Annotated in this window: 110 protein-coding genes and 3 pseudogenes (1 of these 113 running past the window's edge); 55 read left to right on the top strand and 58 right to left on the bottom strand. The window is 62.1% G+C overall.

Features of this window, described 5'->3' with window-relative positions; translation table 11 throughout:
• On the top strand, positions 1-777 hold the 3' portion of the coding sequence (locus CJU94_RS13585) for an ABC transporter permease (RefSeq protein WP_095419115.1). Its footprint begins 354 nt before the window's first position; only the last 777 of its 1,131 coding nucleotides appear in the window; its start codon lies off the left edge, out of view; it ends in the stop codon at positions 775-777.
• A 198-nt stretch (positions 778-975) separates the two neighbouring features.
• Here the strand turns inward: CJU94_RS13585 and CJU94_RS13580 are convergent, their stop codons facing one another.
• Positions 976-1,188, bottom strand: a complete 213-nt coding sequence (locus tag CJU94_RS13580) for a hypothetical protein (protein ID WP_095419114.1) — start codon at positions 1,186-1,188, stop codon at positions 976-978.
• Positions 1,189-1,664: 476 nt separating this feature from the next.
• Between CJU94_RS13580 and cydP the strand changes: the two genes are divergently transcribed.
• From cydP to cydX, 4 genes are read left to right on the top strand one after another with little or no spacing between them, the layout of a single operon-like run.
• Complete coding sequence (gene cydP / locus CJU94_RS13575) at positions 1,665-1,925, top strand: cytochrome oxidase putative small subunit CydP (protein ID WP_095419113.1); 261 nt, start codon at positions 1,665-1,667, stop codon at positions 1,923-1,925.
• Positions 1,915-3,519, top strand: coding sequence for a cytochrome ubiquinol oxidase subunit I (locus CJU94_RS13570; RefSeq protein WP_095420349.1), 1,605 nt, complete (start codon positions 1,915-1,917; stop codon positions 3,517-3,519). The genes cydP and CJU94_RS13570 overlap by 11 nt, the downstream gene beginning before the upstream one ends.
• Positions 3,520-3,553: 34 nt before the next feature.
• Positions 3,554-4,690, top strand: a complete 1,137-nt coding sequence (gene cydB / locus CJU94_RS13565; RefSeq protein WP_095419112.1) for a cytochrome d ubiquinol oxidase subunit II — start codon at positions 3,554-3,556, stop codon at positions 4,688-4,690.
• Positions 4,691-4,748: 58 nt separating this feature from the next.
• The gene (cydX, locus tag CJU94_RS13560) at positions 4,749-4,874 is read left to right on the top strand and encodes a cytochrome bd-I oxidase subunit CydX (protein ID WP_095419111.1); all 126 of its coding nucleotides are present in this window, start codon (positions 4,749-4,751) and stop codon (positions 4,872-4,874) included.
• A gap of 237 nt (positions 4,875-5,111) precedes the next feature.
• Here the strand turns inward: cydX and CJU94_RS13555 are convergent, their stop codons facing one another.
• The 4 genes from CJU94_RS13555 to CJU94_RS13540 all read right to left on the bottom strand — a co-directional run bounded on the left by CJU94_RS13555 (position 5,112) and on the right by CJU94_RS13540 (position 7,792).
• Positions 5,112-5,681: a hypothetical protein gene (locus CJU94_RS13555; protein WP_095420348.1), complete on the bottom strand. Its 570-nt coding sequence runs from the start codon at positions 5,679-5,681 to the stop codon at positions 5,112-5,114.
• Between the two features lie 136 nt (positions 5,682-5,817).
• Positions 5,818-6,315 carry a TPM domain-containing protein gene (locus tag CJU94_RS13550; RefSeq protein ID WP_095419110.1) on the bottom strand — a complete coding sequence of 166 codons (498 nt, stop codon included), beginning with the start codon at positions 6,313-6,315 and terminating at the stop codon, positions 5,818-5,820.
• A 2-nt stretch (positions 6,316-6,317) separates the two neighbouring features.
• Entirely contained in the window at positions 6,318-7,175 is an 858-nt protein-coding gene (locus tag CJU94_RS13545) for a TPM domain-containing protein (RefSeq protein ID WP_095419109.1), read from the bottom strand.
• Positions 7,172-7,792 (bottom strand): LemA family protein, encoded by a 621-nt coding sequence (locus CJU94_RS13540; RefSeq protein ID WP_095419108.1) that lies wholly within the window; start codon positions 7,790-7,792, stop codon positions 7,172-7,174. Before CJU94_RS13540 ends, CJU94_RS13545 begins: the two co-directional genes overlap by 4 nt.
• Before the next feature lie 312 nt (positions 7,793-8,104).
• Here CJU94_RS13540 and phaZ point away from each other — a divergent pair, with 312 nt between their 5' ends.
• Positions 8,105-9,331 (top strand): polyhydroxyalkanoate depolymerase, encoded by a 1,227-nt coding sequence (phaZ, locus tag CJU94_RS13535; protein ID WP_095419107.1) that lies wholly within the window; start codon positions 8,105-8,107, stop codon positions 9,329-9,331.
• A 72-nt stretch (positions 9,332-9,403) separates the two neighbouring features.
• Here the strand turns inward: phaZ and ftsH are convergent, their stop codons facing one another.
• The 3 genes from ftsH to CJU94_RS13520 form a co-directional block, all read right to left on the bottom strand.
• Positions 9,404-11,371 (bottom strand): ATP-dependent zinc metalloprotease FtsH, encoded by a 1,968-nt coding sequence (ftsH, locus tag CJU94_RS13530; protein ID WP_095420347.1) that lies wholly within the window; start codon positions 11,369-11,371, stop codon positions 9,404-9,406.
• 49 nt (positions 11,372-11,420) lie between these two features.
• Positions 11,421-11,933: a BCAM0308 family protein gene (locus CJU94_RS13525; RefSeq protein WP_095419106.1), complete on the bottom strand. Its 513-nt coding sequence runs from the start codon at positions 11,931-11,933 to the stop codon at positions 11,421-11,423.
• Positions 11,934-12,064: 131 nt separating this feature from the next.
• Complete coding sequence (locus CJU94_RS13520) at positions 12,065-12,715, bottom strand: BON domain-containing protein (protein WP_095419105.1); 651 nt, start codon at positions 12,713-12,715, stop codon at positions 12,065-12,067.
• Between the two features lie 386 nt (positions 12,716-13,101).
• On the opposite strand from CJU94_RS13520, the gene CJU94_RS13515 reads away from it, so the two are divergent.
• From CJU94_RS13515 to CJU94_RS13490, 6 genes are all read left to right on the top strand, one after another.
• Positions 13,102-13,575 carry a hypothetical protein gene (locus CJU94_RS13515; protein ID WP_095419104.1) on the top strand — a complete coding sequence of 158 codons (474 nt, stop codon included), beginning with the start codon at positions 13,102-13,104 and terminating at the stop codon, positions 13,573-13,575.
• A gap of 99 nt (positions 13,576-13,674) precedes the next feature.
• Entirely contained in the window at positions 13,675-16,074 is a 2,400-nt protein-coding gene (gene ppsA / locus CJU94_RS13510; protein WP_095419103.1) for a phosphoenolpyruvate synthase, read from the top strand.
• A 37-nt stretch (positions 16,075-16,111) separates the two neighbouring features.
• Positions 16,112-17,044, top strand: coding sequence for a 1-phosphofructokinase family hexose kinase (locus CJU94_RS13505; protein WP_095419102.1), 933 nt, complete (start codon positions 16,112-16,114; stop codon positions 17,042-17,044).
• A gap of 96 nt (positions 17,045-17,140) precedes the next feature.
• Positions 17,141-17,815: a phosphoribosyltransferase gene (locus CJU94_RS13500; protein WP_095419101.1), complete on the top strand. Its 675-nt coding sequence runs from the start codon at positions 17,141-17,143 to the stop codon at positions 17,813-17,815.
• Positions 17,815-19,137 carry an erythromycin esterase family protein gene (locus CJU94_RS13495; RefSeq protein WP_095419100.1) on the top strand — a complete coding sequence of 441 codons (1,323 nt, stop codon included), beginning with the start codon at positions 17,815-17,817 and terminating at the stop codon, positions 19,135-19,137. Before CJU94_RS13500 ends, CJU94_RS13495 begins: the two co-directional genes overlap by 1 nt.
• Positions 19,138-19,174: 37 nt before the next feature.
• Positions 19,175-19,834 (top strand): dienelactone hydrolase family protein, encoded by a 660-nt coding sequence (locus CJU94_RS13490; RefSeq protein ID WP_095420346.1) that lies wholly within the window; start codon positions 19,175-19,177, stop codon positions 19,832-19,834.
• Positions 19,835-19,851: 17 nt separating this feature from the next.
• Here CJU94_RS13490 and CJU94_RS13485 read toward each other — a convergent pair whose 3' ends face one another.
• Both CJU94_RS13485 and CJU94_RS13480 read right to left on the bottom strand, forming a co-directional pair.
• Entirely contained in the window at positions 19,852-20,061 is a 210-nt protein-coding gene (locus CJU94_RS13485) for a ChaB family protein (RefSeq protein ID WP_095419099.1), read from the bottom strand.
• 74 nt (positions 20,062-20,135) lie between these two features.
• On the bottom strand, positions 20,136-21,131 hold the full coding sequence (locus CJU94_RS13480) for an acetyltransferase (protein WP_095419098.1): 996 nt from the start codon (positions 21,129-21,131) through the stop codon (positions 20,136-20,138).
• 560 nt (positions 21,132-21,691) lie between these two features.
• On the opposite strand from CJU94_RS13480, the gene CJU94_RS13470 reads away from it, so the two are divergent.
• Together CJU94_RS13470 and CJU94_RS13465 are read left to right on the top strand one after the other, a co-directional pair.
• Entirely contained in the window at positions 21,692-22,273 is a 582-nt protein-coding gene (locus CJU94_RS13470) for a lipocalin family protein (RefSeq protein WP_095419096.1), read from the top strand.
• A gap of 34 nt (positions 22,274-22,307) precedes the next feature.
• A complete protein-coding gene (locus tag CJU94_RS13465; protein ID WP_095419095.1) occupies positions 22,308-23,339 on the top strand; it encodes an LOG family protein in 1,032 nt (343 codons plus the stop codon).
• A gap of 148 nt (positions 23,340-23,487) precedes the next feature.
• On the opposite strand, the gene CJU94_RS13460 is transcribed toward CJU94_RS13465, so the two are convergent.
• The 4 genes from CJU94_RS13460 to CJU94_RS13445 form a co-directional block, all read right to left on the bottom strand.
• Positions 23,488-24,138, bottom strand: coding sequence for a BON domain-containing protein (locus tag CJU94_RS13460; RefSeq protein ID WP_095419094.1), 651 nt, complete (start codon positions 24,136-24,138; stop codon positions 23,488-23,490).
• A 201-nt stretch (positions 24,139-24,339) separates the two neighbouring features.
• Positions 24,340-26,835, bottom strand: coding sequence for a cation-translocating P-type ATPase (locus tag CJU94_RS13455; protein WP_095419093.1), 2,496 nt, complete (start codon positions 26,833-26,835; stop codon positions 24,340-24,342).
• A 2-nt stretch (positions 26,836-26,837) separates the two neighbouring features.
• On the bottom strand, positions 26,838-27,326 hold the full coding sequence (locus CJU94_RS13450) for a carboxypeptidase-like regulatory domain-containing protein (RefSeq protein WP_095419092.1): 489 nt from the start codon (positions 27,324-27,326) through the stop codon (positions 26,838-26,840).
• A gap of 135 nt (positions 27,327-27,461) precedes the next feature.
• Positions 27,462-28,415: a universal stress protein gene (locus CJU94_RS13445; protein ID WP_095419091.1), complete on the bottom strand. Its 954-nt coding sequence runs from the start codon at positions 28,413-28,415 to the stop codon at positions 27,462-27,464.
• A 490-nt stretch (positions 28,416-28,905) separates the two neighbouring features.
• Here CJU94_RS13445 and CJU94_RS13440 point away from each other — a divergent pair, with 490 nt between their 5' ends.
• Positions 28,906-29,559 (top strand): nitroreductase family protein, encoded by a 654-nt coding sequence (locus tag CJU94_RS13440; protein WP_095419090.1) that lies wholly within the window; start codon positions 28,906-28,908, stop codon positions 29,557-29,559.
• 47 nt (positions 29,560-29,606) lie between these two features.
• On the opposite strand, the gene CJU94_RS13435 is transcribed toward CJU94_RS13440, so the two are convergent.
• The 10 genes from CJU94_RS13435 to atpD all read right to left on the bottom strand — a co-directional run bounded on the left by CJU94_RS13435 (position 29,607) and on the right by atpD (position 36,881).
• Entirely contained in the window at positions 29,607-30,083 is a 477-nt protein-coding gene (locus tag CJU94_RS13435; RefSeq protein WP_095420345.1) for a universal stress protein, read from the bottom strand.
• Positions 30,084-30,257: 174 nt separating this feature from the next.
• Positions 30,258-31,109: a F0F1 ATP synthase subunit gamma gene (locus tag CJU94_RS13430; RefSeq protein ID WP_095419089.1), complete on the bottom strand. Its 852-nt coding sequence runs from the start codon at positions 31,107-31,109 to the stop codon at positions 30,258-30,260.
• Positions 31,106-32,662: a F0F1 ATP synthase subunit alpha gene (locus CJU94_RS13425; RefSeq protein WP_095419088.1), complete on the bottom strand. Its 1,557-nt coding sequence runs from the start codon at positions 32,660-32,662 to the stop codon at positions 31,106-31,108. Before CJU94_RS13425 ends, CJU94_RS13430 begins: the two co-directional genes overlap by 4 nt.
• Positions 32,640-33,389: a F0F1 ATP synthase subunit delta gene (locus tag CJU94_RS13420; protein ID WP_095419087.1), complete on the bottom strand. Its 750-nt coding sequence runs from the start codon at positions 33,387-33,389 to the stop codon at positions 32,640-32,642. Before CJU94_RS13420 ends, CJU94_RS13425 begins: the two co-directional genes overlap by 23 nt.
• 9 nt (positions 33,390-33,398) lie before the next feature.
• Positions 33,399-33,647 (bottom strand): F0F1 ATP synthase subunit C, encoded by a 249-nt coding sequence (locus tag CJU94_RS13415; protein WP_091793534.1) that lies wholly within the window; start codon positions 33,645-33,647, stop codon positions 33,399-33,401.
• On the bottom strand, positions 33,644-34,339 hold the full coding sequence (locus tag CJU94_RS13410; RefSeq protein WP_095419086.1) for a F0F1 ATP synthase subunit A: 696 nt from the start codon (positions 34,337-34,339) through the stop codon (positions 33,644-33,646). Before CJU94_RS13410 ends, CJU94_RS13415 begins: the two co-directional genes overlap by 4 nt.
• Complete coding sequence (locus CJU94_RS13405) at positions 34,336-34,629, bottom strand: ATP synthase subunit I (RefSeq protein WP_095419085.1); 294 nt, start codon at positions 34,627-34,629, stop codon at positions 34,336-34,338. Before CJU94_RS13405 ends, CJU94_RS13410 begins: the two co-directional genes overlap by 4 nt.
• The gene (locus tag CJU94_RS13400; RefSeq protein ID WP_095419084.1) at positions 34,622-34,939 is read right to left on the bottom strand and encodes an AtpZ/AtpI family protein; all 318 of its coding nucleotides are present in this window, start codon (positions 34,937-34,939) and stop codon (positions 34,622-34,624) included. Before CJU94_RS13400 ends, CJU94_RS13405 begins: the two co-directional genes overlap by 8 nt.
• Positions 34,936-35,394, bottom strand: coding sequence for a F0F1 ATP synthase subunit epsilon (locus CJU94_RS13395; protein ID WP_095419083.1), 459 nt, complete (start codon positions 35,392-35,394; stop codon positions 34,936-34,938). Before CJU94_RS13395 ends, CJU94_RS13400 begins: the two co-directional genes overlap by 4 nt.
• A complete protein-coding gene (gene atpD, locus CJU94_RS13390; protein WP_095419082.1) occupies positions 35,391-36,881 on the bottom strand; it encodes a F0F1 ATP synthase subunit beta in 1,491 nt (496 codons plus the stop codon). Before atpD ends, CJU94_RS13395 begins: the two co-directional genes overlap by 4 nt.
• 245 nt (positions 36,882-37,126) lie before the next feature.
• Between atpD and arcD the strand changes: the two genes are divergently transcribed.
• The 3 genes from arcD to argF are packed head-to-tail and all read left to right on the top strand — an operon-like array spanning position 37,127 to position 40,889.
• A complete protein-coding gene (gene arcD / locus CJU94_RS13380) occupies positions 37,127-38,608 on the top strand; it encodes an arginine-ornithine antiporter (RefSeq protein WP_095419080.1) in 1,482 nt (493 codons plus the stop codon).
• 28 nt (positions 38,609-38,636) lie between these two features.
• Positions 38,637-39,854 carry an arginine deiminase gene (locus CJU94_RS13375; protein ID WP_095419079.1) on the top strand — a complete coding sequence of 406 codons (1,218 nt, stop codon included), beginning with the start codon at positions 38,637-38,639 and terminating at the stop codon, positions 39,852-39,854.
• Positions 39,855-39,890: 36 nt separating this feature from the next.
• Complete coding sequence (gene argF / locus CJU94_RS13370; RefSeq protein WP_095419078.1) at positions 39,891-40,889, top strand: ornithine carbamoyltransferase; 999 nt, start codon at positions 39,891-39,893, stop codon at positions 40,887-40,889.
• Between the two features lie 235 nt (positions 40,890-41,124).
• Here argF and CJU94_RS13365 read toward each other — a convergent pair whose 3' ends face one another.
• Complete coding sequence (locus tag CJU94_RS13365) at positions 41,125-41,631, bottom strand: phasin family protein (protein WP_244220830.1); 507 nt, start codon at positions 41,629-41,631, stop codon at positions 41,125-41,127.
• Between the two features lie 43 nt (positions 41,632-41,674).
• Complete coding sequence (locus CJU94_RS13360; protein WP_095419076.1) at positions 41,675-42,364, bottom strand: CBS domain-containing protein; 690 nt, start codon at positions 42,362-42,364, stop codon at positions 41,675-41,677.
• 126 nt (positions 42,365-42,490) lie between these two features.
• On the opposite strand from CJU94_RS13360, the gene CJU94_RS40860 reads away from it, so the two are divergent.
• Both CJU94_RS40860 and adhP read left to right on the top strand, forming a co-directional pair.
• Entirely contained in the window at positions 42,491-42,808 is a 318-nt protein-coding gene (locus tag CJU94_RS40860) for a hypothetical protein (protein ID WP_157763746.1), read from the top strand.
• 136 nt (positions 42,809-42,944) lie between these two features.
• Positions 42,945-43,970, top strand: a complete 1,026-nt coding sequence (gene adhP, locus CJU94_RS13355) for an alcohol dehydrogenase AdhP (RefSeq protein WP_095419075.1) — start codon at positions 42,945-42,947, stop codon at positions 43,968-43,970.
• A 282-nt stretch (positions 43,971-44,252) separates the two neighbouring features.
• On the opposite strand, the gene CJU94_RS13350 is transcribed toward adhP, so the two are convergent.
• The 3 genes from CJU94_RS13350 to CJU94_RS13340 all read right to left on the bottom strand — a co-directional run bounded on the left by CJU94_RS13350 (position 44,253) and on the right by CJU94_RS13340 (position 45,775).
• The gene (locus tag CJU94_RS13350; protein WP_095419074.1) at positions 44,253-44,528 is read right to left on the bottom strand and encodes a UDP-glucose 4-epimerase; all 276 of its coding nucleotides are present in this window, start codon (positions 44,526-44,528) and stop codon (positions 44,253-44,255) included.
• Between the two features lie 92 nt (positions 44,529-44,620).
• Positions 44,621-45,271, bottom strand: coding sequence for a BON domain-containing protein (locus tag CJU94_RS13345; RefSeq protein ID WP_095419073.1), 651 nt, complete (start codon positions 45,269-45,271; stop codon positions 44,621-44,623).
• 75 nt (positions 45,272-45,346) lie between these two features.
• Complete coding sequence (locus tag CJU94_RS13340; protein ID WP_095419072.1) at positions 45,347-45,775, bottom strand: Hsp20/alpha crystallin family protein; 429 nt, start codon at positions 45,773-45,775, stop codon at positions 45,347-45,349.
• Positions 45,776-46,177: 402 nt separating this feature from the next.
• Between CJU94_RS13340 and CJU94_RS13335 the strand changes: the two genes are divergently transcribed.
• On the top strand, positions 46,178-47,755 hold the full coding sequence (locus CJU94_RS13335; protein ID WP_244220829.1) for a bifunctional aminoglycoside phosphotransferase/ATP-binding protein: 1,578 nt from the start codon (positions 46,178-46,180) through the stop codon (positions 47,753-47,755).
• A 37-nt stretch (positions 47,756-47,792) separates the two neighbouring features.
• Here CJU94_RS13335 and CJU94_RS13330 read toward each other — a convergent pair whose 3' ends face one another.
• Both CJU94_RS13330 and CJU94_RS13325 read right to left on the bottom strand, forming a co-directional pair.
• Positions 47,793-48,539: a beta-ketoacyl-ACP reductase gene (locus CJU94_RS13330; protein ID WP_095419070.1), complete on the bottom strand. Its 747-nt coding sequence runs from the start codon at positions 48,537-48,539 to the stop codon at positions 47,793-47,795.
• A complete protein-coding gene (locus CJU94_RS13325) occupies positions 48,529-49,284 on the bottom strand; it encodes a hypothetical protein (RefSeq protein ID WP_157763745.1) in 756 nt (251 codons plus the stop codon). Before CJU94_RS13325 ends, CJU94_RS13330 begins: the two co-directional genes overlap by 11 nt.
• 55 nt (positions 49,285-49,339) lie before the next feature.
• Here CJU94_RS13325 and CJU94_RS13320 point away from each other — a divergent pair, with 55 nt between their 5' ends.
• Positions 49,340-50,461, top strand: a complete 1,122-nt coding sequence (locus tag CJU94_RS13320; RefSeq protein WP_244220828.1) for a PAS domain-containing sensor histidine kinase — start codon at positions 49,340-49,342, stop codon at positions 50,459-50,461.
• On the opposite strand, the gene CJU94_RS13315 is transcribed toward CJU94_RS13320, so the two are convergent.
• Together CJU94_RS13315 and CJU94_RS41765 are read right to left on the bottom strand one after the other, a co-directional pair.
• On the bottom strand, positions 50,424-51,266 hold the full coding sequence (locus CJU94_RS13315) for a potassium channel family protein (RefSeq protein ID WP_095419068.1): 843 nt from the start codon (positions 51,264-51,266) through the stop codon (positions 50,424-50,426). The two genes, CJU94_RS13320 and CJU94_RS13315, sit on opposite strands and share 38 nt — an antisense overlap.
• Positions 51,267-51,279: 13 nt before the next feature.
• Positions 51,280-51,537 carry a hypothetical protein gene (locus tag CJU94_RS41765; protein WP_244220827.1) on the bottom strand — a complete coding sequence of 86 codons (258 nt, stop codon included), beginning with the start codon at positions 51,535-51,537 and terminating at the stop codon, positions 51,280-51,282.
• A 60-nt stretch (positions 51,538-51,597) separates the two neighbouring features.
• Here CJU94_RS41765 and CJU94_RS41760 point away from each other — a divergent pair, with 60 nt between their 5' ends.
• The 7 genes from CJU94_RS41760 (at position 51,598) to CJU94_RS13280 (ending at position 58,820) form a co-directional block, all read left to right on the top strand.
• Complete coding sequence (locus CJU94_RS41760) at positions 51,598-51,897, top strand: hypothetical protein (protein WP_244220826.1); 300 nt, start codon at positions 51,598-51,600, stop codon at positions 51,895-51,897.
• A gap of 189 nt (positions 51,898-52,086) precedes the next feature.
• Complete coding sequence (locus CJU94_RS13305; RefSeq protein ID WP_095419066.1) at positions 52,087-52,326, top strand: hypothetical protein; 240 nt, start codon at positions 52,087-52,089, stop codon at positions 52,324-52,326.
• Between the two features lie 45 nt (positions 52,327-52,371).
• A complete protein-coding gene (locus CJU94_RS13300; RefSeq protein ID WP_095419065.1) occupies positions 52,372-53,835 on the top strand; it encodes an MBL fold metallo-hydrolase RNA specificity domain-containing protein in 1,464 nt (487 codons plus the stop codon).
• A gap of 100 nt (positions 53,836-53,935) precedes the next feature.
• On the top strand, positions 53,936-54,967 hold the full coding sequence (locus tag CJU94_RS13295) for an Acg family FMN-binding oxidoreductase (protein ID WP_095419064.1): 1,032 nt from the start codon (positions 53,936-53,938) through the stop codon (positions 54,965-54,967).
• Between the two features lie 39 nt (positions 54,968-55,006).
• Complete coding sequence (locus CJU94_RS13290) at positions 55,007-55,693, top strand: nitroreductase family protein (RefSeq protein ID WP_095419063.1); 687 nt, start codon at positions 55,007-55,009, stop codon at positions 55,691-55,693.
• Positions 55,694-56,115: 422 nt separating this feature from the next.
• Complete coding sequence (acs, locus tag CJU94_RS13285; protein ID WP_095419062.1) at positions 56,116-58,092, top strand: acetate--CoA ligase; 1,977 nt, start codon at positions 56,116-56,118, stop codon at positions 58,090-58,092.
• 122 nt (positions 58,093-58,214) lie between these two features.
• Complete coding sequence (locus CJU94_RS13280; protein ID WP_095419061.1) at positions 58,215-58,820, top strand: acetate uptake transporter; 606 nt, start codon at positions 58,215-58,217, stop codon at positions 58,818-58,820.
• Between the two features lie 163 nt (positions 58,821-58,983).
• Here CJU94_RS13280 and CJU94_RS13275 read toward each other — a convergent pair whose 3' ends face one another.
• From CJU94_RS13275 to CJU94_RS13265, 3 genes are read right to left on the bottom strand one after another with little or no spacing between them, the layout of a single operon-like run.
• The gene (locus CJU94_RS13275) at positions 58,984-60,024 is read right to left on the bottom strand and encodes a zinc-dependent alcohol dehydrogenase family protein (protein ID WP_095419060.1); all 1,041 of its coding nucleotides are present in this window, start codon (positions 60,022-60,024) and stop codon (positions 58,984-58,986) included.
• A gap of 43 nt (positions 60,025-60,067) precedes the next feature.
• Positions 60,068-60,541, bottom strand: a complete 474-nt coding sequence (locus CJU94_RS13270; RefSeq protein WP_095419059.1) for a universal stress protein — start codon at positions 60,539-60,541, stop codon at positions 60,068-60,070.
• A gap of 40 nt (positions 60,542-60,581) precedes the next feature.
• Positions 60,582-60,932, bottom strand: coding sequence for a hypothetical protein (locus tag CJU94_RS13265; protein ID WP_095419058.1), 351 nt, complete (start codon positions 60,930-60,932; stop codon positions 60,582-60,584).
• A 249-nt stretch (positions 60,933-61,181) separates the two neighbouring features.
• Between CJU94_RS13265 and chrA the strand changes: the two genes are divergently transcribed.
• From chrA to CJU94_RS13250, 3 genes are all read left to right on the top strand, one after another.
• The gene (gene chrA, locus CJU94_RS13260) at positions 61,182-62,399 is read left to right on the top strand and encodes a chromate efflux transporter (RefSeq protein WP_095419057.1); all 1,218 of its coding nucleotides are present in this window, start codon (positions 61,182-61,184) and stop codon (positions 62,397-62,399) included.
• A 157-nt stretch (positions 62,400-62,556) separates the two neighbouring features.
• The gene (locus tag CJU94_RS13255; RefSeq protein WP_095420343.1) at positions 62,557-64,188 is read left to right on the top strand and encodes an oleate hydratase; all 1,632 of its coding nucleotides are present in this window, start codon (positions 62,557-62,559) and stop codon (positions 64,186-64,188) included.
• 94 nt (positions 64,189-64,282) lie between these two features.
• On the top strand, positions 64,283-65,572 hold the full coding sequence (locus CJU94_RS13250; protein ID WP_095420342.1) for an NRAMP family divalent metal transporter: 1,290 nt from the start codon (positions 64,283-64,285) through the stop codon (positions 65,570-65,572).
• Positions 65,573-65,584: 12 nt separating this feature from the next.
• On the opposite strand, the gene CJU94_RS13245 is transcribed toward CJU94_RS13250, so the two are convergent.
• Positions 65,585-66,100, bottom strand: a complete 516-nt coding sequence (locus CJU94_RS13245; protein WP_095419056.1) for a flavodoxin family protein — start codon at positions 66,098-66,100, stop codon at positions 65,585-65,587.
• 217 nt (positions 66,101-66,317) lie between these two features.
• Between CJU94_RS13245 and CJU94_RS13240 the strand changes: the two genes are divergently transcribed.
• The 7 genes from CJU94_RS13240 to CJU94_RS13210 all read left to right on the top strand — a co-directional run bounded on the left by CJU94_RS13240 (position 66,318) and on the right by CJU94_RS13210 (position 72,208).
• The gene (locus tag CJU94_RS13240) at positions 66,318-67,154 is read left to right on the top strand and encodes a universal stress protein (RefSeq protein WP_095419055.1); all 837 of its coding nucleotides are present in this window, start codon (positions 66,318-66,320) and stop codon (positions 67,152-67,154) included.
• A 37-nt stretch (positions 67,155-67,191) separates the two neighbouring features.
• Positions 67,192-67,698 carry a universal stress protein gene (locus CJU94_RS13235; RefSeq protein WP_095419054.1) on the top strand — a complete coding sequence of 169 codons (507 nt, stop codon included), beginning with the start codon at positions 67,192-67,194 and terminating at the stop codon, positions 67,696-67,698.
• Positions 67,695-68,522 (top strand): universal stress protein, encoded by an 828-nt coding sequence (locus tag CJU94_RS13230; protein ID WP_095419053.1) that lies wholly within the window; start codon positions 67,695-67,697, stop codon positions 68,520-68,522. The genes CJU94_RS13235 and CJU94_RS13230 overlap by 4 nt, the downstream gene beginning before the upstream one ends.
• Positions 68,523-68,784: 262 nt before the next feature.
• Entirely contained in the window at positions 68,785-70,131 is a 1,347-nt protein-coding gene (locus CJU94_RS13225) for a PAS domain-containing sensor histidine kinase (RefSeq protein ID WP_095419052.1), read from the top strand.
• Positions 70,128-70,778, top strand: coding sequence for a response regulator (locus CJU94_RS13220; protein WP_095419051.1), 651 nt, complete (start codon positions 70,128-70,130; stop codon positions 70,776-70,778). Before CJU94_RS13225 ends, CJU94_RS13220 begins: the two co-directional genes overlap by 4 nt.
• Positions 70,779-70,995: 217 nt before the next feature.
• Positions 70,996-71,427: a response regulator gene (locus tag CJU94_RS13215; RefSeq protein WP_095419050.1), complete on the top strand. Its 432-nt coding sequence runs from the start codon at positions 70,996-70,998 to the stop codon at positions 71,425-71,427.
• Positions 71,428-71,473: 46 nt separating this feature from the next.
• A complete protein-coding gene (locus CJU94_RS13210) occupies positions 71,474-72,208 on the top strand; it encodes a helix-turn-helix domain-containing protein (RefSeq protein WP_244220960.1) in 735 nt (244 codons plus the stop codon).
• Between the two features lie 87 nt (positions 72,209-72,295).
• On the opposite strand, the gene CJU94_RS13205 is transcribed toward CJU94_RS13210, so the two are convergent.
• Both CJU94_RS13205 and CJU94_RS13200 read right to left on the bottom strand, forming a co-directional pair.
• The gene (locus tag CJU94_RS13205) at positions 72,296-73,282 is read right to left on the bottom strand and encodes a zinc-dependent alcohol dehydrogenase family protein (RefSeq protein ID WP_095419048.1); all 987 of its coding nucleotides are present in this window, start codon (positions 73,280-73,282) and stop codon (positions 72,296-72,298) included.
• 102 nt (positions 73,283-73,384) lie between these two features.
• Positions 73,385-73,669, bottom strand: coding sequence for a DUF1488 family protein (locus tag CJU94_RS13200; protein WP_095420341.1), 285 nt, complete (start codon positions 73,667-73,669; stop codon positions 73,385-73,387).
• Positions 73,670-73,938: 269 nt separating this feature from the next.
• Here CJU94_RS13200 and CJU94_RS13195 point away from each other — a divergent pair, with 269 nt between their 5' ends.
• The 3 genes from CJU94_RS13195 to CJU94_RS13185 all read left to right on the top strand — a co-directional run bounded on the left by CJU94_RS13195 (position 73,939) and on the right by CJU94_RS13185 (position 75,187).
• Positions 73,939-74,229: a c-type cytochrome gene (locus CJU94_RS13195; protein WP_095419047.1), complete on the top strand. Its 291-nt coding sequence runs from the start codon at positions 73,939-73,941 to the stop codon at positions 74,227-74,229.
• Between the two features lie 73 nt (positions 74,230-74,302).
• Positions 74,303-74,677, top strand: coding sequence for a DUF3564 domain-containing protein (locus tag CJU94_RS13190; protein WP_095419046.1), 375 nt, complete (start codon positions 74,303-74,305; stop codon positions 74,675-74,677).
• A 36-nt stretch (positions 74,678-74,713) separates the two neighbouring features.
• On the top strand, positions 74,714-75,187 hold the full coding sequence (locus tag CJU94_RS13185; protein ID WP_095419045.1) for a hypothetical protein: 474 nt from the start codon (positions 74,714-74,716) through the stop codon (positions 75,185-75,187).
• A gap of 24 nt (positions 75,188-75,211) precedes the next feature.
• On the opposite strand, the gene CJU94_RS13180 is transcribed toward CJU94_RS13185, so the two are convergent.
• The 3 genes from CJU94_RS13180 to CJU94_RS13170 form a co-directional block, all read right to left on the bottom strand.
• Entirely contained in the window at positions 75,212-75,484 is a 273-nt protein-coding gene (locus CJU94_RS13180) for a DUF2964 domain-containing protein (protein ID WP_425272147.1), read from the bottom strand.
• A gap of 226 nt (positions 75,485-75,710) precedes the next feature.
• Positions 75,711-76,217 (bottom strand): hypothetical protein, encoded by a 507-nt coding sequence (locus tag CJU94_RS13175; RefSeq protein WP_095419043.1) that lies wholly within the window; start codon positions 76,215-76,217, stop codon positions 75,711-75,713.
• A 137-nt stretch (positions 76,218-76,354) separates the two neighbouring features.
• Positions 76,355-78,142 carry a RecQ family ATP-dependent DNA helicase gene (locus CJU94_RS13170; protein WP_095419042.1) on the bottom strand — a complete coding sequence of 596 codons (1,788 nt, stop codon included), beginning with the start codon at positions 78,140-78,142 and terminating at the stop codon, positions 76,355-76,357.
• 270 nt (positions 78,143-78,412) lie between these two features.
• Here CJU94_RS13170 and CJU94_RS13165 point away from each other — a divergent pair, with 270 nt between their 5' ends.
• Positions 78,413-79,285, top strand: a complete 873-nt coding sequence (locus CJU94_RS13165; RefSeq protein ID WP_095420340.1) for an endonuclease/exonuclease/phosphatase family protein — start codon at positions 78,413-78,415, stop codon at positions 79,283-79,285.
• Between the two features lie 36 nt (positions 79,286-79,321).
• Here the strand turns inward: CJU94_RS13165 and CJU94_RS13160 are convergent, their stop codons facing one another.
• Complete coding sequence (locus CJU94_RS13160; protein ID WP_095419041.1) at positions 79,322-79,741, bottom strand: DUF1810 domain-containing protein; 420 nt, start codon at positions 79,739-79,741, stop codon at positions 79,322-79,324.
• A gap of 200 nt (positions 79,742-79,941) precedes the next feature.
• On the opposite strand from CJU94_RS13160, the pseudogene CJU94_RS13155 reads away from it, so the two are divergent.
• The 3 genes and pseudogenes from CJU94_RS13155 to CJU94_RS13145 all read left to right on the top strand — a co-directional run.
• Positions 79,942-80,373, top strand: a pseudogene (locus CJU94_RS13155) (thiamine pyrophosphate-dependent enzyme); the annotation flags it as partial.
• 173 nt (positions 80,374-80,546) lie between these two features.
• On the top strand, positions 80,547-81,422 hold the full coding sequence (gene yghU / locus CJU94_RS13150) for a glutathione-dependent disulfide-bond oxidoreductase (protein ID WP_095419040.1): 876 nt from the start codon (positions 80,547-80,549) through the stop codon (positions 81,420-81,422).
• A gap of 345 nt (positions 81,423-81,767) precedes the next feature.
• The gene (locus tag CJU94_RS13145; protein ID WP_244220825.1) at positions 81,768-82,400 is read left to right on the top strand and encodes a PAS domain S-box protein; all 633 of its coding nucleotides are present in this window, start codon (positions 81,768-81,770) and stop codon (positions 82,398-82,400) included.
• A 506-nt stretch (positions 82,401-82,906) separates the two neighbouring features.
• Here CJU94_RS13145 and CJU94_RS13135 read toward each other — a convergent pair.
• Positions 82,907-84,049: a branched-chain amino acid ABC transporter substrate-binding protein gene (locus CJU94_RS13135; RefSeq protein WP_095419038.1), complete on the bottom strand. Its 1,143-nt coding sequence runs from the start codon at positions 84,047-84,049 to the stop codon at positions 82,907-82,909.
• Between the two features lie 242 nt (positions 84,050-84,291).
• On the opposite strand from CJU94_RS13135, the gene CJU94_RS13130 reads away from it, so the two are divergent.
• The gene (locus CJU94_RS13130; protein ID WP_095419037.1) at positions 84,292-85,215 is read left to right on the top strand and encodes a LysR family transcriptional regulator; all 924 of its coding nucleotides are present in this window, start codon (positions 84,292-84,294) and stop codon (positions 85,213-85,215) included.
• Between the two features lie 4 nt (positions 85,216-85,219).
• On the opposite strand, the gene speB is transcribed toward CJU94_RS13130, so the two are convergent.
• Together speB and CJU94_RS13120 are read right to left on the bottom strand one after the other, a co-directional pair.
• Positions 85,220-86,197 (bottom strand): agmatinase, encoded by a 978-nt coding sequence (gene speB / locus CJU94_RS13125; protein ID WP_095420338.1) that lies wholly within the window; start codon positions 86,195-86,197, stop codon positions 85,220-85,222.
• 236 nt (positions 86,198-86,433) lie between these two features.
• Positions 86,434-87,351, bottom strand: a complete 918-nt coding sequence (locus tag CJU94_RS13120) for a LysR family transcriptional regulator (RefSeq protein ID WP_095419036.1) — start codon at positions 87,349-87,351, stop codon at positions 86,434-86,436.
• 127 nt (positions 87,352-87,478) lie between these two features.
• Here CJU94_RS13120 and CJU94_RS13115 point away from each other — a divergent pair.
• Positions 87,479-87,937, top strand: a pseudogene (locus tag CJU94_RS13115) (glutathione S-transferase C-terminal domain-containing protein); the annotation flags it as partial.
• A gap of 307 nt (positions 87,938-88,244) precedes the next feature.
• Here the strand turns inward: CJU94_RS13115 and CJU94_RS13110 are convergent.
• Together CJU94_RS13110 and CJU94_RS13105 are read right to left on the bottom strand one after the other, a co-directional pair.
• Positions 88,245-88,994, bottom strand: coding sequence for an SDR family oxidoreductase (locus CJU94_RS13110; protein ID WP_095419035.1), 750 nt, complete (start codon positions 88,992-88,994; stop codon positions 88,245-88,247).
• A gap of 755 nt (positions 88,995-89,749) precedes the next feature.
• Positions 89,750-89,848, bottom strand: a pseudogene (locus CJU94_RS13105) (GMP synthase (glutamine-hydrolyzing)); the annotation flags it as partial.
• 74 nt (positions 89,849-89,922) lie between these two features.
• On the opposite strand from CJU94_RS13105, the gene CJU94_RS13100 reads away from it, so the two are divergent.
• The gene (locus tag CJU94_RS13100) at positions 89,923-91,104 is read left to right on the top strand and encodes a tyrosine-type recombinase/integrase (RefSeq protein WP_095419034.1); all 1,182 of its coding nucleotides are present in this window, start codon (positions 89,923-89,925) and stop codon (positions 91,102-91,104) included.
• A 335-nt stretch (positions 91,105-91,439) separates the two neighbouring features.
• On the opposite strand, the gene CJU94_RS13095 is transcribed toward CJU94_RS13100, so the two are convergent.
• From CJU94_RS13095 to CJU94_RS13080, 4 genes are all read right to left on the bottom strand, one after another.
• Positions 91,440-91,757, bottom strand: coding sequence for a hypothetical protein (locus CJU94_RS13095; RefSeq protein WP_095419033.1), 318 nt, complete (start codon positions 91,755-91,757; stop codon positions 91,440-91,442).
• Entirely contained in the window at positions 91,754-91,951 is a 198-nt protein-coding gene (locus CJU94_RS13090; RefSeq protein ID WP_095419032.1) for a helix-turn-helix domain-containing protein, read from the bottom strand. The genes CJU94_RS13095 and CJU94_RS13090 overlap by 4 nt, the downstream gene beginning before the upstream one ends.
• Positions 91,952-92,192: 241 nt before the next feature.
• Complete coding sequence (locus CJU94_RS13085; RefSeq protein WP_157763744.1) at positions 92,193-93,293, bottom strand: hypothetical protein; 1,101 nt, start codon at positions 93,291-93,293, stop codon at positions 92,193-92,195.
• A 205-nt stretch (positions 93,294-93,498) separates the two neighbouring features.
• Complete coding sequence (locus CJU94_RS13080) at positions 93,499-94,053, bottom strand: C1 domain-containing protein (protein WP_095419030.1); 555 nt, start codon at positions 94,051-94,053, stop codon at positions 93,499-93,501.
• A gap of 97 nt (positions 94,054-94,150) precedes the next feature.
• Between CJU94_RS13080 and CJU94_RS13075 the strand changes: the two genes are divergently transcribed.
• Both CJU94_RS13075 and CJU94_RS13070 read left to right on the top strand, forming a co-directional pair.
• Positions 94,151-94,573 (top strand): transcriptional regulator, encoded by a 423-nt coding sequence (locus tag CJU94_RS13075; RefSeq protein WP_095419029.1) that lies wholly within the window; start codon positions 94,151-94,153, stop codon positions 94,571-94,573.
• Between the two features lie 806 nt (positions 94,574-95,379).
• The gene (locus CJU94_RS13070) at positions 95,380-97,068 is read left to right on the top strand and encodes a hypothetical protein (RefSeq protein WP_208645314.1); all 1,689 of its coding nucleotides are present in this window, start codon (positions 95,380-95,382) and stop codon (positions 97,066-97,068) included.
• A gap of 540 nt (positions 97,069-97,608) precedes the next feature.
• Here the strand turns inward: CJU94_RS13070 and CJU94_RS40855 are convergent.
• Positions 97,609-98,244, bottom strand: a complete 636-nt coding sequence (locus CJU94_RS40855) for a hypothetical protein (protein ID WP_157763743.1) — start codon at positions 98,242-98,244, stop codon at positions 97,609-97,611.
• Between the two features lie 403 nt (positions 98,245-98,647).
• Between CJU94_RS40855 and CJU94_RS40850 the strand changes: the two genes are divergently transcribed.
• The 4 genes from CJU94_RS40850 to CJU94_RS13055 all read left to right on the top strand — a co-directional run bounded on the left by CJU94_RS40850 (position 98,648) and on the right by CJU94_RS13055 (position 101,883).
• Positions 98,648-98,788 (top strand): hypothetical protein, encoded by a 141-nt coding sequence (locus CJU94_RS40850; protein WP_157763742.1) that lies wholly within the window; start codon positions 98,648-98,650, stop codon positions 98,786-98,788.
• A gap of 118 nt (positions 98,789-98,906) precedes the next feature.
• Entirely contained in the window at positions 98,907-99,872 is a 966-nt protein-coding gene (locus tag CJU94_RS13065) for a DUF932 domain-containing protein (RefSeq protein WP_095419027.1), read from the top strand.
• A gap of 85 nt (positions 99,873-99,957) precedes the next feature.
• Positions 99,958-100,959, top strand: a complete 1,002-nt coding sequence (locus CJU94_RS13060) for a YqaJ viral recombinase family nuclease (protein WP_095419026.1) — start codon at positions 99,958-99,960, stop codon at positions 100,957-100,959.
• A 15-nt stretch (positions 100,960-100,974) separates the two neighbouring features.
• Positions 100,975-101,883, top strand: a complete 909-nt coding sequence (locus CJU94_RS13055) for a recombination directionality factor (protein ID WP_095419025.1) — start codon at positions 100,975-100,977, stop codon at positions 101,881-101,883.
• Positions 101,884-102,129: 246 nt separating this feature from the next.
• Here CJU94_RS13055 and CJU94_RS13050 read toward each other — a convergent pair whose 3' ends face one another.
• The 5 genes from CJU94_RS13050 to CJU94_RS13030 form a co-directional block, all read right to left on the bottom strand.
• Positions 102,130-103,398: an IS256 family transposase gene (locus tag CJU94_RS13050; RefSeq protein WP_425272189.1), complete on the bottom strand. Its 1,269-nt coding sequence runs from the start codon at positions 103,396-103,398 to the stop codon at positions 102,130-102,132.
• A gap of 65 nt (positions 103,399-103,463) precedes the next feature.
• Complete coding sequence (locus CJU94_RS42500) at positions 103,464-104,024, bottom strand: GIY-YIG nuclease family protein (RefSeq protein ID WP_095419024.1); 561 nt, start codon at positions 104,022-104,024, stop codon at positions 103,464-103,466.
• A gap of 190 nt (positions 104,025-104,214) precedes the next feature.
• Positions 104,215-107,427, bottom strand: a complete 3,213-nt coding sequence (locus CJU94_RS13040; protein WP_095419023.1) for an RNA-directed DNA polymerase — start codon at positions 107,425-107,427, stop codon at positions 104,215-104,217.
• A 98-nt stretch (positions 107,428-107,525) separates the two neighbouring features.
• Positions 107,526-110,606, bottom strand: a complete 3,081-nt coding sequence (locus CJU94_RS13035; protein ID WP_095419022.1) for a type I restriction endonuclease subunit R — start codon at positions 110,604-110,606, stop codon at positions 107,526-107,528.
• Between the two features lie 30 nt (positions 110,607-110,636).
• Positions 110,637-111,857, bottom strand: coding sequence for a restriction endonuclease subunit S (locus CJU94_RS13030; protein WP_244220959.1), 1,221 nt, complete (start codon positions 111,855-111,857; stop codon positions 110,637-110,639).
• Positions 111,858-111,895 lie beyond the last annotated feature (38 nt).

Genomic DNA, 111,895 nt, shown 5'->3' with positions numbered 1-111,895 from the left:
GTCATCGTGGACGGCACGAACTCCAACACGGCGCTGATCGCGCTCGGCTATGTCAGCCGCATCGTCACGCAGTTCCAGACCGATCAGATGAGCGACCCGTGGTCGAACTATACGGGCGCCTCGCCGCCTGAAGTCGCCGTGACCCTGCGCGAGCGGCCCTGGTATAACGACACTATCGACGATCGCTGGTTCTTCATCCCAGGCGTGGTCGGCACGCTCACGCTGATGCAGGTGGTCAGCCTCACCGCGTTTGCCGTGGTTCGCGAACGGGAGATCGGCACGCTGGAGCAGATCATGGTGAGTCCGATCAGGCCGGTCGAGTTTATCCTCGGCAAGACCGTGCCGTTCTTTCTGATCGGCCTTGGCGACGTGGCCCTCGTGACGGTGGTGGGTATAGGATGGTTTCGGGTTCCGTTCGTCGGCAACCCGCTCGTCATGCTGGTCGGCGCATCACTGTTTCTGTTCGCCGCACTCGGTCTCGGTTTGCTGCTGTCCACCTTCTCGCGCACACAGCAACAGGCATTCGCACTCAACTTCTTTCTGATTAACCCGCTTTTTATTCTGTCGGGTTTCGCATTTCCTATTGCCGCAATGCCTAAAGTCCTCCAATGGATTACGCTGATCAACCCACTGCGTTACTTTCTCGTCGTGCTGCGCTCGGTTTTTCTGAAAGGCACCGGCTTTGCAGTGCTGTGGCCGCAACTCGCCGCAATGGCGGCGCTCGGCGCGTTCATGCTCACGCTAAGCGTATTGCGCTTTCGCAAATCGCTCGACTGAATCGCCGGGTTTTCGGGGCGCGAGTGCGTTGCCGTTGCCGTTGCCTTTGCTGATGCCGAGAAGCGGAGATTGCGCACCGCAGGCTACTCGCTCGAATCAAGGCGCGCGGAGCCCATCATGCTGGCAGGCGTGGATGCGGTGCAGTGGGTAATACCGGGCAGTGGGTATCGTGCGCCGGGCACTGCAGCACCTCTCCATTCAGTACGTCAGCGCGCCCGCCAGCAAGCCGGAGTCCATACCCGAACAAATAGGCATGTGGCCGGAATTGCAAGCGAGGATGTCCTGTTCAACCTGCATGGCGAATCTGAGTTCGGGACATCTTTCGTAGGCGATAAATACCGAGCAGACAAAGGCCGACAATACGACCATCGAAAACGCAATTTTTTCCAGAATTCGATACTGATGCGGCATATCAATGCCCCCAAATTGTCATTCGCCCGGTGGTCGCTTCGAGCGACGCAGGCTTGATCCGGCGAACCGCGCTCCGGATGGCTACATGGACTGCGTGATCCCGACAGATGCGGCCGTCACATGTCATGCGATATGTCGGCTTCGGCGCACACTCCGGGTTGAGACTACGCGGACTTTCTCAAGTCCCCTTGACGTACCGCAACGGATCGGAAAGGTTGAAAAACGGCCACGAACGACAAACGCACTCAACGCGAGATGAGCGATTTCTATCCATCGCCGCGACGTAGCGCGGGGTTTCTTGACTTCGCTCAAACGAGAGCAACCCTTCTTTCGTGAAGATGTGAATTACCGTGACTAATGCCATGGCAGTGAGCATGTGCATTAATCGACAGTGGACGTTGCGTCATGCATTTGCCGGGTCACGCATACGTTAGAACAGATCGCATAATTCGACCGAAGTCGTCCATCGACCGATCATGACCATCACGCTCAACGACAGGAATCCACCGCGCCCCGCGCCACGCGCGCGACTCGCCGGCTGGGTGTCCAGGCGCACTTTCAAGCGGGATATTGTCATTGTGCTCGCCGTCAAATTTGCACTGCTGATGGCGCTCAAATACACCTTCTTCAATCATCCACAGGCGGAGCACATGTCGCTCCCGCCTGAGCAAGTCGCGCAGGCGCTGCTGTCCGTGCCTGCTTCGCATCCGTCCCAAGGTGATCAACATGCCCGTTAGCGAAGTCGTAGAACTGTCGCGCCTCCAGTTCGCCATCACGGCGCTCTATCACTTCCTGTTCGTCCCGCTCACGCTCGGCCTGTCCTGGCTGCTCGTCATCATGGAGTCGGTCTACGTGATGACCGGCAAGCAGATCTACAAGGACATGACCCAGTTCTGGGGCAAGCTCTTCGGCATCAACTTTGCCATGGGCGTCACCACCGGTCTCACGCTCGAATTCCAGTTCGGCACCAACTGGTCCTACTACTCGCATTATGTCGGCGACATCTTCGGCGTGCCGCTCGCCGTCGAAGGCCTGATGGCGTTCTTCCTCGAGTCGACCTTCGTCGGGCTGTTCTTCTTCGGCTGGAAGCGGCTCTCCAAGGTCCAGCACGTGGCCGTGACCTTCCTCGTCGCGCTCGGCTCGAACCTGTCGGCGCTGTGGATTCTGGTGGCCAACGGCTGGATGAACAATCCGGTCGGCGCCACCTTCAACTACCAGACCATGCGCATGGAACTCGACAGCATCTTCTCCGTGCTGTTCAATCCGGTCGCGCAGGTCAAGTTCGTCCACACCGTCTCGGCCGGCTATGTGACGGCCTCGATGTTCGTGCTCGGCGTGTCGTCGTGGTATCTGCTCAAGCGCCGCGACACCGAATTCGCGCTGCGCTCGTTCGCGATCGCCGCCGGATTCGGCCTCGCGTCCACGCTGTGCGTGATCGTGCTCGGCGACGAATCCGGCTACCGCACCGGCGAAGTCCAGCAGGTCAAGCTCGCCGCGATCGAATCCGAATGGGAAACCGCCCCCGCGCCGGCCCCGTTCACGATCATCGGGATTCCGAACCAGAAGGAAGAGCGCACCGACTACGCGATCCGGGTCCCTTACGCGCTCGGCCTGATCGCCACGCGATCGCTCGACGAACCCGTGGTCGGCCTGAAGGACCTCATGGTGCGCAACGAGGCGCGCATCCGCAACGGCATGCTGGCCTACGCCGCGCTGCAGAAGCTGAAACAGGGCGACGTCACCGACGAAGCCAGAGCCGCCTTCGACGCGCACAAGCAGGATCTGGGCTATGGCCTGATGCTCAAGCAGTTCACCGCGAACGTCACCGACGCCACGCCGGATCAGATCGCGCAGGCCGCGAAGAAAACGATCCCGCCCGTGGCGCCCGTGTTCTTCTCGTTCCGCCTGATGGTGGGCCTCGGCATCCTGTTCCTCGCCACCTTCGTGCTGGCGTTCTGGTTCTGCGCGCAGCGCTCGCTGCTGCTGGAAAAGCGTCGCTGGTTCCTGCGCTGGGCGCTGTGGGCGATTCCGCTGCCCTGGCTCGCGGCTGAATTCGGCTGGATCGTCGCCGAGGTGGGCCGTCAGCCGTGGACCATCGCGGGCATTCTGCCCACCAACCTGTCGGCCTCGAGCCTGACCGCGGGCGACCTGTATCTGAGTATCGCAGGCTTCGTGGTGTTCTACACGGTGCTGTTCATCATCGAAATCATGCTGATGTTCAAGTACGCGCGGCTCGGTCCCTCGTCGCTGCACACGGGCCGCTATCACCACGAACAACCGTCGCCGGAGCGGCCGCTGAACCAGCCGCTGCCGACCAACACGCTCGCCTGACTGGCCGCCACCGGGTTTCAAGGGAAACATCATCATGGATTATGCAAGCCTCAAACTGATCTGGTGGGTGCTGATCGGCGTACTGCTGATCGGCTTCGCGCTCACCGACGGCTTCGACATGGGCGCGGCGATTCTGCTGCCGTTCATCGGCAAGACCGACGCCGAGCGGCGCATCGTCGTGAACACCGTGGGCGCGACCTGGGAAGGCAACCAGGTCTGGCTCATCACCGCCGGCGGCGCGATGTTCGCCGCGTGGCCGCTGGTGTACGCGGCCTCGTTCTCCGGTTTCTACTTCGCCATGCTGCTCGTGCTGTTCTCGCTGTTCTTCCGGCCGGTCGGCTTCGACTACCGCAGCAAGCGTGAGGACCCGCGCTGGCGCAGCGCGTGGGACTGGGCGCTGTTCGCCGGCGGCTTCGTGCCGGCGCTGGTGTTCGGCGTCGCGTTCGGCAACCTGCTGCAAGGCGTGCCGTTCTCGTTCGATACCGACCTGCGGGTGACCTACCACGGCGGCTTCTTCGCGCTGCTCAACCCGTTCGCGGTGTTGTGCGGGCTCGTCAGCGTGTCGATGCTGGCCGCGCATGGCGCCGCCTTCGTCAAGATGAAGGCGGACGATATCGTGGCCGCGCGCGCGTCGCTGGCGCTGCGCATCGCGTCGTTCTCGGCCGTGGTGCTGTTCCTGATTGCCGGCGCGCTGATCGCCACGATGATCGGCGGCTATCAGCTGATCAACGAGGCGCCGCTCGACACGGTCGCCAATCCGCTGCTGAAAAGCGTGATCGGCGCACCGGGCCTGTGGCTGACCAACTACGCCACCTATCCGTGGATGGCGGCCGCGCCCGTCGCGGGTGTGGTGGGCGGCGTGCTGGCCGCGCTGCTCGCGCGTTCGCGCTTTGAAAAGAGCGCGTTTCTCGCAACCTCGCTGATGATCATCGGCGTGATCCTGACAGCGGGCTTCTCGATGTTCCCGTTCATCATGCCCTCCTCGCTCGACGGCCGCAGCAGCCTCACCGCCTGGGACTCGACCTCGAGCCGCATGACGCTGCAGATCATGCTGATCGCCGTGATCGTGTTCCTGCCGATCATCCTGATCTACACGAGCTGGGTGTATCGCGTGATGCGCGGCAAGGTGACCGCCGCCGCGCTCGAAGAAAATCACCATTCGATGTATTGATCGGCACGGGCGCGCAATTTCGCGCACATCACTAGACCTGAACGACTGGGAGCACACGATGTGGTATTTCAGCTGGATTCTGGGGATTGGAGTGGCGCTTTCGTTCGGCATAGTCAATGCGCTCTGGCTTGAGTCACGCCAACCCGTTGAGGGAACGAAGCGCCCGCAGCAGAGTCGGCGCTGAGTCCGAGTCTGGGCAGCGTGAAACGAAGCACTGGGCGACAGCGCAGGCTAACCGGGGTCGAGGGCGAGGCTGACAATCGCGCCGTCCCCACGAAAGAGGGCAAAAAAAAGCCCGGACGAGCCGGGCTTAACACGCTACTCCTTGGGGGTCCCCACCCCCAGACAAACCTTATCCCGCTGTCGCCCGACCTGCTTTGTGCTGAATCAAGCTGGCGCGCAACATCATCTGATCAGACCGTCACCCGCCAGATTTCCAGGGCCACGACGGATAAAGGCGCGGGTCGCTTTCCACACTCTCACGCGAAGCCGGTGACCGGTCGCCATCATCGCGTTCGATATCGGCGGCATGCGGACGCGCCATCTGCGCGTCGCGGGCGAGAGGCTCCGGCTCATCCGTATCGCCACTCGCGGCGGCCTCGCCAGGTTGAATTTCCTCAATGGTCTCCAGCCCCGTGCCGAACCACGCAACCGCCTCGCGCAGCGTCGCGACGTACGCCTGCCAGCCTTGCGCATTGCCCGCAAAAAGCGCCTCCCGAACCGTACGCGCGAGGTACTCGCGATCAAGTTCCAATTCAAGCAACGCCTTGGGCCACGAATCAAACGCCGCGCAGGCATGCTCGACGAAGTCCCGCGTAGTCATCGAGGGCGATATCTGCAACAGCAGCGGCAAGCCCTCGAGCGAATCATTCGCGGCGACCACCTCGCGCACGGTCTGCCTGTCAGCGTTGCAAGTCATGAGACGGTTGACCGTCTCCAGCACATCGCCAAGATGAAGCAGCAATGCACGCCGCTCGTACGCATCTTTCACGTTTTCCACTCCCTGCACTCAGTACCTGTTCGAGCCCCGCGCGTGTCGACCTGAGGCGCGAACGGACTATCCGCACGCCACCCGGCGGCCGCTCGTTCGAGGAAACCTCGCCCGGCCGCTGCACGCGGGCGCCGGGTCAGAGAATAGCGGGCTTGCTCGGCAGTTCCTCGCCCATTCCCGCTTGTGCGGGGAAATGCTGCCTGAGCAGCTCCGTCACCAGTCCGACGCCGCTCAGCACGCCGGCCTCGTAATTACCACGTTTGAATTCCGCCTCCATTCGCTGGCAGATGGCTTCCCACTCGCCCGGTTTGACCCTCGCATGCACGCCCCGGTCGGCCACGATCTCCACATCATGATCGGCGAGCAGCAGATAGATCAGTATCCCATTGTTGTGCTCGGTATCCCAGACTCGCAATTGAGAAAAAACGTCGATCGCGCGTTCTCTCGCCGATATCCCTTCCCATAGCGCCGCGATGTGAAGCGTGCCTTCGACGGCAAAGCGGATCTGCCCCATATGCGCGCGATGGCTGTCGCGGACGGCTTGTTCGATCGCGCGCAACACGGAGACAGGGAAAGCCCGGTTCACATGCCAGCGGGTCAGGAACAAATGTCTGACGATCCGTTCGAGATCCATGGCTACCACCTGCCCGACGCGCCACCGCCGCCGAATCCGCCGCCACCGCCCCTGAAGAGGGTGCGGCCGGAATCGCCGCCGAACCTGCCGGGCTGCCCGCCGATCACGCGAGCGCCCGCGTTCGCGCCCAGACCGCTGCCGAGCAGCGTGAACGCGAAGGCGATCACGCCGGCGACGGCGGCGATGAACAGCGCGCCTGACAACATCCAGGCCACCACCGCAACCGCGCCTGCGGTCACGATGGCGCCGGGCAGCCGCCCCAGCAACACGCGCAACAGACCGCCCGCGACAAGCGTCAGCACGAAAAGAACCGGCAAATAGTGTGCAAGCTGCGCCGTGCCGCCGGCAGGCCGGTTCGGCGGCGGCAACGGCTCGCCATCGATGACCCGCATGATGCTGTCGAGGCCGGCGGCGACGCCGGAGTAGTAGTCGCCCTGCCTGAACCGGGGGACGATCGTCTCGTTGATGATGCGGCTGCTGGTTGCGTCGGTCAGCGCGCCTTCGAGCCCATAGCCGACTTCGATGCGCAGCGTCCGGTCGTCTTTCGCGATGATCAGCAGCACGCCATCATCGATGTTCTTGCGGCCCAGCTTCCATTGCTCGACGACGCGAAGCGAATATTGCTCGATGGTTTCGGGCGCGGTGGTCGGCACCATGAGCACGGAAATCTGACTGCCCTTTTTTGCCTCGAACGCCTGCAAGGTCTGTTCGAGCGAAGCGCGTTGAGCGTCGGCGAGGGTGCCCGTCACGTCCGTGACATGCGCGGTCAGCGCCGGAACCGGCACTTGCGCGCGAGCGCCGGGCGGCAGGAATGCGCACAACGCCAGCAGCCATGCGCCGGCCAGTTTCAGGATGTTCAATTGGCCGCTCCGCTTGCCGGCGTGGGCGCCGTATTGAAATCGACCTGCGGAGGCCGGGCGATCTCCGCTTCGTTCGTGACCGAAAAATTGGGCTTTTCCTTGTAGCCGAACAGACTGGCCGTGAGATTGGACGGGAACGACCGGACCGTCGTGTTGTAGTCCTGCACTGATTTGATATAGCGGTTTCGGGCCACCGCAATGCGGTTTTCGGTGCCTTCGAGTTGTGCCTGCAGGTCGCGGAAACTGGCGTCCGACTTCAACTGCGGGTACGCCTCGGAGACGACGAGCAGTCGCGCGAGCGAGCTCGACAATTGCGCCTGAGCCGACTCGAAACGGGCGAACGCCTGCGGGTCGTTCAGGAGCTCCGGCGTTGCCTGTACCGATCCGACACGCGCGCGCGCCTCGGTGACGCCGATCAGCACCGAGCGCTCCTGGCCTGCAACGCCCTTCACCGTGTTCACGAGGTTCGGTACCAGGTCGGCGCGACGCTGGTACTGGTTGACGACCTCCGACCAGTTTGCCTTGACCTGCTCGTCCTGCCTCTGAATGGCGTTGTAGCCGCATCCGGAGACCATCACGACGATGACAGCCAGCAAACCAAGACATAGGGTGCGCATTGAGCCTTCTCCCTGTTCTAATGACCCCATGGACTGGGCTGATGAGCGGAAGTATCGACACACGCCGCCCGGCGCGAGCCGTTCGAGCCCCGCAAACCAACAGTATTCGTTGTGAACCCTGGATCATTGATCCCGGTCAACCCCATGAGAACTGGCCGGCGCAACGTTATCCCCGGCTATGCGAAGGATTTTTCCGGATCGCTTACCCGGCCGGGCGTGACATCGCGAGCAACGCGCGCGTGAGTTCGCCAGCACAATGACAACCGGCGCCGGTATCGATTGACGGGTCCGAGACAAGCCCAGGGAGGCAGCATGTGGTACGCATGGCTGGAAACGCAGCGCAACCTGATGCGCATGCTCGGCGCATGGAATCTGCCGGCTGTCGGCGGCAGCACGGAGCCCGGCGAGTCGCGAGCCACCGCGGTGGGTTACGACTGGCTCTATCGCCTGATTCAACCACCAACGGAGCCGCCGCCTTTCGACATCACCACGGTACGAATCGGCGCACGGGATATTCCCGTCGTCGAGCAGGTGATCGAGCGCACGCCGTTTTGCACGCTGCGCAAGTTCAGCCGCGCGCCGGATGCTGCGGCGCTCCTGCCCGAACAGGGCGGCGAGACGCCCGCCATATTTCTCTGCGCACCGCTGGCGGGCCACCACGCGGTGATGTTGCGCGAAGCGGTCGAAGCGCTGCTGCAGGACAGCGACGTCTATGTCACCGACTGGGCCAACGCTCGCGACGTGCCGTTAGACGCCGGGCCATTCGGACTCGATGACTATGTTCTCGTGATCCAGCGGTTTTTGCGCGCGGCGGGTGGCTCCGCCCTGCACATCGTCGCCGTCTGTCAGGCAACCGGCCCCGCGCTCGCGGCAACCGCGCTCGCGGCGAGCGCGGGTGAAGCGCCCGCGCGCAGCATCACGCTGGCAGGCGGCCCGATCGATGCACGTATCGCCCCGACGCAGATCGGCAGGTTTGCGCGAACCCATTCACCCGACTGGTTTCGCAACATGGCGATCGACACGGTCCCGCCGCCGCATCCCGGTGCGGGCCGGCGCGTCTACCCGGGGTTTATCCAGCACGCGGCGTTCGTCGCCGCCAACCCCGAGCGGCAATGGGCACTCGAATCAAGCTACTGGGCCGCCCAGTGCTCGGGCGATGAGCGCGCGATTGCGAGTGCGCGGCGGCGCCTGAACGAATATGCCGCCGTGCTCGACATGACCGAGGATTATTTTCTCGACTCTATCCGGGTCTTTTTTCAGGAATGCTCGCTCGCCTGCGGCAACTGGCAGGTGGGCCCGCACCCCGTGCGGCCTCAGGACATCGTTTCGACGGCGCTCTGCACCGTGGAAGGGGCTCGTGACGACATCACCGGAGCGGGTCAGACACATGCTGCCCAAACGCTTTGCAGCGGCATTGCGTCGGCCATGCGGCAGAGATTGACGGTTGAGAATTGCGACCACTACGACCTGTTCACCGGGCCGAAATGGCACGATGTCATCCACCCTGCCCTGGCGGCTTTCTGGCGCTCCATTCGCTGACGTGCCGGGCCGCTTTATCGCACGTTGCAGCCGCCGGGCGGCCGATAGTCGTTTGGGGCACCGCGATTCAGGTCAGCCGTGTTGCGCGACGGGAGACGAGCTGCCCTCGGTCTGCGCCTCGGGCGCCGCGCTACCAGACACCCCTTGCATCACACCGGGTTCGTCCGGCGCGCCTTGTTGCGGCGCGGTGGCGGGCACGGCGCCGCCGGCCATCAACTGCAGCAAACAGGCCTCGTCCAGCACTTCGCACTCGAGCAAGCGCCTCGCGATGCGGTCCAGTTGCTCGCGGCGATCGGCGAGCGTGCGCGTCACGCGTTCGTGCGCCTCGGCGAGGGCGCGTCGAACTTCGTCGTCGACCAGCTTCGCGGTGCTCTCGCTAAAGCGCTCGCCTCGCCCTGCCGCCGACGGATACGCCAGGCCGGGATCACTGCTGTCGAACGTGAAAAGCCCCAACGGTTCGCTCATTCCATAGCGCGTCACCATATGCCGAACCAGCGTCGTTGCGCGATCCAGATCGTTTTCGGCGCCGGTCGACACATCGCCGAAGACGATTTCCTCCGCCACCCGGCCGCCGAGATACGCGTCAAGCCGGTCCAGCAGTTCGCTCTTGCGCAACACGTAGCGGTCTTCGGTCGGCACCTGCTGCGTATAGCCCAGAGCGGCGACTCCACGTGGAATGATCGACACCTTCTTGACGGGGTCGCAATGCGGGCGGCTCAGCGCGACCAGCGCGTGCCCCGCTTCGTGGTAGGCGATGGTGATCTTTTCCTGTTCGTTCATCACGCGGCTTCTGCGCTCCATGCCCGTCATTGCCCGGTCGATCGCTTCGTCGAAGTCCGCCATGTCGACCGCGGCTTTGTCGAGTTCGGCCGCATGCAAGGCCGCCTCGTTGACCACGTTGGCGAGATCGGCTCCGGCGAAACCGGGTGTGCGCGAGGCAATTTCGGCCAGATCGACGTCCGCGGCCAAGGTCACTTTCTTCACATGAACCAGCAGAATCTGGCGGCGCCCGTTGAGGTCGGGGCGGTCGATGGCGATATGCCGGTCGAAGCGTCCAGGGCGCAGCAAGGCCGGATCGAGCGTTTCCGGACGATTGGTCGCCGCGAGGATGATCACGCCGGAATTCGGCTGAAATCCGTCCATCTCGACCAGCAGTTGATTCAGGGTTTGCTCGCGCTCGTCGTTGCCGGATGTCACACCGGCGCCGCGCACTTTGCCCAGCGCATCCAGTTCGTCGATGAACACAATGCACGGCGCCTTCTTCTGTGCCTGCTCGAACAGGTCGCGCACCCGCGCCGCCCCGACGCCCACGAACATCTCGACGAACGCCGACCCGCTGATCGAAAAGAACGGCACGCCCGCCTCCCCCGCCACGGCCTTGGCCAGCAAGGTCTTGCCTGTACCCGGCGCGCCGACGATCAGGACCCCTTTGGGAATCTTGCCGCCCAGACGGCGGTAACGCTCGGCGTTACGCAGAAATTCGACGAGCTGCTTCAGTTCGGCCTTCGCTTCGTCAATGCCGGCAATGTCGTCGAACGTGACGTCGGTATCCTGCGCCACGTAGATCCTCGGCTTGCTTTTGCCGATCCCGCTGAAATCGCGCAAGCCGCCACCGCCGCCTCGCAGGAACACGCTCCAGACGGCCGCAAGCATCAGGACGGGGACGATCCAGCCGAGCACGGCCGCCAACCCGATCCTGTCGGCCACACCCGTGTAGCGGACGTCCGCGGCGGCCAGATCCTCGATCAGATGATCGTCGCTCACCCGCACGGTCGAAAAGCGCCACGGTTCGCCATTGGCGGCGAGCCCGCTGGCCGCGGATGCCGGCAGCAAAGGCGCCGCACCGGGCATCCGCACGCTGCCGGTAATCTGATCCGAACCGATCTCCAGATTGTCGAGTTGCCGGGCGACCAGCAGCCGGTGAAAGTCGCTGTACGCGATCGCTTCGCTCGGCTGCCGGTACAGGAAGATCTGCGCCAGCAGCAGCATGATGACGCCGAGCGGTATCAGTACGCCGGTGAAACTGGATTTTTCATTCATCGCCATTTGCGTCGATCACCAGACTGCGGGAAAAAACCGGCCTCGCCCGTCATTTGACCGAAGAACGGGCCCAATGGGCGCGCAGCAGCCCTTCGTTATCCCGATAGCTGATCTCCAGCGTCCCCTGATGCGCATGCAACATGGCCGCGCCGAGCCGGCGCACCAGATGCGGCCCCGTGGTTTGCACGACGATATGCTCCGGGTTCTGCTGTATATCCATGATGCGTTCCAGCGGATGCTCCTTGCTCTCGCCATCCGCCTGGTGATGAAGCAGCGCCAGAACTTCGTCTTTGCGGTCCAGCAAGTAGTCGCCGTCGAAAGTGATTTCTCCGGCTGGCGCCTGCTCGTGGATCCGCTTGCACGCCGGGCATTGCAACTGATGCATCTGCTCGGCCGAGACGCGCCACGTCCAGCGGCCGCCGTCGTAGATCGCGCCGCAGTCCGGGCAGCGCGATGCACCGGCGTTTCGTCCGCGCGGCCGGTAGCTGTCGTGGATATGGGCTTGCGGCTGCATGTCGCGGCGCATCTGTTTGCGCTTCACGCGTGCTTGTATCGTGGTCATTTCAGAGCCCCTCATCGTAAAAGTCCGTAAAAGTCGCAGTCGCTGCGAACAGGCGGAGAAGGCGCACCGCGCCCTCGGTGATTCAGATCAAATGAAGAAGTGCCGGCGCGCGCCACCTGTGCCGCCGCAATTCACGCGACGACCAGCTGGTCGACCACCCACCGGACTCCCTTGGTGCCCCAGGCGACACCGCATGCCACCCGCTTCTCGAGCAGCGAGTCGACCACGCCGGTCAAGCGGACCACGCCATCGTGCACGTCGACTGAAATACCGTCCGACTCATGGCGCGAACGCCGTTGCAATGCTTCAGCAACCTGCTTGCTGACATCGGCGGCAACCGGATCGATGCGCACCTCGATCTGATTGGCCACGCCCACGACCCCGCGCATTCGGGTCACGAGCCCTTCGGCCATCTGGCGCTGGAAGCCGTAGTCCACCGCGCCGGTCAGGGTGACGCATCCGTGCTCCACCACCACGCTGATCGCGTCCTCGGGAAGCCCTTCCTGCCAGTTCAACGCCGACACGATCGCGGCGGCCAGATCTTCGTCGGTATGCCTCAACGGAGACGGCGCACGGACCACCAGGTCGAGCACGACCGCGCGACTGCCGGCTACCCGCTGCACGGCTTTCTGCACAGCGAGTTTCTGGGCGCAACTGTTCACGGAACCTTCGAGGGTGACGATGCGGTTGAGCACCGTGGCGGTGATGTTTCTGGCATCGAGCGCAGGATCCCAAAGCAACTCCTGATCCACGTCGTGCTTGAGTTCGAGATCTGATTTCATCGGTATCTCCTGCCGTTGCACGCCCTTCCCGGTGGGCGATGTGCGCCGTGAATGCGAAAGAATCCGGCAACGGATGCGTGAACCATAGTCCCGCGCCGGAGAATCCCGATTGACTCAAGTCAAGCACGCCCGGACCACGCCGGTCCCGTGCGCTGCCTTGCGGCGTTCGGCCACGGCAGTGACCCCATGGTTGATGCACATCAACGGACCGCAAAGCCCCGCACCTATGCTGAAACAGTCGCGGCGAAGCGCTGCGGACCGCGCGCTTCAATGCGCGTTCAATGCGCGGCTCGATCCGCATTTGCATGACGTCGTGAACACCCGACGCTGTCGAGTCTGGCGAGCGATGGAACGACGATACCCGTGTGCCCCTAGGAGGAGACAACATGAACTGGCTGGCCGAATATTTCGCTCAGCGGACGAGCCCGCTGACGCTCGCCCTATGGGCCTATCCGCCCCTTCTTGTCGGACCGGAAGGACCTGTTGCGCCGCCGGCTTACGCTTTGTGCTATCCCGGCGTACAACTCACTTTCACCCCGCCAGAAACCGTGAGCCACGGCAAGTTTCGCTACGAGTTGCCCGCGCATTACGACACCGCCGAGCCGTTGACTGCTTCGACGCCCGACGCACTGCTCGATGAGCCGTCGCTCAAGTTTTTCAGGAACGTTTCCATCTACGCGCCTTCGCGGTTCAACCCCGACTTTCTGGTCACGATCAACGACGTCTATTCATTCGTGCCGGCGTTTTCGTCCGACGGCAGTCCTGGCTTCTCCGGCTCCTGCACCGGCCCGCTCGGCGAGCCGAACCATTCTTCCCAGTTGAAGCTGCCCTGGATCTTTCAGGGCTTCCTGACGATTTGACGCCGGGCCAGGGCCGATAGGCGCGGCCCGTGTTGCCAGTCGCGGCAGATACGGGCCTTTGCCGGCATATCGTATCCGGCCGCCGCAAAGGAGAAGCACATGGACGATCAGCACGTTGTCTGGTTCGAGTCGTTGCGGCGCAGCGATGTCCCCCGCGTCGGCGGCAAGAACGCCTCGCTCGGTGAAATGGTGGCGAATCTCGGGGCGCGCGGCATCAAGGTTCCGCCAGGGTTCGCCATCACAGCGCACGCCTACCGGCATTTCATCGAAGCGAATGGCTTGACCGGGACGCTCTCGTCCGCGCTTGCGGACCTTGCCGACGGCAAGGTCTCTCTGGCCGAAGCCGGGCAGACCATCCGTCGCGCCATCCTGAGAGGTGAATGGTCCGACGACACGGCTCAAGCCATTCGGCGCAACTATGCGGAACTGAACAGCCGCGCCGGCTTGACCGACATGGACGTGGCCGTGCGATCGAGCGCGACCGCCGAAGATCTGCCGGACGCGAGCTTCGCCGGGCAGCAGGAGACGTTTCTGAACGTGAGGGGCGAACGCGCGTTGCTCGAAGCCTGCAGGCGTTGCTATGCATCGCTGTTCACGGACCGCGCGATCAGCTATCGCCAGGCAAAAGGCTTCGACCACCTGAAGGTCGCGCTCTCGGTCGGCGTGCAGCGCATGGTGCGCTCGGACCTCGGCGGGGCCGGCGTCATGTTCTCCATCGACACGGAAACCGGCTTCGAGAAGATTGTCCTGATCAACGCGGCCTGGGGCCTCGGCGAAAATGTCGTGCAGGGCACGGTCGATCCCGACGAGTATGAAGTGTTCAAACCCCTGCTGTCCGACCCGAAACTGTCGCCCATCATCGAAAAGAAACGGGGCGGCAAGGGTCTGAAGATGATCTACACGAACGAGAGCGAGCGGCCCACCCGCAACGTGCCGACCTCGAAGGCTGAGCGCGCGGCGTTCGTACTGGGTGATCAGGAGATTCTCACGCTGGCGCGATGGGCGTGCGCCATCGAGAACCACTACGGCCAGCCAATGGACATCGAATGGGCCAAAGACGGCCGCACCGATGAAATCTTCATCGTCCAGGCCCGGCCGGAAACTGTCGAGTCGCGCCGCGAGGCCAGTGCCGTCAAGACGTATCACGTCAAGAAGACCGGCCGCAAGCTCGTGTCCGGCGTGAGCATCGGCGAAGCCGTTGCGGCCGGCGCGGTGTGCGTGATCGACAGCCCGCGCGAGGCGGATCGCTTCGTCGACGGAGCGATCCTCGTCACGCGAACGACGGACCCCGACTGGGTGCCCCTCATGCGACGCGCGGCCGCGATCGTCACTGATCATGGCGGGCGCACCTCGCACGCTGCGATTGTGAGCCGCGAGCTCGGTCTTCCGGCTATCGTCGGCGCGGGTAATGCGACCCACGTGCTGCATGATGAGCAGAACGTCACGGTATCGTGCGCCGAAGGCCGCGAGGGATTCGTGTACGAAGGCACGGCCGACTACGAAGTCGAGGAGATCGACTTCGACAACATCCCCGCCACGCGCACCAGAATCATGCTGAACCTCGCCAATCCGGCCGCGGCATTCCGCTGGTGGCGCATCCCCGCCGACGGCGTAGGTCTCGCGCGCATGGAATTCGTGGTGAGCAACCATATCAAGATTCATCCGATGGCCCTTGTCCGCTACGACACGCTGAAGGACGAGGACGCAAAAAAAACCATTGCGGAATTGACCGCCGGCTACGAACCGCGCACGGAGTATTTCGTGGACCGGCTCGCGCGGGGGTTGGGACGGATTGCCGCCGTTCAATATCCCCACCCGGTGATTGTTCGCATGAGCGATTTCAAAACGAACGAGTACGCGAATCTGATCGGCGGGTCGGAGTTCGAGCCGAAGGAAGAAAATCCGATGCTCGGCTTTCGCGGCGCCTCGCGCTACTACTCGGCGCGCTATCGCAATGGTTTTGCGCTGGAGTGCCAGGCTATCCGCCGCCTGCGCAACGACATGGGCTTTGACAACGTGGTTGTCATGATTCCGTTCTGCCGTTCGACGAAAGAAGCCGACCGCGTACTCGAGGTCATGGCGGAAAACGGCCTGAAACGCGGGGAAGCAGGTCTCGCGGTGTATGTGATGTGCGAGATCCCGTCCAACGTGATTCTGGCGAAGGCTTTCGCGCAACGCTTCGATGGCTTCTCCATCGGCAGCAACGATCTGACGCAGTTGACCCTGGGCGTGGATCGCGATTCGGTCGAACTCGCCGAACTGTTCGACGAACAGGACGACGCGGTCAGATGGATGATCGAGAGCGTGGTGGATCAGGCGCACAAGGCCGGCGTGCATATCGGTCTGTGCGGGCAGGCGCCGAGCGACCATCCCGAGTTCGCCGGATTTCTGGTCGAATGCGGCATCGACTCGATGTCGGTGAGCCCCGATAGCTTCATTGCGGTCAAACGGCGCGTGGCCGCCGCCGAGCAACACGCGTTGGCGGGTTCGGCGGCCTAGCCGGACGCCGCGCCGTATCGAAGGAGATGGGCCGATCATGCCGGAAATCGTGACGATAACGCTCAACCCCGCCGTCGATGTCGCGACATCGATCGAACGGGTGGTCGATACCCGCAAGCTCAGATGCAGCGCCGCCCGGCGCGATCCAGGCGGCGGCGGGATCAACGTCGCGCGCGTCATACAGCGTCTTGGCGGAGATTGCTCAGCCTTCTATCTCGCGGGCGGCGCAACCGGCCAGATGCTCAGACGGCTGCTGGACGCCGAAGCGTTCACCGGCGTCTGCATCGAGATCGCCGGGGAGACGCGCGAGAATTTCTCTGTCCACGAGCAATCCACCGGCCTTGAATATCGCTTCGTGCTGCCGGGTCCGACGCTCGCCGCGCTGGAATGGCAACGCTGCATCGACGAGATGAATGCGCTGAACGTGCCGCCGCGCTACCTGGTGCTCAGTGGCAGTCTGCCTCCCGGCGCCCCGGTCGATATTTACGCGCGGCTCGCCCACCTCGCATCCGCGCAGGACACGCGAGTCGTGCTCGACACCTCGGGCCCCGCACTCGTCGCGGCGCTCGACGCGGGCGTCTGGCTCGTCAAGCCCAGCTTGAACGAGTTGCGCGATCTCACCGGCCGGCCGCTGCTCGAAGAAGCGCAATGGATCGACGCCGCGCAGGACCTCGTGCGCGCCGGGCGTGCCCGGATAGTCGCTCTGACGCTCGGCGAGCAAGGCGCGCTGCTGGTCACGGCCGAACGGTGCTGGCGGGCGGCGGGACTGCCGGTGAAAGTGTCCAGTTCGATCGGCGCCGGTGACAGCTTTGTCGGTGCGCTGATCTGGGCCCTGAATCGACATGCCGGTATCGACGAAGCGTTTCGCTACGGCATGGCGGCAGCGTCGGCGACTGTGCTCGGTCCGGGCACGGCGCTCTGCGAGCGCGGGGAAATTGAACGGCTCTACCGCGAGATATCGATCAGGTGAGTGACGAGGACGGCTGTGCCGCGGATCCAGAGGGAGACGGGAAATGGCAGGATATCTTCGCAGGACAGGCGGACCACTGGCTGAAGCGGTGATGCCATGATTTCGAACTGGATTGATTCAGAACCTCCGTTCCGCGATCGCGCCGATGCAGGCCGCATGCTCGCACGGCAACTGAGCGAATACGCGGGACGCGACGATGTGATCGTACTGGCGTTGCCGCGCGGTGGCGTGCCGGTCGGCTACGAAGTCGCGCAGGCGTTGCGCGTCCCGCTCGACGTATTGATCGTGCGCAAGCTGGGCGTGCCGCACTATCCGGAACTGGCCATGGGCGCGATCGCCTCCGGTGGCGCGCTCTATCTCGACGAGCAGACGATCCGGATGGCGGGCGTCACCCAGCCGCAAGTGGTCACCGTGCTCAACGACGAACGCCGCGAACTGGCGCGGCGAGAAGCGCTATATCGCGGCCAGCGTCCACCGCTGAACCTCGAGGGACGAACGGTGATCGTCGTCGACGACGGCATCGCCACCGGCGCAACGGTCCGCGTCGCCATCGACGCGCTACGGACCAGCAAGCCGGCTCGAATCGTGGTTGCCGTGCCGGTCGCGCCGGAGAGCACGGCGACACGGCTGGCCGGCCTTGCCGATCAGTTGGTCTGCATCCACCTCGCGCGTCATTTCGGCGGTGTCAGCCAGTTCTATCAGCTATTCGGGCAGACGAACGACGCTGAAGTCCGCGCGCTTCTCGCCCAGCCACGACAGGACACGCTGTAATGCACACGCCCGCCACGCCTTTTCTCGCCGTGCGCGAACTCGCGCAACGGCTCGATGACAACGACAGCGACTATGACGACTTGCTGGAGATGGCGCGCGATCGCAAGTTCGTGCTGCTCGGCGAAGCATCTCACGGCACGCAGGACTTTTACAGGATGCGGGCACGGATCACGCGGCGCCTGATTGCCGAAGGTGGCTTCGACGCGGTCGCGATCGAAGGCGACTGGCCCGATACCTGGCGCGTGAACCGCTTCGTGCAAGGCGAAGGCGAAGGCGATGCCGACGCGAACACCGCGCTCGACGACTTCCAGCGATTCCCTACCTGGATGTGGCGCAATCGTGAAATGCGCGACTTCATCGTCTGGCTGCGCGCCCACAATGCGTCGCTGCCAGTCGAAGAACGGGTCGGCGTTTATGGACTGGATCTGTACAGCATGTACCAGTCGGCCGATGCGGTGATCCGCTATCTCGATCCGATCGATCCCGAGCAGGCCGCGCTGGCGCGCCGGCGTTACGCGGCGCTCGACCACGTACGCGAACCTCAAGCCTATGGGTATGCCGCTGCGGTCGGCGCCCGGCCCGATGCGCGCGAAGGTGTAGTCGCCCAACTGCTGCGGCTGCGCGCCGACGCGCTCCTCCATCTCTCGCAAGACGGCCTTGCGGCGTTCGACGCACAGTTCTTTGCGCAACAGAACGCCGAAGTCGTCGTCGACGCCGAAAACTACTACCGTTCGATGTTCGGGCGACGCCTGAACACCTGGAATCTGCGTGACGCGCACATGCACCGCACACTATCCGCTCTCGCCCGCTATCGGGTTCGGCGAGGCGGACACGGTCGGGTCGTCGTCTGGGCACACAATTCGCACCTGGGCGATGCGCGCGCAACGGAATCCCATACGCGCGGCGAGTGGAATCTCGGTCAGCTGGTGCGCGAAACGGTCGGCGCCGAGGCGCTGTTGATCGGCTTCACCACCTATACCGGATACGTGTCGGCCGCCTCTCAGTGGGACGGCGAAGTCGAGCACAAGTGGGTGCGCCCCGCGCGGCACGACAGCTATGAATACCTGTTTCACAGCACCGGGCTGGACCGATTCTTTCTGCCGCTGGCTGGGGCCGCGGAGGAACCGCTTCGCGAAGCCTTGCTCGAACGGGCCATCGGGGTGATCTACCTGCCGCGGACCGAACGCGAGAGTCACTATTTCTGGGCGTCTATTTCAAACCAGTTCGATGCGGTGTTTCATCTTGATGAGACGAGCGCCCTGGAGCCGATCGAAGCGCCGGCTCACTGGCACCGGCGTGAGGAACCCGAGCAGGCGAACTAGCCGCAGCGATGCAAGGTGGAGGCGCCCAATGCACGAGATTCAGACGCGGGATGTATCGATACCTTCTGGCGATGTACTGCTGCAAGGCATGCTCGCCATGCCCGAAAAATCGCGCGCCGTGGTCGCGTTCGCCCACGGCAGCGGCAGCAGCCGCTTCAGCCACCGCAACCAGGAAGTCGCGGCGGTGCTGCGGCAGGCCGGGCTGGCGACCCTGCTCTTCGACTTGTTGACAGCTGACGAAAATGATCAGGATGTCGAGACAGGTCTCTACCGTTTCGATATCCCACTCCTCGCGCGCCGCCTGACTGACGCGATCGACTGGCTGGCGGCTCTGCCGGCAACCGCCGCGTTCGACGTCGGTCTGTTCGGCGCCAGCACAGGTGCCGCGGCCGCGCTGATCGCGGCCGCGGCACGGCCGGCGCGAGTGCGCGCCGTCGTGTCGCGTGGTGGCCGCCCGGACCTTGCCGATGACGCGCTCCCGCGTGTGCGGGCACCCGCGCTCCTCATCGTCGGCGCTCTGGATAGACAGGTGATCGAATTGAACGAAGCGGCCGCGCTCCGGCTCGCGTGCGAGCACCAGATGATCCTCGTGCCTGCGGCGACACATCTGTTTGAAGAGCCCGGCACGCTCGAAGAAGTCGCACGGCTTGCGGCGGCCTGGTTCTCGATCCATTTGCCTCAGCAAGCCTCGCCTTGAGACGAACGTCCCGCGCCTCACTGCCGCAGAATCCACGTGCCGTCGTACTTCACGTAGGAGCGCTTCACAGCGGCCCACGCAATCCGATGGGCAATCTCCTCGCAACGCGCATCCTCCGAATGGGCCGCATAGGCGTGATTAAAGGCGGCCCGGTAGATATCCTGCGCGTGCTCCGGCAAGTGGCCTTGCACTGACGGCGGTAGATCCGCGTTGGAATGATAGGGCATAGCGCCTCCGCAAAAAGTCGGAAGACCGCACACGGGTCCTCCATCAACGGCTTGCCGCTTCGTCCACGGTTACGTCACTTCATGGATGGCCGAACGGCCTGAGCCTGCCCCGCATCACCGAACGCCTTTTCAAATGCAACGGTAAATTCTCTCAGACGATCGTGCGGAAGCCGGCCGATACCCGCCGCGGCCTCGCGCCCTCCTCCACCTGCGAACTGCCGGCACAGGTCGCCCGCGCCGTAGGGATTGGCAAGCGGCGCGCGCACGCTGACGGTGTAGTCCCCCTGAGCGCTCTGGCTCAGCACGGCGTGAGCACGATACGGCGCGCTCGTCGCCAGAAAATTGCCGAACACGCCGCGCACCCGTTGTGCCCACGCTTCGTTGGGCAGCACATAGAGGGCGCCGCCTGCCGTCGCGCAGTCGGGCCGCAATCTCAGGGCCCGTTCCATATCCCGGCGTCGCGCTTCACAGAGCGTGCGCGCAATCGGTTCGCTTGCCGCAAAGTCGAACGGGTCGGAATAAGGCTGCAACGTTTCGTAAAGCCTGGCTGGCGGGATCAGCAGATCTGCCTCACTCTCTCCATAGGCGTTGTAATTGATCGACTCTCCCAGCTCGCGCAACTGGTCGGCTTGCTCGGGTCGAAGCGCACAACTCGCGGCAAGTTTGCCGGCCGCGTGCGAGAGGTTGTCGCCATAAGCGCCGACGATCGCCCAAAGGCGGTGTTGCCCCCCCACATGACGATCCACGAGCAGGCTCGTGCAAATTTCTGGAGCCGTGTCGATGTGTGGCTTCAGGTGGGGATCGTCAGGAACGACCCCGCAAAAGTGATGATCGAAGTACTCGACTTCGGCCCCCTGTCGAAGCAATGCGAGCAGCGCGGCCCGATTGGAGTCCAGAGAAATGTCGAGCACGGTCACGGCTATGCCGGGCCCGACCGGAACGCGGGCGAGCAGTTCGACGTCGCGCTTGACGCCCGTGATCAGCAAGGAATTCATTGGCTTCGCCAGGCGCAGCTGATGCAGTGCGCAGATTCCGTCGGCATCGCCATTGAATACATCGAAATGTTTCATGCCCTGTCACCGTACAAAGGGTGGAGCGTCGCCAAAAAACAGCACCGCGATTCCAGCGAATGCGGCCCGATGCCTGCATTGTGGCTCGCCTGTTCCTCGCATGGTGTGACGTGACGCAACCCGGCGGCTCGCGAGGCCGGAACGCAAGCATGACGACGCACCCGTCGCATTCGATCCCGCGGGCCCACCCGTGGCCTTGACACACATCAATCCGCCATGGGCCACGAACCTTATGCTCGATCCATGGTGAATCCAATCAGCTTCAGGAGGCGATATGTTGAGAAGCTCAATACTCGTGGGCGTTTTGATGCTGCCAGGCGCGTTTCTTATTCTCGGCCTCGCCTGCATTCATCCGCGCCTTCGCAAGGAAATCGTGCACGTCAGCGGGTTGTCCAGCCGACTGACTCAGGCGGGACGCTCGTACGAGGGGATGCGGGCAAGATGGCTGCGTCGCTAACGGCGGGGTCCGCGGCATTGCCAGAACAAAACCATTGAATGATCATAACAATCACGCGAGCGACGAACGTCGTCCTCCACGCCGGCTCAATCGGATAATCCCCATGCACAAGTCCATTGCGTGCATCGCCTCGCTTGCCATCCTCGTTGCAGGGTGCGCGCATGATCCGGCGACCCCGCCGCCAGCGCATGCGTCCCGGTCCGCCTGTGTGGCGGGATCGCCAATCGATCTGCAACGGTACATGGGACGCTGGTATGTCATTGCGGACACGCCGTTTCTGAGCGAATCCGACTATGTCGGCAGTTATGACGAGTGGACGTTGCGCGGCGACGGCAGCATCGACGACAAGTATCTCGGCCGGCGTCACGGCTTCGACCAGCCGGCGACGGGAAGCCAGTTCGTCGCGAAGGTGATGTCGGGAACCGGCAACACAAAATGGCGAGTGGGGCTGATCTGGCCGTTCGAAGTGGTGGTCGTCACCGCGTACGTGGACCCCGAGTATCGCTACACGATTCGCTGCATGGCGGACGGCAACATGATCTGGGTACTCGCGCGCGCGCCGGAGATGGATGAAGCCACTTACGCTGGCATGCTTGCCCGGCTCGCCGCCATGGGCTTCAACACGGACAAGCTTCGCCGCGTTCCGCAAAACACCGGGCAAATCGGCCAACCGGGTTTTCAATGACGGCTTTGCGGCAACCAACCGGGCGGGAACGCGCATGACCACCATCCATAAGAACGCGGCGACGCATCCCGGCACGGCGGCCGGCAATCGTGCCGATCACACGCGTGCGCAGTGTCAGGATCCGCCCGCCTTGCCCGACTCCGTGCGACGCGCGCCGCGCGTCCGCGCAGATGCGCCGTCCGAACGTTCGGCGCGCGTGCGCCGTATGATCGAAAGTCCCACCTATCTGGAGGCGGACGAAGACCTCGCTTTTCTGCGACGCCCGGAAATGTGCGGCATCCGTCTGCAACTCGACTACTGGAAGACCGAAGAGACGCTGCAGCGACATGCGATAGACCACACGATCGTGGTGTATGGCAGCACCCGGATCATCGCGCCGGCGGCGGCGCGTCGCCGGGTTGCGCAGGCGCGGCGGGCGCTTGAAAGCCGGCCCGGCGAACCCGGCGGCGAGAGCGCACTGCAAGTCGCGGAGCAACTGCTCAGGCGCAGCCGCTATTACGGCATCGCGCGCAAATTCGGCCGCATTGTCGGCAGCGCACGGTGCGCGGGGGCGCTGTCGGCGCTCGCCGTCGTCACGGGCGGCGGCCCGGGCATCATGGAAGCCGCCAATCGAGGTGCGTACGAGCGCGAGGCGCCGAGCATCGGCCTGAATATCGCATTGCCACGCGAGCAGGAACCCAACGCGTATCTGACGCCGGAACTCTGCTTCAAGCTTCACTATTTCGCCATTCGCAAGCTCCATCTGTTGGAACGCGCGCAAGCCGCCGTGTTCTTTCCCGGCGGCTTTGGAACCTGTGATGAGTTGTTCGAAGTGTTGACCCTGCTGCAAACGAACAAGATCCGGCGGCTACCTGTCGTGCTCGTCGGTGAATCGTTCTGGCGCCGCGCGATCAATTTCGAGTTTCTGATCGGCGAAGGCATGATCGCGCCTCAGGACACTGCGTTATTCAGTTTCTGCGAAACGGCGGCGGACATCTGGTCCGCCATCGTCCGTTGGCATGAAGGAGTCGATGCGCAATCGCCCTGTCAAGGCAGTGGCGCCGGGTCTGGCGCCGCACCTCGCTGAAACCGCCCGGGCCGGCAATCCGGCCGCGTTGCCTGGCGAGCCTGCTGAAGGGTGGCGAGGCGTGCGCCGCACACGGCTCAAACCACGCAAGCGCCGCGTATGAAAACCGGCAACAACGGCAGGAACGCGGCGGCAGCGGCCTGCCCCGTCAGCCGATCACAAGACGGTCGACCACCGCCCTCACGCCCGGAGTCGAACGCGCGGCCCCCGTCACGATGGAACGCTCGATGGTCGAACTGAGGCGCCCCGACAGGGTCACCTTGCCGTCGTCGACTTCCACGCCCACATGCTTCAACTCGCGATCGGTGTGCCGCTGAATCGCTTTGCGGATGCTGTACTCGATGTCGATCGGAGAGGCGGAGCCGCGGATCCGGATGTTATTCGTCACGCCCGTCACACCACGCATATGAACGACATTCTTCTCGGCGATGTGGCTGCGGTAACCGTCGTCGACTTCGCCGCTCAATGTCACCCAACCCTTTTCCACCTTGATCTTGATCGCATGCTCTTCGAGGCCCGCGATCCAGTCTAGAGCGGCGCGCACACTCAAAGCGATATCCTCGTCCGTTCGCCGCTCGGATTCGCGCAGTTTTACGTCGATGTTGACCACCACCGCAACGACCCCGGCGATCCTCATCGCACATTTTTCCGCCGCGACTTTCGTCGCGTAGTCCGGCACGTGGCCGCTGATCGTGACGACGCCGTCGACCACGGCAACGCCGATTCCATTCGCGTCGACGGCCGGACTGCCCATCAGTTCGTCCTCGACTTCCTGTTTCAATTGACTGTCCGACTTCATGGAATTTCTCCTCCGACATGAGCGTGCCGCGCGATCAGGCGCGGCGGCGAGCGGGTTCGGCGCGGCACGCACGCCGACGCCCGAGTCGTGTCCCGGCGGGAATGCGCGACCTCCTCAGACTATTGCGCCCCGGCGCGATGCGATTGATCGAGGTCAAGCCTGCCTTGATGGTTTTGCTGCGGCCTTGCGGCATCGAGATGCTCACATCCACGCGGCAAGGACAGGACGCAGACGGAACAGCCGGGCAAGCGCCGGCCACATCATCAACACGCCTGAAGCGAGCGTCGTCAGCATCACGACGGCCCACCCATAGAGGTTCGTCTCGCGCGTGCGGCGCCTGGCTGGCCGATGCGGCAATGCGCGCACGGCGAACATCAGGCCGACGTTGCACGCCACGAGCAGCAGGAAGGCGGCCGTGCGAGCGTCGAGCGGATCGAATGCGTTCGCGAGCAGCGACGCATAGACGCCCACGACGATCAGGGCGGCAACGCATCCGAGCGCGATGCTCAGCCCCAATGTGCGATTGGACATGAGCCGTTCGCCGATTCGCCGCGGCGGATCACGCATGAGCGAGCGGCTCTCCCGTTCGTTTTCAAAGACGATCGAGCAAACGGGTGTGATGATCATTTCGAGGAACACGATATGCACCGGGGCGAGCATGAGCGGCCAGCCCGCCAGCACGGGAATGGTCGCGGCGGCGATCATCGGAATATGGACCGCGATCGTGTACGCCACCGCCAGCTTCAGATTGTCGTAGATGCGCCGGCCGAGCCGCAGGGCCGACACGATCGGTGTCAGCTCGTCGCGCAACAGCACCAGCGATGCGACCTCGCGCGCCACCTCCGCCCCCCGCGTGCCCATCGCAATGCCGATATGCGCGGCTTTCAGCGCGGGCGCATCATTGACACCGTCGCCGGTCATCGCGACGACCTCGCCCGCATGCCTGAACGCGTCGATGAGCCGCAGTTTCTGCTCCGGCCTGACGCGAGCGAACACGCTTGCGTCGACGATCACGCGTTGCAGCGCGGCATCGTCCATGACGGCGAGGTCGGCACCCGTCACCACGCGCGCGCTGTCGATGCCGACCTCCGCCGCGACCGCCCGCGCGGTCGACGGATAGTCGCCGGTGATCATCACGGCCCGCACGCCCGCGGTCTTCAATTCGGCCACCGCGCCCGCCACCTCGGGGCGCACGGGGTCGTGCAGCCCGACTAGCCCCACCAGCGAAAACTCGAAGTCGTGCTGCCGTTCGGGCCACGCTTCGCCGCCATGCCGCGCCCGCGCCACGCCGAGCACACGCAGGCCGCCCTCGGCCATATGCGTGGCGCGCTCCATCAGCGCCCGCGCCGTGCGGGGTTCGAGATGGCACAACGAACAGATCGCCTCAGGCGCGCCCTTGCACGCCACCGGCCGATGATCGAGTTCAGGGCTTTCCCATCCATGCGACATGGCGGGCAGTTCAGGCGTCAACGCATACTCCTGCACGAGCGACCATTGGTCGTGCAACCGGTCCGTGCCGGCAAGACAGGAACGGCCGGTCTCGTGGAAGGCGCGCTCCATCGGATCGAGCGGCTCGATTTCGCTCGCGAGCACGAGGTACTCCAGCAGTTCATGAAACTGCGGACCGATCTCGACCGCGCCATCCTTCAGCCATTGCTCCTCGCCGCGCGCATACAGCACGCGCACCGACATACGGTTCTGGGTCAGCGTGCCCGTCTTGTCGACGCACAGCACCGAGGTCTGCCCGAGCGTCTGGATCGCGCTCAGGCGCCGTGTCAGCACGCCCTCCCTGGCGATCCGGCGCGCGCCCAGCGCCATGAAGACGGTGAAGATCACCGGCAGTTCTTCAGGCAAAATGCCCATCGCGAGCGTGATGCCGGCCAGCAGGCCGGGTATCCACCCGCCCGTGCGCCAGCGGTAGGCGAACACGAGCAGCACGCAGATGATCACGGCGAGCGTCGCAAAGCGCCTGACGAACCGGCGCATCTCGGCCTGCAAGGGGGAAGGCGGCTCGCTCACTTCGGCAAGGCGCGTGCCGAGCCGGCCAAGGTCGGTTTGCGCGCCCGTCGCCGTGACGCACATGCGGCCCTGCCCCCGCACCACCATCGAGCCTGAAAACAGGCGGCTGCGCGACGGCTCCGCCGCCGCTTCGCCGGCTGAACCGGCAAACTTGACGACGGCGACGGATTCGCCCGTGAGCAGCGATTCGTCGACGCTCAGCTCATGGGCTTCCGTCACCGCACCGTCGGCCGGCACCTTCGCGCCTTCCTCGATAAAGACGGTGTCGCCCGGCACCAGCTCCGCCGCCGATACCCACTCCCGCTTGCCATCGCGCAACACCTGGGCCCGCGGCGCCGACAGATCGCGCAGTGCTTCGAGCACGCTCGCCGTGCGATGGCTCTGCACGATCGTGAGCGCCAGCACGGCCACGACCAGGGCAAGCAGCGTCGATGCCTCCCTCATGTCGCCGATCAGGCCGTACAGGCCGCTCGCGCAGAGCAGCAGCAGGAACATCGGCTCGGTGAGCGCGTCGCGCACGGTGCTCCACCAGAGATGGCGATTGCCGCGTGCGATCACATTGCGGCCGTGCCGCGCCTGCAATGCCGTGACTTCGGCGTGCGTGAGTCCGCCCGCCGCGCGCGCTTGCGGCGCGGCGGCGGTGGACGACACGCCGGATGTCGCGCCTTGCGCCGTCATGATCAGGGTTCGCCCGGGTGGCGCATCGCTGCACGGCAATGCGCGCAGCCCGTCTGCGCGACGCCGGTCGCACGTTCCTGCAGGACGATATGCAGATCCGTCCCGCCGCGGCGCGGCACATCGACCGTTTTCGCCACCTCCGCGCGCCCGGCATGCGCGACGATACGATAGCGGCCGGCCGGAAGCATGACGAACAGGAACGGGCCTTCGGTACGGGCATCGAGCACGGCGCGGCCCGCCGCGCTGGCGATTGTCACATCCACATCGGACAGGTAGTTGCCCGCGGCCGCGGTGAACATCATGCGCAGGCTGTAGCGAGGCGCGAGCGCGCGAAATGCTTTCGCATCGTCCTCGCCGATGCCGCCCGTCATGTACAGCACACCGTCGCGGCTGACCGCTTCTGGCAGCGATTGCCCGGCGACCGCGGCGCTCATGGCAAACAACACGAAGGCAACGCAGATGCGCAACGCGCGTGGCTTGAGGATCCGCATCTTGGCAAGAGCTCCAGATTGGTGAGCGGCTGCAGGCGTCCCGGCCGGCGTGGTGCGCCGGCGTGCCCTTCGCTCCCAGCGTTCACGTGGCGCATCAGGCGCGAAGTGTGTCCAGCGCATGTCCGCCCACCTTTTTCATTTGTCGACGGCAGGCCGCGCCAGCAGCAACGGCGTACGGGCGAGACGCGCGGTGCGGGAGGCCACGCTGCCGAGAACCCAGCGGGCGACGCCGCGTCGTCCGTGGGTACCGACCACAATCAAATCCGCCTGCCACTGCTGCGCATCGCGGACGATCGCGTGCGCCACATCGTCGCGCGCCGGCGCCGTTTCGATCGCCGCGGTCTCCGACTGATTCGGCCATTCGGCCAGCACCCGCGCCGCCGTGGCGAGGATCACTTTTCCTTCTTCGACGAACGCTTCCTCGAGCATGCGGATCGGCACGATATCGGTCAGCCGGACGGCGCGATCTATCACGTAGATGGCACGAAGACGGGACACGGGGCTGGCGAGCTGCAACCCGAAATGCAACGCGTCGAATGAAGCCGCGCTTCCATCGAGCGCGAACAGGATGCGGCGCGGCGACGACTGGATCTGCGCTTCGTAGCCGGCAGGCACGACGAGAATCGAACAGGGCGCCTGGGTGGTGACGAACTCCGAAACGGTTCCTTCGACCCAGCGCAACATGCCGTGATGCTGTCGCGCGCCCACCACGAGCAGATCCGCCTGCCACTGGGCCGCGGCATCGATCAACGCGTTCGCGATGTAGCCGCCTTGCCTTGAAATTTCCACGACGCCCGACTCCACGTCGACACCGGCATCCGCGAACAGTTGCTTTGCGCGCGCCACGGCTTCGCCGGCGTCGCGGGCAAGTTCGGCGCGCGCACGTTGCAGTTCGGCATCCGTCATCGACCCGAGCGGCAGGATAGTACGGGGATTTTCCGCGACGCTTACTACGCGGATTCGTGCGCCGGGCGGGCTCAGGTGGCGCACGTACGCCACTGCGCGCGCCGACTCCGGCGAAGCGTCCACGGCCACGAGTATTCGCCGGATTGCGCGAGTGGCGTTAGCGCTGACATGCGTCGTGCTCATGATCGGCTCCCCAATGAGAATGTTGCGTTCGCCCAGCTGACATCGATATCCGATTCTCTGCGACCTGTTGTTTCGCTCGTTGATGCACGTCAACGCACACGCCAACGTACACGCCAACGCGCGTGTCAAGGCACCGCCACCGCCGCTCGGCGGGGCGACCGCGCGCGATGCCTGAACAATCGATCGATCAAAACGGCTCCGGACCTTTAGGGGACGTCACGCCTTACCCCTGGTCCGCTCGTGCAGCCGATGCTTACTAGCGGGACTCGGTCAGATCCGCTCCATCGCAACGCGGAAGCTCAACCGCTTCGCGCCGTTGCAAGAAAAGTCTCCACGCCATCGACCGTGAGAGTCGCTGCAAGCACTGGGCCTCTTCGCCTGATCTGCGTCAATGGATAGCAGGCATTTCGGGCTACCGTGGAATGACACCCGTCGTGGGCAGCGTGGCGGCGCCGCGGCCACTCCCCGGCGCACTCCAACGGAGTCAGATATGACCGACATGCCACTCCTTTCGTACCAGGCCGCGCCCGTCTTGCGGCCGCCGCTCGCCACCGGCGAGACGCCCGCCGTCATCGTGTTGCCCAAGCCTGAACTGAATACCGGCATGCCGCTCATGAGCGCCCTCGCGCAGCGCGCCAGTTGCCGGTCGTTCGCACCGGCCGCCTTGCCGCCCACTGTGCTGGGCGAGCTGCTGTGGGCCGCCGACGGCATCAATCGGCCCGCGACCGGCGGCCGTACCGCGCCCTCACCGCACGCGTTCAATGAAATCGATATCTATGCCGCGCTGCCTAACGGCGTCTATCGTTACGACGCGGCGAACCATCAACTCGTTCTCAAACACGCTATCGACGCGCGCGGCCAGACCGGCTACCAGGATTTCGTCGGTGAGGCGCCGCTCGATCTGGTCTACGTGGTTCGCACGTCGCGCTTGCTGGCCATGCCCGCGCAACAGCGCGAGCGGTTTTCCGCGGTGACGGCCGGCGCGATTGCGCAGAACGTCTCGCTGTATTGTGCGTCGGCGGGGCTGGCCAGCGTGATCCGCGGCTGGATCAACGCGCGACTGCTCGCGAACGCGCTGTCGCTCAACGAAGACGAACTACCGATTCTCGCGCAGACGGTCGGTTTCGTTCCGACCCAGCGCTAATCGCACCGGCCCGCGCGGCCGTCGCGGTCACGACGGCCGGCGGCCGCTCACAGGCCCGACGGTATCCCGTCCTGATCGGGCGGAGACCTGACCAGCAGCACCGGAACATGGGCGCTGCGCACGAACGCTTCCGCAACGCTGCCCTGCAACAATCGCCCTAGGCCATGCCGGCCTTGCGTGCCCATCACCACCAGGCCGGCGCCCTGGCGCTGCACGCAACGGGCGAGGCAATGCGGGATATCGTCCGCCGCACTCTGCGTCTCCTCGATTTCGGTGTCGCCGGGCACGCCACGCTCGACCATGGCCCGGCGTGCTTCGTCGAGCGCGAGACGGCCGTCTTCACGCAGCACGTCACGCAACTGGTCGGGGTCGAAATAGCCCGCGTAGCGGGACACGCACCACGGATGAACCACGTACACCGCGTGAAGACGCGCGTGCGTCAGCTGGGCGAATTCGAGCGCTTCATACAGCGCCCATCTGGACGACTCGCTGCCATCCAGCGCGAGGACGATCTTCTGGTACATGGTGCGCTCCTCGTAGACCTTGCGGAAATCCCGCGCGAGGTCTCGATGCTGCTCATCGCGGCGGGTTAGGTGGATCATCGGCGCGAATGGCGCCATCCGCCTGACCTGCGTCAAGCAATCGCATGGCGAGCCGAAGGCGCCGAGGTCCCGCTCATCGACAGCGACGGCGCGGCGCTAGACCGGCTGCGTGGCGGTTGCCGCCAGCTCCGCGATATCGGCGGTGATCTCGTCCTGACGGACCCGGCGATAGCTTTGCGTCAGTTCGTCGAGCGTGTCCCTGACATTCGTGCGGGCGGCCAGCATCGCCTTCACTCTCGCTTCGTTTTCCGCGGCGAACGAGAGCATCAACGCTTCGCAGATCTCGACAAACACATATTCCTCGACCAGTCCCGGCAGCAGGCGTTCGACCGGCAAGGTGAGCACCGGCGGCAGAGCGCGTTGCGCGACCGGAAATCGCGAAAAATCAAACGGGATCAACCGGTGCTCCACCATCTCGCTCGCGGCGGCGACGCCCGGCAGCGCGTGCACGATCGAGACCTGGTCTACCGCGCGAGCGCCGAGACGCGCGTAGAGCGCATCCGTGATGCGGTTTGCCAGCGAAGGCACATCATCGGCATGGGACACCGAGGGCGAACTCCATGCGACCGGAAGGCGGCGCTCGCTCGCCGCCATCTCGCCGCGCGTGCCGACGAGCAGGAGTTCGCACCGCGCGTTATCGAGGCGAGGCCGCACATAGTCCAGAACCTGCTCGTTGAACGAGCCGACGAAGCCCTGTTCCGAGCACAGGGCGATCACGATCCGCGCGCCATGATCCCGTTCGGAGAGCGGCGCCTGCGCGCCTTTGCCGTGGGCGAGGACGGCGCCGATGGCGGCCCCCACGGTTGCGGCCGACGAGCGGATGCCGGGCAGCCGCCGCTGCGCTTCGCGTGAGCGCGCCGCCGCAATGCCGCGCATGGCGCCGATCACCGCGTCCAGTTGCCGCGCGGTGTCAGTCCGCGTTTCGATTTCCGCGAGCTTGCCGCTCATTTCGCGCTCCCGATCGCGGCAGCGCCGTTCGGCGCTTGCAGCGTCAGGCGCTGCACGAGGTCGCGCACCACCGCGACGAGCGCGGCCTGGGTCCGGGCGTCCAACGGCGCGTCCGCCCATCCGGCTTGCAGGCCGCCGCCCGTCAATTGTTCGGCGAGTTGGCTCCGCACTTCAGTGGCAATCGACGCTGGTGCGGCATCGAACACGCCCTCGCTCAATGCCGCAAGCAGCGCGATTTCATCGAGCGCGCGCAGCGCCCTGAAGCGCGGTTGCGCGATCAATGCCCGGATGCGCTCCCCGCGCGCGATCTTGCCGGCGACATGGGCGTCCGTCAGGCCACCGAAGCGGCTGAACATCTCGAGTTCCAGAAACTGCGCGTAGTCGAGCCGCAACCGCCCCGACACCTCGCGCAACGCAGGATGCTGCGCCTTGCCGCCGACGCGGCTCACGCTCAGCCCGACATCGACAGCCGGCCGCTGGTTGGCGGCGAATAGCGCGGCGTCCAGCACGATCTGGCCGTCCGTGATCGAAATCAGATTGGTCGGGATGTAGGCGGACAGATTGCCCGCATCGGTTTCCGCGATCGGCAACGCAGTCAACGACCCCCCGCCGAGCGAGGCCGACAGTTTGGCCGCGCGCTCCAGCAACCGCGCATGCACGTAGAAGATGTCGCCGGGATAGGCTTCGCGTCCTGGCGGCTCGCGCGTGAGCAGCGCCAACTCCCGGTGCGTCGCGGCGTGTTTGGTGAGATCGTCGATGACCACCAGCGCGTGCTGCCCGCGGTCGCGAAAGTACTCGGCGATCGTGACGCCCGCAAACGGCGCGATCCATTGCAGGCCGGCCGCCGATGCCGCCGCCGCGACCACGAACACGCAGCGCTCGGGCGCGCCGTACCGGCGCACGGCTTCGATCACTTGCTGAACGGCGGTCGAGCGCTGGCCGACCGCCACATACACGCAGATCATGTCCGAGTGCTTCTGATTGACGATGGCGTCGAGCGCCAACGCGGTCTTGCCCGTGGCGCGATCGCCTATGATCAGCTCGCGCTGTCCGCGGCCCACGGCGAAGAGCGCGTCGACGATCAGCACGCCGGTCTCGACAGGCTCGCTCACCAGGTCGCGCTCGATGATGGCCGGCGCGGGCCGCTCGATCGGCATGCGCATCGCCGCGGACACCGGCTCGTCGCGATCGAGCGGCCGGCCGAGCGGGTCGATCACGCGGCCGAGCAGGCCTTCGCCGACCGGCACCTCGATCACCGCGCCCGTGCGCGTCACGCGCGCGCCGGCTTCGACCGTGGCGCCGTCGTCCAGCAGCACGACGCTCATGAGGTCGGCTTCCAGCGAGTGCACGAAGCCGCTCGTCCCGCTTTCGAACCGCAGCAGTTCGTCGAGCGCCGCATCGGCCAGTCCCGAGACGAACGCGATACCGTCGCCGATCCGTTCGACGCGGCCAAGCGTGTCCGCATAAGGCGCGGCCGCCGTGCGGGCCAGCACGCCGCGCTGCGCCGCAAGCCACGCGTCGTCGCTCATCTCAGCGGGCGGCATGGCTGTCATCGAGAAGCGCCTCCTTGATCCGGACGAGTTCCGCGCCCAGGCTATTGCGCACCACGGCGTGCGGCGAGCGCAGTTCGAGACCCGCTATCAATTGCGAATCCACTTCGAAATTGACCGGCACCTCACGCTTGAGGCTCGTTGCCAGCATGGTGCGGCACTGTTGCTGTTCCTGCGCGCTCAACGCTCGCGGCGCGGCGATTGTCGGCACCGCGCCGTCTCCCCACAGCCCCGCGCGAGCGCTTTCCGGCAGTTGGGCGATCCCCTCGGCGAGGCCGTCGATGAAGCCGCTCACCCGCACGCTGTCGGGCAACCGGTCGAGCAGCTTTGCCGCGATATCGACGGCAAGCCGGCTGGCCCGTTCGGACGCGAGCTTGTCCTGCTCGGCGCGCGCCCCCGCGGCTTCGCCCTGCGCCGCCGCGCGCACTGCGTCCGCGTCGGCTTGCGCGGCGCTCAGAAGCGCCTGCTTTTGCGCCGCGGCTTCCACGGCGACCGCCTGCATCGCTTCGCCATGCGCCGCCACGAGCTGTTGCGTTTGCTCGGCCGCCCGGTCGCGCTCCTGAATCGCTACGAGCTTCGCCGCCTCGGCATCGGCAATCAGCGCGCGCGCCGCTTTCTGACGTTCGGCGATGATACCTGCGACCGGGCGGAACAGGAAACGCGCGAGCAGCCATATCAACACCAGTGCGTTGATGGCCTGAAGCGCGAGTGTCCACCAGTCGATTCGCATGGTGCCCGCCTATTTCGCAAACGGGTTGGCGAACAGCAGCAGCAAGGCGATCACGAGGCAGTAGATCGCCATCGTCTCGATCATGGCCAGCCCGACGAACAGCGTGCGCGACACAGTGCCCGCCGAATCCGGCTGACGCGCGATCGCATCCATCGCCGCGGCGACCGCGCGGCCTTCGGCGAGCGCCGGCCCGATCGCGCCGAACGAGACGGCAAGCGCTGCCGCGGCGATACTGACCACTTCAATGAGGTTATTCATGAGACTTCGCCCTTTTTGACGCTGACATGGTGCGGATCGCCGATCGCGGCGCCGATGAAGACCATCGAGAGAACAGCAAAGATGTAGGCCTGCACCGCGCCCGTGAGCAGATCCAGCGCCATGAGCGGAATCGGCACCAGCAGGCCGGCGAGCGACAGCAGAATGCCGATCACGAACACGCCGCTCATGACATTGCCGAACAGGCGGACCACGAGTGAAAACGTGCGTGTGATCTGCTCGACGACGTTCAACGGAATCATGACCCAGCTCGGTTCCGCGAACGACGCGAGATAGCCCCTGGTGCCGCGGCTGCGAATGCCATAAACGACCGTGGCGCCGAGCACGATCAACGCGAGCGCGGCATCGGTTTCGAGGTGCGCCGTAGGCGGCGTGACGCCCGGCACCAGCGCGCACCAGTTGGCGACCAGCACGAAGATGAACAGCGTGCCGATCAGCGCGCGATACGTGGCGGGCTCGGCCTGCATGGTGTCGCGAATCTGCTGGTCGATCGTCTCGACGAGCAATTCAACGGCGGTTTGCGTCTTGCCGGGCGCAAGCGAAAGTCTTCGGCTCAGCACGACCGCCGCCAGCGTAACGACGGCCATGATCGCCCAGGTGATCAGCACCGGGCCGGTAATCGGCAGCGGGCCCAACTGCAGAAGCGGCGCGGTCGTCAGCGGTGATTCGGTCATGACAGACCTCCATAGCGCCGTAGCGCGATCCTGCGGGCGAGCAGGACGCCTGCCATGCCGCCGAGCAGCGCCGGCGCGCCGAAGCGTGCGAGCATCACCAGCACCGCGCAGGTCAGCGCGATGCGCGCGATTTGCAACGCCAGCGCCGCCGCCATTTTGCCCGTTGCGAATAACGGCCAGTTCCAGCGCAACGACAGGAAATGCCACGCACCTGCCGCCACGCCAAGCGCGAGTCCGATGACGAACTGCGCGGCGAGCGGCGGCAGCGGCCATGCCAGCGCACTATTCACGGTGTGCTCCCTGTTGACGATGCATCCATTTCCACGCGGACCAGAAGCCGAGCGCCGCACCCACCATCAGAAGCGGCGCCGAGAAAAACACCCGCGTACCGAACAGGCGGTCGAGCCAGTGTCCTAACGCGAGCCCAAGCAGTGTCGGCACGACGATGGCCCAGCCGAGAATGCCGATCTGGCCGAGCCGGCTGCCGAGCGACGGCTCCGGCTCGTCGCGCCCGCGCGCCGCCCGTTGCGCAGCCTGTTGCGCCGCGCCGGCCAACCTGTCGTGAGGGGAATTGCGCTCGTCGCGCCGCGGCGTGCTCATTGCGGCGTGGCTCCCGAACCGGCCGGGTTGGCACCGTCGCCCCCGGTCCGCGGCCGCAAATAGCGCAGCATCTGGCGCACCGCGCGCGCATGGAGCCGCAGCTGGTCGACGCGGGCACGCCGCGCCGCTTCGTCTTCGTCGGCGTGGCGGCTGCGGACCAGAACTTCGAGGCCTTCAAGCGAATCGCCCGGAATCGCTTCGCGGCAGGCAATGGACACCGTGGCGCCGCCCAACACCAGCAGCACGCCGCCGTTCACCGCGCAGAAGCGCGGCACGTTGTCGGCAGCCGTCCAGCGAACCACCGAGGACGTCAGCTGCGTGACGAAATCGGCATGCCCGATGCGGATGCCGAACGAACCGCTTGCGTCTTCCGCGCGCAAGGAAACGATGTCGAGGCGGTCGAACCATACCCGCGAGGGCGTGGCGATGGTGAGCCTCAACGCGCCGTCGCTCATGTCCGTGGCTCCTTTTCAGTGGACGCGGCCTGTTGTGCGGCGGCCTGTTGCGCGGCGGCCTCTTCCCTGCGGCGCCCCTCGTCGAGCGTGCCGATCATGTACAGCGAACTCTCCTGCCACGTATCGCACTCGCCCGCGAGAATCGCCTTACAGCCGGCAATCGTGTCGGCGAGCGCGACCGAGCGGCCGGCTTCGCCCGTGAACGCCTCGGTGACCGCGAAGGGCTGCGTCAGAAAGCGCTCAAGGCGCCGCGCGCGGCCGACCAGCGCGCGGTCCTCGGCGCCCAGTTCTTCCACGCCCAGCAACGAGATCACATCCTGCAACTCGCGGTAATGCTCGATGATGCGGCGCACCTCGGTGGCCACCGCCGCATGCTCTTCGCCGACCACCAGCGGGTCGAGCAGGATCGACGACGACGCGATCGGATCGACGGCCGGATACATGCCTTCGGCCGCCATCGCGCGGGACAGCACGACCATGCTGTCGATGTGCGCCGCAATCGCCGTCACGGCGGGGTCGGTGAAGTCGTCGGCCGGCACGTACACCGCCTCGATGGCCGTCACCGACACGCCGCCCACGGACACGATGCGCTCCTGCAAGTCCGCGACTTCGCTCGCCAGCGTGGGCTGATAGCCGACTCTCGACGGCATGCGCCCCAGCAGGCCCGACACCTCGGCGCCCGCCTGCACGAAGCGAAACACGTTATCCATCAGCAACAGCACGTTTTGCCGACGCTCGTCGCGGAAATACTCGGCAATCGTCAATGCGGTGAAGGGCACGCGCCAGCGCGCGCCCGGCGGTTCGTTCATCTGGCCGTACACCAATACCGTGCGTGGCAACACGCCGGAGGTGCGCATGTCGAGCAGCATCTCGTGGCCTTCGCGAGAACGCTCGCCGACTCCGGCGAACACCGAGATCCCTTCATAGCGCTCGACCATCGCGTGAATCAGCTCCATCACCAGCACGGTCTTGCCGACGCCCGCCCCGCCGAACATCGCCGCCTTGCCACCCTGCGCGAGCGGCGCGAGCAGGTCGATCACCTTGATGCCGGTCGAGAACAGCGTGCTGGTGCCTTTGAGCGACGCGAGCCGCGGCGCGGCGCGATGAATCGGACGGCGCTCGATCTGCGCGGGCAGCGCCGGGCCGTCGTCGCGTACCGCGCCGCTCACGTCGAGCAGCCTGCCGAGCACCGCTTCGCCGACCGGCGTTTCAATGGGGCCGCCGGGAGCCCGCACGCGCGTGCCGCGCCGCAACCCGGCTGTCGTCTGCAAGGCCAGTGCACGCACCATGGTTTCGCTCAGATGCGCCTGCACTTCGGCGAGCACCGTGGGGAGATCGTCCGGCACGACGACGAGCGCATCGCCGACGGCGGGAAGCGAATCACCGTCGAACCGAACGTCGACGATCGCGCCGCGCACGGCGACGACGCAGCCATCCCGTGCAGTCGACGGGCTTGCTGAATACGCTGCTGCGGGACGAATCGGCATGGTCTGGCGTGCGCGGCGGTGGATGACCAGTCAAAAGATATTCCTGGAATCGAGCGCGAAACTGACCTTCATCAAACGTCTGAAAGATAGGGACGAGAAATGCGCGAGCCACGGAAAAGCCGTTCACCCAGCCGCCCGATATTGCCGCGGGCCGAAGTGCGACCTTGAGCAGACTGATCCAGATCAACTGACGAGCCTTCGCGAAGTGACCTAATCCAGCTATCCAAAAAACGGTGAGGTCCGTCATGAAGAACCTGGCAGATTCATTTTCGGAACCATCCACGCCCGCCCCGGCCGGCCGGACTGGCAAGGCCGTGGCAAAACCATTGCGGCTCGGTCTGCTCACCGCGCTGGTGGTCGGTTCGATGATCGGCAGCGGCGTGTTCTCCCTGCCGCAGAACATGGCATCCGGCGCGGGCGCGGCTGCCGTGTTGATCGGCTGGCTGATCACCGGCGTCGGCATGTTGATGCTCGCGTTCGTCTATCAAACGCTGACGACCCGCAAGCCCGAGCTCGACAACGGCATCTACGCCTACGCGCGGGCCAGTGCGGGCGAGTTCGTCGGCTTCAATTCGGCCTGGGGTTACTGGGTCAGCGCGTGGATCGGCAATGTCGGCTATCTCGTCATCGTGTTCGGCACGCTCGGCTACTTCTTTCCGGTATTCGGCGAGGGCAACACACCCGCGGCCGTCCTCGGCGCGTCCATCGCGCTATGGATCATGCATGCCGTGATCCTGCGCGGCGTGCGCAGCGCAGCGGTACTCAACGCGATCACCACGGTCGCCAAGGTGATCCCGCTCATCTTGTTCATCGTGCTCGCGGCCGTCGCCTTCAGAAACCATGTGATTGCACAGGACTTCTGGGGCAATGCGAAGCTCGGCAGCGTCTTCACGCAAGTCAGGAGCACCATGCTGATCACCGTGTGGGTGTTCATCGGCATCGAAGGCGCCAGTGTGTTCTCGGCCCGCGCGCAGCGGCGCGAGGATATCGGGCGCGCCACCCTGCTCGGCTTCACGGTCGTGCTGCTCCTGCTGATGGCGGTCTCCCTGCTGTCGCTCGGCATCGTCCCGCAAGCCGAGCTCGCCGCGATGAAGAATCCGTCGATGGCGGGCGTGCTCGACAAGGCCGTGGGTGCCTGGGGCGCGGTGCTCATCAGTGCGGGTTTGCTGGTATCGGTCGGCGGCGCGTTGCTGGCGTGGACGCTGCTGGCGGCGGAAACGCTTTTCACGCCGGCGAACGGCGGCGTCATGCCGAAGTTTCTGGCGCGCGAAAACAGTCACGGTGTGCCGGCCAATGCACTCTGGGTCACCAACGGACTGGTGCAACTGTTCCTCATCATCACGCTCGTCTCCAACGCGACGTATCAGGCGCTGATCTCGCTGGCGACGTCGATGATCCTGATCCCGTATCTGTTCTCCGCCGTCTACGCGACGGGCATCGCCATGCGCGGCGAAGGTTACGCGCCGGCGGAAGGGGCCCGGACGCGCGACCTGCTGATCGGCGCGGCCGCAACCGTTTATTGCTGCTGGCTGCTGTACGCCGCCGGACCGAAGTATCTGCTGCTCTCCGCGCTGCTCTACGCGCCTGGCGTGCTGCTCTACGGCTGGGCCAAACGCGAACGCGGCGCACGTCTGTTCAAGCCGTTCGAAGTGGCGATTCTCGTGGGCCTGCTCATTCTCGCCGCCGTGGCGGCATGGCTGCTGTCCACCGGCGCGCTCGGTCTCTAGGCCACCCATTTTATTCAGGAGAAATCTGGTGACATTCGGCGTCTACTCGGAAATAGGCACGCTGCGCAAGGTCATGGTCTGCCGACCGGGACTTGCCCAGGCCCGCCTGACACCGGCCAATTGCCGCGACCTGCTGTTCGACGACGTGCTGTGGGTATCGCAGGCGAAGAACGATCACTACGCATTCGTCAGCACGATGCAGGAGCACGGCGTCGACGTACTCGAGATGCACGATCTGCTCGCCGACATCCTGCGAGGCCGCGAGGCGCGCGATTGGGTGCTCGGGCACAAGCTTGCGCCCGGCACCGTGGATGCGGAACTGTCGGCGCAACTAAGGCCGTGGCTCCAGGAGATGGAGCCCGCCGAACTGGCCACGCGCCTGATCGGCGGCATCGTGCGGGCGGAGTTGCCATTCGAGGCGGCCGGGCTGCTCGCGCACTGCACGCCACCCTCGGGATTCATTCTGCCGCCGCTGCCCAACACGCTCTTTACTCGCGACAGCAGTTGCTGGATCAACGACGGCGTCGCGCTCGGCTCGATGTACTGGCCGGCGCGGCAGCAGGAAACGCTGCTCGCCGCCGCGATCTACCGTTTCCATCCGCTATTCAGCAGCGGGACGCGTATCTGGTGGGGCGGCCCGGAGGCGGACCACGGTGGCGCGACGCTGGAGGGTGGCGATGTGATGCCGCTATCGCCCGAGGTCGTGCTGATCGGCATGGGCGAGCGGACCTCGCCGCAAGGCGTCGCACAACTCGCGCGGGCGCTGTTCTCCCGCGAATCGGTCAGGCACGTGATCGCCGCGCAACTGCCGCGCTCGCGCGGCGCCATGCATCTGGACACCGTATTCACCTTCTGCGATCGCGACCTGGTCACGATCTTTCCCGAGGTGGTCGACGCGATTCGTTGCACGAGTCTGCGCCCCGGCGAATTACCCGGTCAGCTCGACGTACGGCCCGAAAGGGCACCGTTTCTGGACGTGGTCGCTCAGGCGCTCGGCATCGGCACGCTGCGCACCGTCGCCACCGGCGGCGACACGTGGGAGGCCGAGCGCGAGCAATGGGACGACGGCAATAACGTGATCGCGCTCGCGCCGGGCATCGTCGTCGCTTACAACCGCAATGTGTACACCAACACCCTCCTGCGCAAGGCGGGCGTGGAGGTCATCACGATCCCGAGCGGCGAGTTGGGCCGCGGACGCGGCGGCGGCCATTGCATGACCTGTCCGATCGAACGCGCCCCCCTCTGACGCGAAACGCGCGTCGCACCTCTGGAGAATTCGCTTATGGCATTCAATCTTCGCAATCGCAGTCTGCTCAACATGCAGGACTTCGCGCCGCGCGACATCCGCTTTCTGCTCGACCTCGCCGCCGAACTGAAGCGCGCCAAATACGCCGGCAACGAAGTCCCACGGCTCCAAGGCAAGAACGTCGCCTTGATCTTCGAAAAGACCTCGACGCGCACGCGCTGCGCATTCGAAGTGGCCGTGCACGACCAGGGCGGCCACGTCACCTATATCGACTCCGCGAGTTCGCAGCTCGGGCGCAAGGAGTCGCTCAAGGACACCGCGCGGGTGCTCGGGCGCCTCTACGACGGCATCGAATACCGTGGGTTTCATCAGAGCGTGGTCGAGGATCTCGCCACCTATTCGCATGTTCCGGTCTGGAACGGGCTCACCGACGAGTTCCACCCGACCCAGGTGCTCGCCGACCTGCTCACCATGCAGGAATTCGGCGAGAAGCCGTTGCATGAACTGTCGTTCTGCTACCTCGGCGACGCCCGCTTCAACATGGGCAACTCCCTCCTGATCGGCGGCGTGCAGATGGGCATGGACGTGCGCATCGCGGCGCCGCGCGAATTGTGGCCGCATGACGAACTGGTGGCGCAAGTGCGCCTGCTCGCCGAGCGCACCGGCGCCAAAGTGACCCTCGTCGAAGATCCGCATGAGGCGGTGAGCGGCGTCGATTTCGTCTACACGGACGTCTGGGTGTCGATGGGCGAGCCCGTCGATGCGTGGGGCCCGCGCATCGAACTGCTGAGTCCCTATCAGGTCAACGCCGCGCTGATGAAGGCAACCGGCAACCCACGCACGCGCTTCATGCATTGCCTGCCCGCCTATCACAATCTGGACACGGAAACCGGCCGGATGGTGCACGAGCGTTTCGGCATGTCCGAACTCGAAGTCAGTGATGAGGTGTTCGAATCGGATGCGTCGATCGTTTTTTCGCAGGCTGAGAATCGCATGCACACGATCAAGGCGGTGCTCGTGGCAACCCTCGCTTAAAGAAGACCGCTACGATGCGCACCGGCAAACGCGCGCTGCTGTCGCTCGACCAGATCCCAGATCGATCGATAGCAGCGCAACGGCCGGCGCGTAGATCGCGCTGTAAGGCTGTGTGGCTCACCGCCGCGTATTCGCTACGTATTCGCCACGTATTCGCCACGTATTGCTCGAGGCTCGAACGAGCCTCCGCAGGGTCCACAAGGTCGACACCGACCGGATCCCCGGCCGAAATCCGCTACTCCGTATGCATTGGCTGAATCGCCTTCCCGTCCAGCGGTTTTTTCTCATGTTGCGTCGTCGAGGCTGCCTCCCCAGCGACCGCGGGCGTCGCGGACATCGCCGGCTCGGCCGTCACGTCGACAGGCACGGGCGACAACATGGCGGGGCTGCCGGTCAGGCTGTCCGCGCAATGCCGTTGCCGGCCCGCGCCAGCCACCGGCGGCGCGGCCGCCCGCTGGAAGTCCGACAGGATCTCGAAGAACTGCCGACTGTACGAGAGCGCCTGGGCCACACCTACGGGCGCAAGCAAGGTGGGTAGACAGAACACTTCCGGCAGATTGCCCGCCGTACATGCCCGGGCCATCGCCTCCTGCGTTTCGGCAAGTCCAAACCGCAACGCCTGCAGATTCAAAGCGGCCAGCCGCTCGAAAGCCTCGAAGCTGCGCGTGGTGACGCTGAACAGATTGTCGAACCCGGCGCTTTCCATGTCGAGCCACTGCCCGGGAATGATCTGAGCCATCATGCCTCCAGATGTAGAGTGAAGAACCGCGCCGGGCGCCTGTCCGCTAGATGCCGGGCATCACCGGATACGGCTCCGTATGATCCTCCACGCGCTTGACGCCGGGTATGCCCTGCGCCGCCACCCGGACTGCGTCGACGGCTTCCATCGAATGGAATACGCCCCACAGATGCACGACTCCGTCGGTAACGACGAGATTGCGGCCGGCGAAGCTCCATTTGCGGCCCGCCAGTTCGCCCATCAGCATCGCGCGAATTTCGGCGTCCGACAGCGTAACGTCGGATGCCGGCTCGTCCGGCACGCTTGCCAGCGCCTGCACGAGGTTGGCACGGCTCACGAGACCCACGAGCTGCCCCGCCTGCGTGACGGGCACACGTTTGATGCGCCGCGTCTCGAGAATGCCCGCCACTTCGCCGAGCGGTGTGTCGGGCTGAACGGTCACCACGTCGGCCGTCATCACGTCGCGCACTTTCATCGCGTGGGTCTTGATGTAATCCCGTGCTTCATGGTTCGCGGACCAGACGTCGAGCCACGAAGTCCGCTTGCGCTCGTCGGTGCCGATCTCAGTGCGGCGAAGCAGATCGCCTTCGCTGATCATGCCGGCGATATGGCCCTGCGGATCCACGACCGGCGCGCCGCTGATGCCATTGTCGACAAAAATTCTGGCGACCTCCCGGACGGTCATGTCGGGCGTGACCGAGATGACGTTGGTGGTCATGACATCAGATGCGCGCATGGTAAGCCTCCTGAACAGTTAGGATCATTGAATTCGTGGGACCGGTCCGTCTCGATGATCAGCATCCAGACCTTGGTAGGCCCCCGGGTGGTTTCAGATTAGGCCGGCCCGGCATCGCGCCGTTTGATGTGGATCATCCCGAAGGCCGTTGCGCGCACCTGCGAATGCGGTCGCGGATGGAGTAGCGGCGGCAGCCCCTGCCCCTTGACTCAAATCAACCCCGCACAGGCCGTCTGCGGTCGAATAGTCGGCATACCCTTTGTTCTGCGCAGACGCGGCATCGGGCCGGGCGACACCGACCTCGGCGCCATGGCGCGGCTGCGCGACGCCGCGCAGAATGCGATCCTCGGCCGCTGCGGCGAGCCCTCGCTGATCGCGCATGCCGAGCACGGCCCGCAGCGCGAACCTGAGAAAGAACAACATTTCGCGGGCACAGCGTCGTGATCGTGCGATCGATCGCAGCGGGCCTCACCCGCCTGACCCACCAGGCATCGCCTGCGGATTGGATGACCCAAGTCAATTGCAGCGTATCCATCAACGAGATACTGGTCGCCACGCGATCATCGTCTGGAGAAAAGATATGGCCCAAGTTATGAAAGCCGCCGTCGTTCACGAATTCGGCGCTCCGCTGCGTATCGAAGAGGTTCCCGTCCCGAAGCCCGGACGCGGCCAGATTCTCGTCAACATCAAGGCGTCAGGCGTGTGTCACACGGATCTGCACGCGGCCGACGGCGACTGGCCGGTCAAACCCACGCTGCCCTTCATTCCCGGCCACGAAGGGGTCGGCTATGTCGCCGCGGTGGGCGAAGGCGTCAAACATGTCAAGGAAGGCGATCGTGTCGGCGTGCCGTGGCTTTATGCCGCCTGCGGTCATTGCGAGCATTGCCTCGGCGGTTGGGAAACGCTATGCCACGAGCAGCAGAATACGGGCTACTCCGTCAACGGCGCCTATGCGGAATACGTCCTCGCCGATCCGGACTACGTCGGCCATCTGCCGTCGGCGGTCTCGTTCGAAGATATCGCCCCGATCCTCTGCGCGGGGGTGACCGTGTACAAAGGCATCCGGATGACGGACACGCGCCCGGGCCAATGGATCACCATTTCCGGGATCGGCGGGCTGGGCCACGTCGCGGTTCAATACGCGATTGCCATGGGCCTGCGCGTGGTCGCCGTCGACATATCCGAAGATAAGCTCGCTCTCGCTCGCGAGCTCGGCGCAACGCTCACGTTCAACGCTTCGGCGTGCGACGCCGCGGCGGCGATCCAGAAGGAAATCGGCGGCACGCACGGCGTGCTCGTCACCGCCGTATCGCGCAGCGCCTTCGCTCAGGCATTGGGCATGGTGCGCCGCGGTGGCACCGTTGCGCTGAACGGTCTGCCGCCGGGCGAATTCCCCCTGCCCATCTTCACGACCGTGCTCAACGGCATTACCGTGCGCGGCTCCATTGTCGGCACGCGCAAGGACTTGCAGGAGTCCCTCGAATTCGCCGCGCAAGGCGACGTGCGCGCTCGAATCCATCTCGACCGGCTGGACAATATCAATCGTGTTTTCGCCGATCTGAAGAGCGGCAAGGTGGACGGGCGTATCGTTCTGAAACTCGATTGAGCGCGTGGGACGACTGAAGCAGACAACTCAAGCGGCAAGCTCGAGCAGCAAGGCGGTGCGAGAAGCGGCGCGTGTTCCGGCCGGCTCGTGCCGCCTGCCCGCCGTCGGGGGATGTCCTCGTGGACCTGTGTTTGGGTGCTCGTTGTGTGCCCGTTGTGCCGCGCGTGCAGACACATGCAGAGCGAGCGCGAACCGGTGAAAACCGGGCGCGCGAACGATGATCAATAGCGAGCGAGCAGATAATGACTGCGCGACGGAAATGCAGAAATCACTCAGCAGAAATCACTCAGGCTCGATCGGATCGACGGGACACGCCCCCGGCTGAACCGATAGCGTATTCGACATCTTGAGCCGGACCCAGTCCATGCCTTCGCGCAAACCCGCCAGCACGGCCTCACGCTCCGTGGGGAAAATACTGCTGTGTCTGAACTCGTGCGTGAAGACTCCCTCTGGCGTGTGATGGCTGAGCTGGATCGAGCAGTCGAAGCCACCCGCTGTGGGATGTGTGGTGGCGGCGACCGACCAGTCGCCGTCACCCACGTTACCCGAGATCGTCATGAATCGCTCCTTGATAGTGCGCCGTCCATGCCGCGCCGCTCACGAGCGGCGCACGGCGGGCGCCCGTGCGCCCCGCAACCGAGCGCGCATGCCTACCCCACCGTCAGGTTGTCGATGACCGCATGGACGCCGGGCGCCGACCATGCCGCGCCGCGCACGGCCGAGCGCTCCGCCATCGAGTCGACCTTGCCCGTCAAAGTGACCGTACCGTCGTCCACCTTCACGGCAATGTGCTTCGCCTCGCGTTCGGCGTGACGTTTGAGCGCCTTGCCGATCTGCTCGCCGATATCGAGCGCCGCCACGTTACCGCCGATCCGCACGAGGTTCGAGACCCCTGTCACGCCGCGCATGTGTGAAACGGTGCGGGTGGCGACATGGCTCTGATAAGCCCAGTCGACCTCGCCGCTCAATGTCACCCATCCTTTCTCGACCTGCACCTTGACCGCATCTTCACTCAAGCCGACCGTCCAGCGGATGATCGAGCGAACGGCGTTGGCGATTTCTTCGTCGGTTCGCACATCTGAATGCAGCAGGCGAACGTGCATTTCCACGACGACAGCCTTCACACCAGCCACTCGCTGCGCGGCTTTCTCCGCCGCGAGCTTCTCCGCATAGCTCACCGGATGCCCGGACAGCGTCACGACCCGGTCATGCACTTCGACGCCGATGTCCGTGGCGGTCACCGCAGGATCCCACGCCAGTTCGTCTTCGACCTGCTGCTTCAATTCCATGTCCGACTTCATTGCATGCTCCTTGTCAGCATACGGCTAGCGATGTCGCGCGGAACCCGAATCCGTCCGGTTCCGCGCGAACCCAGATCAGTTGATCTGCAGGCGCTTGCGTTCGGAGCTCGCCTTCTTCGGCAGCGTGAGCGAGAGCACGCCGTCCTTGTACTCCGCCGCCGCGGCGCTCTCGTCGACTTCGCTCGCCAATGAAAAGGCACGGCTGACGGCGCCCGAATAACGTTCCCGGCGAATCACCCGTTCGCCTTCTTTCATTTCCTGATTCCGTTCGACTTTCGCGCTGATCGAAACAAGGTTGCCGTCGATTTTTACGTCGATGTCCTTCTTTTCGACGCCCGGCAGTTCCGCCTTCACGGTGTACCCGCTATCGCTTTCCGTCACGTCGACCTTGATATCCGCCAGCGGCGCTTCGCCACCCGCGCCGCGTAGCGGCCGGAACAGGCCCTGAAAGAGTTCCGACATGGGTTCGAGGGGAAACGGATCAAATCGGGTCAAGTTGCTCATCGTACTGCTCCTGATTTAGTCAATGACATCGTGGATATCAATTCGCGTTGCACGCCTCATACCGGCCTCTTTCAACCTTGCTTCAGGACGGGAGCGCTGCACCCCAGCGTGCTTCAATGCACGGCGTTTGCTGTCGCAACGAGCACGCTGTACCGGTAACTCTATGCTCCGCTGCGGCTCATCAATTGACGTGTGTCAAGCGGCCCACATCGCAGCGCGGGACCTCTGAAAGCATGATGTCGGTCAAGTCACCACGATGGAGCGCATCTATTCTGAAACCACCAGCATTGTCCGACGGAGAGTTCCATGCCTGCTCGCTTGTCACCGGCACATCAGCTTCCCGTTCACGTACGGCAGCGCCAACGGCTCGCGCAACGAGGCTGGCGCGCGCTTGACCGCGCCATGCAGAGAGCCTCCACATATCGTCACCCGGCAGGTCGCGTTCGCCGTATCGAGACGCACATCTCGGTGGTGTACCTGGCCGGCCGTTACGCGTACAAGGTGAAAAAGCGCGTCAATCCGGGCTTCGTGGACTTCACGCAGGCGCAAGCGCGTGAACGCTCGTGCGCCGACGAGTTCAGACTGAACCGGCGGCTGGCACGTGAGCTCTATTGCGGCGTCGCAACGGTGACGCGCCGAGGGCGCGTGTACCGCATCGCAGGCACAGGCACAGGCACAGGCACAGGCACAGGCAGCATAGCCGAGCACGCCGTCCGGATGCGACGCTTCGACGAGCACGACATATTCAAGGCACTGCATGCACGCGGCGAACTCGGGTTTGCCGAAGTAGACGCGTTGGCCGGGCAGCTCGCTACATTTCACCGGCACGCGCCACGCAAGCCGCCGCGCGCGGTGTTGGGGTCGGCGCCGTTTGTTCGGGAACAAATGCGGACCGTGCTGACGGCGCTCGAGCGCGAAACCGGGGAAAGCTTGCCTGCCCGAATCTCCGTCTGGTGCGAGAGCGAAGGCAAACGCCTTGCCGGGCACTTCGACGTCCGCCGTGCCGGCGGCTTCGTGCGCGAGTGCCACGGCGATCTGCACCTCGACAACATCGTGCGGCGCGGCAAGCGCGTGCTCATGTTCGACTGCATTGAATTCGACGACGGGTTGCGCTGGATCGACGTCGCCAGCGACCTGAGCTTTCCATTGATGGATCTGCAGGCGTGCGGCCGGCAGGATCTGGCGACGCGGCTATTGAACGGCTGGCTGCAGCGCACCGGCGATTTCGCGGCGCTGCCGGCGCTGCGCTACTACATGGTCTATCGCGCGCTCGTGCGCGCCCTCGTGGCCGTGTTGAAAGCACGCAATCAGCCCCACGATGACGGCCTCACGCAAGCCTCACCGTATCTGCACCTGGTCGAGCGCCTGATCCAGCCGCAGCGTGCCTACCTGCTGCTCTGCCACGGCTACTGCGGATCGGGCAAATCGGTGGCGAGCGAAGCGCTGGTGAGCCTGGTCGGCGCCGTGCGGCTGTCGAGCGACATCGAGCGCAAACGCGGCCGTCCGTTCGCCCCCGTCGATCCCCGGCCGCTGCCGGCGGAAGCCTACACGCCCCACTCTATCGATCAGCACTACGATCTGCTGCTGCGGCTGGCGCAGGAGGTGCTGCTGGCGGGCTACCCCGTGCTGGTCGACGCGACCTTCCTCAAGCGTGCGCATCGCGCCCGCTTCGCCGCGCTCGCACACTCGCTCGGCGTGCCCGTGTTCCTGCTCGATTTCCATGCGCGGGCGCGTCAACTCGAAGAGCGTGTGCAGGCGCGTGCCGCCGCATCTCATACGGCATCCGATGCCGGCCCGCTCGTGTTGATACGACAGTTGGCCAACGAGGAACCGCTTTCTCCGGAAGAAATGCAGCGAACGGTGTGCTTCGACACGGAAGTGCCGCTTGCCGATTTCGGCCACCTGGACTATTGGCGCAAACTGCTGCGGCGGCTGTGCGAACCCGAAGCAGCCGCACCGACAGAAGCGGTGCACGGCTAGCGCGGGCGTGCGTATGCGCTGAGCCGATCGTGATTCTTCACCCCATGTGCATGCCGCCGTTGACGGCGAAATCCGCGCCGGTGACGAAACCGGCGTCTTCGGAGCACAAAAAGGCCACGACGGCTGCAACTTCGTCCGGCCGACCGAGACGCCCCACCGGAATCTGCGGGAGGATTTTCGTTTCGATCACGTCCTTGGGAACGGCCGAGGTCATTGCCGTCGCAAGATAGCCTGGCGACACCGTATTGACGGTCACGCCGTGTCTGGCCACCTCCAGGGCGAGCGACATCGTAAACCCGTGTATGCCCGCCTTGGCGGCCGCGTAGTTGGTCTGCCCGAAGGCACCGCGCGCGCCGTTCACGGAACTGACATTGACGATGCGCCCGAACTGCTGCTTGACCATCCCGCTGATCAGCGGCTTGGTCACGTTGAACAAGGAATCGAGATCGGTGCGCAGCACCTTGTCCCAGTCTTCCTTATTCATCTTCGCAAACGTCGAATCGCGGGTAATGCCCGCATTATTCACCAGAATGTCCACCGTACCGAATTCGGCGAGCACACGCTCGGCGCAATGCGCGCACGAGTCGAAGCTGGACACGTCGGCCTCGAATGCGACGAAGTAGCGTCCGGCTTCGCGCTCCCGCACGAGCCAGGTGGCGACATGATCGTTGAGTTCGGAATGGGTCATCGCCACCGTCATGCCCGCATCGTGCAGACGCCGGCTGATCGCCGCGCCCAATCCCCCCATGCCGCCGGTGACAAAAGCAACGCGTTTAGCCGACATGATGCCCTCCATCTTGCGCGGAACCGCTGGCAGTCGGCGGCGCGGAGGAATTTGCGGAATGGGGTTCATAGCCGGCTTCGCTGCGAGCCGCTCGCACGACAGGTCGGGCCGCAGCGCCGCCCAGGCGCTGCAGCCACTCTTGCCACGGCAGCATGACAGGGTTCATCGGCGCATACGCGGGCCATGGGTCGGTCGAAGCCGCCTGCCAAGTCGCGAACGCGTCGCGCAGCCCCTCGAAGGATCCGGTTTGCAGTTGCACGGCCGAGCCGAGACCTTGCTGCCAGAGATTGGTGGTGGTCGCCATGTAATCGCGCAATACTGTCTGCAGCGACACCGCGAGCGCGCTCCAGTCCCGCGCTGCCGAAGCCGCATTGCCAATGGCGCACGCCGCCGCCAGGTCACGCCGTATACGCTGCATCTCGAACTCACAGGCCTGCTGCCGCGCCTGGTGACTGAAGCTCAGTAGCCTTAGCGCGAACGAAAGAGTGGCCCGATACAGATCGAGGGGCGTGACGGATGTGCCGGTCATGGTGGTTCTCCTGTCGTGATGAAGCCGTCCGCCCGCGCTATGGGACGCAGACGAACGCGCGCGCAGGCCAGTAATGAGTTGAATGTAGGCGCGCCCCCCAGATGCCGGTTGACCTGTATCAACCATGGAATGGCTTGCCGCGAACGTGAATGGTCGCGCGATTGCGCTGGTTATCGTCGGCGGAAAGGAACAATTTGGCGTAATCTGTCGGGACATGTCTATCCTTGCAGTCGACGAGTCGTTCGCAATTCGCCAACTTTCGGAGATACCAGTGGTTTTCAACTGGAACGATGCAACCCGCAAATCTGCCGCAGCGTGCGATTCCGACGTCCCCGTCGAGGATCGCTATCAATTGCTGATCGACGCGGTGCAGGATTACGCGATCTTCATGCTCGATAAGGAAGGACGCGTGGCGAGCTGGAACATCGGCGCGCACAAGATCAAAGGCTACGCGCCCGAGGAAATCATCGGCCGCCATTTCTCGATTTTCTACACACCTGAAGATGTCGCCGCTGGCAAGCCGGACCGCGAACTGGCGCTCGCGATAGCGCAAGGCCGCGTGGCGGACCAGGGCTGGCGCGTCCGGCGCGACGGCTCGCGATTCTGGGCGGACGTCACGATCACGGCGGTTCACGATGCGGCCGGCACCTTGCTCGGTTTTGCCAAGGTGACCCGCGACATGACCGAACGCATGCGGCTTGCCGAACTCGAGCATGCAAGCGAGCTGGCCGCGCAGATCCAGCACGCGCGCGAGGAAGAGCAAAGACGCATTGCCCGCGAATTGCACGACGATCTGGGCCAGCAGCTGACGGCACTCAAGATGGGCGTCGTCGTGCTGGAACGGCGCATTGGCGCCAACGTTAGCGATCCTGATGGATCCGCTGTGGCAAGCGAACTGCAATGTCAGATCGACGACATGATGACCTCGCTGCGCCGCATCGCATCGAACTTGCGGCCGCCCTTGCTGGATGACCTTGGGCTCGTCGCGGCGCTCGAGTGCCTGAAAGACGATTTCACGCAACGCTTTGACGTGAACGCCATTCTCAACATGGATATTGACGACACGGGCTTCACGCCTTTCGCGTCTTCCGCGCTTTTTCGCATCGTGCAGGAAGCGCTGACGAATGTGGCCCGGCATGCGCAGGCAACTCAGGTGATGGTCGAGATATCGAGCGATGCGAACACCTGCTCGATCCATATCGAAGACAACGGCCGCGGAACCGTGCTCGACGACGCCGGCAGGCGTGGCTCATTCGGGCTGCTCGGCATGGGCGAACGGGTACGCCAGCTACGCGGCAACCTGACGATCGACACCGCACCGGGCAGCGGCTTTCGCGTCACCGCGCGGATTCCGCTCAGTGCGATTCGCCCGGATGAGACGGCGCCGGGTTGACCGGATCGACTGCAACCGCAGCAACGGGCGTATCGCCGCCTCGCGTTTGTATATCGTTTCTCAACGCGGCAATTTCGTCGCGTAGCGCCTTGATGTCGCGATGCATTTCGCGCCGCAAGATCCGCTCTTCCTGTTCGACGAAATTTGCCGCAATGCTGGCGAAGAAAAGCGACAACAGGCCGTAGCCCAGCAGCACCACGAAAGCGGCGAACACGCGTGACGCGGGCGTGGTCGGCGCCATGTCCCCATAGCCGACTGTCGCGCTGCTTTCGAACGCGAGCCAGACGCCTTCTGCATACGTGTGCACGCCCGGTTCGAGCCAGTAAAACCCTGCCCCTGCGGACGCGAGCAGCAACACGGCTGTCACCAGCAGCAGCCACAGGCGCCCAGGCGAGAAAAACCCTCGTAACGACAACACGATGCGCGCCGCCACGAGGCCCACGAAAAAGATGCGCAGCACCCACTCGAGAGGCGACCACGGCGGCATACCCCCAGCCACGCTGATCCCCGCGCCTGCCGCAATCAGGACGTCGTAACCGTTGCGCGTAAGGAACCGTTCAGGTTTGCGGCTCAGACAGGTGACTCGCGCCAGCACCACCACGAAACCGGCGGACATGCAGGCATAGAGCGCACGGCCGACCGGATGAAACCAGGCTGCAACAGCCAGTTCGAAATAGAACGCGGGAATCGCAAGCAGGCTGAAAGCGAGCAGCGCCCACTGCATCCAGCGCCATGCCCGCACCGCTCGCGCATCGTCATGAGGATCGACGCCGCCGAGACCGGCAACATGCCAACTCTCCTTCATGTCGCCACCGTCCTCATGACGCCGCGCCGATGAACGAGCGGAATTCCATTTCGACCGAGCGAATCTGTTCTGCACACGTTCCGTACAACCAGCCAGGATTGCCGTCCGCGCGGTACATCCCCCGGCACATGCCTTTGATTTCGATGGTGGACATGCCGTCAGCGTTACTTGTCCGCGTCGCCCACACATAGACTGCGCCGAATGTGTGCGGCTCGGCCGTTTCGATTGCGGTGTCGTCCGCGCGGCGGATCGGCGTCACTGAGCGTTGCACGACGTACAGTCGGGTGAGCCTCCATAACCGTTCGCAATCGGCAGAGGAGGAACAGTCCACGTGAGCCTGTTCGCGTGCCGTTTCAAGCGCGATTTCGGTGTCGCGGCGTGCCGCCACGCGTGCTTCGGTATTGCAGCCAGCAAGGATGATCATCAGCAGCGCGAAGGCTGCCAGCCGCCCGTTCTTCATATCAGCCTGCCCATTTTCACGTTCTACGGCGCGATTCACCGTTGCAAATCAGCGGCCCGCTTTTTAAAAACTCACCTGATTACAAAAGTATGGGCAGGACGGTGCGGGGGAGTTGACCTGGATCATCGTCTATCGTGGGAACAGCGTCGCAGCACGCCGAATTTTCCCTAACATCCATCGTGCGACAGCGTGTAGGAAACGGCTGACACTGACGCAGCAATACCTACCCTGGTCTCAGCGACACCTGATTTATCGCCTCTGTTCGATGACCAATACTGAATTCAGCGGGAACAGCAATCGAAACGTTCGCGCGGCAGGACAAGCATCCAACTCGCCTGCCTATGTCATCAGGAGACCATCATGTCAAACGCCGCTTCCCATGCCCACACCATGTCACCTGACGGCCAGTTGCGAGAAGCATTCGAGGCCCCGGACGACATCACCCGGATTGTCTCGCTGGCCCGCGAGGCGGGCATGCTGGTCACCCTCGACGGCCAGATCGGCGCCGAAAAGTGTCAGAGCATTGCCGGCTCGCTCAACGCTTTCCGGCGCTTCGCTCGCGCGCTTTGCAACGGTTCCATGGACACCCCGGCGCGTTGAGTTCACTCCCCGCCATGTGCGGCCATTTCTGACGGAAGGTGCGAAATGAAGCTGACCTTTCTCGGTGCGGCGGAAACCGTCACCGGTTCAAAGTATCTACTCGAAGGCGCGGGACTTCGGATTCTGATCGACTGCGGCCTCTTCCAGGGTACGAAGAACCTGCGCCTGCGCAACTGGAATCCCTTGCAGATCGACGTCGGCAAACTCGACGCCGTTATTCTGACCCACGCGCATCTGGATCACAGCGGCTACCTCCCAATGCTCGTGCGCACGGGCTACCGCAGGCCGGTCTATTGCACGCGCGGCACCCGTGACCTGTGCCAGATCATGCTGCGCGACAGCGCCAAACTGCAGGAAGAAGAAGCCGGGTACGCGAACCGCCACGGCCTGTCCAAACATCATCCGGCATTGCCGCTGTATACACTTGAAGATGCCGAAAACGCGCTTGAGTTACTCGAAGCGCGCGATTTCGACGTGCCGAAGCAATTGAACGACCATGCGTGTTTCCGCCTGTTGCCGGCCGGACACATTCTCGGCGCCGCGAGCGTGGTGCTGTGCGTCGAAGGCAAGGTCATCGCCTTCTCGGGCGACCTCGGCCGGCCGGACGACCCGATCATGCGCGCGCCGATGCCGCTCGCCAGGGCCGACTACCTGGTCGTTGAATCCACCTACGGCGACCGCCTGCACGAGAGGACCGATCCTGCCACCGAACTGGCGGAAGTCTTCGAGAGCACGTTCCGTCGCGGCGGCGTCGTTGTGATTCCCTGTTTCGCGGTGGGCCGCGCGCAATCGATCCTGCATTACATCGTCCAGCTGAAAGCCAGCGGCCGCATGGCGAACGTGCCGGTCTTTCTCGACAGCCCGATGGCGACGAGCGTCACGCAGCTCTACCGGCATCACGTCGGCGAACACCGGCTAAGTTCGACCGAGGCCAACGCAATCAGCAACGCCGCGCAGATGGTGCGCACCGTCGAAGAATCCAAGGCGATTCTGAGCCTGAACGGCCCGCGGGTGATCATCGCAGGCAGCGGCATGGCGACCGGCGGCCGGGTCGTGCATCACCTGAAAGCCTTCGCTCCGGACTTTCGCAACACGATCGCGCTGGTCGGCTACCAGGCGGCCGGCACGCGCGGCGCGGCGCTCGCCGCCGGTGCGCCGACGATCAAGATTCACGGCGACTACGTGCGTGTGCGCGCTTCGGTGGTGAGCCTGTCGTCGTTATCGGCCCATGCGGACTACGCCGAGACACTATCGTGGCTGCGCTCGATTCCGCAGCCGCCGCAGCGCACGTTCGTCACGCACGGCGAGCCGGCGGCGGCCGACGCGATGCGTCGCCACATCGAGGAAACCTATCACTGGCCTTGCGAAGTGCCGATCTATCTTGAGACCGTCGAATTATCCGGTTCGGTGGGGACGGTGGGCGTCGATCCGTGCGCCGCCATCACGAATGCAGCGTCGCCTCCCGGCGTGCCGCCACCGACTGCTGCAAGCACCCGGTCCGCCGAATAGACGCCACCGCCCGGCGTTCGGTTCGAACTGATCCAGATCAATCCGCGCGCGGCGCGCGCCTGACACAGTAGGGGTATGAGATCGTGCAGGAGACCATGACATGAGCGCACTGCCGCAGACGGCCGCCTGGGCCGTCGACGAACATCAGCTTGACCGCACCGCAAACGTCGAAGCGAAACTGCGATTCGCGCTGCGTTATGCGGTGCTGGCGCCGTCCAACCACAACACTCAGCCCTGGCACTTTATTCTGGACGGCGACAGCGTGACCGTGTGCGCCGACCGCTTGCGCGCACTGCCCGTGGTCGATCCCTTCGATCGCGAGTTGATCATGAGTTGCGGTGCGGCGCTGTTCAATCTGCGCGTGGCATTGAGCCACTTCGGGCTTGCGTATGCCATCACGCTGTTTCCGTCGCGCGCCGATCCCGACGTGCTGGCACACGTGCGAATCGTCCACGACGGACATTGCGACGCCAGTCTCGCTCCGCTCTTCCCGGCCATTCTCCGCCGCGTCACCACTCGCGAAATCTTCGTGGACGAGCCGCTGCCTTCGTTCATCCAGCAACAGTTGGTGGATGCCGCCGAGGCGGAAGGCGCGGATGCGGTGTGCATCCCGAGCGCGCCGATGCGCGAGAGTCTTGCCGAGCTGGTCGCCGAGGCCGACCGCGCCCAGTTCAAGGACCCGCGTTTTCGCCGTGAACTGGCTAGCTGGATTCATCCGCGGCGCAGCGAAGACGGCATGCCCGCACTGTCTCCCGGGATGAGCGTGCTGCTCGATCTGGCCGCGCCTTTGCTCACCTCGGTGATTCGGACCTTCGATCTCGGCGGCGGCCTGGCCGCGGCTCATCATGCGCTGGCCGCGGGCTCGCCGCTGCTCATCTGCCTCGCGACTTCCACGGACGACGCCTCCGCGTGGCTGGCAGCCGGCCAGGCGCTCGAGCGGCTGTTGCTGGTCGCCGCGAATGCCGGGATCACGGCGTCGTATCTGAATCAGCCGATCGAACTGACCTCTCTGCGAGAGCGGCTTGGCACGGCGCTGGCCATGGGCGCGGTGCCGCAACTGCTGCTGCGCGTCGGCCGCGGCAAGCCGGCGCCTCATTCGCCGCGTCGTCCGCTCGCCGAAGTCGTGTCATAAGGCACGACAGCCGCCCAACGCCCGCTCGATGAGGCTGCGATGAAACATTTCTTCAGACTCGGTACGGCTACGCGCGATCCGGCACGCGCGCGCCCGGTGACTGGCCAGCCGGTCTCGCGTATCACCCTGCCCCCACCGGTGCGCAGCGGCGGCAAGCCCATCATGGATGCCTTCTCGCATAGGCGGACGACCCGGCGCTTCGCTACGACCGATCTGGACGAAGCAACGCTTGGGCAACTGCTCTGGGCCGCAAACGGCATCAACCGCAGCGGAGCCGATGACGACAGTGGACGCACGGCGCCATCCGTTCTCGCCCTGCACGAGATCGACGTCTATGCCGCGCTGCCTTACGGCATGTACTGCTACGAACCGTTGCAACATTGCCTCGATTTGGTGAGCGCCGTTGATCTGCGCGGATTGACGGGTTATCAGGACTTCGTCGGCGAAGCGCCGCTCGAGTTGGTCTACGTGGCGGATCTCGCACGTATGCACGACATCGCCCCGTCCCAGCGTGAGCCGTTCGCGTATGCGAGCGCCGGCGCGATCGTGCAGAACGTCTACCTGTTCTGCGCCGCAGCGGGCCTCGCGGTTGCGGCCCGAAGCTGGCTCAACCGCAGCGCATTGGGCGCGGAGATGCATCTCTCGCGCGACAGCCTGCCCGTCCTCGCACAAACCGTCGGCCATTTCGAGTGTTCCGATTCCGCCGATGGACCCGACGCGCCCTAACATGCGCGCGATGCGCGCAATAGCTAACGCGACAATGCAAACGCGGATACGCCCTTTAGTTTTCCGCTAGTTCCCCGTTAGTTCTCCGTTAGTTCTCCGCTCTTTCCGCGCGACTTCACATTCCGATCGTGCGCGTCGCAGCCCGATGCGGCGTGCAGCGCCAACCCGGCTGCAGCGTGCGCGTCGCGTCGCCCGCGGAAGTCCCGTCAAACATCCGACAGGCGGTGCACCCTTCAGTTGATGTGCATCAACGGCGCCAACAGCAGCCAGTTCATAGTCATCCCATACGCACGCTGATCTAATGCCGACCCGTTCACGCCACGCTGCTGGCCTGAACGACGGTGCCCCACGGCCGACAAGAGCCCCCCTCATCGGTAAAGCACTGAGGTGCTTTTCCCCTTCATGACTCATGTGAGGAGACTATGTCTACCATCGATACCGCCCCGCCCGACTCCACCGCGCTGCAAATCCCGCTTGCCCGGAATGCCAGCATTGACGGCATGGATGCTTATCGCGCCCTCGTTACCGAAGCGAATCAGGATTACGAAGCGTTCTGGGCGCGTCTTGCCCGGGAACACCTCGCCTGGCACCGTCCATTCACGAAAGTGCTGAACGACACGGACGCGCCGTTCTATCACTGGTTCGAAGACGGTGAATTGAACGCCTCGTACAACTGCCTCGATCGCAACCTGATCAACGGATTGGCGGAGAAAACCGCGATCGTGTTCGAGTCGGACGACGGCAAACTCACCCACGTCACCTATCAGGCGCTGTATCACCGCGTATGCCGGCTTGCCAATGCGCTGCGTGCCCGCGGCGTAAAAAAAGGCGACCGTGTGGTGATCTATATGCCGATGTCGGTGGAGGGTGTGGTCGCGATGCTCGCGTGCGCACGCATCGGCGCGCCGCATTCGGTGGTGTTTGGCGGATTCTCCGCCAAGTCGCTGCATGAACGCATCGTCGATATCGGTGCCTGCGCCGTCATTACCGCGGACGAGCAGGTGCGCGCCGGCAAGACACTGCCGCTCAAGACGATCGTCGACGAAGCGCTCGCGATGGGCGGCGCCGCCGGCATCAAGACAGTGGCCATCTACCGGCGCACGGGCGGCCAGATCCCGTGGATCAACGAGCGCGACAAGTGGCTGCACGAACTCGAAGCGGCCCAGCCGGACACCTGTGAGCCTGAGTGGGTCGGCGCGGAGCATCCGTTGTTCGTGCTGTACACCTCCGGCTCGACGGGCACGCCCAAAGGCGTCCAGCACAGCACCGGCGGTTACCTGCTGTGGGCCGCCGCGACGATGAAGTGGACGTTCGATATCAAGCCGGAAGATGTGTTCTGGTGCACCGCGGACATCGGCTGGATCACCGGCCACACTTACATCTGCTATGGACCGACCGCGGTCGGCGCGACACAGGTGATCTTCGAAGGCGTACCCACGTATCCGAACGCGGGACGTTTCTGGGAGATGATCCAGCGTCACAAGGTGAGCATCTTCTATACGGCGCCCACGGCTATCCGTTCGCTCATCAAGTCCGCCGACGCCAATCATGCGGTGCATCCGGACAGCTTCGACCTGAGCAGCCTGCGTCTGCTCGGCACGGTCGGCGAGCCGATCAATCCGAGCGCCTGGACGTGGTATGCGCGGCACGTCGGCGGTGGACGTTGTCCCGTGCTCGACACCTTCTGGCAAACCGAAACGGGCGGCCATATGATTTCCCCGCTGCCGGGCGTGACTCCGCTGGTGCCGGGTTCATGCACATTGCCGATGCCCGGCATCGACGCGGCAATCGTCGATGAAACCGGTGAAGAGGTCCCGAACGGAAACGGCGGCGTGCTCGTCATCCGCAAGCCGTGGCCTTCCATGATCAGGACCATCTGGGGCAATCCGGAGCGCTTCCGGCAAGGCTATTTTCCCGGAGAGCTCGGCGGCAAGCTGTACCTCGCGGGTGACGGTGCAATCCGCGACCGCGACACCGGCTACTTCACCATCACCGGCCGTATCGACGACGTGCTGAACGTTTCCGGGCACCGGCTCGGAACGATGGAGATCGAGTCCGCGCTCGCGGCCCATCCGCTGGTGGCCGAAGCCGCGGTGGTCGGACGTCCCGACGAGACCGCCGGTGAGGCGATCGTCGCGTTCGTGGTGCTCAAGGCAGAGCGCCCGTCCGGCGCCGACGCGAAGCGCGTGGCCGACGAATTGCGCGCGTGGGTCGGCAAGGAGATCGGCCCGATCGCCAAGCCCAAGGACATCCGCTTCGGCGACGCCATGCCGAAAACGCGCTCCGGCAAGGTGGTACGCCGGTTGTTGCGCTCGGTGGCCAAAGGAGAGGTCATCTCGCAGGACACGTCGACGGTGGAAAACCCCGCGGTTATTTCACAGTTCGCCGACGCAGCCTGACATACGGGCGCCCGCCGCTCGCCCGTCTCTTCCGACGCAATCCCCTGTCGCGCGTGCACTGCCTGTGCACGCGCGCACCCCCTCTAATTTCAGCGTTCCTGTATGGAACGGAGGATGTCATCATGAACATCAAGGCTCCCAATCCCGCCGCACTCGGCCTCGCCGGTTTTGCACTGACCACGTGGCTGCTCAGCATGATCAACGCCGGCTGGTTCAGCGGCAATGCAATGGGGATGGTGCTCGCCGTCGCATTCGCTTACGGCGGCACCGCGCAGGCCGTCGCCGGGCTGATGGAGATTCCCCGCGGCAATACCTTCGGCGCGACCGCATTCCTCAGTTACGGTGCATTCTGGTGGTCGCTGGCGCTGTTCGTGCTGTTTCTGCACGGCACGGTGCCGGCTGCCTTTATCGGCTGGTATCTGTTTCTGTGGGGTGTGTTCACGCTTTACATGTGGGTGGCGACATGGCGAGCCGCACGCGTGCTGCAACTGGTGTTTCTCTCGCTGTGGATCACGTTCTTCGTGCTCGCCGCGAGCGAATGGACCGGACTTGAATGGCTGCATCACGCCGGCGGCTACTTGGGAATGCTTACCGCGTTGTTCGCGTTCTATCTGTCGGCTGCGGAAATCATCAACGAGACTCATGGGCACGTGGTATTGCCCGTAGGCGCCGCTTCCGAGAAGATCGAGCTGACCTTGACGATTCAGGAAGAACTGCGCAACGCGTGATCACGCTCTGCTGCGGACGGCTGCGGACGGCACTTGCCGCCGCCGTTGCCGCAGCGTTCCGCGGTCGTGGCTGCGCTGCGGCATCCAGTGATGCCTGGCGCCACGCTTGGCGAGCGCGGCCAGCCTCCTGGCGCCTGAATGTGTCGACCCAACCCCGCCGCCGCTACGACATTTCGATGATTACCTTCAACGCATGGGAATCCGCCGCACGGCCGAACGTCTCGTAGGCGTTCAACACGTCTTCGAAATGGAATCGGTGCGTGATCAGTCTGGCAGGATCGAGCCGGCCCGAGTGTACCGTCTTCAGCAACATCGGTGTACTGACGGTATCGACGAGGCGGGTCGTAATGGAGATGTTGCGGTCCCAGAGCGTTTCCAGATGCAGATCCGCCTTGACCCCGTGCACGCCGACATTGGCGATCACGCCACCGGGGGCAACCAGCGCCTCGCACAGCTCGAACGTTTCAGGCACACCCACGGCCTCGATCGCGCAATCCACGCCGACGTGGCCGGTCAGTTCCATCACCTTCGCTACGGGCTCGACCACCCGGCTGTCGACACACGCGGTCGCCCCGAAACGCCTCGCCACTTCGAGACGGCTCGCATCGCGATCGATCATGATGATCTGGCCCGGCGAATAGAACTGCGCGGTGAGCAGCGACGCCAGTCCGATCGGACCGGCACCGACAATCGCCACGGTGCTGCCCGGCTGCACCTTGCCGTTGAGGACACCGCATTCGAAACCGGTCGGCAGGATGTCGGAGAGCATCACGAGCGCTTCTTCGTCGGCGCCGGCGGGAATCGGATAAAGACTCGTCTCCGCATGCGGAATGCGCACGTATTCAGCTTGCGTGCCATCGATGCGGTTGCCGAGAATCCAGCCACCGGTCGTGCAGTGTGAATACATGCCACGCCGGCAATACTCGCACTTGCCGCATGAAGAGATGCATGAGATCAGCACATGGTCGCCCTCTTTCAACGTACTGACCGCGGCTCCGATCTGCTGCACGATGCCCACGCCTTCGTGACCGAGAATGCGGCCGGGTTGGCATGTCGGAACGTCGCCCTTCAGGATATGAAGATCGGTGCCGCAGATCGTCGTGCGCGTCACCTTGACGATGGCGTCGGTGGCGCAGGCAAGTTGCGGCATGGGCCGCTCCTCCAGCGATTTCTTGCCAGGACCGTGATACACCAATGCTTTCATGAATTACCTCACTGTTCGTTCGGGGGGCGCGGCGAAATGCGCATCACGCCGGCGTGTCATGCTCCGTGTCGGCCTCTTCGCGGATCAGCAGCACGGGGCACGTCGCAAAGCGCGCGAACCGTTCGGCCACGCTGCCGAGCACCATGCGCCGCAAACCGCGGCGGCCGTGCGTGCCCATCACGACCAGGTCCGCGCCACGGCGTTGTACACAGCGCAGCAACGCGCTGGCGATGTCCTCGGCGATGCCTTGCGTCTCCACGATTTCCGTATCGCCCTCGACGTTGAGTTCGCGCATCTGGTCGAGCGCGCCACTCAGCAGGCTTTGTCCGACTTGCCGCGCGGCGTCGGTCAGCAGATGCGGATCGCAGGCGCCCGCATACGTGAAAGCCGCCGATTGATCCAGCACGAAAACCGCCGTCAGTTTGCCGCGCGCGAGCCTCGCGAGCTGGATCGCTTCGGAAAGCGCGCGCTTCGAGGCTTCACTGCCGTCCAGGGCCACCACGATGTTTGTGTACATGACTCACTCCAGAAGTAGAGGTTGAAACACCCGTTGGGAATCAGTGTCGCGCGGCACCCTGCGCGAGCAGGCGCTCAGCCGCATCGAAAGCCGCCCGTATCGCGTCATCGGGATCGGCACCCTGGCGATGCTGGAGCGGCACCAGCTCGCCCGTGCGCAGCACCAGGTCAAGACGCGCGTCGAACAGCGTACGGTTGGGCGCCGCGTCAGGCGCAGCGCGCCGCGCGGGGATGTCGTAGAGCGTGCGCTCATGAATGGCTTCGACCGCGAGGTGGCAACCGGAGATCAATCTGCTGAACCGCTCGAGCCGCACCAGTTGTGCCGCCGCCTCGGACTCGATCTGTGCGGATCCCGCAAATCCGAAGTAGACGATTTGCATATCAATTCCCATACCGCCTCCTCGCGTGCTGTCCTGCCGGCCGATCGTCGCTGTCGCAAAGGCAAACGTGCCGATTAGGAGATCATCGGCACTATTGGCATTTCGCGATTGACCTGCATCAACGGCGCGGCAGAGCCGCGCGGCCTGCGCGTGCGCGTGTGGAACACGGTCGCGTTCGCGAGATGCCGCAGTCCCGCGGATGGGCGGCTTGTGCTATTTTCTTGAGCCCAACGCGGTACTACCGGTATACGACCCTTCCCCATGCACGACGCGAACACCGAGACGCCCTCCGCCCTTGCGGCCCATAGCTCGCCGTGGTCGCTGTTCTGCATTTTTCTGAGGCTCGGCTTGACATCGTTCGGCGGCCCGGCAGCCCATCTTGGCTACTTCCGCGATGAATTCGTCAGTCGGCGCCGCTGGCTCGATGAACACACCTACAGCGACGTGGTTGCGCTGTGCCAGTTTCTGCCGGGTCCGGGCAGCAGCCAGGTCGGCATCGCGATCGGCCGTCTGCGCGGCGGCATTGCCGGCGCACTCGCGGCCTGGCTCGGCTTCACGCTGCCCTCGGTGCTGCTGCTCGTGGCTTTCGCATACGGCTTCACGCTGCTGTCGGATGCGACCTCGCTTCATCTGCTGCGAGGGCTGAAGATCGCTGCGGTCGCCGTGGTCGTCCAGGCGGTCTGGTCGATGGGACGCATGCTCTGTCCCGACCGCACGCGCGCAACCCTCGCGGCGGCTTCGGCGACCGCCGTGATCCTGCTCGGCGCAGGGGTCGGGCAGATCGCGTCGATCGTCGCCGCCGGGGTGGCCGGGGCGGCGCTGCTGGGCTCGTCGACCGAGGTGCCGAGCGCGCCGCCCGGCATGCCCGGATCCCGGGCTGGTGCGCTTGCTTGCCTCGCCGCCTTCGCCCTGCTGCTGTTCGGCCTGCCGGCCGCAGCGGCGTATCTGCACAGTTATCCGCTCGATCTTTTTGCGGCGTTCTACCGGGTCGGCTCGCTGGTATTCGGCGGCGGGCACGTGGTGCTGCCATTGCTGGAAGCCGTCGTCGTGCCGCGTGGCTGGGTTTCCGCAAATACCTTCATGGCAGGCTACGGCGCGGCGCAGGCAATCCCCGGTCCGCTTTTTACGTTTGCAGCATTTCTCGGCGCCACGAGCAGCGCTCACCCGGCGGGCATCGTCGGCGCACTGATCGCCACCGTGGCGATCTTCCTGCCTTCGTTCCTGCTGGTCGGCGCGGCGCTGCCTCTTTGGGGCAGATTGCGGGCGTTCGCCTCGATGCGCCGCGCCATGGCCGGCATCAATGCCGCCGTGGTCGGCATCCTGCTCGCCGCGCTGTACGACCCCGTGTGGACCAGCGCCGTGCATACGGGACGCGATTTCGTGCTGGTCGTCGCGGCGCTGGTGCTGCTCGGGTGGTGGCGGGTGCCGTCGTGGGCGGTCGTGCTGATCACGGTCGCGCTCGCGTGGTGGATCGTGTAAGGCCGCTCCCATCCGCCTGCCGGACGCGCATGTCAATCCCCTGCTCCGCACTGGCGCGCCCCGTCGCGCCGCGTTGATCCAACGCAACGTGCTTGCCCGCCGCGCAGGTATGGTTCAGCAATACGTCCACGGCCATTACCCCACGGGGGATCATCACATGAAAAATTCCGATTACTCGGTCATGCAACCGGGCGCGGATCCGGCCCTCGACAAAGCGAACGCATCGAGCCGCTTCTATCTCGTCGGCGGCGGTATCGCGTCGCTGGCGGCCGCCGCCTTCCTGATTCGCGACGCAGACGTACCCGGCTCCCGCATCACGATCCTCGAGGCGCTCGACAAGCCGGGTGGCAGCCTCGACGGCGACGGTTCGCCTCAGGAAGGCTATGTCGTGCGCGGCGGCCGGATGCTCGAGAGCAAGTATCTGTGCACCTACGACCTGTTCGACTCGATTCCCACGCTGGACGGCCGCAGCAGCGTCACGAAGGAAATCTTCGACTGGAACGAAACGATCCGCACGTCGTCGAAAGCGCGCTTCGTGCGCGACGGCCAGCGCGAGGACGCGCCCTCATACGGGCTCGCCGAAACCCACCTGCTCACGCTCGGCCGTCTGTCGATCGAACCGGAAGCCATGCTCGGCGACAGCCGGATTTCCGATCACTTCGAGCCGGACTTTTTCGAAACCAACTTCTGGTACATGTGGTGCACGACGTTCGCCTTCCAGCCCTGGCATAGCGCCGCCGAATTCCGGCGTTATCTGCTGCGTTTCGCGCATATGACCTCGGGCTTCAACCAGTTGCACGGCATCATGCGCACGGTCTACAACCAGTACGATTCGATGGTGCGGCCGCTGCGCAAATGGCTCGACGAGCGCGGGGTGAAATTCAGCACCAACACGCGGGTCGTCGATCTGCGTTATGACGAAAGCGGCGAACTGAACCGGGTCGCGGGCATCGTCTGTGAACAGGACAATCGTCGTGTCGAGATTCCGGTCGGCGCGCAGGACAAGGTCATCGTCACGCTCGGTTCGATGACGGCAGGATCGAGCCTGGGCGGCACGCACCGGCCCGCCGTTCTCGATCACGACGACAGCAGCGGCGCGTGGGCGCTCTGGAAAACCATCGCCGCGGGGCGCCCCGGGTTCGGCCACCCGTCGGTCTTCGCCGATCACATCGACGAATCGACGTGGCTCTCCTTTACCGCTACGCTGCACGACCGCACGCTGTTCCGGCTGGTTCGCGATCTGAGCGGCAACGTGCCCGGCGAAGGCGGCTTGATTACCTTCCCGCACTCGAACTGGCTCATGTCGATCGTGCTGCCTCACCAGCCGCATTTCATCGGCCAGCCGAAGGACGTCGAAGTGTTCTGGGGCTATGGGCTGTTCGTCGGCCGGCCGGGCAATTTCGTCGACAAGCCGATGGCCGAATGCACGGGCCGCGAAATCATGACGGAGTTGCTCGGCCATCTGCACATTCATGCCGAAGCCACGCGCATTCTCGACGACGCGGTCTGCATTCCGTGCCTGATGCCGTTCATCACCAGCCAGTTCCTGCGGCGCCGGCACGGTGACCGGCCGCAAGTGGTGCCCGACGGCTGGTCCAATCTCGCGTTCATCGGCCAGTTTTGCGAGTTGCCGAACGACGTCGTGTTTACGGTCGAATATTCAATACGTTCCGCGCAAACGGCGGTGTACACGCTGCTAGGCTTGAACCGATCCGCTCCGGCAGTGTACAAAGGCCAGCACGATCCACGCGTGGTGTATGGCGCGGTGTCGGCGTTGCACAGCCGCTAATCGGCAACGCAGGTTCGCGGCGCCGGCTGCCGAATTTTTCGCGCGGCGTGCGGCACGCGCATGCTCGGGGGACGCCGTGGCACTCGAAGAAAAAATGCTGAAACGCCGGGGCGCGCTGCGCGCGCGGCTCGCGCGACTGAAGGAGCACCCGCTCGCGCGGATCGGGCCCGGCCTCATCACGGGCGTCGCCGACGACGACCCGAGCGGCATCGCCACCTATTCGCAGGCGGGCGCGCAATTCGGTCTGAACATGCTATGGACCATGCCGCTCGCGTTTCCGTTGATGGCGGCCGTGCAGTCGATGTGCGCGAACCTGGGCCGGGTGACCGGCAAGGGTCTGGCCGCCAACATCAAGGAGGCGTTTTCGCCCGTGGTGCTGTATGGCGTGGTGTTGCTGTTGCTGGTGGCCAATACGCTAAACATTGCCGCCGACGTGGCCGCGATGGGCGAAGTCGCACAACTGGTGAGCGGCATCGACCGTCACGTGATGACCGTGTGCTTCGTCTTCGCCACGCTGCTGCTGCAGATCTTCGTTCCGTACCATCGCTACGTGTTTTTTCTGAAGTGGCTGACCATGTCGCTGCTCTCGTATGCGGCCGTGCTGTTCGTCGTCCATGTGCCGTGGCGCGACGTGGCGCTGCGCACCTTCTGGCCGCACTTCACCCCGAATGCGAACGCGGCGGCGATGGTGGTCGGCGTGTTCGGCACGACGATCAGCCCGTATCTGTTCTTCTGGCAGGCCTCGGAAGAAGTCGAGGACATGCATGCGCATACGGACAGCGCCCCGCTCGTGAGCGACCCTCGCGCAGCGCGCGTGGAACTGCGCCGCATCCGCTGGGACACCTGGAGCGGCATGCTCTACTCCGACCTCACCGCTTACTTCATCATGCTCGCGACTGCGGTGACGCTGCACGCCGCGGGCGTCACCGACATCACCACGGCCGCTCAGGCAGCGAGCGCGCTTCGGCCGCTCGCCGGCGACTTTGCCTACCGGCTGTTCGCGCTCGGCATACTCGGCGTGGGATTGATCGGCGTGCCGGTGCTGGCGGGTTCAGGCGCTTATGCGTTGGCGGAAGCCGTGGGCTGGCAGGAAGGACTCGAGCGCAAGCTGCGCGACGCGCGCGGCTTCTACGGCATCATCGCGGTGAGCGTGCTGGCCGCGCTGGCGATCCAGTTTTCGGCGATCAGTCCCATGAAGGCGCTGTTCTGGAGCGCGGTGATCAACGGTGTGGTGGCCGTGCCGTTGATGGTGGTGATCCTGCTGCTGGTTTCGAAGCGTTCGGTGATGGGCGCATTCACCGCGAGCCGGCCGCTCCTCGCTCTTGGAGCGATCGCGGCGGCGGTGATGGGCCTGGCGGCGGTCATCATGGTGCTGCCGGCCTGAACGGAGCGTCGCTCAGCAGGTCCATGCGAGCGCGTCATAGTTGGCGAGATGGCTTTTCAGCACGCCCACGAAAAGCACTAACGACGCGGCGACCGCGCCGCGCTGCACTTCAGCGGCGCGCACCTTGCATTGCGCGACCGGCGCCTTGCCGGCCAGCGCGCGCATTTCATCAAAGGCGGACTGACTGCCGAGACCGCCGAGGCTGCAGAAAAACGCGACATGTCTGAACTTCCAGCGGTTCTCGAGCAGATAGGCGCGGACCGGCGCGCAGACCGCGCCAGCCCAGACCGGCGTGCCCACCACCACGAGGTCGTATTGCCCGGCATCGAGCCCTGCCGCGACGATCTCGGCGGGTCGCTTGCGCCACGAGTCGATCAGGCAGCGCACATACCCGAGCGCACCGCGCCGTTCGGTGCAGTCGCAGATCTCTTCGAGATCCGCCGACAGCATTTTCGCGAGTGTGGACGCGAGCGCGCGCGTGGTGCCGGTACGCGAAAAGAAAACGACTAGAACACGGGCTTGGGACATGACTCGCTCCTTCTGACGAAAGCGCACGAACGCACGTGGCGTCGTGCATGTCCGGAGCATATGTGGCGGCAAGCACCGTCCCATGACGCAAGTCAAACAACGGTTTCACGCGCCACGCTGGCGGCCCCGTTGATCTGCGTCAATGAGACGAACGCTGCCGTTCTTAGACTCAAACTCACCGATTCGCGCGTCAACCTACTCCTGCGGAGCGATTGCCATGAGCTACAAGACCATCGTTGTTCATCTAGACACCAGCCAGCACGCCCATCCGCGACTCGAGATCGCACTGCGTCTGGCCAATCAGTTCGGCGCGCATCTGACCGGCGCGTTCGCGGTGTTCTCGCCGGACCCGCGTTCGCTCTATGTAATGGCCGGGACCGCGGAGTATTACCAAAGCCATCAGGAAATGCGCGCGGAGCGCAGTGCGGCGCTCGAACGGCTGTTCCACGCCGAGCTCCGGCGCGCAGGCGTGACGGGCGAATGGATCGCGATCGACGAGCCCGCCAGTGTCGCGATACCGCGGGTGGGCCGCTGCGCCGACCTGATCGTGGCCGGGCAGGACAATCCGGCGGATCCAGAGTCGTATGTCGGCGACTTCTTCCCGGAGAATCTCGTTCTGTCGAGCGGCCGGCCGGTACTGCTCGTGCCCTACGCCAGCAATGACCGGTCGACGGGCGGCCGGGTGCTCGTCGCGTGGGACGGCAGCCGCGAAGCCACGCGCGCGGTGCACGATGCCCTGCCCTTCATGCAGGCCGCGACCAGCACCACGATTCTCACGATCAACGGTGAGCACGACGGCGCGGGCACCCGCATCCCCGGCGCGGACATCGCCGCGTTGATCGCGCGGCATGGCGTGCGCGTCGAGGTCGCCGACATCGAAACCGGGCGAGGCGGATCAGTCGGCGAGATGCTGCTCTCGCAGGTGGCCGACAGCGGCGCCGATCTGCTGGTGATGGGCGGCTACGGCCACGCCCGCTGGCGCGAACTGGTGATGGGCGGCGCCACGCGCACGATTCTTCGCTCGATGACCGTGCCGGTGCTGATGTCGCACTGATTGCGGCGTCTGCCCTTCTCATTCTGGAGTGTCCGCCATGTATAAACAGATTCTGGTTGCTGTCGACGGCAGCGAAACCTCGTCGCGCGCGCTGGCCGCCGCGGTCCAGCTGGCGCGCGACTCGGGCGCGCGGCTTCAGCCGCTCTACGTGGTGGACGTGCCGTTGATGTCCTACGACGTGCCCGGCTACGACCCGTCCTATGTGCGCGACGCGCTCGTCGAGGAAGGCCGGCATGTGCTCGCCGACGCCACCGCGCTGATGACCGGCGCGGGGGTCAAAGGAACAACGCGGATGGTCGAAACCGACCTGACCGGCGACGACATCGCACACCGCATCCTGCTCGCCGCGCAGGAGTTCAATGCCGAAGTCGTCGTGATGGGCACCCACGGCCGGCGCGGAGTGCAACGGCTGGTGCTCGGCAGCGTCGCTGAACATTTTCTGCGCATCGCCACCTGTCCGGTGCTGCTGATCTCCGCGCATTGCGCGGTGCCTGCCGCGAGCCCGGCCCCGGCCGCGAGCGAGCCTGTCAAGGATCCGTCATGAACTGCGAAACCCTGCTGGTGCACCTGGACGACAGCACCCACAGCGCCGCCCGGCTCGACTATGCGCTCGATCTGGCCGCGCGCCACGACGCCCATCTGATCGGCCTCTATCTGGTTTGCGAAGAAGCCGAGGGCCCGCTCTTCCTGCACGGAGAGGACATCTGGACCGCCAGCCGCAAGGCGCGACGGGACGAAAAGCTCAAGAGCGCGCACGCGGCTTTTCGCGCCGCGGCGGAGCGCGCCGGGCGCGGCGTTGAATGGCGCGCGCCGGGCGGAGCCCCGAGCGGCGCGGCGATCCTGCATGCGCGCCACGCGGATCTGGTGATCCTCGGCCAGGACGATCCGGAAGACCGGGATGCGTTCATCGCGCGCAACTTCGTCGAGGACGTGATCATCGCCTCCGGGCGGCCGGCAATCGTGCTGCCCTATGCGGGACCGGTCCGGCCGCAGATAGAAAACGTGATGATCGCGTGGGACGGCGGCCGCGAGTGCGCGCGGGCCGCGACCGATGCGCTGCCGCTCATTCGCGGCGCCGGGTTCGTCACCATCATGAAGGTAGAGCGTCATCCGCACTATGGCGAGCCGAGCGGCATCGACGTGGCCGCCTGGCTGGCGCGGCACGGCATCGAGGCGAGTTTCACGGCCATGCCGAAAGTGTCCGGCGTCCATACCGGCGCCATGCTGCTCAATGCGCTGGCCGACCGCCATATCGATCTGCTGGTCATGGGGGCGTACGGCCATGCCCGGGCGCAGGAACGGCTGCTGGGCGGCGTCACGAGAACCCTGCTTCAGTCGATGACCGTGCCCGTGCTGATGTCGCATTGAGCGCCGCGTCGCTACCGGGCGCCCGCGCCAGCCGGACGAGCCGGGCCTGCGCGACCCGCGACGCCGGGTGGGACTGGCATGAACCCGGCCTTTCACGGACAATGTGCGCAAACACAAGCTTTCCGCGCGGTGTTTCACCGGCCTGCGGCCACACGCCCCACCAAACCGCCCGGAACAGACGTGCTGGCCCCGCACGCCGCCGCATCGACGTCGTCGGGCGGCGCGAGCTATCCTTGTCCGAAGTCATTCCAAAGAGATGCACATGTCCGTCAGCGGCAAGACGCCCACCTCGCGCAGTGCCGATTTGCGTGAGCAGTTCGGCTCGTTGGCAGCGCGGCCCGCACTCGCGGCCGCTGCGGCGTTCGTCGTGACGCTGGCCGCCATGCTGACCCTGCGCCACTGGTTCGACCCGGCGCTGCTCATTTGCGTGGCCGCCGCCCTGCTGCTGGCCACGAGCACGTTCCTGCTCGTGCGCGCGTGGCGCGAAGGCGTGTCCGCGCGCGGCGAGGCAAGCGCCCGGGACAATCAGTCCGCCGTGAACGAAGCCCGCATGATGGCGATCATCCGTTCGTCGATGGAAGCCATCATCACCATCGACGAGCAGCAGCGGATCGTCATCTTCAATCCGATGGCGGAACAGGTGTTCGGCTGCTCCGCCATGGACGCGATCGGCGCGCCGCTTGCCCGCTTCATCCCGGAGCGGTTTCGGGCGGCGCACGCGCAGCACGTCGCGCAATTCGGCGTCACGGGCGTGTCCGACCGCCAGATGGGCAAGCAGCGCGTGCTGGCGGGCCTGCGCGCCAACGGCGAGGAATTCCCGCTCGAAGCCTCCATTTCGCAAATTCGCGACGGCAACGTGCGCCTTTACACGGTCATGCTGCGCGATATTACGGAACGGGTCAAAGCAGAACGCGCGCAACGGCAGGCGCGTGAGGAGTTGCGCGAGTTGTCGGCCAATTTGCAAAATATCCGTGAAGACGAGAAAACGCGTATCGCGCGCGAGTTGCACGACGACCTGGGCCAGCAACTCACCGCGCTGAAAATGGACATTTCATCGGTCGAACAGGCGCTGGACGGGTCGGCAAGCGCGCCGGTGCGAGAACAACTGCAAGGCATGCGTCGCCTGATCGACGTCACCGTGGCCTCGGTCCGCCGCATTGCAGCCGATCTGCGGCCGGTCATGCTCGACGACCTCGGGTTGATTCCCGCGATCGAATGGCTCGCCACCGACTTCACCAACCGCTACGGGATCGACGTCGAGCGCGAAATCGAAACCGGCGACGCGCGCTTCAGTCCGGCCGGCGGCACCGCCCTGTTCCGGATCGTGCAGGAGGCGCTGACGAACGTGGCGCGCCATGCCGATGCCACGCTGGTCACGCTGAGCCTGCGGGCGGGGGATCAGACCTTCGTGCTGCGCATCGCCGATAACGGTCACGGCGCGCATCGCACTATCGAGCCGGCGGCCAAGTCCTTCGGCCTGCTCGGCGTTCGCGAACGCGCGCACATGCTCGGCGGCGCGGTCGACATTCAAACCGCGCACGGCCAAGGCTTTGCGCTCACCGTCACCATTCCGGCGGAAACCGTCCAGATGCAGGAGATGCAAACATGACCCGCGTCCTGATTGCCGACGACCACGCGCTGGTGCGCGACGGTCTGCGCCACATCCTCAAGGGCGCAAGCGGCTTCGAAGTGGTCGGCGAAGCAGACGACAGCCCCAGCACCGTCGCGCTGATCCGCGAGCGGCCCGCCGACGTGCTGGTGCTCGATCTGTCCATGCCCGGACGCAACGGCGTGGAGTTGATCAAGCAGATCAAGGAGGAAAAACCCGCGCTGCGCATCCTCGTGCTGACCATGCACGCCGAGCAGCAGTACGCGGTGCGCGCGTTCAAGGCCGGTGCGTCCGGTTACCTGACGAAGGAAAGCGCGAGCGCCGAACTGGTGGCCGCCGTGACCAAAGTCGCCGCCGGCGGCGTCTACGTCAGCCTCGCCATGGCCGAGCGGTTCGCGCAGAGCCTGAACGAACCCGCCGATCTGCTACCGCATCAGCGTCTGTCCGATCGGGAATTCGACGTCCTGAAGCGTATTGCCGCCGGTCAGACGATCACGGAAATCGCAGTCGAACTGTGCGTGAGCAGTAAGACCGTCAGCACGTACAAGACGCGCATTCTGGAGAAAATGCAGATGCCGCACGAGGCCGCGCTGGTGCGCTACGCGATGCGCCACAAACTGGTCAGCGACGACGACGGCGACATCTAGACGGCCTCGCAGCGCCCGCGCCCGCCCGCCATGACGCGGGCGGCGCCACGCGTCTTCTCTCCAACCCGGACCACACTGCGCCCCTTGCGCACCCAGGGACTGTCCTGGTGCGCCCCGCGTCCATGTAGGAAACTCCCTACAAACCTTCACGCTCACCTACTCGAAGTACATTCCGCGCCGATTTTATTTTGAGACAGCGCGACCGATACTTCGAGCCATGAACTCAAGCCCCGAGAGCCTTACCCTCCGCGTTTTTCTGGTCGACGACGCAGTATCCGTGCGGCGTCGTATGGCCGCCCTGTTTGGCGCGCTGGACGGCGTGGAAATTGTCGGCGAAGCCGAGGAATCAGGCGCGGCACTCGCGGGCGTCGAGGCTGTCGCGGCCGATCTGGTCGTGACGGAGTTGCATCTGAGCGGAGGCACTGGCATGGAATTGCTCGCGTCGCTTGCCAAAAAAATGCCTCATGTGATCGCAATCGTGCTGACGAACCACTCGGGTGCATGGTTCCGGCGCGCATGCCTGTTGAGCGGTGCCCACTACTTTTTCGACAAGACCAGCGAATTCGATCTCGCACGTAAGACGATCCAGCGGATCGCCGGCGAACATCGCACGCGCGCCTTCCAACAATCCGGAGCACATCATGTCTGACGTTCTCGAATATTCCATCACAGCGCCTGTTGTTGTCTTCCCGCCCATGTCGCACGCGGCCCGGGAAATGCCGGTCACCGCACAAGCGCCCCGCAAGGACGCGCTGGGCTGCACGGTCTGCTCGATGCGCTCGATCTGCATGCCGCAAGGTCTGACAGCGACGGAAATCCAGCGGATCGAAGCATTGGTCTGCCCCTCGCGCACGATTAAACAAGGCGAGACCATCTATCGCGCGAACGACTCGTTCCAGAGCATCTACGTGGTGCGCGTCGGGTCGTTCAAGACCGTCGTCATGCATCGCGACGGCCGCGAACAGGTCACGGGCTTTCATCTTGCCGGCGACTCGCTCGGTCTGGACGGCGTGTGCTCCGGTCGCCACAACTGCGACGCCATCGCGCTCGAGGACAGCAAGATGTGCATTATCCCGTTCCATCTGCTCGAAACGATGTGCCGCGAAGTCAAGGCCGTCCAGCAACACGTGCACCGCATGATGGGCAGCGAGATCGTGCGCGAATCTTCGCAGATGATGTTGCTCGGCACGATGTCCGCCGAACAGCGCGTCGCGACCTTCCTTCTGAATCTGTCGGACCGCTTGAGAATGCGCGGCTATTCGCCGGCCGAGTTCTACCTGCGCATGACGCGTGAGGAAATCGGCAGTTACCTCGGCATCAAACTCGAAACGGTGAGCCGGATGCTCTCCAAGTTCCAGCGTGACGGACTGCTCGACGCGCACGGCAAGAATATCCGGATTCTCGACCACGAAGGTCTCCAGCGGGTTTGATTGTTCTCGCTCGACACGCTCGGAACCGCCGCCGGCGCGGCGTCAGGTGAGCGCCGAAAGTACCGGTGCGGGCGCATTGCAGACGCGCTAACGGACGACGAGCACCGCGGCGCCTGTCAAGTTGCCGTCCCGAAGATCGTTGAGCGCCCGGTTCGCATCCGTCAGCGGGTAAGTTGTCGTGTCGATCTCGAGGCGCCGCTCGGTGGCGATTCGCATGAAGGCCAGTCCGTCCTCGCGCGTCAGATTGGCGACTGATACGATGCGCCGTTCGCCCCACAGAAATGCGTACGGGAATGAGGGAATATCGCTCATGTGAATCCCGCCGCATACCACCGTTCCCCCTTTCGCGACCGCGCGCAACGCTTGCGGGACGAGCGCGCCGACGGACGCGAAAATCAGGGCTGCATCCAGTTCATCGGGGCATTTTTCGTCGCTGCTGCCCGCCCACGCCGCGCCGAGGCGCAGCGCGAGTTGCTGGGCCGCGTGATCGCCGGGGCGCGTGAACGCATACACCGTTCGCCCTTGATGGCGCGCGACTTGCGCGACGATATGCGCCGCCGCGCCGAAACCGTAAATGCCGATTCGTTTAGCGTCGCCCGCCATGCTCAACGTGCGATATCCGATGAGACCCGCGCACAGCAGCGGCGCCGCCTCGACATCCGAATATTGCGCGGGCAGATGAAAGCAGTATCGGCTGTCGGCGACCGTGCGCTCGGCGTACCCGCCGTCGATCGTATAGCCGGTGAACCCCGGCTCGTCGCACAAATTCTCCCGCGCCGACAGGCAGTAGCGGCAATGCCCGCAGGTGTGGCCGACCCACGGCACCCCCACCCGGTCACCGACGGCAAAGCCCGTCACACCCTCGCCGAGTCCGGCCACCGTGCCGACGATCTCGTGCCCCGGAATCACGGGCTGCCTGGGATGCTCGAGTTCACGGTCGACCAGATGGAGATCCGTGCGGCACACGCCGCACGCATGGATCTGGATCAGGAGCTGCCCGGGACCTGGCGCCGGCTCCGGCATCTCCTGCTCACGCAGCAACGCTGCGCTACCGTCGAACACCATCGCACGCATTCGGTTCTCCTCAAACCCGGTAAGCCGGCGTACACATCGAGTCCTGCCGCTGCCGCATGACGACAAGGATATTGCGCCCGCTACCGGCTGCCTCGCGGGCGTTCACTCGCAAAAGCGGAAGTAGCCGCTGTGCATCAGCACGGGTTTGCCGCCGATCTCGTGCAGCAACTGCCTTGCGGCGTGTTCGATGGGATGCCGGTTCGAGTTGAACGCGGTGATCAGATCGTCTTCGCGCAGTGACGCGGCGCCGAAATGATCTTCGAGCGCTTCCGCTGTGATCGCGCACTGCACGCGCTCACCGTCCACTTCGGCCGGAAACGCGACCACCAGATCGCGCGCACAATATTCCGGACGTTCTTCAGGAAAATGAATCTTCATGACCGTCACCTGGTTCATTGCGCAGGACGCAAGGCTGAAACGGTCGTGTTCGCGCACCTACGCTTCGCGCGCCACGCTCCGGGCGATGCGACGGATGCGTCGCCCGCCTGTCAGCAGCATAGGACCTGTGCGCGGTACGTCAAATTTCAGCACTGCGTCCTGGTTGACCAAAGTCAACGGCGCCCAACCTGGCCCCCGTACACTGGACTCATACCCTGCAAGGAGCACGTGCCGTGATCGCCTCCATCCGAAACTGTCTGGCCGCATGTGCCTTGTCAATGCTCGCCGCCGGCGCCGCGCGTGCCGAGCAGGAACCGACCGCGCTGGTCGACCAGCAGCATTGCATGTTTTGCCACACACGAGATGCGCCGTTCCTCGCGCCGTCGTTCCAGCAGATCGCCGAGCGCTATCGCAACGTACCGAACGCCCAGTTCATGCTCGAGCACAAACTGCGGCTCGGCGGCAAAGCGCATTGGGGCGATATGGCGATGCCGCTGCCGGGCGACCGTGGCGGCCCGCTGTCGGCCGAAGACGCGCATACGCTGGTGCAATGGGTACTGAGTCAATGAACCCGCCCTGCGAGGCCGTGTTTTGCACGGTCCGCTTCGTTTGACCGACCGTCGTCCGATTCGGAGAACTTTCATGCGTCTCACTGTCCACCTCGACACGTTCGATCGTGTCCATCCGATGGCATTTGCAATCCTCTGGCTCGACAAGGATGCGCGGCAGTGGTCGCGTGAAGGCCATCTCGGGCTCGAACTGCCTGAGTGGGGCAAGTTGCATATGGATTGCGGCAATACGCTCGTGTGCGGCCAGCACGACACGACGCCCATCTGTGTGCTCGAAGGGCTCGATCTGAACGAGCTCGATGGTCCGTTCGAAGGCGAGACCGGACGCGCCCAATGGTGCGCGGAACGCGGCCGCACCCTGATGACCGGCCACTGGCATGTGCAATGTATCGACAATGAACGGGTGCAGCCGGAACACGGGCTGTTCGCCTCAGACAGCGACACGTGAAGCGCTGATGTCGTCGACATTTCAGAGGCCATCGCCATGGGACTGACCGCCGATCTGGACGGCGTGCGTCACGCTTACGGGCTTTGCTTCGTGCGCATGCCGTGGGCCTATTTCACGCGCTTGCCGCTCAGCGAGCAATGGGGCGACGGCTGGGAACGCGTGCCCTACGAACGGCACGCCGGCCTGCCTTACGAGGACGCGGCGCAGCAGATCCTGACGGTCGCGTTCGACGGGCCGCTGTTGCCGCCCGAGGCCGGATACGACGGTCGCGCGTGCAGCGTCAACGAAATCAACTGCGGCGATGCGCCGTGGCTGCGCACGCAGGATTTCATCAACAACGCACCGGTTCGAATCGCAGCGGGGGTGTCGCTCGAAAGATTCGTGGAGCTCGTCGAACTGGCGGGCGGCCATGTGTTTGCGCCGCTTGGTTGGGGCGCGTTGCGGCTGGCGCCGGTGGATCCGGCCACGCCGGAAGCGACGCAGAGCGAGCACCGCACGGATGCCGCCTGACCGGTGCCGCGCCATGCGCGGCACTCACCTTGGCCCATCGCTGTCGGCCGTCGAATTGAGCAACATGACAAAACACGCGACGCCGACGATCAACGCCGCGATGCCGTAGTGAAACACCGGCGGCTGGTCGAACAGCAAGCCGCGGATCGATGCCCCGATGCCTGCCAGAGCGACAAACACGGCAATTGCGGCAAAAATGATTCTGGGTTCTGAACGGATCATGATGTCCTCCATGGAGTCTGAGCGGAGTGTTGAAGACATCATCGGCCGGGCGGGCTGATTCGGCTTGACGAACATCAATCGGCGACTTGCGGCGAGAGAAAATCGAAGAAGCGGCGGCGAGGCGGCTCGTCCCGAATCGTGAACGGCGCACGGTTCTCGTGCCAGGGTCCGCCGTTTTCAGTCATGTTTCAGGCACTGCGACGCGGCGGTCACGCGAGCCGCCAGGGAACGTCCAGGACGGTTCAGCCGGCGCGCCGGCAGAGTTCCATGTCCGGGCCGCTGCTGCGAGTCGCCGCGGCCGTCACGGTTTTCTGGCACGCGGCAACGCCGCATTCAAGAATGGATTGAAACTGTTCGAACGGGCCGGAGGACTGGCTTTTGTCGAGCGGCCGCGTTTGTCCGGCTGCACGCTGCTGGACAATTGCGCGAGTCGTTCTGCCGCGCCGGGGTCTTCGTCCGCCTTGGGTTGTTTTCTGGCTCTTGCGCGTGCGGGCGGATCTTCGCCGGCATTGGCGCTTACCGCGCGAGCCCGCTGCGAAGCTCCGGCAACGTGTTCCGCCACGGTCATGAACGAGGTCGAAGCCGAGTCCAGGCCTTCGCCCGGCAGCATCGTCAGCACGACGATTTCATGCAGCGAGCGGCCATCGACGGACCTCGCATCCGGGGCGCTGCGCCAGTCGGCACCGGCGTGCGCGAACGCGCCGATGACACGCTCGAGGACCGCCGGCGACAGGACGCCGCCGTCATAGAGGCTGATGACCACCCGCTCGAAAACGCGAAACGGAGCCGATGCTGAAGCTTTGGGCATGATTTCCTGCTCTCTGAAGGACTCGTTGGGACTCGTTCGCACTGGTTGGGACTCGCCGTTTTCACCCCCGAACGGACGACAGAACGAAGCGACCACAGCCACACGCTCTCTGGTCAAGCAACACGGTGCGCCGCCCACTAATCCGGGCTTCGCCGCGCCGCTCGCACATAGCTCGACATGAAGGTGCGCGTACGGCCGTCGGGGAACCGCACCGCCACCTGGTCGCCGCTCGCCAGCGCAACTTCGCCGCGGCCGTATCGCGGCACGCGCACCGGATCGCCGGGCGTCCATTTGGGCGCCTCGGGCGCCTCGGGCACCTCGGACGCCTCGCGTGCGGGCGGGACCGCGGGCGCCGGCGCGCCGAAGGTTGGCGCAGCCGTGCAGACTCGCCCCCCATCGATCTGCGGTGGCTCGACGCAGTTGTCGCACACGCCGCAGCGTTTCATTTGCGGCGTATCCCCGTAGTAATCGAGAATCGCGCGCCAACGGCATTGACCAGTCTGTGCGTAGTCGATCATCTTTTGCAAGGTGTCCTTGTCGTGGGCACTCATCTGCTCGAATTGCGCGGCGGCCTTCGCCACTGACTCGCGAGGCGTCCCGGTGCGGTCTTCACCGGACGCCGCCTGCAGCAGCCGGTAACGACGCTGCCGGCTGCGTCCGGCGATGCGGGCGTCCACCAGCATGTTCAACGCGACCTCCAGCCTGCCGCCGCCGACTTCGGGCAACTCGTGCTTGAGCGCAGCGAGCGTGGCGCCGTTGGCGTTCCGGTTGCCGTATGCCGCCAGCGCGTCGTACACACGTTGCGCCAGTTCGGGGCTCGGATAGCGGCCCGCCAGAAAGAACTGCTGGATGCGCCGGTCGTTGAGATCGAACAGCAACACGCAGTCCGCCGGTTCGCCGTCGCGTCCCGCCCGGCCTGTTTCCTGGTAATAAGCGTCGAGGCTGCCGGGCATCTGATAGTGGATCACAAAGCGGATGTCCGCCTTGTCGATACCCATGCCGAACGCGTTGGTGGCGACCATCAGGCGCGTCGCGCCGGACATGAATTGCTCCTGCGCCGCCTCGCGCGCCTTGGGCGCGAGGCGGCCGTGATAGCGCGAGACCGGCTCGCCCGCCTCGACGAGCCAGCCGTAGATGCGCTCTACGTCCGCCACCGTCGCGGCGTACACGATACCGGTGCCGCTCAGGGAGGCGCTCAGTTCGAGCAGTTGTTCGCGCTTGGCTTGCACGGCCCGCATCGCACTGTCCCGGTCGCCCGCCGCGCCGACCTGCACCACGCGATAGCGCAGGTTTTCACGCCACGTGCCGGTGCGAACGACGCGCGGATCACGCAGGCCCAGTGAATGGACAATGTCATCGAGCACCGCGCCCGTCGCCGTCGCGGTCAACGCCAGCACTGGCGGCCGGCCAACTGCCTTGACCGCACTCGCGATTTCGAGGAAAGCCGGCCGGAAGTCGTGCCCCCATTGCGACACGCAATGCGCTTCGTCGACCACGACGAGCCCGACTCGATGCTCAGGGCGGCAGCGCACGATGTCGATGAACGCCGGTTGCGCGAGGCGCTCCGGCGTCACGAACACAATGCCGCTCTCGCCCGCCGCAATGCGTTGCAGCGCCTCGCGCTCCGCGCGGCTGCGCAGCGTGCTGTCGACCAGCGTGCAATCGATGCCCGCCGCAAGCAGTTTGTCCGCCTGATCCTTCATGAGCGCGATCAGCGGCGATACGACGAGTGTCATGCCGTCCAGATGGAGGGCGGGCAGTTGATAGCACAGCGACTTGCCGGCGCCCGTCGGCATGGTGGCGAGCGTATCGCGCCGTTCCAGCACGCTGCGAATGATGTCTTCCTGGCCGACACGCAACCTCGCGATGCCGAACATATCCCGCATGGTCTTGCGCATGCTTCGAAGCCGTTGGTCGACCGTCATGAAAGATGACGCCGGCCGGAAAATGCGGGGGAATTCATATGCGAGTTGTCTCCTGTGAATGCCTAGCGTCGTCGATTGTTTGCCATCGCTCCTCTCCCTCCTTCTCCGGCGCTCAGGCCGGCTGCACAAACCAATGAGCAAGCGGTGTTCCGCGGCCGGCGAACGCGGCCATTTGTTCCAGTTCACCAGCGCGCTGCGGTTCGCAAACGCAAGGCAAGCCTCCGACCGGCCAGGACCTATCGGCGTATGCTGCACGGATCGGGAGGCGCCATGAAACTCATCAACTGGAACGTTCAATGGGGGCGCGGCGCGGACGGCCGGGTGGATCTCGGCCGGATCGTGCGTGAAGCGCGTGCACTGTGTGATTTCGACGTCGTCTGCATGCAGGAAGTCACGCGCGGCTTTCACGAGGATCCGGCTTCGGGCGGCCTCGCCGGCGGCCCGTCAGCCGATCAATTCGCCGAATTGGCCGCATTGCTTCCCGGCTTCACGGTATTCGACGTGGTGGGCGCCGACCTTCCCGCGCTCGGCGCGAGCCGCCATCGGCGTCAGTTCGGCAATGCGATCGCGACGCGCCTGCCCGTCAGACAGGTGCTGCGGCACTCGCTTCCCTGGCCTGCGGACCCCGCCAAACCCTCCATGATGAGGGTGGCGCTCGACGCCGTGATCGAAAGCGATCTCGGCGCGATACGGGTGCTCTGCACGCATCTTGAGTTTTATTCGGAGCTGCAGCGGCTCGCGCAGCTGGCGAGGTTGCGCGACCTGCACAGCGAAGCGTGCGCTCATGCTCGAGCGCCCGCACGAGCGGAGAAGATCGACAGCCCGTTTTTTGACACGGCGCGCCCCACCAGTGCGATTGTCTGCGGCGACTTCAACAGCGCGTTCGAAAGCAGCGCCTATCGCCAGATGCTCGAACCCATTGCCGACGCACCGCCGTTTGTCGATGCGTGGGCCAGTTTGCATCCTCGCACGCCGCGCGCACCGACGGTGGGTCTGTATGATCGCCAGCAGTGGCCGGAAGGACCGTTCGCTTGCGATTTTATTTTTGTGACGCAGGATCTGACGCGGCGCGTTGCGGCTTGCGAGGTCGACCCGGTCAGTCAGGCGTCGGATCATCAGCCGATCTGGCTTGAATTGCGCTGAACCTCGCGCGGCGACGCCGGCACCTCGCGTGGGCATTTATAGCAAACGCAATGTGTCGGGATCGGCCTGAGCGTTGAAATACTTGCGCAGCGCTTCGACGAACACCGCGTTGTCGCTCGTCGCCCGTGCGAACAGCGTCATCGACGAGCGGAACTTCAGATAATCCGGATAGCCGAAAATGTCCTCGATCGAGCGGTCGGCCACGCGATTGACGAGCCCTGTCGTTTCCCGAAGGCGCTCGCCGAGCACCGGGTGCCGCATATAGGCCTCGGCCTCCGGCAACGACGAAATCGCAAAACGTTGCGCCATCGCGCTCGAACCGAGACCGCTGATTTGCGGAAATACGAACCACATCCAGTGGCTGCGCTTGCGTCCGCTCGCGAGTTCTTCGCGAACCTCGGCGTAGACCGGGTTCTGGGCATCGACAAAGCGCTGAAGATCGTACGGATCGTCCATCGTGAGGCTCCCTGTCAGGCATGGAATGCGACGCGCTTCCTGAACCCGCTTCCTGAACCTTTTGAATGGTAAGCCCGGGTCGCAGTTCCTGGCTACGACTCTCCGGCCGGGAGCTTTCGCCAGGCACTTCGAATGCCGCAACGCGGTGCGGCAAGGAGAAATCGAACGCCGATCTCTCCCGGCTCTCCTTACGCGAGGCCTCCGTGTCGAAGTACTGGCAACGCTGGTCGGATCCGCGCTGGATCTGCATGGTCCTGAACAACCAGGATCTGAACCAGGTCACATGGGAACAGCGCGCGACGGAAGGCGATCCGAAGTTCGAGGCGTCGCAGAATATCCCCAGCGTGCCGTATCACAAGTTCGCGGAGTTGATCGGCCTGAAGGGCATCTACGTCGACGACGCGCAGCAGCCAGGAGCGGCATGGGACGAAGCGCTGGCCGCGGATCGTCCCGTGGTGATCGAAGTGAAGGCCGACCCGAATATCGCGCCGCTGCCGCCGCATATCACGCTGGCACAGGCGAAGGCATTCGCGTCCACACTGATGAAGGGCGATCCGGACCAAGGCAACGTCATCGTCGAAACCGCGAAGCAGGTGCTCGATGCCGTGCTGCCGGGACATCACAGCAAATGAGCGCGTGCGGCGAAGTGCACGGTGCGCCGTGCGCCGCACCGCGCGCGAGCCGAACGACGGCGTGCGCGTAGGCCAGTTCCAGATCCCGGCCGTGCGCGGCCGCCAGCGCATTCCCCGGCGTTTTGTTAATCTCACTGCGAAAACACCTGTCCCCGGACACAAGGAGCTTGAGCATGAATGACCGCGCCGATTACGTGCCGCCGAAAGTTTGGACCTGGAACAAGGAGAACGGCGGCCGATTCGCGAACATCAACCGCCCTGTTGCGGGCGCCACGCACGAGAAGGAACTGCCGGTCGGCCGTCATCCGCTCCAGCTCTACTCGCTGGCAACGCCGAACGGCGTCAAGGTCACGGTGATGCTCGAGGAACTGCTGGCGAGCGGTCACAGCGGCGCGGAGTACGACGCCTGGCTGATCCGGATCGGCGAAGGTGATCAGTTCGGCAGCGGTTTCGTCGCGATCAATCCGAACTCCAAGATCCCCGCGCTGATGGACCGCAGCGGCCCCAAGCCGATCCGCGTGTTCGAGTCCGGCTCGATTCTGCTCTATCTCGCCGAAAAGTTCGGGGCGTTTCTGCCGACCGAACCTGGCGCGCGCGCCGAATGCCTGTCATGGCTGTTCTGGCAGATGGGAAGCGCGCCGTATCTGGGTGGTGGCCTTGGCCACTTCTACGCCTACGCGCCGACAAAAATCGAATATGCGATCGACCGCTTCGCGATGGAAGTAAAACGTCAGCTCGACGTGCTCGACCGGCGGCTCGCGGATAACGAATACGTGGCGGGCGATGAGTACACGATCGCCGACATGGCGATCTGGCCTTGGTATGGCGGCCTCGTCAAAGGCTGGCTCTACGATGCGGCCGAATTCCTGTCGGTGCAGGACTACCGGCACGTTCAGCGCTGGGCCGCGGCGATCGGCGAGCGTCCGGCCGTGCGTCGAGGACGAATGGTCAACCGCGTGTTTGGCGACCCATCGGAGCAACTGCACGAGCGCCATGACGCCACGGACTTCGAGACGAATACGCAGGCCGTATTGAGCGCCCAGAAGTAGCGAATTCCGGCCGGAGAGTGCAGTGTGCTCGACGGGCACGAGTGGCAGTGCCCGTCGGTGAAAACCCTCCGCAAAGCATGGGCGTTGGCCAATGGCGGCGCCTCTTCCGCACCGCCCTTCTGTCGATAACGCCACACGTATCGACCAGCCTCACCCTTCTTCTGAATGTCGAAGTTTGCGGAGAACAGGACCGACAATCGGTAATTTATACTGCTCTCAGATAAACCAGTTTCTTCAGAAAGCAATATTGACCGAGTATTCGTGTCACGTTACGCTGTCGCTCGAATTCAGCCTGCCCGCCATCTCTCGGGCATCACGCAGAGTGGTCCCACCAGCGCGGTCGGCATGCGCACCAGTCCGTACACGGCCATGAAAAGTGAACTCATCGAAGACCTCGTCGCGACTGCCGCGGATTACTCGCCCGACGCGATCTTTCTCGTGAATGAGCATGGACGCATACGTCATGTCAGCCCCGCGTGCGAGGATATATTTGGCTACTCGCCGGGGGATTTCGTCGATCAGTTCATCATCGATTTTGTGGTTCCAGCGGATCAGGACGCCACGCGCCAGGAAGCGAAAGAGGTATTGGCCGGCCGCAAGCGAGTAGGCTTCGAGAACCGCTATCGCCACAGAAATGGCGAGGACGTCTACGTGACGTGGTCCGCGCGCTGGCTGGAGCACGAGCGCCTGCGCGTGGGCGTAGCCCGCGATGTGACCGCGCTTCGCCGGCGGCAGGCCGCGCCCCCAGCCCTGTTGTCCGTCCTTGCGCGACACGAACGCAAGGTTCTTGAACTGCTGCTGACCGACGCCAACGAGAAACAGATCGCCGAGCGACTGGGCCTCGCGGCCTCGACCACGCATTCCTATATCACCGGAATCTTCCGTAAATACGGCGTACGAGGACGGGCAGGCCTGATGAGCCTGTGGCTCAAGCAGTTTTCCAACGGGATCGGGATCGCCCAGTCGGACGGCAGGTAGGCGCCGCCGCTTACGCGCGGGACGGCCACCCGAGCGACCGTACCCGCCAGCCGTGCGAGCATGCATTGCCGGGTGGCTTTTCTCACGCGGAGTCCGCCGGTTTTGCACTCGGCTTCCGGGCTCTCATCGGGTTCTTATCGGGTTCTCTCAGGTTCCAGCTACTCTGGGTTGCCGGCGCTCAACAATCGCGCTTCCAACCCCGGTGACGCCACCGCCAAGCCCTATTACAGGAACGGATGCTACCCGAAACGATGTGCCCGACACATCCTGCTAATCAGAGGGGTGACGAAGCTACGCAGGGAATGGTCGCCGGATTTCCGCCGCCCGATCGCGTCCCGCCGTGTCGTCGCGCGAGGCTATCCGCAGCGGCACGAGCCCGGTACCCGCCGGCCATCTTGCGCGATCATCCGGCGGGCCGCCGTGCTCCCTGCCATCCTGCAGGTATTCATGATCGACCTGATGGAAAGCTACCGCGGGGTTGCGCGGACGGCGCGCACGGCATGAGCCTAGGGTTGTGCTGACGCGAGGGGCGTCGGCTCGCCATTTCGATAGTGATAGATGGTGATAGGAGAATCCGTGAGATCGCGATTGCCGTCGAAGCGATAGCGGCCGGACACACCGCGGGAATCGATGTTCGCGAGCGCCGCGCGGTATTGGGCCGGTTCGATCGAATTGGCCGTCTTCATCGCCTGGGCGACGATGTTTACGCCATCGTACAGGGCAGCGCTGTAGGTCAGCGGATCGGTATGAAAGCGTTGCTTGTAGTCCGCCTTGAACCGGCGGCCCTCCGGTGTCTGATCGAGGACGGGCCCGCCTTGCGGGCAATACACGCGCGTGTCGACCGCCTCTCCGCCCAGTTTCGCGAGTTCGGCATTGCACATTGCGTCGCCGCCCAGCAGATAGCCATTCATCGCGAGACGCTTCATCTGTTTGCGCAGCGCGCCGGCCTGCGCATAGTAGCCGCCGTAAAAGATGCCCTCCGCGTTGGCGCCCTTGACGTGCGTGAGAATCGACACGAAGTCGGTCGCCTTGTCGGTCGTGTATTCACGATCGACGATCTCGATGCCGTTGGCCTTGGCCGCGTTGATGAACTCGTCGGCCAAACCCTGACCGTACGCAGTGCGATCATCGATCACGGCAATGCGCTTGACCTTCAATTGCTTTGCGGCGAACTCCCCCATCCGGCTGCCGAGTTGCGTATCGCTGGCGGAGATGCGAAACACGAACGGAAAGCCGTGCTGCGTGATCGACGGATTCGACGCGACGGTCGCCATCACGATGCCCGACACGTTCACCAGATTCGAGATCGGAATCGCGACGCCGGAATTGAAAGGCCCGAAAATGACCTTGACGTTCGCGTCCACCAGGCTTTGTGCGACCGTCATGCCGGTGCGCGGGTCGGCGGCGTCGTCTTGCGAGACCAACTCAAAGCGGGTCTTTTGACCACCGATCACGAGACCCTCGGCATTCAGGCGCTCGATCGCCATTCTCACGCCGTTTTCGTCGTCCTTGCCGATAGCCGCCTGCGGGCCGGTCAACGGCCCCGTCAAACCGATCTTGACCACCTGATCGCCGGCCGTCGCGCTCAGAGAGATCATGCTCAATGCGACCGCCGTCAACCAGCTCGTGCGTGCGTAGGGTTTCTTCATTCTGCTTTCCTCACCTCGTGTGATGTGCCAACCGTGTGAAGTGCCAAACGACGTCGTCGCCGAGGGGCGAATCTCACCGGTATGGGCACGGATAACATTGCGCAACCCCTGCCGTCGTGATGACCCATCGACTCTCAGGACAGCGGGGTTGAGAACCATTCTGTCCAGCCAAATTCCTCGATAAAATGCACCATTGATGAAATACATTTCGGAAGTTCCCGAAGTAATCGAGAGGCGGCACGATGCAGGTTCAGGACACGGATCTCAAGCTATTGAGAATCTTCGAAACGATCGTGCGATGCGGCGGCTTCGCCGCTGCGCAGCCCATTCTCAACATCGGCGCATCGAGCATCAGTGAGTACATGTCGCAACTGGAGACGCGACTCGGGCTGCGGCTATGCGAGCGCGGACGCGCCGGTTTCCGGCTCACCGAGGAAGGCGCGCAACTGCACGCCGCCGCGCAACGCCTGCTCGGCGCGGTGGACACGTTTCAGATGGAAGCCGGTGCGCTGCGCAATGAGCTTTCCGGCGTGCTGCGCTTCGGCATGATCGAGGCGACCTTGACCGACAAGGACTCGCCTCTGCCGACAGCGATTCGCGAGTTCGGCCGGATGGCGCCGGAAGTCCGCCTGCACGTGCAGATCGACGCACCCGGCAGCATGGAGCGACATGTGCTGGACGGTCGCCTGCATCTCGCCGTGGGGCCGTTTCCCACGCAGATTCCCGGCCTCGATTACCTGCCGCTCTATCGTGAGGAACAGGGGCTTTACTGTGCGTCGACCCATCCGTTGCACGAACGAGCGAGCGGGCGGGTTCCTGTTTCGCTGCTCAGCAAGCAGCGGCTCGCGGCCCGCGCCTATCTCGGCAGCCAGGAATTGAAGTTACTGCGCATGCCGGAAGCCGCGGCCTCCGTCGATAACGTGGAAGGCCGGGCCATGCTGATTCTGTCCGGCAACTACATCGGCTTCCTGCCGCCGCATTATGCCCAGCCCTGGGTGGACAGCGGCTTGCTGGCCCGTATCGATCCCGGGCACTACGCAACCCATCTCGACTTTCAGATCATCACGCGCAAAGGGGGCGAATCGGCACGGGTCGTCCAGGCCTTTTGCAACCAGTTGCGAGCGGCAGCGAGACAGGTAAGCCGCAGCGGGCGAAGCGGCAAATAGCGCGTCAGCGAGAAAGGTTTCGTTTGACTTTGCGCTGATGCATCACGCGGCCGATCGTATTCAGCAGCAATTGGGCGGCCAGAATCGAAGTCGAACCGGAATGGTCATAGTCCGGCGCGACTTCCACCAGGTCGATCCCGATCACGTCCCCCTGCTCGGCGAGGCCCGCGAACAGCTCCAGTCCTTCGTAGTACAGCAGACCGCCGTGGCTAGGCGTGCCCGTGCCCGGCGCGATCGAAGGATCGAAACCGTCGATATCGATGGTCAGGTAATAACGCACGCCCTTCGGGATGCGGTCCAGCACACCCTGGATGCCGAGGCGTCGGAGATCGCGCACCGAAATGATGTCGGAACCCATCTCGCGCGCCTGGGCGTAGCCCTCGCGCGCGGTCGACGACACGTTGCGAATGCCGATCTGCGTCATGCCCGACACCACGCTTTTCTCCGCCGCGCGCCGCAGCGGATTGCCATGACCGTGCCGCACACCGTGACGCTCGTCGACGAAATCGAGGTGGGCGTCGATGTGAACGATATGGAACGGCGCCTCGCCTTCGAACGCGGCGATGCACGGAATGTTGATCGAGTGATCGCCGCCCATCACCACCGGCAACGCGCCCGCCGCGAGAATCTTGCGCACGCCGTACTCGATGTTGGCGTGGCTCTGTTCAGTGTTGGTGTGCACCATGTCCGCGTCGCCGATATCGACGATGCGAACTTCGTCGCTAGGCAGATAAACCACATCGTCCTCGAAGTCGTAGGCGCCGCCGTGACCGAATGAGAACAGCGTCGACGCATCGCGAATCGAACGCGGACCGAAGCGTGCGCCGGCCCGCCACTGGGTGCCGCAGTCGAAGGGCGCGCCCATGACCGCGACGTCCGCATCGATCTTGTCCCAGTCGAGACACAATGGCGACTTCGCAAACGTGCAGATTCCCACAAACGGCAAATTGAGCCGCCCCGTTTCGTAGCTGTTTCCAGACATGATTGGCTTCGTCCTGTTGACTTCGTCCAGATAGGTGCGGCGCACGGGCACCACACGCTCCTCTACGCCAGCTACGCCCTGTGTCGGGAACGAGTGGCGTATCCGAATCGGAGTCTAGGCAAACAAATTCAACGGAAAAATGCCAAAAACAAGAAATACACTTCGGAATGATCCGAAGTCATTATCGAACGGTGTGTGTGGCATGGCCGAGATGCTGACGCAGCCGCCCGGATCGCCTACGCAAACAGATCGAGTCCGTTCACCAGCCGCCTGGCCAGCCGCGGTTGACGCAATTGCTCCAACCACCATTGCAGCGCACGCCCTTCATGGTCGCCCCGCCAGGCCACATAGAGCACGTTGGGCTCACGCGGGTCGGCCGTGTCCTTCTCGACGAGTTCGCCCCGCTTGAGCAGCGACGCAATCCTGCGTCTTGGCAGCCAGCCAACGCCAAGGCCGTCGCGCTGGGCCAGAATCTTCGCGCGCATGCTCGGCACAGCCAGCGACGCCTGACCGCCCACCACGCCGTAGGCGCGTCCGGGCGTCATTCTCGACGAGTCGGCCACGACGACCGCGCGATGCGCCGAAATATCTTCGCGCCTGAGTGGACGTCCGGCCGCAGCCAGCGGATGATGTGGCGCGACCGCGAACACCCACTCCATCACACCCAGTTCAAACCACCGCAGACCCGGGATCGCCGGAGGTTCGTTCGTCGCCCCGACAACCAGCTCGCCGCGGCCCTCGCGAAGCGCCTCCCACGTGCCGCTCAGCACTTCGTTGGTGAGCCGGAGCTTGACCCCGGACTGCAACGCGTCGAACGTTCGGATGACGGGCATCATCAGTTCGAACTCGATGATTTCGTCGGTCACGATCCACAAACGGTCCTCCCAACCGTTCGCGATCTGCCGGACCCGTTGAGTCATGCGAGCCATGTCCTGCATGAGCCGTCCGGCCTCCTCCGCCAGCAGGTGCCCAGCCGGGGTGAGCTGCAACCGGTAGCGCCGGCGATCGAACAACAGTGCGTCGAAACGGCTCTCGAGCTGGCGCGCGGCGTGCGAGACTGTCGACGGCGCCTTGCCCAGTTGCGCGGCCGCGCGCGACAGGCTCCCGGTTTCCCGAATCGCCTCCAGCAGTGCCAGTTCCTCCGCCGACAACATGTTCCACTCCATCGAATGTGTACATCGGGGAAATCGTAAGGCAAAACCATACTGCTGGTCCATCATGCTGCAACGACCTGAACGTCCCGCGAACAAGGAGCATCGACATGGGCCTGCTGGTGAGCCGATCGACGCAATCAACGCCCGCGTGTACGACACGCTGAATAAAGGCGTGTATAAATCCGGCTTTGCAACCACGCAAAGCGCTTACAAAGAAGCCGTCAAGCCGCTATTCGACACGCTGGCATGGCTGGAAGCGCGGCTCTCGACCCACCGCTTTCTGGTTGGCGATACCTTCACCGAAGCGGACATCCGTCTCTTCACGACATTGATACGCTTTGACGCAGTGTATGTCGGGCATTTCAAGTGCAACCCGCGGCGCATCGCTGACTACCCCAATCTTTCCACCTTTTCGCGCGATATCTATCAGTTGCCTGGCGTCGCGGAAACGGTCGATTTCGATCACATCAAGCGGCACTATTACGAAAGCCACCGTGGGATCAATCCCACGCGCATCGTGCCGTTAGGACCACTGCTCGATTTCTCCACGCCTAACGATCGCGCACGATTCGCGCCTGCAACGTAGGAGAGCTCAATCATGTTTAAGGCTTATCTCACGCCCCCGCCCTTTCGTGGCCTGCGGCTCAATCACGTCCTGCGCCGCACATGAAACTGCTTCGCGCCGGATCTCGTCTCATGGTTCGATGCCGGCAAGCGGCACGCCGACCGTGGCGGCCGCGCGTACCGCGTCGCGATGTGGCGCGGTGGTCATGCTCATGGCCCTTCGGCGGCCCCAGTTTCGAAAGCATGCAACGCGCAAGCGTACCGGCAAGCCTCCCTCACGACAGGCGCCGGTACGGTATCCGGAGTGCAGGCTGCTTCGCTTGCGTCCTTTAGAGCTGACTCATGCCGCCGTCGGCGATGATCTCCGTACCGACGATAAACGCAGACTCGGGCGACGACAGATGCAGGACGGTCGCGGCAATCTCCTCGGGCGTGCCGAATCGTCCCAAGGGAATCTGGTTGAGGATTTGAGCCGCGGTGGCTTCGAGGGCCGCCGCGTCCATGCCGAGTTTGCCGTACAGCGGTGTTTGCACCGGCCCGGGGCTCACCACGTTCACGCGCACGCCGCGCGGCAACAGCTCCGCGGACAAGGTCCTCGCGAGCGAGATCACGGCAGCCTTGCTGGCGGCATAAACCGATGAACCCGGCATGCCGATGTGTGCGTTAATCGAGCCGTTGATCACTACCGAAGCACCTTTATTCAAATACGGCAGCAGCGACTGGATCTGGAAATAGGCACCCTTGACGTTGGTGTTAAAGCTCAAATCCCAGAGAGCTTCGTCAACGTCGGTGAAAGGCGCAAACTTTGCCGCGCCCGCATTGATGAAGACCGCATCCAGCTTGATGCCGGCATGACCGACCACAGCGGCGAGCTCGCGCGCCGCCGCAACCGAGCCTGCGTCGTTACGAACCGCCAACGCGTCGGCGCCCAGCACGCGTTTTGCATCTTCGAGCGCCTCGGCGTCACGGCCCGTGATGACTACGCGTGCGCCCTCATCCGCGAACGCCTTTGCTGTGGCAAGACCGATTCCACTGCTGCCGCCTGTGACCAGTACAGATTTACCTTGAAAACGCGTCATGTTCTTCTCCAATGAGTTCGGTGAGTGACCGTGATTCAATGGTGCGCCACCTCAATTCAAATGCCGTACGACCTGAGCGATGCAATCGTTCGAAATTATCGAACATGTTTCGCTCACGGAAATTGCGGGTATTCAATCAAGCGTGGAAGGGACGACACAAGCACAAGATTGGCGAGGCATGAACAACAAGCACCGGTGATGCTACCGCAGGAAAGCGTTCGCTTAGTCGGCGGCGGCGGCGTTAAATTCGCTCAGGGCATGTTGAGCGGGATACTGTGCACTCGTCCGTGGATATCGTTCTACGGTGGATCGGCCGGAACGGGCGTCGGCTAGGCCTGGGTGTAGCGTGCCGGCGCGCCGTGGCGACACGCGTGCCGGAGTCGAGCCGGTCTCTGAAAGCGGAACATCGCCGAGATTGAGCCCCGCGCGGGATTTTTCCGAGCCGGCGCGGGTCGCGAGAGACTATGTAGATAGTGTGTGGGCCCGACGCTCCGGGACCTCGGAAAGCGCGCCGACAGCAAATGAGCCGCGTACTCACCGACAACCGGATTGGGGAAGACGCCTAGACGGCGTCCGAGCAGAGGGATGGGCGAACCGCCATGGATGGCGGAAGCGACTACCGGCAGAGACACCGCCGGCACCGCTGACGGTATTGAGCGAGCCTCTCAGCGCGCTGCCCGCGCATACCGTCAGAAATACCATTTGGGCAGGCTTGATTTGCCGCCCTTCTCAACTATCAGTTAGACCGGAGACCCTCACTCCCACTCGATGGTCGCCGGCGGCTTACCCGAGATGTCATACACCACCCGGTTAATCCCGCGCACTTCGTTGATGATCCGGTTCGACACATGGCCAGAAGCCTTGCCTAGCGTAGGTTTTCGCCGTTTCAGTTTGTCCCTGTCCAGGCTCTGTCCAAGGGGTCAGAGCAATGAGTATCCGTTTACGCGGCAGCAAGTTCCAAGTACGAGTTACAGTCAATGGCCAGACGGTCACCCAAAGTTTCGGCAACCGAATCGAGGCCAAGCGCTGGGAAACGCAGCAGAAAATCCTGCTGGAGCATGGCGTTGCCGAGCAAAACAAACCAGCCCAGGCATCATCGACGTTCACGCTAACCGATGCCATCACCCGGTATAGCGCAGAACTTCTCCCCGGGAAACGAGGACAGCAGTCAGAGCAGTACCTCCTGAGATACTGGCAAAGCTCTTCCTTAGCCAAGCGCCAGGTAAATGCAATCACCCGGCAGGACCTTGTCGCCGAACGGGACAAACTCCTTCGGACGTCCCTTGCACCGGCCAGCGCCCGACGGTATCTCGACTGCCTCTCGGCTGTGCTAACGACCTGCTCCAAGGACTGGCTACTGCTCGACGCGAACCCGATGAGCGAAATCCGCAAGCCACCGAATGGGAAACCAAGGGAGCGTCGAATCAGCCGGCAGGAAGTCAGTCAAATTCTTCATGCAGCCCGCTTCGCTCCCGACCTCCAGGCAATCATCCGCATTGCGCTGGAAACAGGCATGCGTCGCTCTGAAATCCTCGGCATGGAATGGCGATACGTCGATCTCGAAAAACGCGTAGTCTGGCTCCCGTTGACCAAGAATGGTGATACCCGCACCGTTCCGTTGTCACTGGAGGCCACCAGAATCCTTGAAGCCCTCCCCCGTCGAGCGGACGGCAAGCTTTTCTCGAAAAATGGGACGAGTCTCTCAGGAGCATTCCAGCGGGCGGTATGGCGTGCCCGGCAAACATACGAACTTGAGGCCGGGGCACGAGGTACGCCCGCAGACGAGCTTGTGCGTGATCCTTTCCTGCGAGACCTCCGCTTCCACGATCTCCGTCACGAACGGATCAGTTCCCTCGTCGAGGGCGGGCTCAACCTGATTGAAGTCGCGGCAATTTCGGGCCATCGGACAATGCAATGCCTGAAACGGTATAGCCACCTGCAAACACGAATCCTGATAGACAAGCTCGACCGGATTGCTCTGTCATCGGCGGCAATGTCACTCCCGGCGGGCCGGCACTTCAGTGAGCAGGCTACATCGGCCATTACCGGCACCGGGCTCAATCGGTCGGTGGATGCATACGGCAGCAGCAACACTTCCGACGATGCTTGAAACCGTGAAGCGCCTTTCGTACCCAGGATGTGAGCTGGCCTGGCTTGTGACGCCGTGACAGACATGTGACGTCCAGCGGCCTTCGAAATCTCGCATGGATACTGGGTTGTGACATTGTGACGTTTGTGACAGACAAAAACATAAGCCGTTGAAAGGACTCTTCATTGCCGGGATTACGGACTATCCGGCTCCGTCCCCTCGGTTCCTTCTCGGACAACGTCACAACTGTCACATTGTCACTTCCATTGTGCTCCGAGCGTGTCGGTCGTCCCGCTGTGAATATGGCGTCGTCACAACCGTCATATCCCGCCGCCCAGCATCAGTACTGATTTGGTCTACGCACCGCTCTCGTCAATGACCTCGTTGATGCGGGCTCTCGCCGCAGGATCTTTAAGGTATATCTGCAGCAGTCGATACAGTTGTACCTCCCCCATGGAACCGCCATACAGATTGCAGGCCATGGCAAACGCTCTGACGCCCGTGTCGATCTGCACACGGGAGAGCTTGTGGCACTCGTCAAACATGACCTCCTTTTTCGGCGGCGTGACAGCGAAAATCGGATAAGCCTGCTCGACAGCTTTCCAGAGTTTTTCCTGAGCGTACGCATAATTCGCCTTCGCTTTGATATGGTAGAGCAGAACTGGGCTAGTCATCGCGTCGGCCTGAGGTCCTGAACGTCCATCCCGGCAAGTTTTGCGAGAATTTTTGCCTTCTCGATATTGACGATTTTTGCTCGCTTGATCCAGCTGTGAATCGTAGCATTTGACACGCCTACGGCGTTGGCAGCTTTTGTGGGACCGCCTACACGCTGAACGGCGATTTTTACATTATTTTGAAAAGAGAACATTAGTTAAATTCCTGTCATGAGCAAGCCAATTAATAAACAATTACTTGCATATTTTTATTTTAATTCACGACAGCACCCCATAGCAAATATCATAAAAACGCTAAATTACCAATGTATAAATGCGAATCCCGGTCAAATATTTTGATTTTTTTAAATAAACTCCATCACTCAAGTCAAATCTACGCAAGCCATCTTGGATGCACCTGCATTATATTTATTGATGCCTTCTGAAACATTCAATTCAATTACCTATTGATCCATATAGCGCCGTAAATCTTTCCTTAATTATCGCGGAAGCCGCATCATCGTAGAAAATAACTTCAGCCGCAAGAGTTCCGGCTCGTGCGTGTTTGACGAAGAGTATGGCACTCCACTGCTGAAACGCTCCAACCATGATTCCGCCTAAACCACCTTCGTTGAATTTTCTAAACACTGCTTCGGTAGGTTGATAGTCGACTGAAAATCTCTGAGCCAGCGAATGGAACACCCTTTGTATTTCTCCTTCATCGCAGTTCTCCAAAAAAATCTCGATCCTGTTAAGGCCTTGCTTCCCAAAACCGAATCCTAAGGTTCTTGCCTCACCTAGAAATGGATAACAACTCTGCGCCGCATAGGTGAGCCCGTCGCCCTCAACGCGGACTAATTGGCAAGCGCCCTGGATCTGCGCGACGGTCTTGGGGAACATGCCAAACTTATAATTCTGCAGACCGCTAATCCTGTCGTGTCGGCTATTGATTGTTTTCCGCTCTTGCGCCTCTCGATACGTTTCCGCGTCTATCGCTGCCTGCTTCTCAACGGCTACCTTTTTCTGAGCATCGAATTTCGCTTCGGCCACCCGTTTTGCGGCAACCGACGCGGCATTTGCAAGATCGGCATGAAACTGAATCGACGCTTGACTCGCTTCAGCCAAAAACTTTCCCAGCTGATCCACGACATAGCCAGGACATTCATTCCTGAACCGATTCCACATATCTTGCTGCGTGTATGACATCTCGGACGGTCTAGGCTCGCCGTGTGACATCTCATTGGCGAGAGCCAGTACTCGGACGATTACCCGGCGCCCTGGTCCATGGACTTGACAGTCGATCTCAACATCTGAGTACGTCGTAAGCATGCAAAAGGCCTTGGTGCAAGAATCGAACACGTAGCCATCGAGCCCGTATTTATTTAGCAATTCCAAGGTCAATTGTTTGGTTGATACGGAGGGTCGTCCGTCATGCCACCAGTCCAGACTGCTCTGTCCAGTTCTGATTTTCTCGACGACACTATCTTCTGCGCTCGCCGGAACGGAAGCTGAGAGCAAAAAAATCATGACGAAAAATACGTAAAATGCTTTACGCATACGCCCCACGACATACGTTAAGTGAATTGAATTATTTATCGGCCGCGACAACCAATTGCGCACACCAAATATAGCTCGCCTCATCTTCGTAAAGACCAACTATAGGAAGCGAGGCGCTAATTTCCCGGCGCGCACTCTATCGGAGCATTTGACCGAGCATGAATGCGCAGCCGAGAAATGAAAATTAGAGTGGCACGAGATTGGTCTACAGACATGCCCCGATGCCGACCGCACGCCAGACCCGGAATTTGTAATTCCCGTCCTCACGCTGTTCCGCCTCGAATGCCCGCTCGAAGACTACGTCAAATCCTCGCATCGCCGCCAAGATCCGCAAATGCGTTTCGGCGTCGTCCCGGCTTTCAGTCCATTCAGTGGTGAGCTGCTCGGTGCCACGGCTATCGTCGTACCGAACCCTCCCAGCGTACCGATCCGAAAACACCTCTACCTTGCGAGCAGCCTTCACGATCCCCACGGCATCAGACTCGCACGCAGAGCACAGCCAGTCGGTCCTCGACCACGAACCTGCTGGCAAACGGTCTCGAAAAACGTTGGGCGTGGCGTGGTCACGGCACAGCTTTGTACTGCATTTCGAGCAAGCCACGCCGTTGAACAGCACTGGCCGCAAGCCCTTGTGACAGACATCACACTGCGCGTTCATGCTCGTCGCCCGGCGAAGGCCATATATCAACAGCCCGGCAAATCCGATTGCAGCTGCTGCCCCAGCTGCGCCAAGCGAGTCATTGCTGTCGTTGTCGTCCACAGGTTCTCCTTGCGCAAGGACACAATATAAACCATACAGTATTTTCCATAAACCAAATGGTTATCACGGTCGACAGTGAATCTTTCACACTGCGCCGATGCCAACCGTCGACGAGAAGCAGGCGTTCACCTCCCGCCTCAAGCAAGCCCTCAAGCGCAGTCCGAAAAAGATCGAAGCTGCGTCACAGCTCGCTACGCAATTCAATCTGCGGCACCCAGCCGAGCCAATCACGCCTCAAGCAGCCCAGAAATGGCTATCGGGTACCGCTCGACCCACGGTCGACAAGATCAAAACGCTTGCCGAGTGGCTCGACGTGTCGGAGCAGTGGTTACGATATGGCGTCACTGACATGAAGCGCAGCAGGCCGAAAGGTGCGAAGCCAAGCGACGAAGCGATTCGGCCCACAGCGGAAGAGTTGGAGCTTATTCGTCGGTTGCGGCAACTCTCGGCATACCGGCGCCAGCTCGTCGAAGGCGTCATAGAGCAGTTCGCCATGGACGGCGAGATCTGGAAGGAGTGAGGACTCCACGCCTAATAGAGAATCTGGGAGCACCTTGCGACGTACGCCGCCTTGTGGTTGCAATGACGCGCCGCCCGACCTACGTATCGGCTTTGTCCGTGCATGGTCGGCGAAGCCGTCTGCCTAGCTGGATGTCTGTATCTATATATAAGAGATTTCAGAACCCGGCAATGCCATGCCAGATAAGGCTTTCGGAGATCTAAGAACCCACGGATTTTTGAAAATTTGTGGGTTTGCCGTTTCGGTTTCGGTGTCCTGATGCTGTTGCCTGCCCGGTCCTCCCCAAGCCAACTGAATCCCGCTAGCAGTATTGATGGAAAGCCGTCAGCACTCCCGACGACGTCGCCACTGTTGAGTAGAGTCTTTTTGGGATTGGCCACCGGTTGAATCCGCCACCCTGAAGCCGCCGATGGACTCTGAACAAAACAACGACTGCTCCCAAGGTACATCCGCCGGGAGCGTATTCGGGGCTGTCGGCAAGTTATCGGCGAAGCTACCGTTGATCGGTCAGCGAGGAAGGCATGGCCGAAACTTTTGAAGGGACGGTCAGTATCACTCCAACCGCTGGTACGTGCCGTTGCCCTTTTCTCGATGCCTCTCTCGCCGATCCGCCCCAGAGCATTCAGCGTGCGTCTGACCTTCCCTTTTCTCCGTGGAACTCGCATGGGAAGCGAGGGGGAGACAAGTGCTGTGTGCACCTCCCGGATCATTATATGTATTATGATAAAGAAATAAAGCTTTGACGGACATTGAACGTCGTCGACTTTGAATTCATTGTATGTAATTTATCAAATAACGGGGCATGCATGATCGAGGCAATGGGACCTAAACCAAATACAAACTACCTAAAATCTGCGGTAGCTCAAATATATGGTGACGATGACGATTTTATCGTGATCGGCTTGACCGGCAGGACCGGCAGTGGTTGCAGTACAGTTGCGAAAATTCTCCAGTCCAAGCAAGAACACATTCGCCATAGCCTTTTTTCTGGCAACGATGCCCGCACCAATGAACAACGAAAAGAGCGGATTTTACTGAGGCATTTCGGAGTTACTTGGACTCCGTTCGTGCTTCTGCAAGTTAGAGCCATAATCACCACTTTTCTTTTGGATCAGGGAGGCAGATTTGCCGCTGAGAAATTTTCAGATCTTTTTGAATCAGACGCTAAACGAACGGCCTTTGTAGATCTGCTTGATGAGCTCAGAACACCTTACATAGCAATTAAAACCGGCGAAAAAACTACTGATCCTATCGAATATTATACGCGGATACTTCCTGATAAATGTGAAGCTCTCCGGGAAATCTTGGGGGAGAGTTCTTTCGTTCAGTTATATCAAATTATTGGAAAAAACATTCGATTGTCCGGAGACCCTTATACCAGCACTCTAAAGGAAGGTTGCTTCTTTGCTTTGGCGGAGCGGATCAATGCCGTTATAAAAATAATTCACGACGAGAGGAAGCAAAAAAGAGAGCGGACGTATATTGTCGTAGATGCAATTCGAAACCCTCTCGAGGCAGTATTCTTTCAAGATAGATATGCCGCCTTCTACCTGCTAGCCGTATCCGCACCGGAGGATGATCGACTGATGCGTCTCCGTGAGTTGAAGTACTCGGATTCTGACATCGAATCAATCGACAAGATCGAATACACAGCACATGACCTAGACGATCCTGACTTTTATTCAGTGCAAGATATTCAATCTTGTCTTCAACGTGCTGATTTATACGTGAGCAACCCAAACGTTTCTAGCAGAGTTGCCGAATTTCAAACATTGACTAATCAACTTATCAAATTTGTCTCATTAATTAGACGACCCGGAATTGTCACACCCTCTGCAGTGGAGCGGTGCATGCAGATGGCATACACGGCGAAACTGAACTCTGGCTGTATTTCTCGCCAGGTGGGCGCCGTAGTGACAGATGCGAACTACTCCGTCAGATCCATCGGTTGGAACGATGCACCTCATGGTCATGTGCCTTGTAATCTTCGAAGTCGCGACGACCTTCTTCAAGGAAACGATAAGCCCGCTTACAGTGCTTTTGAGAAAGATGATGAAAAATACCTTGGTCATTTCAAAGCTCGAAGCGAACGATTCAATATAGTTGCAGCGACCGGGCGCAACAACGCTTTTTGCTTTAAAGCAGAATATAATGCTTTCAAGAATGATAAAAATCAAGTTCACACGCGTTCGTTGCATGCTGAAGAAAACGCGTTCTTGCAGGTTGCGAAGTATGGGCTCGCATCAATAGAAGGTGGTTTGCTTTTTACCACCGCCAGCCCATGTGAGCTTTGTTCGAAAAAGGCGTATCAACTTGGCGTCAAGAGAATTTACTATATCGATCCTTATCCTGGTATCGCATTGGATCATATTCTTAAGGGTGGATCGAATAATCCCGAGCTTTTGCTATTTTCGGGGGCAATTGGTCGGGCCTTTCATAAACTTTACTCTCCGATAGTCCCGTACAAGGACGAGTTGAATGCCGTTACTGCGTGATCGACGGAGCTGTTCAGCGCTGCGCTGGGGGATAACGTCAAGATCGCCCGGGGCCTTAACCATGAGTCATGTATGAGCGCCGATGACGTGATGTGCGTCATCGAGAATTGAATGGCGGTTTCCTGGGCGGAGCCGACGTTTGAATGTAAGAGCAACGGTTCCGGCGAGTGACGCATCATGGCCGCCTATTGCCTGTCGCGGCTGGGCTCGGCCTTGATCCTCGTCGGTCGAGCGTAATGTGAGCACACGATGATGGGATGCAGGCACGCCCAGCTAATGCACGCAGCTAAGGCTTTCGGAGATTTCAGGACCCACGAATTTTGAAAATTTGTGGTTTTTTCCATCCCTTTAGAGTATCCGAATGTCGTTGTGCCTGCCCCTCAAAAAAACGACAGGACCCCGCCACCTGAAAGACTGTAGCCCAGTTCAATATTTTCAATAACGGGCGCCACTACCCCTCTATTCGTCATGGAGTCGCGTTTCGCAGTGCTAGCAAGCGGGTTCAGACCAAAGACAGGACGCGCTGCGCCTTGTCGAAATTCAATGACCAGGAATTGGAATTCCTGACGGAAATGCTAAGGAGTATAGTCTTGCAAAAAGTGAAAACATCTGAGAATGTGGCGCAGAATGTAGCGGATCCGGAACGTACGCATTTTTCGACGCCACCTCATAAACAAACCGAGTAAATTCGACGGTATTGTTCGCCGCGTATCGGAGCGCCTCTTCATCTACCTTTTTTCCCTCATGGCCGGGATATTCCCACGTTCTCTCTTTTGTATGCAAAGGAGGAGTAATGCCACATGCTTTAAGAGCACGAAGACTAATACTAATTAAATGAGCTTTGTCGTATTTCGATGAATTTATATTGAAATCCAAATTGATTATTTTTAAAATTAGCTGCACTGTCTCATTAAAAATATCCGCGGCTACCTGTGTCGCCGGGACATTATTTAAAACATGGTGCTCAACCACTTTGCAAAGCAATTGGTCTCCAAGGATGACAATCTCATCCGACCGATAATTAGATTCGCGCTCTTGGAGATAGTGATTTACTTTCCCGTGCAAACTTGCCAATAGCTTCTCAAACAAGCCTGAATCCATTGCCAACATAGATACTGGAGTCGCTTTACTATTAAGCTCCTTCAGCTCATCTATAGTCTTATTTATCACCTTCATACAGCCTCTCCGATTCTAAAAAGCCATTTAAAATAGTTGGTTAAATACACGATAAAACGATAAGTTGAAAATACTCCACTAAAAACCACAAGCTGCCGACCCTACAGCGAAAAGTGCCGCAGCTAATTGCTGCCGCGATAGCCAAAAGAACTACCACTTCAGCCATCCCCCAAAGAAGCCCCAGACTTCAGTTGGCCGGCGTAACGATTGGTCAATTCCAGCCCAAAGAATTGAATCTCGATACCGGACAAATAATCATCAACAAAGACTTCTCGAGGATCTGCCGATGCACTTGAGGCAGACAATAACAAATTTTAGCGACATTCAATTATCAAGCGAGCCCTTGGTATAAGAAAAGTACAGGAGCGCCGCATGGCATCCAACCCATCCAAGGAGCCTCACCGTGAAGATGTCTTTGTTCAATCTCGTGATGGTCGTTCTAATCGACGCTGTTTGTGCAGTCGCCACGTACTTGAAGGAACGCCTAATGGGAAACCTGCGCACCAACGATGACCCGTGGGCGAACCATCCCGAGTTCGTCTAACCCCGCCCGCAGTTGTCGCGGTAGCTACTCCGACCGCCTCGTTTTATATCCCCGCTTCATTCGCAGCTTTGCCTGGCTCTATCCGGGCTGGATGCGCTCGTCTATTCAAGGAGTTCATATGCATCTCGTCGAATCGATGGCCTTCGCCGGCCAGAAACCGTGGCACGGCCTTGGTAGTCAGCTCGCCCCAAATCAACCGCTCGAAGTCTGGGCGAAGCAGGCGGGCATGGACTGGCAGATAGAAGAAGCCGAAGTCCGGTTCATTGCTGGCACCGGCGGCCTTGGCTCGATCCACCCCTTTCCCGAACAGAAGGTTCTGTACCGCAGCGACTCCAAGACGCCCCTGTCCGTGGTGTCGAGTCGATACCAGGTCGTGCAGCCTCGTGAGATTCTGGAGTTTTATCGGGACCTGACCGAAGTCGGCGGCTTCGAGCTCGAAACAGCTGGCGTTCTTAAGGAGGGAAAAAAGCTTTGGGCTCTCGCCCGCACCGGGCGGTCTGTTTCGTTGAGAGGCCGTGACGAAGTGAACGGCTATTTGCTACTCGCCACTGCATGCGACGGAACGCTAGCGACAACCGCGCAGTTTACGTCTGTCCGTGTCGTCTGCAATAACACACTTGCTATAGCCCTCGGCGATGCCACAGGCGCGATCAAGGTACCTCACCGTAGTCAGTTCGACGCTGACGCAGTGAAGCGCCAGCTCGGCATCGCGGTCTCGTCCTGGGACGCATTTATCGTTCGCATGAAAGCCCTGTCCGAGCGGAAGGTAAAACCCGAAACGGCCGATGCCTATTTTCGAAGAGTGCTCACGTATCCGACGAGCATCGCTTCAGACGGATCGACGGCGGCGACTAACGAGCGAGCCATCAAAGGCGTCCATGAGCTCTTCGCCGGACGTGGAAAAGGGGCAGACCTGGCTTCAGCGTCCGGGACCGCCTGGGGCCTGGTTAATGCAGTTACTGAGTACGTTGACCACGAACGCCGAGCTCGGAGCGAAGACCATCGACGTGATGGTGCATGGTTTGGGCCCGGTGCAACGCTCAAGCAGAAGGCTTGGGACGAAGCTGTGTGGCTCGTCGCCTGACACCTGCCTTCCCAGTCCTTCAACGCAGTACCGCAGCCCGGCTGAACTTCGGTTCTCCGGGTTTTTTCATTTATAGGAGTCCGCAATGAGCAACGCAATCCGAGCAGACAAGCACATCAAAAATCAGCCAGCACTTCGACTCGTCAGCACGCGTGGCCTAGACCGTGAGTCGTGGCTTGAGGTTCGTATGGGTGGAATCGGCGGTTCTGACGCTGCGGCGGCGGTTGGTCTGAATCCGTACAAATCAATGCTGGAACTGTGGCTCGAGAAAACAGGTCGCGACGCTACCCTCGAAAAGCCGGACCCGAATGACACTACGCATCCCACCTACTGGGGGACGTTGCTAGAGCCGATCGTCGCCGCTGCATATACGAAGCAAACCGGGAACCGTGTTCGCAAGGTCAACGCTGTACTTCAGCATCCTACCGTGGGCTACATGCTTGCGAACCTTGACCGGGAAATCGTCGGTGCCACGGGCATCCACATTCTCGAATGCAAGACGGCTGGCGAGTTTGGTTCACGGCTCTGGCGTGACGGTGTGCCGGAATACGTTCAGATTCAAGTGCAGCATCAGCTAGCCGTCACGGGCAAACAGGCCGCCGACGTTGCCGTGCTGCTATGCGGTCAGAAGCTGGACGTCCATCGTATCGACCGGGATGAAGAGCTTATTGCTCGCCTCATCGAACTCGAAGCCCGGTTCTGGCAATACGTCCAAACGGACACGCCTCCACCGGCGGATGGCTCAGAGTCGGCTGATCGGGCTTTGCGATGCCTCTTTCCGAGAGATGCCGGAACTACTGTCGACTTCAGCGACGATCGAAGCTTGTCCACCGCCTTCGCCGAGTTCGTTACCGTCCGAGCCGAAATAGAAACTCGGGAACAACTCGAAGCCACGCTCAAGCAAACTCTCCAGGAAGCAATGGGCGAAGCATCCCGAGCCATCTTCGAGGCCGGCGAAGTCTCGTTCAAACGCAGCAAGGACAGTTCGGGTGTTGACCTGAAGAAGCTTCTCGACGACCACCCCGAGCTTCAACAGCAATACGCCATCACGAAGCCCGGTTCACGTCGGTTTCTCGTTTCAGTCTAATCTAAGGAGAAAATCATGCTGAAGGGATTGGCATTAACACCGCCAGTGATTGGACGGATCTCGATCGGCCGTGTCGTGGAGAAGGACGGCAAACGCCTGCCGCAGAAGGACGATCAGTTCACAATCACCGCTCAGATACAGAATCGTGACGGCTGGGTTCTTCACCCTTTCGACGAAGCGTTGCGCAAGGCATGCAGCGGCAAGCTCCGCTCGATCCCGGTTCGTCTATTGTTCAACGATCCGGATCTAAACCTGCGGGCAGAGTATTCGCTGTTCGACCGGCAAAGCGGACGGCCCGTTTGCGTCGGCAATGGCGAAACTTGCAAGCGTGTTGGTGACGAGGGAATCGAAACGTTGCCGTGTCAGTCGCCAGATGGCTGTCAGTTCGGCAAGGCTGGGGGTTGCAAACCCTACGGAAGGTTGAACGTTGTCATTGGCGACGAGGATGAGATGGGCAGTTTCATTTTCCGCACGACCTCGTTCAACTCCATACGCACGCTAGCCGCCCGGCTGCAGTACTTCAGTGCAGTCTCCGGCGGGTTGCTGGCGAGCATGCCGCTAGAACTGAAATTACGGGGCAAGTCGACCACGGCGAGCCATCGTTCTGCAATTTACTACGTTGACCTCGTGGTGCAGTCAGGGCTGTCGCTCGAAGAAGCCATCGCTCGGGCCCGGGACCTGGACGGCCAACGGAAGGCGGCGGGTTTCGATCAGGCAGCGCTCGACGAAGCGGCACGGCAAGGCTTTGGCAATGGCGCGTTCGAGGAGTCGGGCGAAGACACGCAGACGATGGTCGAGGAGTTTTATCCAGAGGCTGAGAGTGCGGGTGAAACTGGAGCGAAGTCTTACAACGGTGTTGCCGGCACCAGTCTGAAGGACAAGCTGGAGCGGAAGGCTGCGATGCCGGCAGGTGGTGCGTCATGATTTTCCTCAATGCGATTCTTCTGCTTGTCGTCGCACCGTTTCTGGTCGTTGTGGTCGGCTTGGTTTGGCTGTGGCTGGGGCACAAGATGTTGTGCTGTTTGCTCGGGCGCTGAGGCGTTCCTGGCTCTTGCTTCGGCGAGGGCTTTTTTACGTTGGACCAGTCGAGTTGCTCGCGTTGATACTCGGCGGCGGACTATATGGACCTGTCCGCATTTTCGTGGGCGAGGCGGTTAAAAACCCTCGTGCTCAACGGGCCTGCGTAAATCGTTCACCGAACAGAATAGCAAACTGGTTCATCGCGGATTTCCAATCAAAGGTGCTCCGCACCGATTTCGCCAACATGTTGCGTAGCGCGAGCCAGAGCAGCTTGACGGCCGCCTCGTCGTTCGGGAAATGGCCTCGCGTCTTGATGATCTTGCGCAGTTGCATGTTCAAACTCTCAATGGCGTTGGTGGTGTACACCACCCGTCGAATGTCCGGGGGGAACACGAAGAACGGTATGACGTGCTCCCAGGCACGCTGCCAGCATTGGACGATCATCGGGTATTTGGCGCCCCATGGCCCTTCGGCGAAGTCGCGTAACGCTTGCTCTGCGGCCTCTGCGCTGGCGGCAGCATAGATCGGTCTCAACGCTTGGGCGAGCGCTTTGCGGTCCTTGTAGTTGGCAAATTCCAGGCTATTGCGGATCAAATGCACGATGCAGGTCTGCACGGTGGCACGGGGGTAGACCGCAGCGATTGCCTCGGGCAAACCCTTCAGACCATCCACCACGGCGATCAGGATGTCCTGACAGCCGCGCGTCTTGAGTTCGTTGAACACCTTGAGCCAGAACTTCGCGCCTTCGGTCTGCTCGATCCAGAGCCCCAGCACGTCGCGCTGGCCGTCGGCCTGGATGCCCAGCGCCAGGTACACGGCCTTATTGCTGACCATGCCGCCGTCGCGAATCTTGACCCGCAGCGCGTCGAAGAACACCACCGGATACATCGTCTCGAGCGGACGACTTTGCCAGGCGAAGGCTTCGGCCATGACTTCGTCGGTCACCGAACTGATGAAATCGGGCGAGACCTCGGTTCCGTAGCTCTCGGCTAGAAAAGCGCGGATCTCACGCACACTCATGCCACGCGCGTACATCGCGATGATGCGCTCGTCGAAGCCGGTAAAACGGCGCTCGTGCTTGGGAATGAGGATCGGCTCGAAGCTGCCGTCCCGGTCGCGTGGGATCTCGACCCGAACCGGGCCGCGGTCGGTCATGACGGTTTTGCCACTGGCGCCGTTGCGTTCGTTGACCTGACCGAGCGGCTTGACCTGGCCGGACGGGTAACCCAGATGCAGATTCATCTCGGCGCCCATCGCCCGTTCGATGATGGCCTTGTTGAATGCCAGCATCAGGTCTTGAACGTCGCCGGGCGACATAGGCCCTTTGACCAGTTGATCCATCAACTCATCTGGCAGTTCAGGCAGCGGCCCGCGGGCCGCTGCCTGAGACGCTGCTGTCCGTTTCTTTTTCATCGGCATATCCATGACCTTGATCCCTCATGATATGCCCCGCCCACGAAATCGCGGATAGGTCCGACTATATTTCACCTCTTTGCAAGTGAACTCAAAGGATGCTTCTTGCCACACCGTCGGCAAATGGCAGACGGGTCATCCCCGACTAAGGTGCCGCAATTCCAACACAAAAAAACCGGCTTCACGTGTGTCCTTCGCGGGGGCACTTCGTGAGATTTGGTCCTCTGCATCGGCCTGAATTCGTTTAGTTTCTCGTCCACGCCTATTTCAATACTGGGCGGGTTTGTACCCGGTGAACTGGATAAAAGCTCGGTATGTTGGCTATACAAAATCCCCGATTCGCCTAACACCTGTTTAATTGCTGTGACCGCCTCCGATACACCACATCTGAACCATTCTTTTCCCTTTCTTTTCTCTACAAGGTACCGGTGAACCGACTGCTCAACGTCTCGAGGATTGACGACTAATGCGGAGAACGCAACCCTGTATGGCAGTGGAACTCCAGTGTGGTTAAGCTCGGCTGCGCGTAGCTCGGGATCCTTCGTAGAAAAGCCTACCTTGACAACGTCGCCAATCGAGTCGTTGGTTATTACATAGATCCACCCTCTTACGTTCACTTTCTTCCCCTCCATAAATCGCTGCCGCCTGTGGTGCCAGTGCAATCGATAGCATGTCCTCGAACCCACTCCACAGCCATCACTCGCCCTGCTGCAGCACAGTGTGCACTGCCTCTTCCTGCCGATCCGGAGGGTATGTGTTCTAAGACTTCTCGCTTCACTTTGTTGCTTCAGGTCGCATCGGGATCACGCCGGACCTAGTCACCTATTTCGGAGGCAAAGTATGTCGGGTTTTTCTCATTCTAAACCCCTCGGGTACGGGCTTAAACGGATCGTCACTCTCTGGCCAGCGCTTAGCTCGACTTTGGAATTTTCTAAGCGTTTCGATATCCAGCTTAACTGCAACACAAAAATCGTTATCACCACCTCGCAGCCGTGCAAGATCACGAAGAAATGACTCCTTCGCTGGCGAGCGAACTCGACTATCTCCGTATTTTCTATTGTTAACGAGCACCGTGAATGCATGAACATCCAAGGCAGTCGCCTCGATGAGCGCTGAAAAGGTGTCCAGATCTTGATTCCATGATAAAACCATTAATGCATCAACCGCACCCTGAAATTTAATACGTTCTTTGCTATTCTGCAACTCCGAACAGACTAACAGCCCAAAGTGAAAGCCGTCATGAATATATACGGGCTTAACAGGTTTTTCAGACTTTTCTTCGTAAAACCATCGTTTCCCGAACTTTGATGTCAACTCTCTATCCTCTCCGACAGCAGGTTGGAGCTTGGGTTGCCATATTCTGACTGAAGAGGGGAAACCGAGTCGATTATCGGAAAGCTCGAGGCACACTTCGCTTAAAATCCGGTCATTCTTTTTGTGGCGGTACTCGGTACCGGCGATTAAGCTAATCCCGGATCCAGAAAGACGGTTGGCAACGCTAGAAACCCATTGCAATGGAAGAGAGAGCTCAGGAAAGAGCACGTAATCAGGCTTAGGTCGTAACTCTATCGCCTGATTGACCAATCCCGCAATCCGACTGTAGCGGTCCAGTGAAAGTTCAGGCTTACCACATGCAGCCGCCGACCACGCGGAGTCGGGCGTTAATACATTAGTTATAGCGACGATTACATCTTTCTTCCTATTAGTTCCGATGCGAACGGTCGAAAATTTGCGGCCGCTTTTTGGAGATTGTTCAACGTCTTGCTGGCTGGCCAACAAAGTTGGCTTGACCCAGACACCTCTGAGAGCTCTGACATATTTCGCCCAAGTAACAGATGGTCGATCTTGAAGAAGCGGATTCATTCCCACACATTCTGGGGCCAACTCAGCAATCTCCGAGGGCGTATAGGGTCGAGTCGGAAAAAAATATGGAATCAAGCTCTCTGTTTTCCTGTCCTTCAACCCGATGTTTTGCAATCTTCGGGACCGACTAGATTTCAAGAATTTTATCAATTCGGCCGCGTCGAGCAAATCGGCACGCACAAACTCATTAAATATATTATTATTTTCTTTCTTGCCAACCTTGCCCAGGAGAACGGAGGATGAGCCGCCAGCGAGTATTTTCTTGTAAGGTTTTTTTGCGAGATCAGAAATCGCCAGTAGTGGCGCCTTAGAATAGAAATCCCCAGCCCCAAAATCAAATTCGAGCACATCCCTAAAATTCAGCATTTCCTGAAATAGTTGCTGAAAAAATAATTTAGCTAGCTGAGAAACTTTGCTTGATTTGTTATTTGATGACAACGATTCTGGATCGTAGGATTTGGCAGCGGAATCAACAAACGACCAAGTTAACGAACCCTTTACGTATTGCCATATTGGCTCGGTCGCCAGACACTCCATCCCGTTTATCGCAATTTTTGACCCGCTTATCACATGTTTTGCGAGTTGATCGATTGATGCGAAGGCGCGTTTAACAACCGCCTCGGCCTGCGCCCACTCGTTTAGGGTGATAGCGAAGCCTAAAAGCCGAGGGAGGTAAGGATAGTGCGCGAATAGATTATCCGGCCTGAGAATGTGGTTATGCGCGAATTGATAGAACTCCTTCCGCTGTTTCTCCCAGGCTTTAGGCGGCAAATCTCTGGCAAGAGTTTCTACGTGACGGAGCTGGAGTGACCAACTCAATCGTCTAATGGTAAGGCCATCGGCCTTTCGCAAGGTATCAGCTTGTTCAGCGGTATTACCAGCAGCGGACAGGACCCTTGCCGCGGTCGAGGATTCTAATTGATCTGGCGACGGCATCAAGCGATGCTCACTTGAAAGCTGATAGATTTCCTTTTCAATGCTATCGAGCAAATCTTTGCCCGCCTGCCCTTGCAGCACGAACAGTTTCTGTTTTTCTGGCTGAAGCCGGATAAGGGATTTTCCTTGACATTCTTCACCTTGCTGAATCACCCAAGCACCGGAATCGCCAGACTCACGAAACAAACAATCCTTGCCAAGTCGGTTCTGCAGAAATTTCATCAGTTGGGACGCGTCACTAATAGTCCCCGAATCGCGCAGAACGAGGAACATATCATCGATGTACCGACCGTAATGTATCGGTGTGACCTTTTCTCTTATTAAAGCATCCCAGCGATGCAAAATCACATTGGACACGATTCTAGCTACTGTAAGGCCGATTACAAGTCCGCCTGGTATCGCATCCTTACAAGATGCCAAGTTTGTCGAGAATTTACTCGCCTTCTTCGACCATGTTTTTAGTAACCACGCGATCTGACCAGTAAATTCTTTTTCACATTCAGAAAGCGATTGGGCGCCGTTCAGTCCGATGGCTTCCAGAAACTTATCAGATGAAATGATTGATGGATCGATCGAGTGATAATAAGATTTCAAATCAAGTGACACTGCAATCACATTGCGATCTTCGTCTAGCTCGCCTCGAATCGCCCTCAGTCCGTCACCCCTCCACCTTTGATATGGCTGGAAGTAGGGAAAAAATGAGCCAACCGCTGTGATGTGAAATAGCTTTCCTGCTGCTTTATCAAGCTCTTCATCATTGCGAACTCGTTTTAGGCGGGCACCGTAACATGAGTCATCAAGACAAGCATCAAACTTATGGCCAATCATGTTGATCCATAGAGCCGAAATAACGTGCGCATCTACTGGAAAATCACCAATAATCCGAAATTCCGGGATGACGGAATTTTTATCCAGCAAGCTCTTAAAGGCCCGATCAGGGTCTGAGAAATGTATATGACCATCTTCTGAATCTGGACGTTTTTTTATTTCCAGCTTTTTTGGAACAATTCGGAAATTTCCAAACAGCTCGTCCACTTCTTTAAACCCATTCTTTTCCCTCAAAATCTTGAGAAGCGATTTCAAATTCAAGAGCAGATCTTGCTCATATTCCGCAAATTTTATCGCTGTCGGGAATGTATTTTCAAAGTAGCAGTCTGCCTTCGCTTTTCTATAGGCGACGAGCAAGTCTTTCAGATCAAGTTTGTCCCACCCCTTAAAATTAGCGACGTAGCTCATCGTATTACCTTTTATGTTTATTACTTCTCCCCGAGTCGGGGTGCGATATTTGTAGATACCGTTCTAGGGAACGACCTGGGCACCCCAAACTTGCCGAATCAAGTCCACTCCACTGCCAGCATCTCAGCCTGCTGCAACACCGTCTGCACAGCCTCTTCCTGCTGGTCAGGCGGGTACTTGTACTTCCGCAGGATCCGCTTCACCATCAGTCGCAGCTTCGCCCGCACGCTCTCACGCTTTTCCCAATCGACGCTGACGTTCTGGCGAAGGCTTTCGGTCAGCTCGTGGGCGATCTTTTTCAGCGTTTCGTCACCCAGCAGCCGGACCGACGCTTCGTTGTTCGCCAGCGCATCGTAGAAGCGTAGCTCGTCCTCGCTCAGACCAAGCTGCTCGCCACGGTTTGCCGCTTCACGAAACTTCTTCGCCATTTGGATCAGCTCTTCCATTACCTGTGCGGTCTCGATCGAGCGGTTCTGATAGCGGGTGATAACGTTCGCCAGCAGCTCGGAGAATTTTTTTCCCTGCACGACGTTGCCACCGAATCGGCTCTTGATTTCACCCTCCAGCAGACGCTCAAGAAGTTCCACCGCAAGGTTCTTTTCGGGAAGATTCTGGACCTCGGCCAGGAAGTCATCGTCGAGGATGCCGATGTTCGGCTTATCTAGACCCACGGACTCGAAGATGTCAACAACGTCCTCGGAAACCACTGCCGATCCGATGATCTGCCGGATCGCCAGTTCCCGTTCCTCGTCGGTGCGCTTTTTCTGCACGATGTCCCGCTTGGTCAGCAACACCTTCACGGCCTGAAAGAAAGCAACTTCCTCACGGACCGCCTTCGCCTCGTCAAGCGTACAGCACAGCGTGAAAGCCTTGTTCATCTGAAGAGCTACGTCGGCAAAGCGCTTCTTGCCGTCCTTCTGCCCCAGCACGAAGTTCGCAGCACCCGCCAGTAGCTTGTGGCCACCAGTCAGAAAATTGCTGTAGTCGAAACCGTGCAGCATCGAGCGCAGCACATCGAGCTTCTCTTCCACTAGGGCATAGGCCTCGTGAGCATCGACGGTAGGCCTGCCACGACCATTGCTGGCCGTATATTCCTTCAGTGCCTGTTTCAGATCATTGGCGATACCGATGTAGTCGACCACCAAGCCGCCTTGCTTGTCCTTGAACACTCGGTTGACACGGGCGATGGCCTGCATCAGGTTGTGACCCTTCATGGGCTTGTCGACGTACAAAGTATGGACGCAAGGCGCGTCGAAGCCGGTCAGCCACATGTCACGCACGATCACCAGACGCAACGGGTCATGCGGATCCTTGAAGCGCTTCTCCAAGCGTTTCTTGACCTGCTTCGAATAGATATGGGGCCGCAGCAATGCCTTGTCGGACGCCGAGCCGGTCATGATGATCTTGATTGCGCCTTTCTCAGGATCGACATCGTGCCAGTCCGGGCGCAACTTCACGATTTCGTTGTACAGATGAACGCAGATCTCCCGGCTCATGGCGACAATCATTGCCTTGCCTGGCTGAGCCTTGTCACGTTCCTCGAAGTGCGCAACGAGGTCCGCCGCAACGCTCTCAATCCTGGGCTCGGCGCCGACAACTTTTTCGAGAGCAGCCCAACGGGTTTTCAGCTTGGACTGCTCATCGTCTTCTTCGTCTTCAGCGAGCTCGTCGACCTCGGCGTCAATGTCGGGTAGTGCTTCTTCCTTCAGCCCAAGCTTTGCTAGGCGTGACTCGTAGTAGATCGCTACCGTCGCCCCATCATCTCGGGCCTGTTGCATGTCATACACATGGATGTAGTCACCGAACACGGCACGGGTATCACGATCCTCCTTCGAAACCGGTGTTCCGGTGAATGCAACGAAAGTGGCGTTCGGTAGCGCGTCTCGCAAATGCTGGGCGTAGCCGACCTGGTAGCCTTTGTTGTCGCCCTTGAACTTCGCTTCGAAGCCGTATTGGGTACGATGTGCTTCGTCGGCGATCACAACGATATTGTGGCGATCCGAGAGAACAGGAAAGGTATCTTCGTCTTCGCCCGGCATGAACTTCTGGATAGTGGCAAACACAATGCCGCCGGACGGACGGTTGGCCAGCTTGGCTCTCAAATCCTGCCGTGTCCCAGCCTGCACAGGCTCCTCACGAAGCAAATCATGCGCAAGCGAGAACACGCCGAATAGTTGGCCGTCGAGATCGTTGCGGTCGGTGATTACGACGATGGTCGGATTCTCCATCGCCGCTTCCCTCATGACCCGTGCGGCAAAGCAAGTCATGGTGATCGACTTGCCGCTGCCTTGCGTATGCCAAACCACACCACCCTTGTGACTGCCGCCCGGTCTTGACGCTGCTACAACTTGAGCGATTGCAGCACGGACAGCATGGAACTGATGGTAACCAGCAATCTTCTTCACCAGGCCGCCGTCGTCCTCGAACAAGACGAAGAAACGAAGGAAGTCCAGCATGTACGTCGGTGCAAGCACTCCCCGAATCAACGTTTCCAGCTCGTTGAACTGGCCGAGAGGATCCAGCGTTACGCCGTCAATCGTGCGCCACGCGAGAAAGCGTTCCGAGTTAGCCGAGAGTGAACCCATCCGGGCTTCGCTGCCGTCGGAAATTATGAGGATCTCGTTGTACTGGAAAACGTCGGGGGTCTGTTCCTTGTACGTCTGGATCTGGTCGTAGGCTTTCCAGATGTCAGCGTTCTCGTCAGCCGGGTTTTTCAACTCCAGCAGGACTAGCGGCAGACCATTGATGAACAGAATGACGTCGGGACGCCGGGTGTGATTGGGGCCTTTGATCGTGAACTGGTTGATCGCCAGCCACTCGTTGGCGGAAACGTCGCTGAAGTCGATCAGCTTCACGAAGTCACCACGAGTCTCGCCATCCTTCTGGTATTCGACGGGAACGCCGTTGACAAGCAGGTTGTGGAAGATACGATTGGCAGACAGCAGAACCGGCGTATCGAGGTTCAGGACCTGTCGCAGTGCATCGTCCCGAGCCGATGCCGGAGTACCGGGATTCAGTCGATTGATGGCTTGACGTAGCCGGTCAGTCAGCAGAACTTGGCGGTAGTCGCTTCGCTCCGGCGAGTCGCCGTCGGGGGCGATGTCGGGGCCGTAGAGATGCGCATAACCGGTTTCGGTCAGCCAGTCGAGCGCTTCTTGTTCTAATTGGTCTTCTGTCATGGGTTCTCTCGGCCCGTTGTCTGCAATGTTTTAGGCTGCGTCTTTCAGCATTGCCTCGGCGTCGGGTAGCCGAAGTTGGCCGGAGATCAGGCGAGGCAGAAGCGTGTCACGGAGATCGGCCAAAGCTTGAGCCTGCTGTCCGACGACAAATGCTCTCTCTACCAACGGGTCCACCAGTTTGCTCCAGCTGTGCAGGACGGGAGGGTTTGGCTTGACGACTCGTAGTGCCTTCAAATCGGAAACGGTAACGTGACCGAGTCCTGTAGTTTGCTTATTCCGTGCAATTTCCGTAAAGACGGGTTTCATGTGCTTCAACGCAAGCAACACAAAGGATCGCTCTATCTGTGATGTCGGAACCACCTTAAAGATGTGCTGATTCAGCCATGCTTTACAGTGAGACCACACAAACGTATCGATTGAGGTGTCTGGATTTCCAGACCATGAGAATAAGATATCCTTCGCTGCGATGCGGTATTTCTCTGGCATCTGGACATCGGAAAATTTAGTCTGCTCAGTCACTCCTGCCTTGAGTTCGGCAATTTTGACAATGGGCAAACCTCGGCGCTCTTCATTCGGCTCGAAGGCCTTATAGGCAGCGCCATTAATATATTGGGCAAGTTCGTAGATGGGCTCTTTGCCCCATCCCTTGGGCACTGCGCCCGGGGCAGAGTCCTCGAACCCATCCGGGAAGAGCGCAGCCGTATCCGCGTCGAGGCCGTCAGGCTCACGGCCTTCCGCCTTGGCTCGAACCGGGTCGAAGTCGACGAACCAAGACTTGAATAGAGCTTGGGCGATGGCTTCGAGGGTTGCGTTGATTTCACGAAGCAACGCGATTCGTTCCGACATGGCGAAGTAGTAGTCGCCAATGAACTCCTGTGCCGCACGCGATGGAATAGGAATCTTTAGCTTACCGAAGTCGCCCTTTTTGAAATGCGGGATCATCGTTCCCACGTGCATGTTATCGATCTGCGACTGGACAGTCGATGATCGAAGTGCCGCAAACAGATACTTCGGATAGACCCGCGCTGGGTCTGCACGGACAGACACCATGTCCTGTGCAATACAAAAATCTACCGGGTCTGGAACCCAGTTCGTCCGACCAGGACTGCCCTTACAAACAAATAGAATATCGCCAGGCTCAGGGTGACCACGAAACCACGAGTTGTAGGTTGCGTCATCTACAAATCGCGTCGTGTCGTAAGACGGGTATAGCGAGTTGTTGCTAACACAGTTGGTCGCAATAAGGGGCATCCCGCTGTCACCGACAGGGCAAGTTTTGCCTCGATTGT

The organism is Paraburkholderia aromaticivorans, assembly GCF_002278075.1.
Lineage (GTDB): Bacteria > Pseudomonadota > Gammaproteobacteria > Burkholderiales > Burkholderiaceae > Paraburkholderia > Paraburkholderia aromaticivorans.
Note: the sequence above shows the minus strand (reverse complement) of the source record. Positions and strands in the feature narration are given on the sequence as shown.

What these genes read in the sequence shown, in the direction of transcription:
- CJU94_RS13570 (WP_095420349.1), top strand. Translation starts at nt 1,915, where the DNA reads ATGCCCGTTAGCGAAGTCGTAGAACTGTCGCGCCTCCAGTTCGCCATC.
- CJU94_RS13040 (WP_095419023.1), bottom strand. Translation starts at nt 107,427, where the DNA reads ATGAGCTACGTCGCTAATTTTAAGGGGTGGGACAAACTTGATCTGAAA.
- CJU94_RS13220 (WP_095419051.1), top strand. Translation starts at nt 70,128, where the DNA reads ATGACCCGCGTCCTGATTGCCGACGACCACGCGCTGGTGCGCGACGGT.
- cydP (WP_095419113.1), top strand. Translation starts at nt 1,665, where the DNA reads ATGACCATCACGCTCAACGACAGGAATCCACCGCGCCCCGCGCCACGC.
- CJU94_RS13190 (WP_095419046.1), top strand. Translation starts at nt 74,303, where the DNA reads ATGCGTCTCACTGTCCACCTCGACACGTTCGATCGTGTCCATCCGATG.
- CJU94_RS13180 (WP_425272147.1), bottom strand. Translation starts at nt 75,484, where the DNA reads ATGTTCGTCAAGCCGAATCAGCCCGCCCGGCCGATGATGTCTTCAACA.
- speB (WP_095420338.1), bottom strand. Translation starts at nt 86,197, where the DNA reads ATGTCTGGAAACAGCTACGAAACGGGGCGGCTCAATTTGCCGTTTGTG.
- CJU94_RS13360 (WP_095419076.1), bottom strand. Translation starts at nt 42,364, where the DNA reads ATGCGCGCATCTGATGTCATGACCACCAACGTCATCTCGGTCACGCCC.
- CJU94_RS13350 (WP_095419074.1), bottom strand. Translation starts at nt 44,528, where the DNA reads ATGACGATCTCGGGTAACGTGGGTGACGGCGACTGGTCGGTCGCCGCC.
- CJU94_RS13035 (WP_095419022.1), bottom strand. Translation starts at nt 110,606, where the DNA reads ATGACAGAAGACCAATTAGAACAAGAAGCGCTCGACTGGCTGACCGAA.
- CJU94_RS40860 (WP_157763746.1), top strand. Translation starts at nt 42,491, where the DNA reads ATGTGGATCATCCCGAAGGCCGTTGCGCGCACCTGCGAATGCGGTCGC.
- CJU94_RS13145 (WP_244220825.1), top strand. Translation starts at nt 81,768, where the DNA reads ATGCGCACCAGTCCGTACACGGCCATGAAAAGTGAACTCATCGAAGAC.
- CJU94_RS13420 (WP_095419087.1), bottom strand. Translation starts at nt 33,389, where the DNA reads ATGCGAATCGACTGGTGGACACTCGCGCTTCAGGCCATCAACGCACTG.
- CJU94_RS13160 (WP_095419041.1), bottom strand. Translation starts at nt 79,741, where the DNA reads ATGGACGATCCGTACGATCTTCAGCGCTTTGTCGATGCCCAGAACCCG.
- CJU94_RS13495 (WP_095419100.1), top strand. Translation starts at nt 17,815, where the DNA reads ATGCACACGCCCGCCACGCCTTTTCTCGCCGTGCGCGAACTCGCGCAA.
- yghU (WP_095419040.1), top strand. Translation starts at nt 80,547, where the DNA reads ATGAATGACCGCGCCGATTACGTGCCGCCGAAAGTTTGGACCTGGAAC.
- CJU94_RS13445 (WP_095419091.1), bottom strand. Translation starts at nt 28,415, where the DNA reads ATGAGCACGACGCATGTCAGCGCTAACGCCACTCGCGCAATCCGGCGA.
- CJU94_RS13295 (WP_095419064.1), top strand. Translation starts at nt 53,936, where the DNA reads ATGAGCGCACTGCCGCAGACGGCCGCCTGGGCCGTCGACGAACATCAG.
- CJU94_RS13170 (WP_095419042.1), bottom strand. Translation starts at nt 78,142, where the DNA reads ATGACGGTCGACCAACGGCTTCGAAGCATGCGCAAGACCATGCGGGAT.
- CJU94_RS13520 (WP_095419105.1), bottom strand. Translation starts at nt 12,715, where the DNA reads ATGAAATCAGATCTCGAACTCAAGCACGACGTGGATCAGGAGTTGCTT.
- CJU94_RS13235 (WP_095419054.1), top strand. Translation starts at nt 67,192, where the DNA reads ATGTATAAACAGATTCTGGTTGCTGTCGACGGCAGCGAAACCTCGTCG.
- CJU94_RS13205 (WP_095419048.1), bottom strand. Translation starts at nt 73,282, where the DNA reads ATGCGTGCGATGGTGTTCGACGGTAGCGCAGCGTTGCTGCGTGAGCAG.
- CJU94_RS13345 (WP_095419073.1), bottom strand. Translation starts at nt 45,271, where the DNA reads ATGAAGTCGGACATGGAATTGAAGCAGCAGGTCGAAGACGAACTGGCG.
- CJU94_RS13065 (WP_095419027.1), top strand. Translation starts at nt 98,907, where the DNA reads ATGCATCTCGTCGAATCGATGGCCTTCGCCGGCCAGAAACCGTGGCAC.
- CJU94_RS13580 (WP_095419114.1), bottom strand. Translation starts at nt 1,188, where the DNA reads ATGCCGCATCAGTATCGAATTCTGGAAAAAATTGCGTTTTCGATGGTC.
- CJU94_RS13540 (WP_095419108.1), bottom strand. Translation starts at nt 7,792, where the DNA reads ATGCGCACCCTATGTCTTGGTTTGCTGGCTGTCATCGTCGTGATGGTC.
- CJU94_RS13335 (WP_244220829.1), top strand. Translation starts at nt 46,178, where the DNA reads ATGCAGAGAGCCTCCACATATCGTCACCCGGCAGGTCGCGTTCGCCGT.
- CJU94_RS13175 (WP_095419043.1), bottom strand. Translation starts at nt 76,217, where the DNA reads ATGCCCAAAGCTTCAGCATCGGCTCCGTTTCGCGTTTTCGAGCGGGTG.
- CJU94_RS13435 (WP_095420345.1), bottom strand. Translation starts at nt 30,083, where the DNA reads ATGTACCAGAAGATCGTCCTCGCGCTGGATGGCAGCGAGTCGTCCAGA.
- adhP (WP_095419075.1), top strand. Translation starts at nt 42,945, where the DNA reads ATGGCCCAAGTTATGAAAGCCGCCGTCGTTCACGAATTCGGCGCTCCG.
- phaZ (WP_095419107.1), top strand. Translation starts at nt 8,105, where the DNA reads ATGTGGTACGCATGGCTGGAAACGCAGCGCAACCTGATGCGCATGCTC.
- acs (WP_095419062.1), top strand. Translation starts at nt 56,116, where the DNA reads ATGTCTACCATCGATACCGCCCCGCCCGACTCCACCGCGCTGCAAATC.
- CJU94_RS13030 (WP_244220959.1), bottom strand. Translation starts at nt 111,857, where the DNA reads ATGCCCCTTATTGCGACCAACTGTGTTAGCAACAACTCGCTATACCCG.
- CJU94_RS13315 (WP_095419068.1), bottom strand. Translation starts at nt 51,266, where the DNA reads ATGAAGGAGAGTTGGCATGTTGCCGGTCTCGGCGGCGTCGATCCTCAT.
- CJU94_RS13460 (WP_095419094.1), bottom strand. Translation starts at nt 24,138, where the DNA reads ATGAAGTCGGACAGTCAATTGAAACAGGAAGTCGAGGACGAACTGATG.
- cydB (WP_095419112.1), top strand. Translation starts at nt 3,554, where the DNA reads ATGGATTATGCAAGCCTCAAACTGATCTGGTGGGTGCTGATCGGCGTA.
- CJU94_RS13130 (WP_095419037.1), top strand. Translation starts at nt 84,292, where the DNA reads ATGCAGGTTCAGGACACGGATCTCAAGCTATTGAGAATCTTCGAAACG.
- CJU94_RS13430 (WP_095419089.1), bottom strand. Translation starts at nt 31,109, where the DNA reads ATGAGCGGCAAGCTCGCGGAAATCGAAACGCGGACTGACACCGCGCGG.
- CJU94_RS42500 (WP_095419024.1), bottom strand. Translation starts at nt 104,024, where the DNA reads ATGGAGGGGAAGAAAGTGAACGTAAGAGGGTGGATCTATGTAATAACC.
- CJU94_RS13410 (WP_095419086.1), bottom strand. Translation starts at nt 34,339, where the DNA reads ATGACCGAATCACCGCTGACGACCGCGCCGCTTCTGCAGTTGGGCCCG.
- CJU94_RS13195 (WP_095419047.1), top strand. Translation starts at nt 73,939, where the DNA reads ATGCTCGCCGCCGGCGCCGCGCGTGCCGAGCAGGAACCGACCGCGCTG.
- CJU94_RS13525 (WP_095419106.1), bottom strand. Translation starts at nt 11,933, where the DNA reads ATGACCACGATACAAGCACGCGTGAAGCGCAAACAGATGCGCCGCGAC.
- CJU94_RS13395 (WP_095419083.1), bottom strand. Translation starts at nt 35,394, where the DNA reads ATGAGCGACGGCGCGTTGAGGCTCACCATCGCCACGCCCTCGCGGGTA.
- CJU94_RS13060 (WP_095419026.1), top strand. Translation starts at nt 99,958, where the DNA reads ATGAGCAACGCAATCCGAGCAGACAAGCACATCAAAAATCAGCCAGCA.
- CJU94_RS13100 (WP_095419034.1), top strand. Translation starts at nt 89,923, where the DNA reads ATGAGTATCCGTTTACGCGGCAGCAAGTTCCAAGTACGAGTTACAGTC.
- CJU94_RS13255 (WP_095420343.1), top strand. Translation starts at nt 62,557, where the DNA reads ATGAAAAATTCCGATTACTCGGTCATGCAACCGGGCGCGGATCCGGCC.
- CJU94_RS13400 (WP_095419084.1), bottom strand. Translation starts at nt 34,939, where the DNA reads ATGAGCACGCCGCGGCGCGACGAGCGCAATTCCCCTCACGACAGGTTG.
- CJU94_RS13365 (WP_244220830.1), bottom strand. Translation starts at nt 41,631, where the DNA reads ATGATGGCTCAGATCATTCCCGGGCAGTGGCTCGACATGGAAAGCGCC.
- argF (WP_095419078.1), top strand. Translation starts at nt 39,891, where the DNA reads ATGGCATTCAATCTTCGCAATCGCAGTCTGCTCAACATGCAGGACTTC.
- CJU94_RS13275 (WP_095419060.1), bottom strand. Translation starts at nt 60,024, where the DNA reads ATGAAAGCATTGGTGTATCACGGTCCTGGCAAGAAATCGCTGGAGGAG.
- atpD (WP_095419082.1), bottom strand. Translation starts at nt 36,881, where the DNA reads ATGCCGATTCGTCCCGCAGCAGCGTATTCAGCAAGCCCGTCGACTGCA.
- CJU94_RS13290 (WP_095419063.1), top strand. Translation starts at nt 55,007, where the DNA reads ATGAAACATTTCTTCAGACTCGGTACGGCTACGCGCGATCCGGCACGC.
- CJU94_RS13185 (WP_095419045.1), top strand. Translation starts at nt 74,714, where the DNA reads ATGGGACTGACCGCCGATCTGGACGGCGTGCGTCACGCTTACGGGCTT.
- CJU94_RS13305 (WP_095419066.1), top strand. Translation starts at nt 52,087, where the DNA reads ATGTCAAACGCCGCTTCCCATGCCCACACCATGTCACCTGACGGCCAG.
- CJU94_RS13485 (WP_095419099.1), bottom strand. Translation starts at nt 20,061, where the DNA reads ATGCCCTATCATTCCAACGCGGATCTACCGCCGTCAGTGCAAGGCCAC.
- CJU94_RS13270 (WP_095419059.1), bottom strand. Translation starts at nt 60,541, where the DNA reads ATGTACACAAACATCGTGGTGGCCCTGGACGGCAGTGAAGCCTCGAAG.
- CJU94_RS40855 (WP_157763743.1), bottom strand. Translation starts at nt 98,244, where the DNA reads ATGAAGGTGATAAATAAGACTATAGATGAGCTGAAGGAGCTTAATAGT.
- CJU94_RS13095 (WP_095419033.1), bottom strand. Translation starts at nt 91,757, where the DNA reads ATGACTAGCCCAGTTCTGCTCTACCATATCAAAGCGAAGGCGAATTAT.
- CJU94_RS13280 (WP_095419061.1), top strand. Translation starts at nt 58,215, where the DNA reads ATGAACATCAAGGCTCCCAATCCCGCCGCACTCGGCCTCGCCGGTTTT.
- ftsH (WP_095420347.1), bottom strand. Translation starts at nt 11,371, where the DNA reads ATGAATGAAAAATCCAGTTTCACCGGCGTACTGATACCGCTCGGCGTC.
- CJU94_RS13450 (WP_095419092.1), bottom strand. Translation starts at nt 27,326, where the DNA reads ATGCGGATCCTCAAGCCACGCGCGTTGCGCATCTGCGTTGCCTTCGTG.
- CJU94_RS13425 (WP_095419088.1), bottom strand. Translation starts at nt 32,662, where the DNA reads ATGACAGCCATGCCGCCCGCTGAGATGAGCGACGACGCGTGGCTTGCG.
- chrA (WP_095419057.1), top strand. Translation starts at nt 61,182, where the DNA reads ATGCACGACGCGAACACCGAGACGCCCTCCGCCCTTGCGGCCCATAGC.
- CJU94_RS13465 (WP_095419095.1), top strand. Translation starts at nt 22,308, where the DNA reads ATGACCACCATCCATAAGAACGCGGCGACGCATCCCGGCACGGCGGCC.
- CJU94_RS13245 (WP_095419056.1), bottom strand. Translation starts at nt 66,100, where the DNA reads ATGTCCCAAGCCCGTGTTCTAGTCGTTTTCTTTTCGCGTACCGGCACC.
- CJU94_RS13505 (WP_095419102.1), top strand. Translation starts at nt 16,112, where the DNA reads ATGCCGGAAATCGTGACGATAACGCTCAACCCCGCCGTCGATGTCGCG.
- arcD (WP_095419080.1), top strand. Translation starts at nt 37,127, where the DNA reads ATGAAGAACCTGGCAGATTCATTTTCGGAACCATCCACGCCCGCCCCG.
- CJU94_RS13120 (WP_095419036.1), bottom strand. Translation starts at nt 87,351, where the DNA reads ATGTTGTCGGCGGAGGAACTGGCACTGCTGGAGGCGATTCGGGAAACC.
- CJU94_RS13090 (WP_095419032.1), bottom strand. Translation starts at nt 91,951, where the DNA reads ATGTTCTCTTTTCAAAATAATGTAAAAATCGCCGTTCAGCGTGTAGGC.
- cydX (WP_095419111.1), top strand. Translation starts at nt 4,749, where the DNA reads ATGTGGTATTTCAGCTGGATTCTGGGGATTGGAGTGGCGCTTTCGTTC.
- CJU94_RS13240 (WP_095419055.1), top strand. Translation starts at nt 66,318, where the DNA reads ATGAGCTACAAGACCATCGTTGTTCATCTAGACACCAGCCAGCACGCC.
- CJU94_RS13265 (WP_095419058.1), bottom strand. Translation starts at nt 60,932, where the DNA reads ATGGGAATTGATATGCAAATCGTCTACTTCGGATTTGCGGGATCCGCA.
- CJU94_RS13300 (WP_095419065.1), top strand. Translation starts at nt 52,372, where the DNA reads ATGAAGCTGACCTTTCTCGGTGCGGCGGAAACCGTCACCGGTTCAAAG.
- CJU94_RS13225 (WP_095419052.1), top strand. Translation starts at nt 68,785, where the DNA reads ATGTCCGTCAGCGGCAAGACGCCCACCTCGCGCAGTGCCGATTTGCGT.
- CJU94_RS13550 (WP_095419110.1), bottom strand. Translation starts at nt 6,315, where the DNA reads ATGGATCTCGAACGGATCGTCAGACATTTGTTCCTGACCCGCTGGCAT.
- CJU94_RS13480 (WP_095419098.1), bottom strand. Translation starts at nt 21,131, where the DNA reads ATGAAACATTTCGATGTATTCAATGGCGATGCCGACGGAATCTGCGCA.
- CJU94_RS13110 (WP_095419035.1), bottom strand. Translation starts at nt 88,994, where the DNA reads ATGACGCGTTTTCAAGGTAAATCTGTACTGGTCACAGGCGGCAGCAGT.
- CJU94_RS13470 (WP_095419096.1), top strand. Translation starts at nt 21,692, where the DNA reads ATGCACAAGTCCATTGCGTGCATCGCCTCGCTTGCCATCCTCGTTGCA.
- CJU94_RS13440 (WP_095419090.1), top strand. Translation starts at nt 28,906, where the DNA reads ATGACCGACATGCCACTCCTTTCGTACCAGGCCGCGCCCGTCTTGCGG.
- CJU94_RS13500 (WP_095419101.1), top strand. Translation starts at nt 17,141, where the DNA reads ATGATTTCGAACTGGATTGATTCAGAACCTCCGTTCCGCGATCGCGCC.
- CJU94_RS13085 (WP_157763744.1), bottom strand. Translation starts at nt 93,293, where the DNA reads ATGCGTAAAGCATTTTACGTATTTTTCGTCATGATTTTTTTGCTCTCA.
- CJU94_RS13230 (WP_095419053.1), top strand. Translation starts at nt 67,695, where the DNA reads ATGAACTGCGAAACCCTGCTGGTGCACCTGGACGACAGCACCCACAGC.
- ppsA (WP_095419103.1), top strand. Translation starts at nt 13,675, where the DNA reads ATGGACGATCAGCACGTTGTCTGGTTCGAGTCGTTGCGGCGCAGCGAT.
- CJU94_RS13070 (WP_208645314.1), top strand. Translation starts at nt 95,380, where the DNA reads ATGATCGAGGCAATGGGACCTAAACCAAATACAAACTACCTAAAATCT.
- CJU94_RS13215 (WP_095419050.1), top strand. Translation starts at nt 70,996, where the DNA reads ATGAACTCAAGCCCCGAGAGCCTTACCCTCCGCGTTTTTCTGGTCGAC.
- CJU94_RS13325 (WP_157763745.1), bottom strand. Translation starts at nt 49,284, where the DNA reads ATGTCCCGACAGATTACGCCAAATTGTTCCTTTCCGCCGACGATAACC.
- CJU94_RS13250 (WP_095420342.1), top strand. Translation starts at nt 64,283, where the DNA reads ATGCTGAAACGCCGGGGCGCGCTGCGCGCGCGGCTCGCGCGACTGAAG.
- CJU94_RS13210 (WP_244220960.1), top strand. Translation starts at nt 71,474, where the DNA reads ATGTCGCACGCGGCCCGGGAAATGCCGGTCACCGCACAAGCGCCCCGC.
- CJU94_RS13515 (WP_095419104.1), top strand. Translation starts at nt 13,102, where the DNA reads ATGAACTGGCTGGCCGAATATTTCGCTCAGCGGACGAGCCCGCTGACG.
- CJU94_RS13165 (WP_095420340.1), top strand. Translation starts at nt 78,413, where the DNA reads ATGAAACTCATCAACTGGAACGTTCAATGGGGGCGCGGCGCGGACGGC.
- CJU94_RS13415 (WP_091793534.1), bottom strand. Translation starts at nt 33,647, where the DNA reads ATGAATAACCTCATTGAAGTGGTCAGTATCGCCGCGGCAGCGCTTGCC.
- CJU94_RS13135 (WP_095419038.1), bottom strand. Translation starts at nt 84,049, where the DNA reads ATGAAGAAACCCTACGCACGCACGAGCTGGTTGACGGCGGTCGCATTG.
- CJU94_RS13050 (WP_425272189.1), bottom strand. Translation starts at nt 103,398, where the DNA reads ATGCCGATGAAAAAGAAACGGACAGCAGCGTCTCAGGCAGCGGCCCGC.
- CJU94_RS13340 (WP_095419072.1), bottom strand. Translation starts at nt 45,775, where the DNA reads ATGAGCAACTTGACCCGATTTGATCCGTTTCCCCTCGAACCCATGTCG.
- CJU94_RS13330 (WP_095419070.1), bottom strand. Translation starts at nt 48,539, where the DNA reads ATGTCGGCTAAACGCGTTGCTTTTGTCACCGGCGGCATGGGGGGATTG.
- CJU94_RS13055 (WP_095419025.1), top strand. Translation starts at nt 100,975, where the DNA reads ATGCTGAAGGGATTGGCATTAACACCGCCAGTGATTGGACGGATCTCG.
- CJU94_RS13075 (WP_095419029.1), top strand. Translation starts at nt 94,151, where the DNA reads ATGCCAACCGTCGACGAGAAGCAGGCGTTCACCTCCCGCCTCAAGCAA.
- CJU94_RS13455 (WP_095419093.1), bottom strand. Translation starts at nt 26,835, where the DNA reads ATGACGGCGCAAGGCGCGACATCCGGCGTGTCGTCCACCGCCGCCGCG.